We start from the raw sequence: 113562 nt of genomic DNA on the forward strand, positions 1-113562 counted from the left end.
GGTGATCATTCACCTGACGTTCGTCGTGTCGGGCGTTCTGCTCGCCCTGATGGACTGGTTTGTGGGCCGGACACCGAAGCATTGAGGCTTCGCGAGGGCGGCGGCAATCTCCCGTTAACCTCGCCGCCGCAAGGCTGACGCAAAGCCCGGTGACGGTGAAGCCAGCGCCCGCGTGAGTCGGGCGACGCCGTCCTCGCCTTCGGAGCCCGACCATGCACCGCCGCCAGCTGATCCTTTCCGGCCTCGCCGCCACCGCCGGAGCCTCGGGCCTCTCGGCCTGCGCCTCGGTCAACCAGCCGACCGATCCGAACTATCCGATCCGCTCGGACCAAACGGCCCCGGCCTATACGTCCGACGAACTGATCGCGGCAGGCTCGCGCGAGCTGGGCATCGCCGCCGAGGCCATCGGCGGCGCCATCGAACGGATCTTCGCCGAACAGGGCGGCGCCCCGACCGCCTACATCGCCGGCGAGGAAGCGGCCGGCGCCGTGGCGGTGGGTCTGCGCTATGGGCGCGGCGCCCTGCATATGAAGGACCTCAGCGCCTCGCAGGAAGTGTTCTGGCAGGGCGTCTCGATCGGCTGGGACCTGGGCGGCAACGGCAGCCGGGTCTTCACCCTGGTCTACGGCCTGTTCCACCCGGACATGATCTACCGTCGCTACCCCGGCGTGGAGGGCACGGCCTACCTGGTCGCCGGCCTGGGCGTGAACTACCAGCAGGCCGACGGCATCGTTCTGGCCCCGATCCGCACCGGCGTGGGCCTGCGCGCCGGCGCCAACGTCGGCACCATGGCCTACAGCCGCCAGCGCAACATCCTGCCGTTCTAGTGGAGCAACCCTGAACCCTCTCCCGATGGGAGAGGGCTTGAGCCTCCGAGAGCGAAGCGTTCGGCAAGGCGAAAGGGTGAGGGTCGATCGCTGACAACACAGTTGCTCATCCGGCCCTACGAGCCACCTTCTCCCGATGGGAGAAGGAAGGCGCGTCAGCCGAACGGGTTCTGGATCATGCGGATCAGGCTTCCGTCCGGGTCCACCAGATAGCCAATCCGCAGGCCGGAGTGCTCCAGCGCCGGCCTGCGCACGCGCGGGCGGCCCGCGGCTGTCTCCGGCACCCCCGCGGCCTGGCAGGCGGCGTAGAAGCCGTCGACGTCATCCAGCCGCAGGCAGGCGCCGAACGAGCTCGTGGCCGGGTCGAGGTCGGGCCACGGGAAGAACTCCAGCGCCGCCGTCCCCCGCTTGAGGATCATCCAGCCGCCGTCGCGCCAGGTCCGCTCGAAGCCGAGCGGCCGGTAGAAGGCCTCGGTGGCGTCGAAATCGCGCGCGGGCAGGTTAGGGGTGGCGTGGTCGGTCATGGGCGCGGTTCCTCTACGAGAACCTTAGCATGCGGCCGGACGGTCCGGCTGGGACCAGCGCCGCCCGTTTCCGGACATCGGGCGGCGCCTTGTCCAGCAAATGTCGACCCTGTGGCGAAAGTCGCGCTTTCAGGATCGAAATGTCGCGGTTGTCGCGGCGAATTACAGTCGTCGAGTGTCGACTAGGTCGCGGTATCGGCGATCAAGGCCTCGAGGCCCTCCCGCCAGCTCGGATAGTTCGGTCGCCAGCCGAGCTCGGCCTTGGCGCGGGCGTTCGAGAGGCGTTTGGAGTCCAGGTAAAAGCGGCGCATGGCGTCGGACACCGAGGGATCGTCCAGCGACACTTCCGGCGGGCGGGGCATGCCCAGGCGGGCGGCCGCGCCCTCAATCACCACGTCGGCGGGGGCCGGCTCGTCGTCGCACAGGGTGTAGGCCGCACCCGGGCGGGGACGGGCCATGGACGCGAACAGGCCGGCGACGGCGTCGTCGACATGGATGCGGTTGAAGATCTGGCCGGGCTTGCGGACGATCCGCGCGGTGCCGTCGCGCAGCCGGTCCAGCGGCGAGCGGCCCGGGCCGTAGAGCGCCGGCAGACGGAAGATCTGCACCGTCAGCCCCATGCCGCGGCCGGCGTCCAGCCAGTCGCGTTCGGCCCGAACCCGGCGCGCGCCTTCCACCGAGGCCGCGTTGAGGGGGTCGTCTTCGAACGCCCAGCCGCCGTCGCGGTCGCCGTAGACGGCGGTGGACGAGACATAGCCGATCCAGTCGGGATAGGCGCCCGTGCGGGTGATGGCGGGGACCAGCCGGGCCAGGCCGGGGCAACCCTTCGCCTCGGGCGGAGCGGTGACCAGGATCGCCGTCGCCTGGGCCACGGCGGCGTCCAGGGCCGCCTCGTCGTCGGGCGCCAGGGCTGCACAGCCCTCGGCCTCGATCCGGGCGCGGGTGTCGGGGTCACGGCTGGTCAGGGTCGCCCGGCCGCCGCGCCGCACGGCTTCGCGCGCCGCCGCCCGGCCCAGCCAGCCGCCGCCGAACACCAGCAGCGAGACGGGCGGGGCGGACTTGGACATCAGGCCTCAGGCGGAACGGGCGTGGCTCTGTGCGCCACCGGCGACAACCGTGACGCTTTCGTTCTTCAGCGCGTCGGCGCGCTTCCCGTTCCAGCTCGATACGCAGGGGATCTTGCTGCGATCGGCCCGGTCGGCGTAGCGGCGGGCGATTTCGGTGACGTCCTGCATCAGGCCTTCGGCCAGGGTGATCGGCTTCAGACCCAGTTCGCGGAATTGGTCGTTGGCCACGACCAGCTCGTTCTCGTCGGCTTCCTGGCGCGGATTGGGGACGTTGTGGACCTCGGCGCCGGTCATCTCGGCGACCATGGCCGCCAGGTCGCGGACGCGGCGGCTCTCGGTCATCTGGTTGAGGATCTTCACCCGATCGCCCGACTTCGGCGGGTTCTTCAGCGCCAGCTCGACGCAGCGAACGGTGTCCTGGATATGGATGAAGGCTCGCGTCTGGCCGCCCGAGCCGTGCACGGTCAGCGGATAGCCGACCGCCGCCTGCATGAGGAAGCGGTTCAGCACCGTGCCGTAGTCGCCGTCGTAGTCGAAGCGGTTGATCAGCCGCTCGTCCTGACGGGTCTCCTCGGTCTGGGCGCCCCAGACGATGCCCTGGTGCAGGTCGGTGATCCGGACGCCGTCGTTCTTGGCGTAGAACTGGAACAGCAGGGCGTCCTGGGTCTTCGTCATGTGATAGATCGAGCCCGGGTTCGGCGGGAACAGGATCTCCTGCTCGGTCGGGCCGAAGTCGGTCTCCACCGTCACCTTCAGATAGCCCTCGGGGATGCGCAGGCCGGCGGTGGTGTAGCCGTACACCCCCATGGTCCCCAGGTGCGCCAGGTGCACGTCCCGCCCGCTCTCGACGATGGCCGCGAGCAGGTGGTTGGTGGCGTTCAGATTGTTGTCCACCGTGTACAATTTATGCCGCGCCGACTTCATCGAATAGGGCGCGGCGCGCTGCTCGGCGAAGTGCACGACCGAGTCCGGCCGCCAGTCGCGGATCAGGGCGACGAGGCGGTCGAACTCCTTGCCGACGGTCATGTTGACGAACTCGATCGTCCGGCCCGAGACCTCCTGCCAGGCCGCGATGCGCTCGCCCATGGTGCGGATCGGGGTCAGCGACTGGACTTCCAGTTCGTTGTCGATGTTGCGGCGGCTGAGGTTGTCGACCACGCAGACGTCCCAGCCGCGCGCCGACAGGTGCAGCGCCGTGGGCCAGCCGCAGAAGCCGTCGCCGCCCAGAACCAGAACCCGCATCCGAACATCCTTCGTCATTGAGAGGTCCTGCCTAGCCCATGGCGGGCCCCGTTCAAAGCGCGACCGGGTGAAGCGCAGGGGCCAAGCTTGGGCAAGGAACGCGCGAACTGTCTTCCGGTGTCAGGCCGATCGGCGGGCGCGCCATTCCTCGCGCGTCTGGCCCCAGCGGTCGACGGCGATGTCGGCGAACGGCGGGGGCAGCTGGGTCGGCCCCTGGTTGTAGGAGCCGACGCGCTCGGCCAGGCGCTGCGACGGGGTATTGTCGGGGTCGATGCAGTGGATGACCTCGGTCCAGCCGAGGACGTCGAAGGCGTAGTCGATCGTGGCGGTCGCCGCCTCGACGCCGTAGCCCTTGCCCTGGGCGTCCGGGTGCAGGCCCCAGCCGACCTCCGTGCCGGGCCAGCCCAGCGGTCGCCAGGGGCCGATGCGGCCGAGCCAGAGGCCGGTGTCGCGCTCGACCAGGGAGAACATGGCCACGCCGGTTAGGCTCCAGGCCCCGGCCATGGTCATGAAGCCGCGCCAGGCCGCCTCGGCCGGCTGCGGCCCGCCGATGAATTTGGAGGCCTCCGGGTCGGCCATCATCTCGGCCCAGCGCGGGAAGTCCGCCATCTGAAGCGGCCGCAGGGTCAGGCGTTCGGTCTCGAGCACCGGTCCGGTCAAAGCAGATACTCCCGTTCGAGCTGATACTGGCTGCCGTCGCTGGTCAGGACGCTGGACCACAGGCCGAAGCGGTCGACCCGGATGGGGGGCGAATGAAGCAGGTTGTGGCCCGCGATCCAGGCGCCGATGCGGTCCGGGTTCGTCTGGGTCTTGAGGTAGGCGAGTGTCGCGTGCGGGCGGTACTCCCGCTTCTCCGTGACCACGCCCGCGCGCTCGCCGGCGGCGCGGCAGCGGCCGGCCAGGGTGGACAGGCGTTCATTCGGCTCGATTCCCGCCCACAGGGTGTGACTGCGGTGGGCGTCGCCGAAGGCGCCGACGCCGCTGAGCGCGATCTCGAACGGCCCGCCGGTCGCCGCCCGGCTCAGCTCGGCGGCCAGATCGTCGGCGCGGCGCTCGTCGATCTCGCCGTAGAAGGCCAGGGTGATGTGCAACTGCTCGCGCGTGCGCCACTTGGCCCCAGGCAGGCCGGACTGCCGCCGGGCCAGGGTTTCGGCGACATCCTCGGGGACCGACAGGGCGGTGAAGAGCCGGATCATGCGACCGTTGGTAGCGGCTCCGTTCGCCCAACCCAAGTCCGGTTTTCCTTGCGGATAGTCGGCGCGAGACCGATATTTGCCTTCAAGGCTGGGATGTCCCGGCCGAACAGAGGAAACGAACCGCGATGAGCGACTTCGGAAATTATTCCAACCCGGCTCAGGCTGGTTCGCTCGAGGCGACCGATCCGGGCCTGCGCAAGTTCATGATCGGCGTCTATCAGAAGATGGGTCTCGGCCTGGTGCTCGCCGCCGTATTGGCCTGGCTGACCTCGAGCTTCGACCCGGTCACCGACCTGCTCTTCGTCCGGACGGCGACCGGGTCCCTGGCCGGCTTCACCCTGCTGGGCATGATCATCAGCTTCGCCCCCCTGATCATCATCCTGGGCTCGAACTTTATGATGCGACGGGCCAGCGCGGTGGGATCCAACCTGCTGTTCTGGGTGCTCGTGTCGCTGATCGGCGCTTCGCTGGGCACGGTTGTGCTGATGTATTCGGGCGCCAGCGTCGCCTCGACCTTCCTCATCACGGCCGCTTCCTTCGGGGGCTTGAGCCTCATCGGCTACACGACCAAGCGCAACCTGTCGGGTCTGCGGGCCTTCTGCGTCTTCGCGACCTGGGGTCTGGTGATCACCTTCCTGGTCGCTTCCTTCCTCCCGGCGCTGGGCGCGAACTTCGGCACTTTCAGCGTTGGTCCGCTCTTCTGGATCATGAACGCGGCCGGCGTGCTTCTGATGGCCGGACTGATCACGGCTGAAACCCAGCACCTGAAGATGATCTATTACAGCGTACAGGGCGATCCGGCGGCCGTCAGCGCGGCGACCAGCGAAGGCGCGCTGTCTCTGTTCATCGCCTTCGTGAACATGTTCCGCTTCCTGCTCTATTTCCTGGGCGGGCGTCGCGACTAGGGATCGGCAGGTCCGAGACGAGAAAGGCCCGGAGCGATCCGGGCCTTTTTTTCTATTCGACGACGTTGAAGCGGCGGCTGTCGAAGACGCGCAGCACCTGGGCCAGTTCGCGGCCGCGGCGCAGGATCATGCCGCCCTCCCCGAGGACGGCCCATTCGCCCTGACGCAGACGCAGGGCAGGGCGCTTCTCGATCCGATAGAGGGGGGCGTCGCCGGAGCGGCGGAAGACCGCGAACTCGGCGACCTCGCGATGCCCGCCGATGGCGTAGTCGCGCCATTCGCCCGAGGCGACCATGCGGCCATAGACCCTGAGGATCGCGTCGAGTTCGCGCCGGTCGAAGAAGACCGGGCCGACGTGGGGCTGCGAATCCGCGGCGTCGCTCATGAGCCCAAAGGTATGCCTGTCCGCGGGAAACGCCAGAGGCTGAGAAGAGGGTGTCGACCGGCGTGTTTCGAACGCCACTCTGCGAAGAATTCGCATGGAACACGAAATCGCCGCGGTTCGGCCCCTTCGCCGCCCCCTTGGGAGGCGACACCGGACACATCGGCTCGTCGGAGTTCGGAGCGATCCCGGATCCTGAACAGCCCCCCCAGCCCCCCTGGATCATTCCATTACGGGCTTCGGCGGGCCGATGCTTCCTCCAAGCGAGACGCCCGCTCCGCCACCCCTCCCCCCTCCGGCAGAGCGGGCGTTTTGCTGTCTGGCGTTCAGCGAGAGCGGGCCGAGGGCCTGGCCCGGGAGCTAGCTCCCGAGCGTGATCGTCGTCTCTTCTCCATTGCGCGCTACGACGATCTGATGATCGCCCGCGCCGCCCAGGGCGGTGGCCAGCGAGCCGAGGTCGGCCAAGGCGGTCCCGTCGACGCTGCGGATCATGTCGCCCGCCTGGAAGCCCGCGCCGGCCGCGGGCGAACCGCCCTCGACCGCAAAGACCTGCAGACCGTCGGCGGCGGCGCGCGTGCTCAGTCCGCGGGCGAGCACGACGTCCGCGCCGGTGATCACCGGACGGTCGCCCTGGGCCTCGACGGTCACCGTGGCGCGGCCTTCGCGACCGTCGCGCAGATAGACGACCTGAAGCTCCGTGCCGGGCTCGGCGATGCCGATGGTGGCGGCGACCGTGCCGGCGTTGGCGACCGGGCGGTTCTGGATGCGGGTGACGACGTCGCCGCGGCGCAGGCCGGCGGCCTCCGCCGAGGAGCCGGGCGCCACGTCCTCGATCACAGCGCCGCGGACGATGCCCAGGCCGAAGTCGCGCGAACGCTGCGGGTTGAGCGAGCCGAGGATCGCGCCGGTCGTGCCGCGCTTGACCTCGCCGGTCGCCCGCAGCTGGCCGACGACGTACATCAGGATGCGGCTGGGCACGGCGAAGGCGATGCCGTCGTTGCCGCCGCCGCCGCCCGACAGGATCGAGGTGTTGATGCCGATCAGCCGGCCGCGGCTGTCGAGCAGGGGGCCGCCCGAGTTGCCGGAGTTCACCGCCGCGTCGGTCTGGATGTAGTCCTCGATCCGGTCGCCCATGCCGGAGCGGCCGAGGCCCGAGATGACGCCCATGGTCAGGGTCTGGTCCAGGCCCAGCGGATAGCCGACGGCGAAGGCGAGGTCGCCGGTCCGCAGCGAGTCCGAGTTGACGATCTCGATCTGCGACAGGCCGGGGGCCTCGATCTTCAGCACGGCCAGGTCGGTGGCCTTGTCGGTGCCGACCAGGACGGCGTCGAAGATGCGGCCGTCGGTCAGGTCGACGGTGAATTTCCGCCCGCCCTCGACCACGTGGTTATTGGTGACGACGATCCCCTCGCGGGCGTCGATGATCGCGCCCGAGCCGCTGGCCACCGGCATGGGTTCGTTCTCGCCCGAGCTGGGACCTTCGGACTGGCCGAGGGTGGTGACCTGGACGACGGCGGGCAGGGCGCCCTCGAGCCCGCTGGCGAAGCTGAATACGCCGCGCCGGGCGTCGTAGGGGATGGGCTGGGCCGTCTGGGCCGAGGCCGCCGTCGCCGCGAGGAGCGGAACCGCCGCCGCGAGCACCACCATGGACAGGCTCTGGGCCCGGTAGATCGTTCGGCGCATGGCCAATCCCCTGTTGTCCCAAGACCCTAGCGCGAGAAATGCGCCGTGACGACAGCCCCTTGGGCTCCCCCGTCGATGGTCAGCGATCCGCCGTGCCGCTTCAGGATCGCGCGGACGAACGCCAGCCCCATGCCGTGGCTGTCCGTGTTGGCCGGCTGGGCGGCGCCGAAGCCGGGGCCCTGGTCGGCGACGGTCAGGCGCGGCCGACCGTCGGGCGCGTCCACCGTCAGCAGGACGGAGCCGCCGGCGGGCGAGTATTTGACTGCGTTGTCGACCAGGTTGGTCACGGCCCGCTGGAGCAAGGAGCGCACGCCGAGGACGGAGACCGGCTCGGCCGAGACGGCGATGAACGCGCCGCGATCCTCCGCCAGCGGCTGATAGAGTTCGGCCGCCTGGGCCGCCAGTTCGTCGAGGCGGACGCTCTCGAACACCCAGGCCTCGCCGTCGCGCAGGGCCATGGCCTCGGTCATCGAACGGCGGATCTGCTCCAGATCCGCCAGGGCCTCATCGGCGAGGGCGCGGGCTTCGGGCGTGGCGGCCGCGCCGCGCAACCGTTCGAGGCGAACCGAAGCGCGGGCCAGCGGCGTGCGGAAATCGTGCGCCAGCTGGTCGGCGGAGTCGCGCAGCCAGCTGAGGAGTTCGTCGAGCCGGTCGAGGGTCCGGTTCACCTGGCTGGTCAGCTCGGTCAGCTCCGGGGCGAGGGCGGTCTCGGGCGCGCGCTGGGAGAAGTCGCCGACGGCGGCGCGGTCCAGGGTGCGGCTTACATCGGCGACCGCGGCGGTCAGGCGGCGCCGGGCCAGGGCCGCGGCGCCCAGGCCGATGAAGAGCAGCAGGATCCCGGTCGCCGCAATCGCGCCCACGGCCCAGCCCCAGGCCGCGCCCGAGCGGTCGACCACGCGGCCGACGACGATCTCCAGCGCCCCGACCGATCGGCGCACGACGACGGCCTCGACGGCGCGGCTCGGGCACAGGACGCCGCGTTCGAGGTGAACCACATAGACGTCTTCACCGAGGCGACGGGCGCGCTCGCCCGGCAGGGTCTCAAGAGCGGCCAGCCCTGCAGGCTTGCCCACCGGAGCGCGAATGAAGCGCACCCCGGCCCCGCCGCGCCCCGTGCGGCAGGTCTCCTCGAGGCTGCGGGCGTCGCGGGTCGGTCCGCTCTGGAAGGCGCTCAGCCAGGCCGAGAGATAGGCGGCGTCGGCCTCGGTGATGCGCTCGGCGGTGAGGCTCGAGACCTCGCCCAGCTTGGAGACCATGGCCCCGTAGTCGTCGAGCGCGGCCAGGGCGGCCTTTTCCCGCTGGTCCATGCGCACGGCGGCGTCGGTGACGATCAGCGATCCGGCCAGGGCCAGGGCCGAGAGCACCCCCATGGCCGCCGCCAGCTGGGCCGTGCTGCGTCGCGACAGCCAGCGGGTCAGGCCGGTCAGCGCCATCAGCCGCCCGCGCCGCCCAGGTCGCGGAACACCAGGCTCTGGCTGCGCGCGGGGACGATCAGGGGGTGCAGGGCCTCGCCGAGTTCGGGGGCCTGCTCCTTGAGGCGGCGGCGCAGTGCGCTGATGCGGGCGTCGATGATGTTGACGAAATTGTCCGGGAGAAATTTCCACTCCACCCAGCAGCGGTCCCACAGCATGGTCTTGGTCACGGGCTGGCCACGGGCGCCCATCAGCTCCGAGACGATGGCGAACTCCAGCGGTGACAGGTCGATCAGGCGGTCGCCGACCTCGGCCAGGTCCATGCGCAGGGTGCGGGCGCCGGGCGACAGGCGAAAGGGGCCGTTGACCAGTTCGGCGCCGACCGGACGGGCGCGGCGGGCGGCGCGGCGCAGCTGGGCGGCGATGCGCGCCACCAGCTCTTCGTCGCCGACCGGCTTGGCCAGATAGTCATCGGCCCCGCCGAGCAGGCCCTCGACCTTCTGCCGTTCGCCGCCCAGGGCGGTCAGCATCAGGGCTGGGGCGTCCGACGAGGCGCCGGCGCCGGCGCGCAGGCGGCGCAGCATCTCCAGCCCGTCCATGCCGGCGGTCAGCCGGTCGAGGATCAGGATGTCATAGGGCGACTCCTGCGCGGCGGCGAGCGCCGGTTCGCCGGCCTCGAAGCGGTCGACGGCCTCGAAGCCGGCGGCCAGCAGGCGCTCGGCGACGTGCTCGGCCAGGGCCGGATCATCCTCAAGCAGCAGGGCGCGGCGGCCGGCGAAGGCGCCGCTGAGTTGGGCGAAGGGATCGTAGTCGCCGGGCGTCGCCGCCATGTTTCCGTCCACGCCTGACTGCTCCTGGCTTCACGATAGGGTGTTGGGCCGGAATGACAAACGGCCGTCGGTCAGGGCGGTCTAGCCCGCCGGGCGGGGCTGCGGGGCTGATTGTTCCTGATGCTGACCGTGTAACGGCCAAGGCGTTAGGCCGTAATGCCTAGTTGTCGCCGGCGGTTCGCGCCGGGCAGGAGTCGTGGCGGCGGGGCGGCGGCCCGTCCGGACGGAGCAGGCGTCATGATCGTGCAGATGATGAAGGGGCGTGGCTCGAGGGCGCGGCCGATGGAGCTCGAGCAATCCCGCTCGCTGACCGCCTGGCTGTCGCGTCTGATGCGTCGCCTGTCGAGGGCGACGCCCTAGACGTCAGCCGAGGGTCGGCCAGTTCGCGGTGTCGAACAGCCAAGACTGCTCGCTGCAGAAGGGCAGGCAGGCGACGATGAATTTCGAGCCGAAGTCAGAATTGCGCGGCGGCGCCGCGGCCGCCTCATTGATCAAGCCGGGGATCTCCGGCTGACCGGTGCGGCGGGCGGCGGTGATCTTCTGCAGGGCCGCGGCGGCGCCGACCCGGTTGTGCACGTGCAGGGTCCGGAACGCCGCGGTGATATGCACCTTCACCGTGCCTTCGGCGATGTTGAGTGCGCGCGCGATTTCCTTGTTCGACAGACCGGCGGCGAGATGGGTCAGGACCTCGCGCTGGCGCAGCGTCAGCTCCCCTTCGTGGTCCGCCCCGTCCTGGACCGTCGTCGCGCCCTTCAGCGACACGTCGGAAATGATCGACGGGACGTAGATCTGGCCGTTGAGCACCGTCTGCAGGGCGTGCACCATCTCCGGGCTGGGCAGGTCCTTGGGAACATAGCCATGCGCCCCGGCCGAGAGAGCCTCGAACGCCTCCGCGCGGTCCTGATGCCAGGCCATCACCACCACGCGCAGTTCCGGCCGGTGCAGCCGGATGCGGCGCAGTCCGTCCATCCCGCCCATCCCCGGCAGACGATAGTCGACCATCAGAAGACCGATCCGCGGATCACGGTCCAATTCTGACATCGCCCCCGCGAAATCATCGACCCCCGCCACGGCCGGAAGGCCAAGCTCGGTCGACATGATCGACATCAGGCCACCACGACACAGGCGGTGACTATCGGCGATAAGCACCCCTTCTCTTGTGTCGGCCATACCCCACCTCCCCATCAGAGCTAGTCTTACGCTGAACTAAGAACTCCCCGTCCCCGACTTATACCGTTAAGCATAGTTAGTGACCCTAACACACATCACGGGTACGCGAGAACGCAATTTTTTTTCAATCGGAAATGGCGCTTCCGCGACGGCCGTGAGTCAGGCGTAACGGTTATCCCCAGACTGACCTCGCAACCCATTCCGCGGCCCATTGTTCCGCGAAGGCCCAGAAATCTCTCTTTTTCAAAATGTTGGTGCAAAGCAGTGCCCTAAAGGACACGCGCCGCGCGAGCCGCGTCTTTCGCCAGGCGCGATTGATCCGGCGAACTCGAGCCGAAATTCCGGGACGCAGGAGTTGTGTCACCGGTGGCATCGCGAGGCTTTCGCGAGAACAGTACGTTAGGGTTACGCCCTAAGTAATAGGACAGTCGTTAAGGTCGTATATCCCGACGCCGACTGAACTAGTCCGTCTGCCGAATAGACGGCCAACCCTGTTCGATGATTAAGAATCCCGTACGTCCATTTGGGGGCGAGAAAGCGGCAGCTTGGCGCCCACGGGGTTGGCCCAAGCTTACCTGATGTAATCATCGGCGGCGATACTCCGATCATTTCGGTGACGGACCGATATTGCCTGCTGTCTAGAGGCTGGAGGGACGGTCATGGTCACCTATATCAGAAGCGATCTGGATTTTATTCTTGCCCAGATCAAAATCGCCGAAGCGCACGCCAATGGGCAGCCGCTTTACGGGCCGGGGGGCTTGATCCCGGCGTATAATCTGGCTTGGGGCCTTCGAACGGTCGACGGCAGCTATAACAATCTCCTGCCGGGTCGGTCCGAAGAGGGCGCCTCGGACAATCCGTTCCCGCGCCTGCTCGATGCGGACTACCGCACGATCATGGTCGACCCTGACGGCCCGGGCCCAATGGGGCCCGTGCCGGTCACCTATACGCCCGGCGTCGATAACGACGGTCCCGGCACAGCTGGTCCGAGCGATGTCTTCGACCCCTATGTCCGCACCATCAGCAACCTGCTCGTCGATCAGGGCCTGGGCAATCCGGCCGCGATCCTGACCGGCCTGCAACGCGCCGGCATCGTCGCGCCTGAGAACGAAATGGCTGTTCTCGGCACCATTACCGCTGCCTATGAGGCGATCGAGACGGAATTCCTGGCCGTCAGCCAGTCGCGCGTCGCCTATTTCAATCTCGCCACCACGGCCGCCGCCAATCCGGGCGACGGCGCCGCGGCGGCCGCCGCCGCGGCGGCCCTGATCGTTCTCAACGACGCCATCGCCGCGCTCGACGCCGTGCGCGGCCCGCTTGACACCCTCCTGGCCGCCAACGGCATCGTCATGGAGGGCGACAACATCCAGATCACGAACGTCGCCCCGGACGAAGGGCTGTCGGCGCCGTTCAACTCGTGGTTCACCCTCTTCGGTCAGTTCTTCGACCATGGTCTCGACTTGGTCGCCAAGGGGGGCGCCGGCACGGTCTTCATCCCGCTGATGCCGGATGACCCGCTCTATGTGCCCGGCGGCACGACCAACTTCATGGTTCTGACCCGCGCGACGCTCGACGAGAACGGCCAGGCGATCAACACGACCACCTCATTCGTCGATCAGAACCAGACCTACGCGTCGCACGCCTCGCACCAGGTCTTCCTGCGCCAGTATGAGTTCAACGGCGCCGGCGATCCGGTCAACACCGGCCACCTGATCGAAGGCTCCAACGGCGGCATGGCCACCTGGGCCGACATGAAGGCACAGGCTCGCACCCTGCTCGGCATCAACCTGACCGATCAGGACGTCGGCGGGGTGCCGCTGCTGGCCACCGACGAGTACGGAAACTTCACGCCCGGACCGAACGGCTTCCCGCAGGTCATCTTCGAGGATCCCGCCAATCCCGGCGTGTTCATTCTCGTTGAAGGGGATCCGGCGGCCAACGGCGGCCTCGGCATTTCCCTGTCCGATGGTCCAGGGAATTCGGTGGCGGTTCGCACCGGCCACGCCTTCCTGGCCGACATCGCTCACACCGCGGTGCCGGACGGCCTTGAGGACGGCGACATCACCATCGGCCTCGAGAACGGCGGCCAATCGACCGACGGCTTCTACGACAATGAGCTGCTGGACGCCCACTTCATGGCCGGCGACGGCCGCGCCAATGAGAACGTCGGCCTGACTGCGGTGCACCACGTGTTCCACTCGGAACACAACCGATTGGTCGAGCACACGAAGGCGGTCACCTTGGCGGACGCCCAGGCCCTGCTGGCCGGTGGCGCCACTCAGGCCGAAGCTGTGGCCTTCCTGAATGAGTGGCTCATCGACGATGTGGCGACCGTGCCCGCCAGCCTGGCCGGTCTCGTCTGGGACGGGGAACGCCTGTTCCAGGCGGCCCGCTTCGGCACCGAGATGCAGTACCAGCACCTCGTGTTCGAGGAGTTCGCGCGGAAGATCCAGCCGAATATCAACGCCTTCATTGTGCCGGACGGCTATGACGCCAGCCTCGATCCGGACATCGTCGCCGAGTTCGCCCACGTCGTGTACCGCTTCGGTCACTCGATGCTGACCGAGAACATCGACCGCTTCGACCCGACCATGACGGCGGATCAGATCAGTCTGATCGAAGGCTTCCTGAACCCGCTTGAGTTCATGAATAACGGCGGAGCCTCGACGGTCGACGCCGACATCGCCGCCGGCGCCATCATCCGCGGCATGACGCGTCAGGAAGGCAACCAGATCGACGAATTCGTCACCAGCGCGCTCCGCAACAACCTGCTGGGCCTGCCGCTGGACCTCGCGACCATCAACCTGGCCCGCGGCCGTGACACCGGCGTGCCCTCGCTCAACGAGTGCCGTCGAGAATTCTACAACGCGTCGAACAACAACATCCTGCTCAAGCCGTATGATAGCTGGGTCGATTTCGCGAGCCATCTGAAGAACGAAGCCTCGATCATCAACTTCATCGCGGCCTATGGCGATCACTCGCTGATCACCAGCCAGGCGACGATCGACGGCAAGCGCGACGCGGCCCTGACCATCATCACCGGCGTCTCCGTCGGCGGACTGCTGGTTCCCGCCGACCGGCTCGACTTCCTGAACGCCACCGGCGCCCATGCCGGCGGCAACCTGGGCGGCCTCGAGGACGTCGATCTCTGGATCGGCGGCCTCGCCGAACAGACCATGCCGTTCGGCGGCATGCTGGGCTCGACGTTCAACTTCGTCTTTGAAGTCCAGATGGAGAATCTGCAGAGCGGCGACCGCTTCTACTATCTGCAGCGTCTCGACGGACTGCACCTGTTCGGTGAGATGGAGGCCAACTCCTTCGCCTCGCTGATCATGCGCAACACTGACGCGACCCACCTGCCGTCGGATGTGTTCTCGACCCCCGGGCTGATCCTCGAGATTGACCAAAGCCGCCAGTTCAACGACCTGAACGACGACGGTCTACTCGAGTCGACCGATCCCGTGGGCAGCGGTCTGCTGACTCAGCTGGTCAGCCGCGACAACCCGCTGACCGCGGGGGCGGATAGCAACTACATCCGCTACACCGGCGGTGACCACGTCGTGCTCGGCGGCACCAACGGCGCCGACATCATGATCGCCGGCATCGGCGACGACACGATCCATGGCGATGGCGGCGCCGATAATCTGTCCGGCGGTTTCGGCAACGACATCATCAATGGCGGCGACGGAGATGACATCATTACCGACGCCGGCGGTGACGATAACATCAAGGGCGGCAACGGCCACGACGCCATCCACGGCGGACCGGGTCTCGACCTGGTCCTCGCCGGCGCCGGCAATGACTTTGCTGTTCTCGGTACGGACGACATCGGCGAGGTCTTCGGCGGAGAGGGCAACGACTACATCCACGCCAGCCCCGGCGCTGAACGCATCCTCGGCAACGAGGGCGATGACTGGATGGAAGGCGGCGCATTCTCCGGCGCGCCTGGCGACAACTTCGACGAAATCTTCGCTCGTGACCAAATCCGCGGCAACGATGTCTTCATCGGCACCGGCGGCTTTGACGAGTTCATCGGCGAGGGCGGCGACGACATCTTCGTCGGCAGCCTGGGTCGCAACAAGAGCGCCGGCATGTCCGGGTTCGACTGGCAGACCTACAAGGACAACACCTTCGGCGTAAACGCTGACCTGTCCATCCCGATCATCTTCGACGAAGCGCCGACCATCCCAGCCAACGCGGCCCTGGACGAGTTCGACTCCGTCGAAGGCCTGTCCGGCACCCAGTTCAACGACATCCTCAGAGGCACGAACGAAGACGCCTCCACCCTGCTGCCGTTCGCCCAAGGCGGTAGCGGCGGTGGTCTCGCCGGCAGCTTCCTGGATGCCGCGGGCATCGCCCGCATCGCCGGCCTCCAGTCGCTTCTCGGCGCCGGTGTCACCTCGTATGCCGCGGGTGACATCATCCTCGGCGGCGACGGCAGCGACCTCATCGAAGGTCACGCCGGCGACGACATCATCGACGGCGACAGCTGGCTGAACGTCCGGATCGGTGTCTACGCTAACGTCGGCGTCGACGGCGGCACCGGCGCGGAAATCGACTCGGCCAACAACATGACCGAGCTGATGGCCGAAATCTTCAACGGCACCTACAACCCCGGCCAGCTGCGCATCGTCCGCGAAATTCTCACGGCCAACGGCGCCGGCGACACCGATATCGCGGTGTTCTCGGGGAATTTCGCAGATTACACGATCACCAGCCTGACGGGCGGTCGCTTCTCAGTCACCGACAACGTCGGCACCGACGGTACGGACATCATCCGCAACATCGAGATCATGCGCTTCGCGGATCAGGATGTGGCGGTGAACTCGCCGGCCACGGGCGTCCCGGTCATCAATGACCAGACTCCGACCGAAACCCTGCCGCTGTCCGTCAACACGGCGGGCATCGCAGACGCCAACGGGCTAGGGGCCTTCTCCTACCAGTGGCAGCTGTCGACCAACGGCGGCACGACTTGGACGAACATCGGCGGAGCGAACGGCGTGAACTACACGCCCGCCCAGGCTCAGGTCGGTGGTCTGCTCCGCGTCGCGGTCAGCTTCACTGACGGCGTCGGCAACGCCGAGCAGGTGTTCTCCGTCCCGACCGGCGTGGTCGGCGACAACTGGGACGCCATCCCGCTGCTGCAGAACACCTTCAACGGCACGGCCGGCGATGACATCGCCGACGGCACCAGCGGCTTCATCGGCCTGGGCGCCAACGACACCCTCAACGGCAATGCGGGGGATGACATCCTCAACGGCGCCGGCGGCACCGACACCATCAACGGCGGCGCGGGCAATGACCGCATCGACGGCGGTGCTGGCGGATCCGACGTGGCCGTCTGGGCCGGGACGGTGGGCGGCTTCGGGTTCGGTCTCGACGGGACGGGCCAGCTGACGGTCACCGACCTGATCGGCTCGGAAGGGACCGACACCCTGACCACTGTCGAGCAACTGCGGTTCAACGCGGTCACCTACGCTCTGGTGAACGGCACGAATGCGGCCGGGACCTCGAACGGCGGGGCCGGCGCCGACATCGTGCTGGGTCACGGCGGCATCGACACCGTCAACGGCGCGGGCGGAGCGGACGTCCTTGTCGGCGGCGCAGCCAACGACACGGCGCTGGGCGGCACTGGCAACGACCAGATCCTCTGGGGCGTCGGCGACGGCCGTGACTTCATCGACGGCCAGGGCGACACCGACACCGTCCGCATCCGCGGAGACGCCTCGGGTGAAACCTACCGCATCTACTCGCGGACGGCGGCGCTGGCGGCAGGCATCACCGGCCTGAACGCCAACACCGAGATCGTCATCACCCGCAACGGGACGAACAACGCCTCGATCATCGCCGAACTGGACAATATCGAGGAGATCGTCATCACCGGTCGCGGCGGTGGCGACACCTTCATCCCGATCGGGTCGTTCGTCGGCACCAGCCTGGCCACCAGCACCATCACCATCGATGGTTCGGACGGCAACGACACGGTCAACATCACTGACCTGACTTCGGCGCACCGGATCGTCTTCCACCAGAACGGCGGCACGGACACCGTGGTCGGGACCCTGCGTCCGGACGACGTGGTCGAGGCCTTCGGACCGGCCCTTCCGGGTCTGACCGAAGCCAGCGGCTCCGACGAGTCGATGGATGGCACGACCGGCGAGGCCTCCTACGTGGGCGGCGCCGGCAACGACACCCTCGGCTTCGAAACCTCGGCCGCGGCCAAGCATGTCTCCCTCAACGGCGGCTACGCCCGCAATGCGGACGGCAGCAACCAGGCGTCGCTGACCAGCATCGAAAACGTCGTGGGTTCGGCCTTCGCCGACACCCTGGTGGGCAGCGCAGTGGCGAACGTCATGTTCGGCGGCGAGGGGGCTGACACCCTGGTCGGCCTCGGCGGCGACGACTTCCTCTGGGGCGGCGCCGGCGCGGCCAACACCATGCAGGGTGGCCTGGGCAACGACATCTACTACGTCGAAGCCAACGACACCGTGCTGGAACTGGCCGGGGAGGGCACCGACTCCGTCCTCACCACCCGCGCCTCCTGGACGCTGAAGGCCAACGTCGAAAACCTGGCCTTCGTCGGAACCGGAGCCTTCGCCGGCGTCGGCAACGAACTGGCCAATGCGATCCAGGGCGGGGACGGCAATGACGTCCTCTCCGGTCGCGGCGGTCTCGACAACCTGATCGGCGGCGCGGGCGTCGACATGGTCTCCTACGCCGCTGCGGCGGCCGGGGTGAACGTGAACCTCAACGGCTCGGTCGCCTCCAACGACGGCGATGGCGCTTCCGACACCCTCTCGGGCTTCGAGAACGTCACCGGCTCGGCGCTCAACGACACCCTTGTCGGATCCGGCGGCGCCAACGTCCTCTGGGGCGGCACCGGGGCTGACTACCTGATCGGCTTGGACGGCGACGACACCCTCCACGGCGGGTCGGGCGTGGCCAACACCCTGCAGGGCGGCTCGGGCAACGACCACTACGTCCTCACGGCCGCCGGCGACTCGATCGTCGAACTGGCCGGCGGCGGCGCGGATTGGGTCGATACCCTGTCCAGCACTCATACGCTGGCGGCCAACGTCGAGAACGTGACCTACACCGGGGCCGGCAACTTCGTCGGCAACGGCAACGCCGACGCCAACGTCATCACCGGCGGCATCGGCAACGACACCCTGAACGGCAAGGGCGGCAACGACACCCTGAACGGCGGCGCGGGCAACGACATCGCCCAGCTGACGGGCAACGCCGGCCAGTACACGGCGGTCGCCACCGCCGGCGGCTTCATCCTGACCGACAGCACTGCCGGTCGAGATGGTGTCGACACCCTCCTGGGCGTCGAGCGGGTCCGTTACGCCAACGGCACGATCGTCAACGTGTCGTCGCTGGTGGGAGCCGCCCCGGTTCTCTCCGCCAAGGAAGCCGGTCCGCAGGTCATCCCGGTGGCTCCGGAAGCCTCGATGGCGGCCAAGCTGATCTCCGAAGATCCGTGGGTCCTCCCCGGCGCCTCGGACGACTCGGCCTTCACCGCCAAGATGTCGGACGCCCAGGTCCTTCCGGCTCTGGACGACGGCGCTCCGCTCGGAGTGGGTCGACTGTTCGATGAGGGCTTCGCCGAGCGCTTTGCTCAGCGCCACGACGCCGCCTTCATCGACCGCTCGGACGACTTCTGGGGTGCTCCGACGAAGGGCTTCGGCCTGGACGACTGGTTCAACTGATCCGGCAGGGGCTGCCTCTTCCGCCCGGCGTCGCGACCTTCGCGCCGTCGGGCGGATCTGGCGGGGGTCCGGGTCTTTGAAAGCGACAGCCGCGCCTGGCCTGCCCGGTGCGGCTGTTTCGTCTTCGAAGGCGGGTGACAACGCAGCGCCGACAACGGGGCCGCGGATACCCAGGCGGGACGGGCCGGGGGTGACGGCAAGACGTCTCACCAAGCGAGTGAAAGGAGGAAGGGGCTATGCCCAGGCTCGGGGGAGCGGCGGCCAGGACCAGGGTCCGCGGGGAAGATCCGCAGGCCGATCCGCACAAGCAAAGACGATTGGTGCGCCAGGTTTCCGCGCTGAAGAGGGCGCTGGCGAAATGCCAGGCCGAGATTGAGCAGGCTTCAGGTCGACGCGCTGAGCAGATGGCCGAGCATTGGAGCCTGCAGGTCCGCGAGGTGGATCATCGGGCCAAGAACTCGCTCCAGCTCGCAGCGTCTATGCTGCTGATCCATGGCAAGACGACCGAGGATGTCGAGGTGCGGCGGCAGCTGGAATCGGCGGCCACCCGACTGACCACCCTGGCGCGGCTGCACGCGGTCCTGCACGAAGGCGCCGGCGACAACGGCGTGGCGCTCAAGCCCTGGCTGGAGCGGGTGTGCGAAGGGCTGCACATGGATCAGACGGTGGTGATCTGCATTGTCGCCCCGGACGAGGTCTGGCCGGCGGAGGTGGCGCGGCCGGTGGGTCTGTTCACCTTCGAGGCGGTGACCAACGCCCTGAAGCACGGTTTCCGCGACGGCGGCGCGGGCCGCATCGACGTGAGCCTCGTGCGCAACGAGCGCGCCTACCGGCTCGAGGTGGCGGACGACGGGGTCGGGGCGGCGGGCATGCCCTGTACGGGCTTGGGCCTGACTCTGTGTCAGATCTTCGCCGAACAGCTCGGCGGGGTGTTCTCGATCGACTACGACTCCCACGATCGCGGTTTCCGCAGCGGCATTGTCTTCGCCGGACCGGGAGCCCAGGCGGCGGGCCCGGATCCCGCGCGACACTAGATCAGCGCAGGCGGTAGGGGCTGACCAGGGAGAACAGTTGTTCTCGGCTGTTGATCGCCAGCTTGGCGTAGATGCGGCGGATGTGGGTCCGCACCGTCTCGATGGTGACGCCCAGGGCTTCGGCCATTTCGTCGGCGCGTTCGCCGGCGATGAAGCGTTTGACGATGGCGGTCTCGGCCGGCGTGAGGCCGAAGATGTCGCCGAGGTCGGCCCAGAGATGTTCTTCCGGTGCGGTGGCGGTCGGTACGATGAAGAGGGCGGCGCCGGCTTCGGCGCGCGCCGGGCGCAGCGGTTCGCCGCGCACCAGCATGTGAGCCTCGCCTCCGGTCGGGCAGGCCCAGATCGACGGCTTCTCGTCCAGGCCCTCGACGAAGCGGCGCAGGTCAGACGTCAGGGCCTTGTCGACGCAGGCCAGGCGGTCGCCGTTGCGGCAGAACGGAGAGCCGCGCTCCAGCAGGGTCGTTGCAGCGCGGTTCATCCAGACCAGGGACAGATCGAGGGTGACGATGATGCCGGGCGCGAAGAAGGTGTCGGTCCAGGCGGCGAGGTACAAACCCTGCCGTCCCTCGATGCCGGAGCCCGCACGCGGGGTCGGCGCGACCGTCTGGCCGTCACTCAGCTTACCGTCTTGCATCCGTTCTTACGCAGGGCCCCTCAAATGCCGCCGCCCCCTGGCGAGCCCAACCGGGCGGGCAGCGTGCCGCGCACGTTAAAGGCGAGGGCAGGCGCGAGCGTCCCCAATCTGGAGTACGCCACGCCCAATCCCTCGGGTCACGTCCGACAAAAGCGTGCTGAGAGCGTTTGGACTTGGAACGCCGATCGAACCCTGATCGGGACGAGGGCCGGGTGGCGCGCGACCAGGATATCCAGCGTGAACGCCCGGGCTTTCAACAATGCGAAGATCGGATAGCAACCCAAGATTGTACGTATCGCGTAATACATCAGCGGCCAGCGGCCTCGAACCAATGCGACCGAAGCGGATTTGACTCACCTATATCTCCATGGTTATACGTCAAACCCATAGCCAGCGAGTTATGCGTCTCGATGTCGACCGCCCAAGACGATCTGTTCCGCACCCTCGCCGACCCCACCCGGCGCGCGCTGTTCGAGCGCCTGTGCCGTGAGGGCGAGCAGTCGGTCGGCGCGCTGACCGCCACGGCCGGCGTGTCCCAGCCTGCGGTGTCCAAGCACCTCGGCGTGCTGAAGCGCGCGGGCCTGGTCGTCGACCGCCAGGACGGGCGCCAGATCCGCTACAGCGCCCAGCGCTCGGCTCTGGCCCCGCTGGTCGATTGGGCCGGGCGGATGACGGGCTTCTGGGAGTCGCGCTTCGACGACCTCGGCGACCTGCTCACGAGGATGGACCAATGACCGGCGAGCCGTCTCCAAAGCTGCTCTCGGGCGGCAATCCGCAGATCGCCAAGGGCTACGGCGATGCGCCCGTGCAGGCCTACATCGCCGCCATGCCGGGCTGGAAAAGCGAGGTTGGCCGCCGCCTCGACGCCTTGGTTGAACGCACGGTTCCGAGGGTCCGCAAGGCGGTGAAGTGGAACTCTCCCTTCTACGGCGCGCCCGGAGAGGAGGGCTGGTTCCTCAGCCTGCACGTCTTCACCCGCTACGTGAAACTGACCTTCTTCCGCGGCGTGCAGTTGGATCCGGTCCCGCCGGGCAAGTCCAAGCACCCCGAGGTCCGCTACCTCGATCTGCATGAGGGCGAGTTCGACGAAGCCCAGTTGGCCGCCTGGATAAAGCAGGCCAGCGACCTACCCGGCGAACGCCTCTGATCTCTTCTCCGAAAGGCGACCCCATGACCGAGTCCAAGTCCGCCCCGCCGCTGAGCGGCGCTGCAGCCTCCGCTAAGATCGACGCCAAGATCGCCGCCCTGGACGACTGGCGCGGCCCGGTTCTGGCCCGCGTCCGCGACCTGATCCGCTCGGCCGGCCCGGAGATCGCCGAGACGGTCAAATGGGGCCGGGTGCCGGTCTGGGAGCACGCCGGCATCCTGACCACGGGCGAGGTCTACAAGGCCTGGGTCAAGCTGACGTTCGCACACGGCGCGGCCCTGCCGGACCCGGCCGGACTGTTCAACTCAAGCCTCGACGGCGGCACGAGACGCGCCATCGATATCCGCGAGGGTGAGACGATCGACGGCGACGCCCTTCAGGCGATGATCCGCGCCGCCGCCGCCCACAACGAAGAGCGCAGCGCCGCTCGTTCAAAGAAGACGTCCGCCTGATGGCCGATCTCCAGACCCAGGCCGCCGACGGCCAGAGCCGCACCGTCGTCGTAGAGCGCGACTTTCCTTTCCCGCCGGAACGGCTGTGGCGCGCCCTGACCCAGCCCCACCTGATGGCGGAGTGGCTGATGAAGAACGACTTCCAGCCCACGCCCGGCCACCGCTTCCATCTCACCGGCGAGTGGGGCGGAGTGCTCGACTGCGAGGTGCTGGTGGTCGAGCCCGAGCGGACCCTGTCCTACACCTGGGATTTCGCCCACGACGACCCGGCCTATGCGCTCAAGAGCGTGGTGACCTTCAACCTGGAACAGACGGATCACGGCACGCATCTGCGCATGGAGCAGGCCGGCTTCCGTCCCGACCAGAAGCAGGCCTTCGGCGGCGCCCATGCGGGGTGGAAGCAGTTCTTCGACAAGCTTGAGACGGTGGCGGCCAAGGCGGACTGACCGCCGTCCGCTCGCAGTGGCGGCGGATTTCGGGCATGATGGCCGCCGTTCTTCCGCGGCCGCGGAGACTGGCCGCACCGTGCGAACGGTCCTGCGAGCCTGCCCGTGTCCGCTTCCTCCGCCGCTTCCGACGAGCGTGCCCGCATCTCCTTGAGAACGCGCGCCGCCGTGGCCTGGACGCGGGTGAGAGAACTGCCCGGGCGGTTGTTCCCGAACGCCGCTGAACTGTCCCGCTCCTTCGACTTGATGCCGGCGCCCGAAGCCTTCGACGACGGGGCGATCAATCCGCTGCCGGACCACAATCCGATCCGCGACCTGCCCTACGGCGGGGTGCTGTACGCCACCGACCGCGCTCCGGCGACAGGGGACTGCGCCGAGCCCTACTATCCCAGCGCGCGGGGGCAGGTGCTGCGCCTGGGCGCGGCCCGGATCGAAGTCGGCGATACGGCCATGACCTGGGAGGAGGCGCGCCGCATCTCCCTGCTCAAGAACCGACCGAAGACCTATCCCCTTCGGGTCACCGGCGTGACCGAGTTCGGCATTCTCGAATCGACCCGCAACGCCCTGTTCGGCCGCGAGCCGGGCGACGACCCGGCCGCGCCGGGCCGCATGTTTGCGGCGGCGATCAACGCCAAGTTGGCGATCTCCAAGCTCAAGGACGTCTTCATCTATGTCCACGGCTTCAAGGTGGTGTTCGAGAACCCCGCCCTGGTGGCGGCCGAGCTCTGGCATTTCCTCGGCTATGAGGGGGTGTTCATCGCCTACGCCTGGCCCTCTACGCCGCGCTCGCGCGCCTATTTCGGCGACGCCGACACCGCCGCCGGCATGGCGCGGAACCTGCGTGAACTGATCCGCTTCCTGGAGACCGACACGGATGTGCGGCGGATCCACCTGGTCGGCTACAGCGCCGGCACCCGGCTGGTCACGCGCGTGCTCGAGCACATGGCGCTGATCAACCGCAACGCCGCGCCGGGCGGACGCCGCTACGGAGAGAAGCTGGGCAACGTCATGCTGATCGGCAGCGACGTCGACCGCGAACTGTTCGCCGCCATGCTGGCGGACGGGGTGCTGGAGGTGGCCGATCACATGACCGTCTATGTCTCCAGCATCGACAACGCCCTGAACCTGTCGCGCATGCTGACCGGTCACTTCCGGGTCGGCGCCATGTTCCGCAAGGAGGAGATGACCCCGCACCTGCTGAACTACTTCGCCGAACGCGAGGACCGGCTGTCGCGCATCGACGTCAGTCATGCCGCCAACGCGGCCTCGGGCAACGGGCACGCCTATTTCCGCTCCAGCCCCTGGGTGTCCAGCGACATCCTGATGACCCTGGCCTATCGGCTCAGCCCGGCGGAGCGGGGGCTGACGCTCGATCCTGAAACCGGCGTGTGGCGTTTCCCCGGCGACTATGTCGCGCGGCTGCGGAAGGCGCTGGCCGACAGGCTGGCGGCGGAGGCTTGACGCCTCAGAGCGACTGGCCGTCGTCGACGACAATCACCGAGCCGGTCATGAAGCGCGCGGCCCGCCCGGTCAGCAGCAGCAGGGCCTGGTCCAGGGCGTCGTTGTCCATCAGCCGGCGGCGGGGGAAGCCGGCGATCTGGGCGCGGCCGCCGTCGGTCGCGAACCAGTCGCTGTTGATCTCGGTCTCGATATAGCCGGGCGCGATGGCGTTGACGGCGATGTGGCGCTTGGCCCACTCGCGGGCCAGGCCCTGGGTCAGGGAGATGACCGCCGCCTTGGAGGCGCAATAGGCGGTCAGGCCGGGCAACTGGTTGAGGCCGGCGATGGAGGCGATGTTGACGATCCGGGCGTCGCCGGCCTCGGCCACGCCGCTGTCGATCATGCGCTTGGCCGCCTCGCGCGCCGCCAGATAGACGCCGCGCACATTGACGTCGAAGGTCTGGTCGTAGCGGTCAACGGGCAGGGAGAGGGCGGCGCCGTCGCCGCCGACGCCGGCGTTGTTGACCAGGATCGAGAGCGGGCCGAGCTCGGCCTCGGCGCGGTCGATGGCCGGGCCGATCGCCTCGGCGTCTGATACGTCCAGGGCGATGGCGACCGCCTCGCCGCCGGCGGCGCGGATATAGGCGACTTCGGCGTCAAGCCGATCGGTCCTTCGCGCCGCGAGCGCCACCTTGGCTCCTGCTCCGGCCAGAAGATGGGCGAATCGCACGCCCAGGCCGCTTGAGGCGCCGGTGATGAAGGCGGTCCGGTTCTGCAGGGGGCGGTCGATCATGGTCGCTCTTGAGCTGAAGGGTTCGGCGCCAATCCGCCGCAACGCAGTTATTCACGCACACGAGAGCGAATGTTGACAAGCTTGTCTGTGCGTGTCCCTCTTCGCCTCAAGCGTCGACGTACATGATCGACGCGCTAGGGAGGGAATTGAGATGAAGGCGATACTGCTCGCCTCTGCTTGCGCGCTTGCGCTGGCGGGGGTCATCGCGCCGGCTCAGGCTCAGGCGCAGGACCAAACCCAAACGACGAACCAGGACGCGGAAGACAGCCAGGAGCGCCGCGCCAGCGCGCTCGAGGACGTCGTCGTCACCGCCACCCGTCGCGAAGAGCGCCTCCAGGACGTGCCGGTGAGCATCACCGCCCTGTCCCAGGAGGACCTCACCGAGCGCGGCATCGTCAACTACGACGGCCTGGCCACCGCCACGCCCGGCGTTGTGCTGAACCGGGCCTCGGCCAACTTCAACAACTTCACGGCCCGCGGCATCGCCACCAACGGCTACGGCGCCAACCTGCAGAGCACGGTCGCCATCTATCTGGACGAACTGCCGATCTCGTCGAACGGCAACTCGACCATTCTCGACCCCAGCCTCTACGACATCGAGCGGATCGAGTTCCTGCGAGGGCCGCAGGGCACCTTGTTCGGTTCCGGATCACTGGCCGGCGCCCTGCGTATCCTGTCGCACGACCCTGACGCCTCCGGGTTCGACGCCTCCGCCCTGGTGGACCTGGGGGTGATGGAAGAGGGCGGCCTGATCCAGCGCTACAGCGGCATGCTGAACGTGCCGCTGATCGAGGATCAACTGGCGCTGCGTATCGTCGGCTTCTCACGCAACGAAGAGGGCTGGGTCGACAACATCGGCACCGGCATCGAGAACGCCAACACCCTGGTTCAGTACGGTGGTCGCGCCATCCTGCAGTGGGAGCCGACCGACCGGTTCACCGCGCGACTGATGTTCTCGCGCGAGATTTCCAATCCTCACGACGCGTCGCTAACCAATCCGAACCTCGGCGAATATGTGCGGCAAACGGATCGCCCGGACCTCTTCCAGAGCGACATGACGAACTACAACGCCACCTTCGACTACCAGTTCGACGGCGCGCGTCTGACCAGCTCGTCGACCTATTCGGACTACACCGGTCTGTTCTACGTCGATCTGGCCGGCACCTATGCCCAGGCCTTCCCGTTCGCCCTGGATGCGGACGCCTGGGACTCGACGTTCGTCCAGGAAGTCCGGCTGGTCTCTGACGCCGGCGGTCAGTGGGACTGGTCGGTCGGGGGCTTCTATTTCAAGAAGCGCCGCGACGTGGACTACAACTACCGCTCAAACCAGCCGTTCCTGACCGCCCAAGGCTTCACCGGCCTGCCCGACGAGTATTATCAGCGCTTCGGTTCCCATTTCATCTCGCATGAGCTCGCGGCCTTCGGCGAGCTGACCTACCGCTTCAACCCGGACCTGTGGGTGACGGGCGGACTGCGCTACGGCACGACGGACGCTCAAGGCTTCACCGAGGCCGGCGGGTACAACTCCGACTATCTCACGCGCGCCTACTGGGCGACCATTCTCAACTTCCCGACGCCGGGTCCGCTCAACGTGACGGGGCCCTACGCCGCTGCGGAGGGCGTGAAGGCCAAGGAGGAAGGGCCCTCATATCGTCTGAGCGTGTCGTGGCGACCGACGCCAAAGGTCACCACCTACGCCGCCGTGTCGACGGGCTTCCGCCCGCCGATCGTCAACGCGCAGGCCGGGCGGGTCAGCACCATCGATCCGACCGACATCGTCATTCCGTACGGCGCGACTTCGGACGAACTGACCAACTACGAGGTCGGGGTGAAAGGCCGGTGGTTTGACGGCCGGCTGCTCGGCGACGCGGCCCTGTACTGGATCGACTGGAACAACATCCAGGTCCAGGCCAACCGCGTCTCGGACTCGGTCCAGTTCGCCACTAACATCGGCGGCGCGACCAGCAAGGGGATCGAGGCTTCGCTCACAGCCCTGCCGGCGGACGGCTGGATGGTGGCTCTTTCCGGCGGCTGGAACCACTCCGAAGTGGACGAGCTCACCCCGCAGGAAGCGGCCATTTCCGGCGCGGTGCTCGGGGCGCCGCTGGCGGGGCCCAAATTCTCGGGCTCGCTGCGCGTCAACTATGAGTGGGATCCGGCGCCCGGCGTCGCAGCCAACGCCTCCGTGGCGGTGTCCCATGTCGGAAGCTTCCCGAACGCCTTTCCGAACACCCCGGGACGTCCGCTCGTGCCGCTGCCGACCTATGACCACACCGACAGCTACACCTTCGTGAACGCCAACCTGGCCTTCGCTTTCAGGGAGTTCACGGTCGCGGCCTACGTCGAGAACGCCTTCGACGATCACTCGATCAACTACATCCATCCCGAGGCCTTCATCGACGGTCGTTACGGCCGCCTGCGGCCTCGGACGATCGGCATCCGCGTCGGGTACGAGTACTGATCATGACCGCGTCTGTTCATCCCCAAAACCCGGCCGCGCCCATCCATGCGCGGCCGGGAGCCCGGGCCTGGTTCGTCCTGACCGTGCTCTGCTTCGTCTACGTCCTGAACTTCCTGGACCGGCAACTGCTGTCCATCCTGGCCAAGCCGATTCAGGACGAGCTCGGCGTCACCGACGGGCAGTTGGGGATGATCAGCGGGCTCTACTTCGCCCTGTTCTATTGCATTCTGGCGATCCCGGTCGGCTGGTTGGCCGACCGGACCAACCGGGTGAAGGTGCTGGCCGCTTCCTGCGCTCTGTGGAGCGCGGCGACCGCGGCCTGCGGCTTGTCCAACAACTACGGCCAACTGGCGATGTCGCGCATGGCCGTGGGCGTCGGCGAGGCCGGAGGCGTGCCGCCGTCCTACGCCATCATCTCGGACTATTTCCCGTCGGGCACCCGCGGCACGGCGTTGAGCCTGTTCAACCTCGGACCGCCCATCGGCCAGGCCTTGGGCGTCGCCTTCGGCGCCTCGATCGCGGCCGCCTATTCCTGGCGTGACGCCTTCGTCTGGGTCGGGATCATCGGCGTCTTCACCGCCGCCGTCGTCTGGCTGTTCGTGCGCGAGCCGAAGAAGGGCGGTCTGGATCAGGTCGAGGCGCCCGCCGCGGCCGATGCGGCGCCCGTCGCCAAGGTCGGCTTCTGGTCGACCTGCCGCATGTATTTCGGGAACCCGGTCCTGCGCGGCATGGCCCTGGCCTGCGGCGCGACCCAGTTCATCACCTACGCCACGCTCAACTTCGCCACCCTGTTCCTGATGCGTGAAAAGGGCATGACCCTGCAGGAAATCGCCGTCTGGTACGCCCTGCTGGTCGGGGTGTGCGTGAGCATCGGAATGTTCCTGTCGGGCCGCCTGATCGACCGTCTCGCCCGTCGCTCCAAGACCGCCTACGCCTGGCTGCCGGCCATCGGCCTGCTGATCGGGGCGCCCTTCTTCGCGGGCTTCGTGTGGGCTCCGACCTGGCAGATCTCCCTGCTGTTCCTGGCCGTCCCCATGGCTCTGAACTATTTCTATCTGTCGCCGGCCGTGACCCTGGTGCAGGAGGAGGTCCGTCCCAACCAGCGCGTCCTGTCCGGCGCCCTGCTGCTGCTGGTGATGAACCTGATCGGCCTGGGCCTGGGCCCGACCTTCGTCGGCGCCGCCAGCGATTTCTTTAAGGCCGACTATCCCGACAACTCGCTGCAGATGGCCTTCTACACGCTGCTGCCCTTCTACGGGCTGGCGATCGCGATGTTCCTGGGTCTCGCCGCAAAGATCCGCCGCCAGGCGGCGAAGGAAGCCGCCCAATGATGCGTCTCGCGATCAGCGCCCTGGCCGTTCTGGCCGCCGCCGGCGGCGCCCTGGCGCCGGCCTCCGCCCTCGCTCAGCCGGTCGTCGACGCGCCGGCCGGGTCCGTGCGCGGCGAGACCGTCAACGGGGTCGACGTCTTCCGCGGCATCCCCTACGCCGCGCCGCCGGTCGGCTGGCGTCGCTGGAAGCCGCCGGTCCCGGCGCCGCGCTGGCGCGAGACGCGCGACGCGACCCAGTTCGGTCCCGCCTGTCACCAGCCGACCGCGCGCGGAACCAGCATCTACGCCCCGGCCGAGGCGCCGGTGATGAGCGAAGACTGCCTGTCGCTGAACGTCTGGGCTCCCCAAGGCGTGCGTGACGCCCCGGTTTTGGTGTGGATCCACGGCGGCGCCCTGACCTCCGGGTCCAGCAGCGAGACCATGTACGACGGCGCCCGCATGGCGGCGACGCACGGCGTCATGGTGGTGTCGATCAACTACCGCCTCGGCGTGCTGGGCTATCTCGCCCATCCGGAATTGAGCGCCGAATCCCGCCAGAACATCTCCGGCAACTACGGCCTGATGGACCAGATCGCCGCCCTGAAGTGGATCCAGGCGAACATCGAGGCCTTCGGCGGCGATCCAGACAACGTCACCATCGCCGGCGAGTCCGCCGGCGCGCTCAGCGTCGCCTATCTGATGGCCTCGCCCCAGGCGCACGGCCTGTTCGACCGGGCCATCGCCCAGAGCGCCTATCTGCTGTCGACGCCCGAGCTGCGCTCCAGCCGCTATGGCGACTTCCCGGCCGAGACGGTCGGGATGTGGCTCCAGGGCAAGCTGGGCCGCCAGAGCCTGGCCGAACTGCGCGCCATGGACGCCCAGGAGCTGACCACGGCTTCGCTGCAGACCGGCTATCTGCCGTGGGGCACGATCGACGGCGAGATCCTGCCCGAGCAGCTGGTCACGGTCTTCGACCAGGGCCGTCAGGCGCCGGTGCCGCTGCTGATCGGCTTCAACGACGGCGAGATCCGTTCGTTGCGCGCCCTGGCCCCGCCGGTTCCGGCCGATGTCGAGACCTATGAGGCGGCCGTGCGCGAGCGCTACGGCGACCTGGCCGACGCCTTCCTGGCCCTCTATCCGTCGAGCGACCTCGCCGAGAGCGTCTTGGCCGCCCCGCGCGACGCGCTTTACGGCTGGACCTCGGAGCGCATGTCGCGCGGCCAGACCCGCCTGGGTCAGCCGGCCTTCCTCTACTTCTTCGACCACGGCTATCCGGCCGCGGACGAGGCCGATCTGCACGCCTTCCACGCCGCCGAAATCCCCTATGTCTTCGGCGCCTTCGACCGGGCCCCGCCGCGCTGGCCGATGCCGCCGGAGACGCAGGCCGAGCGCGGGCTTTCGGCGGCGATGATGGCCTATTGGGCGAATTTCGCCCGGACCGGGGTTCCCACGGCGCCGGACCAGCCCGACTGGCCCGCCTACGGACAGGCCCGGGCCTATATGGCCTTCGAGGACGGCCCGGTGGTGCGCGAACGGGTCATGCCCGGCATGTTCGAGCTGCGCGAGGCCGAAGTGTGCCGCCGCCGCGCCGCCGGGAGCACGCCCTGGAACTGGGCGGTCGGCATCGTCGCCGCGCCCGTGCCGCCAGCCTCCGCGACCTGCCCATGATCGACGGCGAAATGCAGGCCTTCGCCCTCACGCTCGACAAGTTCCTGGATCACGCCGCCAAATGGCATCCGAACGTCGAGGTGGTGACGGCCCATGAGGGTGAGCGAGTCGTGCGGACCGGCTACGCCGAGATCCGCCGCCGCGCCCTGAAGGTCTCCGGCGTGCTGGAGGGCCTCGGCGTGCGGTGCGGCGATCGCGTCGCCACCCTGGCCTGGAACACCCAGTCCCATGTCGAGGCCTGGTACGCGATCATGGGCATGGGGGCGGTGTGCCACACGCTGAACCCGCGACTGACCGAGACCCAGCTGGCGGCCATGGTCAGCCAGTCGGAGGCGCGCATCCTCATCGCCAGCGCCGATCTGGCGCCCCTGGCCCGCCGGGTCGCCGACCGCACGCGTTCGCTGGAGCGGGTGCTGGTCATCGACGGGGCCGCCGGATCGGACGAGGACGTCGACGCGCTCGAGGGGCGGATCGCCGCTGACGGTCCGGACGGCGTCTGGGGCGGTTTCGACGAGACGACCCCCTGCGGACTCTGTTTCACCTCGGGCACGACCGGCGCGCCCAAGGGCGTGACCTACACGCATCGCTCCAGCTCGCTTCACACCCTGCGTCAGCTGCAGGCGGACGTCATGGGGCTGGGCGGCGGCGACACCGTCCTGACCGCTGTGCCGATGTTCCACGCCAATGCGTGGGGCCTGCCCTTCGCCGGTCCCGCGGTCGGCGCGCGCCTTGTCCTGCCGGGCCGCGAGCTGGACGGCGCGCGGCTGGCGCGACTGATCAACAGCGAAAAGGTCACCGTCGCCGTCGGCATCGCCACCGTCTGGCTGGGGCTGGTCGAGCATCTCGAGACTCACGGCGGCGACACGCCCTCGCTGAAGCGGGTGCTGGTCGGCGGCGCCCCCATGGCGCCGGCGCTGATGGAGCGGATCGAGGCCCGCCTCGGCGCCACGGTGCAGATGAGCTGGGGCATGACCGAGCTGTCGCCTCTGGGCGTTTGCGCGGCGCCCGGCGATCCCGGCCGCTCGCCGCAGGTGTCAGGCCGCCCGGCCTTCGGCGTGGACCTGCTGCTGACCGACGCCGAGGGGCGTCCCCTAGCGGACCAACGCGGCGGCGAGGGGCACCTGCGCGTGCGCGGCGCCTCCGTGGTCGAGCGCTATTTCGGGCAGGCGGACAGCGCCACCGACGATGACGGCTGGTTCCCCACCGGTGATCTGGCCCGGATCGATCCGGACGGCGACCTGGTGATCACCGGTCGCGCCAAGGACCTCATCAAGTCAGGCGGCGAGTGGATCAACCCCGCCGAGATCGAGGCCATCGTCAACGAGCACCCTTCGGTCTCGCTCGCCGCTGTGATCGGCCGCTCCGACGCCAAATGGGGCGAGCGGCCGGTGCTGGTGATCCAGACACGTGAAACGGGAGACGCAAGCGACGAAGACGTGCTGGCGCCATTGCGCGGAAGGGTCGCGCCGTGGTGGATTCCCGACGAGATCATTCGCCTGGACCGGATGCCGCTGGCGTCGACAGGCAAAATCGACAAGATGCGATTGAGAGTTGAATATGGCGGTTCCTGAACAGAGCTCCGAGGCGTCCGGGCGCGCTCCGACCGAAGCGGTCGAGCCGACCAAGGCGCGCGGGCGCCGCACCAAGGTCGAGCAGCGCGCCGACAAGATGGAGCAGATCCTCGACGCGGCCGAGTATCTGTTCTCGGTGCACGGCCTTTACGGCGTCACCCTGAAGGACGTGGCCCAGCGCGTCGGCGTGCACCACACGCTGCTGAACTACTACTTCACCGACAAGAAGAAGCTGTTCGACGCCGTCATCGCCCGTCGGGCCGAGGTGACGATCGCCCTGCGGATGAAGGCGCTGGACGACTATGACGCCGCCACCAAGGGCAAGCCGACGATCGAGGGCGCCCTCCGCGCCTTCCTGGACACCGACCTGGACCTCTACAGCCAGGGCGGTGAGAACTGGAAGAACTACGGCGCCCTGGGCGCCCAGGTGTCGAACACCACCTACGGCGCCGAGCTGATGGATCTGCACTTCGACCCGGTCGTGCTGCGCCTGATCGACCTGCTCAAGAAGGCCCTGCCCGGCTGCGCCGAGGAGGACATCTTCTGGGGCTACCACTTCGTCACCGGCGCCCTGATGCTGACCCTGGCCCGCACCGGCCGGATCAACCGGCTCTCCGGCGGCCTGTGCGATTCCGACGACTTCAGCGCCGTGAAGGACCGCATGGCCACCTTCATGGCCGCGGGCTTCATGAGCATCTGCAAGCCCGCCGCCCACTAGGCCCGACCGGGCCCCTGATCCCTACAAGACTGGAGACACCCATGACGCTCGACGGGCGTATTGCGATCGTGACTGGTGCGGGCGGCGGACTGGGCCGCCAGCACGCCCTCTATCTGGCCCGCCAGGGCGCAAAGGTCGCCGTCAACGACCTGACCCTCGCCGCGGCCGAGACGGTCGCCGGCGAGATCACGGCGGCCGGCGGCCAGGCCCTCGCCTTCGCCGGTTCGGTGACGGACGAGGCCGCCGTCCAGGCCATGGTCGAGGGCGTGCTGGCGGCCTGGGGCCGCATCGACATCCTCGTCAACAACGCCGGCATCCTTCGCGACAAGAGCTTCGCCAAGATGAGCCTGGACGACTTCCGCCTGGTGGTCGACGTCCACCTGATGGGCGCGGCCGTCTGCTCCAAGGCGGTCTGGGAAGTGATGCGCGAGCAGCGCTACGGCCGCATCGTCATGACCACGTCCTCGTCGGGCCTCTACGGCAATTTCGGCCAGGCCAACTACGGCGCCGCCAAGATGGCGCTCGTCGGACTGATGCAGACCCTGGCCATCGAGGGCGAGAAATACGGCGTTCGCGTCAACTGCCTGGCCCCGACCGCCGCCACCCAGATGACTGCGGGCGTGCTGTCCGAGGCCAGCCTGCAGCAGCTCGACCCGGCCCTGGTCAGCCCGGCCCTGCTGCCCCTAGTGTCCGAGGACGCGCCGACCCGCGCCATCGTCTGCGCCGGCGCCGGCCATTTCGCCCGCGCCTACGTCACCCTGACGGCGGGCGAATACATCGGCGGCGCCGCCGACGCCGGCCAGCAGCTGCAGGCCGCCTGGGACTCGGTATCGGATCCGGCCGGGGCGATCGTGCCCGAGTACGGTTTCACCCAGGCCGAACGCGAGGTGGCCAGCGCCGAGGCTCGCGCCGCCAAGGCGGTCGCCTGACGTCTCGCAGCGCCCTGGTCGGCAGGGCGGCGGCGATCCGTCGACCGCACAGGGGGGGCCAGCTTTCGCTCCGTTCCAAGCGCCGCGGCCGCGACCAAGGCCAGCAGCAGCAAGGGGGCGCAGGCGGCCCGCGACCTGCGCAGCCACCGCGACCCGATCACCCAGATCAACGCATAACCGTCCAGCGTCCGGCGCTGTGGGCTGCGCCAACGGCGCGAGAAGGGCGGGGTTATATCTCGGAAGCCTCGCCCGAGCCCTCAGCATCCACCAGAGCCGGCTGGCCCCAGCAGCGCATTCTTCATGTCATCGCGGAGTTCGGATCTCCGACATTCTCTGACGGAGCCCAGCGCGTTGTGATGACGGGAGAGAAAGTGGCGCACCCGAAGAGATTCGAACTCCTGACCCCCAGATTCGTAGTCTGGTGCTCTATCCAGCTGAGCTACGGGTGCGCACGGCCGCGAACGGCGAGGCGGCTATCTAGCGGACGGGGCGCAGGGGGGCAAGGGTGGAAAATCGCCTTTCTGAGATGATTTCACGGGCAGGGGTTTCACGAGGGCGCGGGGCGCGCCAAGTTGGGCCCTCTCCCCGCCGCCGCCGCCCGGATTGCCGATGATCTCCAGCCTGCGCACCGTCTCGCGTTTCCCCCTGTCCGCTTTCGCCCGCCCGCTGACGGCCGCCGTCGTCGTCGTGGGTCTGGTCCTGTCGGGGTGCGCCAGCGGGGGGACCGGGAGCGGGGCTGCGCAGACCCGCGCCCCCGCCGCCGAGGCGCCCGCGGTCGCCGCGAGGCCGCCGGCCAAGGGGCCGTTCGTGGCCGCCGCCAACCCCTATGCGGTCGAGGCCGGCATGCGGGTGCTGCGCGAGGGCGGCTCGGCGGTCGACGCCGCGGTGGCGGTGCAGGCGGTGCTCGGCCTGGTCGAGCCGCAGTCTTCGGGACTGGGCGGCGGGGCCTTCATGATGCTGTACGACGCCGAGACCGGGGTCGTGACCAGCTTCGACGGGCGCGAAACCGCCCCGGCCGCGGCGACGCCTGAGCTGTTCTACGAGAACGGCCGCCCGCTGCCCTTCGGGGAGGCGGTGCTCAGCGGCCGCTCGACCGGAGCGCCGGGCGTCGTGGCCATGCTCGGCTATGTGCAGAAGCGCTACGGCAAGCTGCCCTGGGGCGACCTGTTCATCGACGGCGAGCGGCTGGCGCGCGAGGGCTTCGTGGTCAGCCCGCGCCTGGCCGGCTTCATCGCCGGGCAGGGCGGACAGGCGCGCACGCCGGCGGCCACGGCCTATTTCACCAAGCCGGACGGGACCCGCTATGCCGCCGGCGACACCCTGATCAACGCCGACTATTCGCGCACCCTGGCCGAGCTGGCGGCGGGCGGGCCGGAGGTCTTCTACCGCGGCCGCATCGCCCGCGAGATCGTTGCGGCGGTCGGGGCGAGCCCGCGCCCGGGCGGGCTGACGCTGGAGGATCTGGCGGCCTATGAGGCGCGCGAGCGCGGGGCGCTGTGCCGGCCGTACAAGGTCTACATGATCTGCGTGCCGCCGCCCCCGGCCAGCGGCGTCGCCCTGCTGCAGCTGCTGGCCATGGCCGAGCAGACCCCGGCGATCAGCGAAGGCCCCGACAGCGCCGCGGCCTGGACCGCCTTCGGCCAGCTGCAGCGGCTGATGTACGCCGACCGCGACCGCTTCGTCGGCGATCCGGCCTTCACCCGCGTGCCTGTGCAGGGCCTGCTGGACCCGAACTATGTCGCCAGCCGCGCCGCCCTGGCCCCCGGCCTGACCGGCGCGGCCCAGGCGGGCACGCCGCCGGGCGGGGTGTTCGCGGCGCTCGACTATACGAACGAGCCGGCCGGGACCTCCCACTTCGTCATCGTCGACGCCGAGGGCGACGCGGTCAGCATGACCACCACGGTCGAGAGCGTGTTCGGCTCGGGCCGGATGGCGGCGGGCTTCTTCCTCAACAACCAGCTGACCGACTTCTCCTTCAGCCCGACCCGGCCGGACGGCGGTGAGGCGGCCAATGCGGTGGCGCCCGGCAAGCGTCCGCGTTCGTCGATGTCGCCGGTGCTGATCCTGGACCAGGACGGCCGGCTGCTGGGCGCCGTCGGCTCGCCGGGCGGCCCGGCGATCCTGGCCTATGACGCCAAGGCGCTGATCGGTCTGCTGGACTGGGGCCTGCCGATGCAGAAGGCCATCGACCTGCCGAACCTGGTGGCCCGCGGGGACGCCTTCCGCGGTGACACCGAGCGGTTCGACCCGGCGCTGCGCGACGCCCTGGACGGACGCGGGGTCGCGCTGCGGCCCAACGACGCCGAGAACTCCGGGCTGCATGGCGGCCTGTGGCGGCAGGGCCCGGACGGGCGCTGGCGCTGGGACGGCGGCGCGGACGACCGGCGCGAGGGCGTGGCGCGGACGGAGTAGCCGCGGCTGGGCGGCCCGTTTGGGCCGAGCGTCGAAAAACAGAGTCTGAATCGTCTGAATGGTCTGAAACGGCCGGTCAGGCGGCGTGCGAAAAACAGAGTCTGAATCGTCTGAATCGTCTGAAATCGCCCGGAGCCGGCGAGCGACGTCGTGTCAAAGACCAGCGCGCCGTGTCCGGCCGGGCGGCGCGGGGGCATTATGAGCGGGGCGGAGCGGGACGCGCGAAAATGACGCTCAACGGGCGGTCGGCGCGTGGAAACTCAACGGGTTGGCGGACTTGCATAGTCGCCTTGGTCGCGCCGGCCGCCGCGACCTACTCCGGCTTGATGCTGATCTGCACGGCGATCAGGCCCTCGGAGACGTCGGTGTCGACGCCGTCCATGGCGCGCATGCCGTTGGCTTCGATCTCGCGATAGACCAGGCCGACCGAGCCGTGCACGACGCCCCGGCGCACCGCCACGCCGAGCGAGGCGTCGCCGAGGAAGGAGCCGGACTCTTCGTGGGTCACGCCCGAGCGGTCGTAGTCGCCGTCGCGGTTGCGGGCCCAGTTGTAGCCCACGGCCCGGCCGGATCCGGCGGCGTAGACGTACCAGCGCGGGCGCTCGCCGAAGGCGTCCTCGCCATCGGGCACCAGACGGTCGAGGTCGCGACCGATGCGCAGGGTGGCCCCTGCCTCGGTGACGTCGCCGCGGCTGCCGACGCCGACGCCGACATGGGGCGACAGGGTGACGTCCAGGCCGTTCTCGGTCTGCCCGAGCGTCTCGGTCCAGCCGCGGCTGTAGGTTACGTCGTAGTGCTCTGCCTCATAGGCGGCGGCGTCCAGCGGACCCACGGGCACCGGGGCGCCGTCGGCGCGGCGGACGGCGCCTTCGGTGCGCAGGCGGACGCGATCGCTGTAGCTGTCGCCGGGAATCCAGACATCCCGATTGGACGAGGCCGCCCAAGGCTGGGACCTGTCCCGATTCGGGGCATAGCCGATCCAGCGGTCGGCCTCGTCACGCGGCTGCTCGCCAGCGGCGGCGAAGCGGGCGCTGCGGTTTTCGCGGTCCACAAGATCGGACGCGGTCGAGGGCCGTTCGGCCTGGACGCGCCAGGTGTCGGCGATCGCGACCTGGCGAGCCGGGACGCCCATAGCGAAGCTCGGCGCCGCTACGGCCGCCGTCGCCAGAACCCACAAACTCAACGCCACCGGTCGCATCAACGGTCCCCTTAAGTCCGCTAACGTCCCCGAAACCCTGCACGAACAGGGCCAGAACGCCAACTGACTTTTTCATGACCGCTGAACGTCAGCCTTATGGCTGAGTTCCCGTCACCCCCAGGGGCGGAAGTGTTTCGAGAGCTTGAGGCCCTGGCGCTGGTAGTGGCTGCCGCCTTCGCCGTAGAGGCGCGACGGACGCTCGGTCAGGGGTTCATAGACCAGGCGGGCGACGATCTGGCCGTGCTCGAGCAGGAAGGGGGTGTCGTGGGTGCGCACCTCCAGCACGCCCTTGGAGCCCGCGCCGTGGGCCTCGTCGGTGCCGAAGCCCGGATCGAAGAAGCCGGCGTAGTGGACACGGAACTCGCCGACCGAGGGGTCGATCGGGGTCATTTCGGCGGCCTGCATGACCGGGATCTCGACAGCCTCGCGTGAGGCCAGGATGTAGAACTCGCCCGGATCCAGCAGCAGTTCGCCGCGGCGCACCGCCAGCGGCTCCCAGAAGTCGCGCGGATCGTGGCCGTCGATGCGGTCCAGGTCGACGACGCCGGCGTGGCGGCGGCCGCGGAAGCCGACGATGGCGCCATCCGGCCCCTCCAGGTCGACGCCGACGCTGCGGGTCTCCAGCTTCGGCGGCTGGCCGGCCTTGAGGCGCAGCTGGTTCAGGCGGGTGCCCGGACGGACCAGAATGGAGAAGGTCTGGGGCGCGATCTCGAGGTACAGCGGGCCTTCATAGCCCTCCTCGACGTCGTCGAAGCTGGCGCCGGCGTCGGTCAGCAGGCGGACGAAGACGTCGACCCGGCCGGTCGAGCTCTTGGGATTGGCCCGGGCGATCAGCCCCTTGGGCAGGCTCAGCCGCTCCTGCAGCTGGACGATGTAGACGCAGCCCTTCTCCATCACATAGCCGGGCGACAGGTCGATGGCGTGCATCTTCACGTCGGCGATGCGGTCCTCGACCTTGCGGCGGCCGGGCAGGAAGGAGGCGCGCACGCGCCAGCCGCGGTCGGACAGGCGCAGGTCCAGGCTCGCGGGCTGCACCTGGTCGGCGTCGAAGGGGGTTTCCGAGACGATCGCGCCGCCGGCGATCAGGGCCTCGATGGACTGGGACGGCAGGATGCCGGGGACGGGGGTCTCAAAGGTCTGCATGGGTTTCGCTTACACGATTCCGCGGCGCGTCTCCCCTCTGTCGTGTCTCCGCTTGACCTGAGAGGCGCGAAGGCGACCATGGCGCTATGCATGACACTCCCGCCTACGAAGCCGAGACCGACGGCGTCCTGGTTCGCGTCCGGCCGTCCTATCTGGCGGGGCAGTCCGACCCGGACGGCGGGCGTTGGGTCTGGGCCTATCAGATCGAGATCGTGAACCTGTCGGCCGAGACGGTGCAACTGATGGCGCGCTGCTGGCTGATCACCGACGGGCGCGGCCGGGTCGAGGAGGTTAGGGGGACCGGCGTCGTCGGCGAGCAGCCGGTGATCAAGCCGGGCGAGAGCTACGCCTACGCCTCGGGCTGTCCGCTGGGCACGCCGACCGGCTCCATGGTCGGCCACTACACCATGACCGATCCGAGCGGACGCATGTTCGAAGTGGCCATCCCCGGCTTCAGCCTGGATGTCCCGGGCGAGCGGCGGGTGCTGAACTGAGGGCGGGTCCCAAAAGAAAAAGCCCGCCGGGCGGCGGGCCTTTCAGGGCAGGGCAGGCGACGGGGCTGCGTCAACCCGGATGAACCGCAGCCCCGCCCCGGACTCTCAGGCCGCGTGCGGGGCGGCCCAGAGGCGGACGGCGGCCCCTCTAGGAGCCATTCGTGTCGGTCGAAAGACCATTTTTTGTTCGCCCGCGGTCAGAAGGCTCCGCCTTCTCGACCCGACGCGGGCTGGGCGCTTCGCGCGGCGCTCAAGCAGTGAGCGACCGCGTCGCGAGCGATAGCGCCCTTAAATGTAGCGGCGCAGCGAGCGGGCCAGTTCGGCGGCGCCGTCCTTGCCGCCCTTGCGGACCTGCGGCTGGTAGGCGACGCGGGCGTGCTCCATGCAGTAGACGCCTTCCGAAGAGCGGCGGCCGCAGAAGCTGAACTCGTTCGAGGACGGATCGCCGATCGGCCATTTGCACATGTGGGCGCCCAGGGTCATGACCGTGGCGGTGCCCGGCAGGTCGGGCATCGGAGCCGGAACCGACGAAGCGGCGGCCGGACGCGGCTGCACGGCCTCGATGCGGCGCGGAGCCGACGGCGCCTGGGGCGGCGGGGCCGCCGGACGCGGGCGCGACGGGCGGAAGGTGGCGCGAGCCGGCTGCGACGGCGCGGCGCGGCCCGACAGGCCCAGGCGGTGCACCTTGCCGATGACGGCGTTGCGGGTCACGCCGCCGCCGAGCTGCTTGGCGATCTGGCTGGCCGACTGGCCTTCCAGCCACAGCTTCTTGAGCGCGCCGACGCGATCTTCTGTCCAACCTGCGGTCATGGTGTCCCTCCGGTCCCGGATTCAACATCTTGGGTCGCGGGGTCCCTCCGGAGCCCTCGACCTACCACCAATCGTAAACCACCTCTTAAAACACGCAATATGTGCGAATTGGTCCGTCCACAGGAACCACATCTTGTATGGTTAAGGTGGTGTGAACGGGGGCGGGCAGTGGCGGCGGCTGAGTAGCGAGTGGCTCGTGATTAGTGGCTGGCCACCGCCGGGGAAGCGGCGGGCGCCGTGCTGCCCCCCGCAGACAACCGCCGCCAACCATTAGCCACTAGGCACTAGCCACTCAGCTGCCGCCGGAGCCTGACCCCTTGCGCTCCGGCCCCTGCCGCCGCATCTGGCCCCCCATGACCGACCTGATCTCGACCCGGCCCTCGGGCCTGCCGCAGCCGCGCCGCTACAACGGGGTGAACTGGGAAGGGGTGAAGACCCTGTATCTCAAGGAAGTGCGGCGGTTCTGGAAGGTCGGGGCCCAGACGGTGGCGGCGCCGGTGGTCACCACCCTGCTCTACATGCTGGTCTTCGTCGTCGCCCTGAAGGACGCCCGGCCGCCGATCCACAACACGCCCTTCGCCGAGTTCGTGGCGCCGGGCCTGATCATGATGGCCATCCTCAACAACGCCTTCGCCAACGCCTCGTCCAGCCTGATCCAGGCCAAGATCATGGGCACGTCGACGGACTTCCTGACGCCGCCGCTGAGCCCGCTGGAGCTGACCATCGGCTTCTCGCTGGGGGCGGCCACGCGGGGCATCGTCGTCGGGCTGGTGACGGCGATCTGCGTCCTGCCGTTCGCGCGGCTGGGCGTCGCCAATGTCGCGGCCATCCTGTGGTTCAGCCTGACCGCCTCGCTGATGATGGGCATGATCGGCGTCTTCGCCGGCCTCTGGGCCGAGAAATTCGATCAGCTGGCGGCGGTCCAGAATTTCCTGATCATGCCGATGACCTTCCTGAGCGGCACCTTCTACCTGGTCGACAACCTGCCCGAGCCGTTCGCGACGATCAGCCACTTCAACCCGATCTTCTACATGATCGACGGCTTCCGCTACGGCTTCATCGGCCATGCGGAGAGCAACCTGCTCGTCGGCGTGATCATGAGCGGCCTGCTGACCCTGATCATGGCCTACGCCTGCTGGCGGGTGTTCAAGTCGGGCTGGCGGCTGAAGAGCTGAGGGCCGTCGTGCTGTGGCTGTGCTACGGCTGGAGCCGCTAGCCGGGGCTTCGCTCTGAGGGGGGCGTCATCGTGTTACAAAGTCTCGCTTCACTGGGTCTGCTCCTTTGATTGAGATCAAGGTTCCCAGGCCGGTCCCGGAGGCCGAGCGGCCTCCCCGGGCGCTTGGTGCGCTGCGCTGGACCATCGGCATTCCAGGCTGGATTACCTACGCAGTTCCGTGGGTCCTGATCGTCGCCACATTGCTTCTGAGCGACGATCGTAGGCTGCACTTCGTCCTGCTCTGTACTGTGGTGGCCGCGTTCGTCCTTCGGCGCCTGGCGCTCGCTGTGGTTCGGCGGGCTGCTCAGGCGGAGTGGCGCAAGTCGCCGACCTGGGCGCTCGCCAACACTTGGCGGCTCGACGACGACGGCATCAGTTTCGGGGACGGCTTCTTCCTGACGAGCGTGCGCTGGGAGGCGATTATTCTGGTGCGGGAAGAGCAGGACCGCTTCCTGTTTCAGGGGACGCCAATCTCGGCCTTCGCCTTGCCGATCCGGTTTCTCGACGCAGGCGCCAATCAGATCGATCAAATCCGCGCCCTTGTGGCGAAGGTGACCGCGGAAGGCCGTCTCGGCCGCGGTGTTGACTAACCCGGGGCGTCGTCCGACAAGGCCTGACCCTTTTTCCGGCTCCGTCGCGCCCAGTCTCAAGCCTGGGTGGGGCGGGGCCGTCTCTCTTCTGGAGGCCAGTCCCGTGTCCCAAGAACATCTGATGGGTGTCTACAACCGCGCGCCGCTGGAAGTGGACCGTGGTCTGGGCGCGCGTCTGTGGGCGACGGACGGGACGGAATACCTGGACTGCGTCGCCGGCATCTCGACCAACGGCCTGGGCCACGCCCATCCGAAGCTGGTGCAGGCGGTCAAGGACCAGGCCGAGAAGCTCTGGCACGTCTCCAACATCTTCCGCATCCCCGGCCAGGAAGCCCTCGCCGACATGCTGTGCGAGAAGTCGTTCGCCGACGTGGTCTTCTTCACCAACTCGGGCACGGAAGCCGTCGAGTGCGCGCTGAAGACGGCGCGCAAGCACCACGTCGCCAACGGCCAGCCCGAGCGGATCGACATCTACGGCTTCGACGGCTCGTTCCACGGCCGGACCTATGGCGCGATCAACGCCGCGGCCAACCCGTCCTACACCGAGGGCTTCGGGCCCAAGATGGAGGGCTTCCACCAGCTGATCTGGGGCGACAAGGCCGCGCTCGAGGCCGCCTTCCGCAACCCGACCACGGCCGCGATCATCCTGGAGCCCGTGCAGGGCGAGGGCGGCTGCCGCGCCACGCCGGACGAAGAGCTGCGCTGGATGCGCCAGATGGCCGACGAGACCGGCGTGCTGATCATCTTCGACGAGGTCCAGTGCGGCATGGGCCGGACCGGCAAGCTGTGGGCCCACGAATGGGCCGGCATGACCCCGGACATCATGGCCGTGGCCAAGGCCCTGGGCGGCGGCTTCCCGGTCGGCGCCTGCCTGGCCACTGCGAACGCGGCCAAGGGCATGACCGTCGGCGTCCACGGCTCGACCTTCGGCGGCAACCCGCTGGCCATGGCTGTCGGCCAGGCCGCCTTCTCGGAGCTGTCGGCGCCTGAGACCCTGGCCCACGTCAACGAGGTCGCCGGCTATCTGAAGCAGCAGCTGCACGGCCTGCAGCAGCGCTTCCCGGACGTCATCGTCGACGTCCGCGGCAAGGGCCTGCTGATCGGCGTCAAGCTGGTGCCCAACAATCGCGAATTCATGGGTTGGGCCCGCGACACGCAGCAGCTGCTGGTCGCCGGCGGCGGCGACAACTGCGTGCGCATCCTGCCGCCGCTGATCCTGACCCTCGACGAGGCCCGCGAGGCGGTCGAGCGTTTCGAGCGCACCTGCGAGGTGGCGCGTCAGAAGATGGCTGCGGCCTGAACGGGAGCCTGAGCATGGTCCGCCACTTCCTCGACATCTATCGGCTCGAAGCCGAAGATCTGCGCGCCATCCTGGACGACGCCCACGCCCGCAAGCAGGCCCGCAAGGGCTGGCCGCAGGGCCGCGCGGACGCCGACGCGCCGGCCAAGGACCGCGTCCTGGCCATGGTGTTCGAGAAGAACTCCACCCGCACGCGCTTCTCGTTCGACGCCGCCATCCGCCAGCTCGGCGGGGCCTCGATCATCGCCAACGCCGGCGACATGCAGCTGGGTCGCGGCGAGCCGGTCGAGGACACCGCCCGCGTTCTGTCGCGCATGGTCGATGCGGTGATGATCCGCGCCAACGACCACGAGGACGTCGAGCGCTTCGCCCGCGTCTCGACCGTGCCGGTGATCAACGGCCTGACCGACCGCTCGCACCCGTGCCAGATCCTCGCCGACCTGCTGACCATCGAGGAGCATCTCGGGCCGATCGCCGGCAAGACGGTGGCCTGGGTCGGGGACGGCAACAACGTCTGCCACAGCTTCATGCACGCGGCGCCGAAGTTCGGCTTCCGCCTGCAGGTGGCCTGTCCGGCGGAATACCACCCGGACCTGCACGACCTCGCCAAGGGCGGCAACCACGTCATGCTGACCGGCGACCCGCAGGAAGCCGTCCAGGGCGCCGACGTGGTGGTCACCGACACCTGGGTGTCGATGGGTGACCAGGACTACGAAGAGCGCCTGGAGGCGTTCGACGGTTACGGCGTGGATGAGGCCCTGATGGAGCAGGCCAACCCGGACGCGGTCTTCCTGCACTGCCTGCCCGCCCACCGCGGCGAGGAGGTCACCGACGCGGTCATCGACGGCCCGCGCTCCCTAGTCTGGGACGAGGCCGAGAACCGCATCCACGCGCAGAAGGCGGTGCTGGCGTGGTGTTTCGCCGGAAGCTGAGCGGCGGCCGGGTGGCTAGTGGCTGGTGGCTGGCCACCGCCGTGGAGGCGGCGCGCGTGGCGCTGCTCCCCGTTGACGGTGAACGCCTCAGCGTCAAACCCACTAGCCACCAGCCACCAGCCACTAGCCACTAGCCACTTGGCCGCCGCCGGCGGTGGCTCAATTGAGCTTCACGTCCACGACGTCGCCCGCGTCCGGGAGCGTCTTGGTCAGGTTCGCCTTGGCGATCTCGTAGAAGAAGCGGACCGGGCCCTGTTTTGACACCCAGATGCGGCCGTCGTCGGCGTCGAAGCGCAGCAGGGTCAGGTGCGGGTCGTCCTTGCCCTCGGGATACCAGGCGGCGAGGATCGGGTTCCAGAAGCGGTCGATCCGCTCGCGGTCGTGCACCCGGGTCAGGGTCCCGTGGATGCAGGCCCAGACCTCCTGGTCCTTCGAGCCGTAGGTGAACATGGCGGACTGATCGGGCAGGGCCGCGTCCTTGGCCAGGTCGGTGTCGTCGCGGGTGAAGAACCAGATCGTCCCGGTCTCCTCCTCGCGGAAGGCGGTCATCGGCTGGCTGTGATAGCCGGGCTGGTCGAGCCCGAGCATGCCGGTGTTGGACTTCCGCAGGTGCTCCCAGAACTCTTCTTCGGCCTCACGGGCGGTCAGCACTTTGTCGGACATCTCGGCTCTCTCCTGATCGATGGGGTCGACTGGAAAGGCGGTTTTCTGTTCGAGGTTCCCTGCCGCGCTTTCCTAGGGCGTCCGCTGCGGCACGCCGAGCAGGGCGCCCAGGTGCACCAGCAACAGCACCAGAAAAGCCGCCGACAACAGCATGATGAAGCGCCACGGAACCATGCGAACGCCCTGGTGCGGCTGCGACGGTCGGGCCCCGCGCCAGCCGGCGAAAACGGTCAGGATGAGGGTGGCCGCGATCAGGCCGAGGGTGACTGTCAGGGTCATGCGCGCGAAGTGGCTTCGCCGTGTGCGAAGCGCAAGCGTCCAAATCCTTTCTCAGGCGTTAAACTTAAGCACGCGTTAACCGACGCGGCGTGAGACTCGTTCGCGGTGAAGTTGGGCTGTCCACAGGAACCTGGGCAGCCCCCTACATCTTGGGGTTAACGGCACGTTTACACCCCTGATTTGGATGGGTAGCGTCGAGTCAAAGGTCGGGAGGCGAATCAGTGAGCGCAGCCGCGCCATGGAGCGTAAAGGGGATCGAACCCCGTGCGCGCGAGATCGCCAAGGACCTCGCCCGCCGCTCCGGCATGACGCTGGGCGAGTGGCTCAATTCCATGATCATGGAAGACGGAACCGAGGAGGAGGGCGTCGTCCCCCTGACCCGCCGTCCGCATGCGTCCGACAGCTACGAACGCCGCACGCGCTCGCGCCGTCTGGATGACGCCTATGGTCCTGGCGAGGACCTGCTGCACCGACTCGCCGCCTCGATCGACGCCATCGCCGGTCGGCTGGAAGCCGCCGAGCGCCGCTCGACCGTGGCCATCCAGGGCGTCGACCAGGCCGTCTCGGGCATCGTCCGCCGGCTCGACGACCAGGACCAGAACGGCCGCACGTCGGGCCGCCGCCTCGACGACATGGCCGAGGAGCTCCGCGAGGGGCACCGCCGCCTGCGCAAATTCGAGAACGAGGTCGGGCCGCAGACGCTCGAGACCTTCGGCAAGATCGACACCAGCCTGGGGACCCTGGCCGGCCGCCTCTACGACATCGAGGAGCGCCAGCGCACCGGCATCAACGACCTGCGTCAGCGCATGGAGTCGATCGAGAAGGCGGCAGGCCCCGGCGCCGGCAGCGAGCTGCTGGCCCAGGTCGGTCAGCGTCTCGACGCCGCCCAGACCCGCACCACGGAAGCCCTGCGTTCGCTCGAGCGGTCCTTCGCCGGCCTGGACCAGCGCCTGCGCGCCGCCGAGTCGCGCGTCGAGCCCGAGGGCGCGCGCGAGGCCGCCCGCTTCGAGAAGCTGGCCGAGACCCTGAGCCGCTCGGTCGAGGCCAACCGCGCCGAGATGATCCGCCGCCTCGACACCGCCGAGACGGAAGGCCGGATGGACCGCATCGAGCGAGCCCTGCTGACCATCGGCGAGTCGGTGAAGGCGTCCGAGGAACGCTCGGCCAAGGCCGTCGAGGCCATGGGCCGCGAGGTCCTGCGCATCGCCGAGAACCTGAACAACCGCGTCGGCGCCATCGAGACCGAGGCTCCGGCCCGCTTCGAGCAGCTGAGCCGCCAGGTCGAGTCCGACATGGGCCGCTTCGCCCAGGGCATCGAGCAGCGCATGGTCGCGGCCGACGATCGCCACGCCCTGGCGCTGGAGAAGCTGGGCGGCGAGATCACCCGCATCTCCGATCGCCTGAGCGAACGCATCGCCGAGTCCGAGCGGCGCTCGGCCCTGGCGCTCGAGGACATCGGCCGGCGCCTGGCCGACAGCTCGAACCGCGCCGAGCAGCGCTACGACCGCGCCTCGGGCGAGCTGGCCGAGCGCATGCGGATGTCGGAGGAGCGCACCGCCGCCCTGATCGCCGAGGCCCGCGACAGCATCGGCCGCCGCGCCGAGCCGAGCGCGCCCGCCGCTCCGGCGCCGGCCCCCGCGCCGGTCCAGCCGGACTGGCGCGCCGCGGCCTTCCCGGACACCGCCTTCCCCGACGGGCCCTTCATCGATCCGGTGTTCGACGACCCCGAGTTCGCCGCCCAGCAGGCCTGGTCGGCGGACCTGGCCCCGCCGGATCCCGAGCCCCGCGTGTTCGCGCCGGAGCCGGCGCCCGCCTCCGGTTCCGCGTCCGGCCCGGTCTCGGGTGAAGTGCTGACGCCTGACGCCGTGTTCGACGCCGTCATGCGCGGCCGTGGCGCTCCCGGACCGGATGCGCCCTTCGGCAGCCGCGTCGAGCCGGTGGCCGAGGCCGCCGCCCCGCCGCCCCAGGTCTTCGCGCCTCCGGGGCAGCCGGCCCCGTTGTCGACCCCGCTGTCGGTTCAGCAGCCGATCCAGACCCCGGCCGGGTTCGGCCAGGGCTTTGGCGGCGCTGACGTTTCGGATGCGCTGGCCGCCACCGCGCCCGAAGCCTTCGACGGCGACCACGACGACTTCGCCGGCGAGACCGACTTCGTCGACCAGCGCGCCCTGCGCGCCGCCGCGGCGCAAGGCCGGGCCTCGTCGACGCGCCAGGCCATCGATGCCGCCCGCGCCGCCATGTCGCCGAACGAGGAGCCGCCCGCCCGCACCGGTTTCGGCCTCAAGCGCGGCGGCAAGTCCGCCCTGCAGGAACGGCTCGATAAACAGGCCAAGAACGGCGACACCGTGCGCAAGGCGCTCGGCGCCTCCTCGGTCGCCATCCTGCTCACCGCCGGCGGCGCCTTCGCCTTCGGCGAGCTGACCGGGGTCGATGTCGGCGCCATGGTCGACGGCGAGGTCATGGCCCAGCCGATCGCGGGCCAGCCGATCGCCGCATTGGCCGTCACCGACGCCCAGCCCGTCGACCAGGGACGCGCCGGAGACCTCTACCGCCAGGCGGTCGCCAAGTTCGACGGCGCGGACCCGGCCGGGGTCGTGCTGCTGAAGGAAGCGGTCGAGCTCGGCCATCCGGCGGCCCAGCGCTATCTGTCGTCGCTCTACGAAACGGGCGACTTCGGCGTGAAGCCGGACGCCGCCGAGTCCGCTCGCCTGCTGCGTCTGTCCGCTGAAGGCGGCGATCCGCTGGGCATGCACACCTACGGCCTGGACCTGTACGCCGGCGCCGATGGCCTGCCGGCCGACAAGGTCCAAGGACTGGCCTGGCTGCTGAAGGCCGCCGAAGTCGGGGTGACCGACAGCCAGTACAACGTCGCCGTGGTCTATGAGCGCGGCAGCGACGGCATTCCGGCGGACCCGGTCGAGGCCTTCAAATGGTATCTGATCGCGGCGCGCGCGGGCGACGCCGAAGCCCAGGCAGGCGTGGATCGCCTCCGGGCGACCTTGCCCGCCGCGGACCGCACCAAGGCCCGGGCCGCGGCGGGCAAATTCACCGTCGAACCGCTGGCCTGACGCCGGCGTAGCCTTTCTGGCGCATCGGGTGGCCACGACCGCCGGTTGCGTCTAGGACAAATCAACCGTCGCCTTTCCGGCGCCTAGCCTCAGTTCCAGCCGAAGGCGCGTCCTTTGGATATCTATCTGCCGATCGCCGAGGTTTCGGTGAACTGGCCGCTCCTGGTTCTGCTGGGAGCGACGGTCGGATTCGTGTCCGGACTGTTCGGCATCGGCGGCGGCTTCCTGATGGCCCCGGTGCTGATCTTCCTGGGCATCCCGCCGTCGGTGGCGGTGGCCAGCCAGGCCAGCCACGTCGTGGCCTCCTCGACCTCGGGCGTGATCAGCTACACCAGCCAGAAAGCCGTCGACTACCGCATGGGCGGGGTCATGGCGGTCGGCGGGGTTCTCGGCGCCCTGCTCGGGGTCGAGCTGTTTCGCTACCTGCGCCTGCTTGGCCAGGCCGACCTGGCGGTGGCCTTTTCCTATCTGATCTTCCTGGGCGCCATCGGCACCCTGATGCTCTACGAGAGCCTGGGCCAGATCCTGCGCCGCGTGCGCGGCGAGGTGGCCCCGCACAAGGAGCGCCGTCGCCCGCTGTGGCTCTACGGCCTGCCGCTGAAGATGCGTTTCCCCCGCTCGGGGCTCTACATCAGCGCCATTCCGCCGGTCGCCCTGGGGGTCTTCGCCGGCGTCCTGTCGGCGATCATGGGGGTCGGCGGCGGGTTCATCCTGGTCCCGGCCATGCTGTACGTGCTGCGCATGAAGGCGGGGGTGGTGGTCGGCACCAGCCTGTTCCAGATCATCATCACCACGGCGGTGACGACCATCCTGCAGGCCGGCCGCAACCAGACCGTCGACATCGTGCTGTCGACCATCCTGCTCCTCGGCGGCGTGGTCGGGGCCCAGTACGGCGCCCGCCTGTCCGGCCGCTTCCGGGCCGAGGAGCTGCGCGCCCTGCTGGGCATGATCGTGCTGCTGGTCGGCATCTACATGGGCCTGGAGATGTTCGTCCGACCGTCCGACCTGTTCGCCCTCGCGCCGGGGGTCGGCCAATGATCCAGGCCCTGCCGCCCCCCATGCCCGCCATCGAGGCGCCGGCCATCGCCGCGCCGCCGCCGGAACGTTCGGCGGCCACCGAACAGGACGTGCGCGTCGCCGCCGCCCTCACCGACGCAAGGGTCAAGGTCGACTCCAGCTTCCGCGGCGCCTCCATCGTGCTGTTCGGGGCGGTGTTCAATCCGACCGACACCCCTGCCGACGTCGTGGTCGTGGTGCGCGGCCCCGACGCCCCGGTGCGTCTGGTCAAGAAGACCCGCAACACCGGCGTCTGGTTGAACAGCCGGCCGGTGCTGTTCGAGGGCGCGCCCGGCTTCTACATGACCGCCTCGACGCGGCCGCTGGGGGACATCGCCGACTTCGGCCAGCTACGCCGGCTCGGCGTCGGCGTCGATCACCTGCGCATCAACGCCCCCGAGGAGAGCCGCACCGTCACCCGCTACGGGGTGCGGGACGTGGTCATCAGCCGGCTGGGCGAGGACTATCTCGACTGGCGCCGGGCGGTGATCCGCCTGCGCGAGGCGGCGCAGCTCTACAACACCGATCCGGACGGGGTGGAGTTCGTCGACCGCGGCCTGTTCCGGGCCGAGCTGGAGCTGCCGGCGGTGGCGCCGACCGGCCAGTACTACGCCGAGGTCTGGCTGTTCCAGGAGGGCGCGCCGGTCTCTGTCTCCAACCTGACCCTGACCGTGGAGAAGGTCGGGATCGAGCGTGACATCTTCGAATTCGCCCACCGACGGCCGTGGACCTACGGCGTCCTGTGCGTGCTGTTGGCGGCCTTCACCGGCTGGGGCGCGAGCCGGATCTTCCGCCGGACCTGACACTGTTACCGGTTAGGATTTCGTTCAGCACGATCCGCCCGAGTTAACGACGAATGTCTGGAACCCTCGCCTCTCAGGCGAACTTACGGTCAAGGCTATGGAGGGTTCCACAATGCGCAAACTGTACAACGCCGCCATCCTCGGCGCCGCCGTGATGATGACCGCCGCCTCTGCGTCGCAGGCCCCGGTGCAGAGAAATAGTCTCTGCTACCTGGAGTGCCAGTACCGCTGCTACGCCACCAACCCCGGCGGCGGCGCAGCCTGGCAGGCCTGCTACCTGCAGTGCGCCCGCGACCGTTGTGGGGCCGTCGGGGTCTAGCGCGCCGCGAACTCGCTGAGGGCGTCGATCACCGCGCGGTTCTGATCCTCGGTGCCGACGGTGATGCGCAGGCAGTCATGCAGGCCGTATCCGCCGACCGGGCGGACGATGACGCCCTTCGCGTTCAGATAGTCGTTGGCGGCCGAGGCCGGGCGCTTCTCGTCGGTGAAGCGGACCAGCACGAAATTGCCGGCGCTGGGCAGGACGTCGAAGCCGAAGCCGCGGATGGCCTGCGTCAGGCGCGGGCGCCAGGTCTGGATCAGGTCGCGCGAGGCCTTCTGGTGCGCCTCGTCGCCCAGCGCCGCCACGGCCGCCTCGATGCCGGGCACCGAGACGTTGAACGGCAGGCGGATGCGGTCGACCGCCTCGGCCACCTTCAGCGGCGCATAGCCGAAGCCGATGCGCAGGCCGCCGAGGCCATGAATCTTCGAGAAGGTGCGGGTGACGACGATGTTGTCGCTGCCGCGGGCCAGCTCGAAGCTCGTCTCCCAGTCGGCCTCGGTGACGTATTCGGCATAGGCCTCGTCGATGACCAGCAGGATGTCGGGGCGCAGCCCCTCGTGCAGGCGGCGGATCTCGTCGGCGGTGTTGTAGCTGCCGGTCGGGTTGGACGGGCTGGAGACGTAGACGATGCGGGTGCGCTCATCGACCTCGGCCAGCAGGGCCTCCGGCGTGGCCTTGAACTGCGGCTCGGGGGCCAGCTTGACCGTCGCCTGGTTGGCCAGGGCGCTGATGCGGTAGGCCAGGAAGCCGTACTGGCCGGTGACGATGTTGTCGCCCGGGGTCAGATAAGTCTGGTTCAGCAGGGCGAAGACTTCGTCCGAGCCGTTGCCGAAGATCAGCCGCTCGGGCTCCAGGCCGTGGTGGTCCGCGACCGCCGTACGCAGCTTGGTGGCGCGGCCGTCCGGATAGATGTGGATGTTGCGGACCGCGGCCTCATAGGCCTCGCGCGCCTTGGCGCCGGCGCCGAGCATGTTCTCGTTCGAGGACAGCTTCATGGGCTCGGCCACGCCGTCGATCTTCGACTTGCCGCCGACGTAGGGCGCGATGTCGAGGATGCCGGGCTTCGGCTGCGGGAAATCGGTCATCGATGTCTCTCAGAATACGGGCGCGGCGCCGATGACGCCGGTCAGGTCGCCGGGCGCGCCGTGAAGCCGCCCGTCCAGGGCCTGCACATAGCCCGCCAGCACGAACAGCTTCAACCCGCCCGCCGATGCGAGCGGACTGGCGGCCAGGCCGGCGGTGCTCAGGATCGAGACGATGCGCGCGTCGGACAGCGTGCTGTCGGTGGCCCAGAAGGTGCGGTCGTCGCCGGTCGGGCCGGGATCGGCGCGCTGAACCATCAGCACGCGCGGGTGGCCGGCGCCGTGGTCGGGCAGGGCGGCGACGACGCGCAGGTCCGGCTCGGCCAGCAGCCGGCCCCACCAGGCCGAGGTCGGGGTCAGGTCCAGCAGGGCGCGCGAGCCGTTGCGCACGGCGGCCAGCGCCGCCTCGGGCTTGGCCGCCATCCGGGCCGAGAGGCCGAAGCGGTCGGCGGCCAGCACCTGGCTGGCCGGGCCCCAGACGACCAGAGGCGCGCCATGGGCCGCGTCGATGCGTCCCAGCACCGAGCGGATGGCGGCGGCCTCGGCGGGGCTCAGCCCGGCCAGGGCCTCGCGCACGGCGATGGCGTCGGCGTCGGGCCGTCCGCGCGGTCCGGCGGACAGGCGCGCGCGCACGGCCTGGGCCACGGCGCGATCGAGGGCGAGCCTCGCGGCGTCGGCAGGCGGTTCTTGCAGCATCAGAACAGTTTCGGCGCGGGGGCGAGGGCGAAGGGGCCGAGCCAGGTGCGGCCGTCGCGGAAGATGATGACCATCGAGCGGGTGCGGTCGCCGCTGGCCGCAGCGGCGGCCGCGGCGCCGGCCGCGCCGAGGCGGTTGACGGCGCCCGAGCGCGAGGCGGCGAGGCCGGAGATGGCCGCCAGTGGCTGTTCGGCCGTCAGAACCACCTGGCCCTGAAGCCGACCGTCTTGTTGCGCCGACAGGGCGTCGCTGGTGATCAGGGCGGAGCTCTGGCCGGCCTGGATGCGGCCCTTCACGGCGGTGAACCGCCCGCCCTGGTCGGTCCAGGCCGAGAAGACGCCGGCGTCGTCGGCGCCCCGCAGAGCGCTGGCGCGATCGAGGGTGGTCTCGAACTGGAGGGTCAGGCGGCCGCGCTGGGTGGCGCCTTCGACCGGACCGCCGGCCCGGCCGGTCGCGTCCTGCAGGTTGAAGACCATGTCGACGGCGTCCGCGGCCGGGTTCGCCCGATGCGCCTGGGCCTCCAGCTGGATCCGCTCGGCGGCCGCGATCGGGAAGGGCTCCGAACCCGGCAGGGGCTCGAAGGTCGGCTTCGCCAGGTCGATGCGCACGGTCGGGAAGCGGGCGCTCAGGTTGTTGACGCTGAAGCGCAGGCCCTGTCCGCGCACCAGCACGCGGCCCTTCTCGGCGCGGGTCAGGGTCAGGCCCTCGGGGGCGACGACGACCCAGTGGGTCGGGTTCCAGCTGTTGGCCTCGGCCACCAGCTCAGGGGCGGCCACGCCGTGCCCCGAGGGGGCGCGGATGTCGGCGTTGGGCAGGGCGACGCGGGTGCGGAAGGGCCAGCCGCGGATGCTCGCCGGCTCGTGGCTGACGGTCCAGCCGTCGGCGCGCAGGGCGGCGACCTGGACGTCCAGCTGCTGCTCGATCTTGTGGGCCAGGAAGAACCACCAGCCGGTCCAGGCGGCCAGCAGCACGCCGAAGATGGCGAAGGGGATGATCAGTCCGCGGCGGGAGTGGCGATAGGGCGCTTCGGTCATGGCCTACTCCGTCTAGTCCGCCTTGAGGAACGCGCCAACAAGCTCGACGGCTTCCGCCAACCCCATTCGGATCACCTCGGTTCCCGGCGGCAGGCTGGCGAACAGGCGGGTGGGGCAGGCGGCGTCCAGCATGACGAAGACGCCCTTGTCGTCGCCGCGCCGGATCAGCCGCCCGAAGGCCTGGGCCATGCGGGCGCGGGCCAGGGCGTCGTCATAGCCGCGGCCCGACGCGCCTTCGCCGCCGAAGCGGGCCCGGCGCGCCTTGTGCAGCAGGTCCGGACGCGGCCACGGCACCCGGTCGAAGGCGAGGATGCGCAACGATCGGCCCGGCACGTCGACGCCATCGCGGACCGCGTCGGTGCCGAGCAAACAGCTGTCCTGCTCGGCGCGGAAGACGTCGACCAGGGCGCCGACCTCGAGGGGATCGACGTGCTGGGCGTAGAGCGGGATGCCGTGTTTCGCGAGGTCGGGGCCGAGCCGTTCGTAGACCGTCTTCAGCCGGCGGATGGCGGTGAACAGGCCCAGGCCCCCACCGCCCGCGGCCAGAAACAGCTCGCGCATCGCCGCCGCGATCTGGCGCGGGTCGTCCTTGACCAGATCGTTGACGACGATGACCCGGCTGTTGGCGGCGTAGTCGAACGGACTCTCGACCTTCAGGGTCCGCGCCGGCTCGATCAGCCGCGCCGCGCCGGTGCGCATCCGGGCAAGGTCGAAGGGATCGTCCGACATCGGATCGGACAGGGTGGCCGAGGTCACCAGCACCCCGTGCGAGGGCATGACCACGGCGGCCTCCAGCGGCACGGTCGGGTCGATCCAGTGGCGGCGCAGGGCGACGTCGTGGATGCGGCCGAAGGCGGCCTCGGCGCTGAGCCAGTCGACGAAGTCGGGGTCGGCCTCGCCGGTGTCGCTGTCCAGCGCCGCCAGCATCGAGCGCCAACCCGGCAGCGTCATCCGCGCCCGGCGGTCCAGGCCGCGCAGGGCCCCTTCGATCCGCGCCCGCGACGATCCGTCCAGCTCGACGGACTCGTCGTCGAGGATGTCCTCCAGGTGCCGCGACAGGGCCAGCAGCGGGGCCTCGATGCCGGCCAGGGCCTTGGCCGCCTCGCGCGCCGCCTCGAGCACCGGGTCGGTGACCGGGCGCAGGCTGCACTCCATGCCGAACTCGATGCCGCCGGGCGACGACCCCTCGCTCGTCCTTGCACGGAGTTGCTCCAGCGCGGCCACGAGGAAGCGCTCGATCGGCCCGATCGGATTGACCTCGCCCGAGGCCGGGGCGACGCGGCCCGAGACGCCCTCGCCGGGCAGCTGGGCCGCCGCGTGCATGGCGTCCTGCAGGGCTTTGCGCGCCGCTTCGTTGTCGGCGCACAGGTCGCCGAGGCGCTGCTCCAGCCCGCGCCCGCGCCGGCCGCGCCCCTCGGGGCCGCGGATCCAGCGGCGCAGCTCCGCCGCCTCCTGGCCCGACAGGCAGGCCGAGAAGGCGCTGTCGGCGGCGTCGAACAGGTGGTGGCCCTCGTCGAAGACGATGCGCTTGAGGGCGGCCGTCTCGCCGTCCTGCTTCAGGCCGCGGGCCGAGCGGGCGCCGTCGAAGGCGGCCTGGGTCATGACCAGGGCGTGGTTGGCCACGACCAGGTCGGCGCGGCGGCTGGCCCGGATGGTCTTCTCGACGAAACAGGTGCGGTAGTGGGGGCAGGCGGCGTGGACGCATTCGCCGCGCCGGTCGACCAGGTTGGCGGCGCTGGCCTGGTGGCTCGAGGCGGTGGCGAACAGGCCGGGCAGCCAGCCGGGATAGTCGCCGCCGGTCATGTCGCCGTCGCGGCTATGCAGGGCCCAGCGCCCGGCCAGGGCCAGGCCGATGACGTCGCCGTTCCCCAGCTGGGCCGCCTGCACCATCTCCTGCAGGTTCAGCAGGCAGAGATAGTTCTCGCGTCCCTTGCGGACCACGGCCTTCCTCTTGCGCTCGACCGGATCGGGCCAGAGGCTGGCGCTCTCGCGATCGATCTGGCGCTGCAGGGCGCGGGTGTAGGTCGAGACCCAGGCGGCCCCCTGGTTGCGCTCGGCCCACAGGCTGGCCGGCGCCAGATAGCCCAGGGTCTTGCCGGTGCCCGTGCCCGCCTCGGCCAGCAGGACGCGCGGACGGCCCTCCTCGTTGCGCGGCGAGAAGGCGTAGGCGGCCTCGGCGGCGTAGTCGGATTGGGTCGGGCGGGTCTCGTCCAGGCCTGAGGCCTGCAGCAGCTTCTCCAGCCGGATGCGGGCGCTCTCGGAGTCCACCGGCGCCGAACCGGCCTCGCCGCGCGGCGCTTCGTCCTCCCACTCGGCCAGGCGCGACCAGACGTCCATGCCCGAGCCGCGGTGCTGGCGGGCGCGCAGCGGGTGGTGCTGCAGGGCGCCCGAGACCCGCCAGGCCCAGCTCCAGCCCGCCCGGGCCAGGGTCTCGTTGAGGGTGTAGGCGTCCTCTCGATGCGGATAGGCCGGATCGGACAGCTCGCGCAGCAGTCCGTCGGCGGCGGCGCGCAGGGCGGTCGCCTGGGCCTCGGCCCCCTTCGGCTCCTCCAGCCCCATGGCCAGGGCCAGGCCGGTCGGGGAGGGGGCGCAGAACCGGGCCGGGCGCACGAAGGCGAACAGCTCCAGCACGTCCAGCATCTCGTTCGAACGCGGCGGCGGCGCGAGGCCCAGCCGACGCGCGGTCAGCGAGGCGTGGGCGACCAGCGCGGGCGCGGTGGTGAAGGCCCCCTCGGCGGCGCCGCGGCCGATCTTGCGCGCGCCCTCGTCGTCGCAGATCGCCCCCGCGCCCGGGGGCACGGCCAGCGCCGGCGGCAGCACGAGCCAGGGCTCGGCGCCGGTCAGGCTGGCGGAGGCGGTGAGGGAGTCGACGGACACGGGCCCTAGATAGCGGGTCCTACGGGGAAACGGAACGGGAACGAACTGCCTGTCAGTATCAAAGGGAGGTCAGTGCTAACTGGCTCGAACGTGTTTGTTTGCCACGGTCAGACGTACCTCGCCGTCTCGTATCTTTTCGCCGCGAACGTATCCGCGAAAAATCGTCCGACGAAATCGCCCGAATATGTCGCGGTAGGAGATATAGCCCGCAAGCCCGAAACCCCACTTGCCTGTCTCGAACCCATTGATCTGATCTTGGGTCAACGGCTCGCCAGTATCTGGGAAATCTATCCAGGCTTCTTGGCCTGCTCCAAACGTGGCACGCGAAACTTCGAGCGGAACATGGAGGCCATGCAATTTCGTCTGAGTTGGATCGGGATCGGTAAAGAACACCATACGGGTGATCACAGCGTGCGCAGGGGTCTGGCCAGCATTCTTCGTTACAAACTGGGCTTTAGGAATTTGACCGGGGCGCATGTCCACCACGCGAAGCGAACCGACATGAATGTAGGCTCGAAGCTGCGCTAGGGCTGAATCCCGTGTGACCTTGACTGCGTCTCTTGCTGCGTCAGTTGCTTTGGCAGATTCACTCACCGCCCTTCTGGTCTCAATCAGAGTCCATCGAATGTAGAGCAGTCCGCCGAGCGTGAGTAACAGCTGGAGACCGGCGACCGCGACCATGGTCCACTGGGCCGCCAAGTCTGATCTAGCCAAAGAGTTTGCCGCCGGTTCTGGTCGGTCGTGGTCAGATCTCCCGACGGCCTCCACTTCAGCCGGGCTGAATGGGGCTTCTTGATAGGTGGTCGCGCTGTCGGGCGGGGGACGCTTGAACGCGATTGATCCATTCGCGTGTTGGGCGGAGCCGCCCAACGCGACTGCCAACGCTGCGCCGCAGATTAATCGAAGATGTTGCCCCATTCACCCGATCAAAGGTCGGAATCCACCAAGATGCAACGACGGGGTGGATCGAACGGGCGGACCAGGCGTCAATCCAACGACCCCGCCTTGATGTTCGCCCGCAGCGCCGGCTCCAGCAGCTTCGGCGGCGGCAGGGTCGCGTCCCGCGCGCTGCGCATGGCGACGAAGTCGGCTTCGAGCTTGCCGCCGCCGACATGGATGTTTCCGTCGCGCTCGGCGGCGATCGTGGTCTCCCAGGCGAAGTGGTCGCGGCCCTCCTTGGGCAGGTAGTCGTGGCCGACGAAGACGCGGGTCTCGCCGGGCAGGGCGAGCAGGCGCTGGATCGAGCGGTACAGGGTGGTGGCGTCGCCGCCGGGGAAGTCGGCGCGGGCGGTGCCGAAGTCGGGCATGAACAGGGTGTCGCCGACGAAGACCGCGTCGCCGATGCGGTAGCTGACGCAGGCCGGGGTGTGGCCCGGGGTGTGCATCACCTCGACCTCCAGCTCGCCCAGGTCGAAGCGCTCGCCGTCGTCGAAGCGGCGGTCGAAGACGTCCGGCTCGGGGGTCGGCTGGTCGAAGCGTTGAGCGAAGGTCTCCTGCACCTCGACGATGCGCCGGCCGACGCCGATCGGGGCGCCGGTCTCGCTGCGCAGGCGATCGGCGGCGGACAGGTGGTCGGCGTGGGCGTGGGTGTCGAGGATCCATTTCAGGTTCAGGTCGTGGCCGCGCAGGGCGGCGATGACCTTGTCCATGGCGGTGGTCGAGATCGCTTCGGTCGCGGCGTCATAGTCGAGCACGGGATCGATGATGGCCGCGTCGCCCGTCGCCGGATCGCTGACCAGATAGGTCACCGTATTGGTGCCGTCGTGGAAGAAGGCCTGAACGGTCGGGGACATGGCGGACCTCTTTGGACGAGCGATGATACCGCCGCGCGTCCGCTCGCGACAACGTCGCCGCGGCAGGTGAAACGGAACGGGAACATGTTATAGGCCATCCGTGACGACCGCCGTTCCCGCAAAGCTTCCGCCCCTCTTCGCCGACTGGTTCGCCTCGCGCGGCTGGGCGCCGCGGCGTCACCAGCTGGAGATGATCTCGGCGGCCGAGGCCGGCTCGCACGCCCTGCTCGTCGCCCCCACCGGCGGGGGCAAGACCCTGGCCGGCTTCCTGCCGTCGCTGGTCGAGCTGGCCGAGCGCGGGCCCAAGCCGGCGACCGGGCCGGGCTCGGGCGTGCACACCCTGTATCTGTCGCCGCTCAAGGCCCTGACCACCGACGTGGAGCGCAACCTGATGACCCCGATCCGCGAGATCGGGCTGAACATCCACGTCGAGAGCCGCACCGGGGATACGAAGCAGTCGAAGAAGCAGCGCCAGCGCGACTTCCCCCCGGACATCCTGCTGACCACGCCGGAGCAACTGGCCCTGTTCTGCGCCTGGGACGGCGCCCGCGCCTATTTCGCCGACCTGAAATGCGTCGTGCTGGACGAGGTGCATGCGATCTGGAGCGGCAAGCGGGGGGATCTGCTGTCGCTGGGCCTCGGTCGGCTGGAGCAGTTCGCGCCGGCGATGCGGCGGGTGGCGCTGTCGGCGACGGTCGACGATCCGGGGATGATCGCGGACTGGCTCAGCCCTGATCCTTCTCCCCTCGGGGGAGAAGGGGTGCGGATCGTGAAGGGCGATCCCGGCGCCCCTCCCGTCGTCGACGTCCTGGTCTCCGAGGGCCACGTGCCCTGGGCGGGGCACACGGGCCAGCACGCCATTCCGGAGGTCTATGAGGCCATCAAGCGCTCGGGCATGACGCTGATCTTCGTCAACACGCGCTGGCAGGCCGAGTTCGTGTTCCAGTCGCTGTGGACCATCAACGACGACAACCTGCCGATCGGCCTGCACCACGGCTCGCTGGCGGCCGAGCAGAGGCGCAAGGTTGAGGCGGCCATGGCGCGGGGCGACCTGAGGGCGGTGGTCTGCACTTCGACGCTGGATCTCGGCATCGACTGGGGCGACGTCGACCTGGTCATTCAGCTGGCCGCGCCCAAGGGGGCCTCGCGGCTGGTGCAGCGGATCGGCCGGGCCAACCACCGGCTCGACGAGCCGTCGCGCGCCCTGATGGTCCCGGCCAGCCGGTTCGAGATGCTGGAGTGCCAGGCGGCGCGCGAGGCGGTGGCCGAGAACGCCTTCGACTGGGAGCCGGTGCACACCGGCACGCTCGACACCCTGGCCCAGCATGTCCTCGGCTGCGCCTGCTCCGAGCCGTTCCGAATGGAGGATCTGTTCGCCGAGATCACCGGCTGCGGTCCCTACCGGGGCCTGAGCTGGGAGCAGTTCGAGGAGGTCGTCGATTTCGTCGCCACCGGCGGCTATGCGCTGCGCACCTATGACCGGTTCGCCCGCATCGTCCGCGACCGGCAGGGGCGCTGGAAGGTCCGCAATGCGGCGACGGCCCAGCGTCATCGCATGAACGTCGGGACCATCGTGGCGGCCGCCACGCTGAACGTCCGGGTCGCCTCGCGCCGGGCCGGCGGGAAGGCCCTGGTCGGAGGGCGCAAGGTCGGCGAGGCGGAGGAGAGCTATTTCGAGCAGATGACGCCGGGCGACACCTTCATCTTCGCCGGCCAGGTCTGGGCCTTCCAGGGCATCGCGGGCATGGACGCCCTGGTCAGCCACGCCCAGGACAAGGACCCCAAGATCCCGTCGTGGGGCGGGTCGAAATTCCCCATGTCGACGTCGCTGGCCGACCGGGTGCGGGCCATGGTCCAGGATCGCGACCACTGGCGCGTCCTGCCGCCCGACGTTCAGGAGTGGCTGGAGCTGCAGGAGACGCGCTCGGTCATCCCGGCGGCGGACACCATGCTGGTCGAGACCTTCCCGCGGGGGGCGCGGCATTTCATGGTCGCCTATCCGTTCGAGGGCTCGCTGGCCCACACGACCCTGGCCATGCTGCTCACCCGGCGGCTGGACCGGCTCGGCGTCGGGCCGCTGGGCTTCGTCTGCACCGACTATTCCCTGGCCATCTGGTCGATCCGGCCGATGGACGGCCTCGACCTCGGCGCCCTGTTCGAGCCGGACATGCTGGGCGACGACCTGGAGACCTGGCTCGACGAGAGCTTCATGATGAAGCGCACCTTCCGCAATTGCGCCCTCATCTCCGGCTTGATCGAGCGCCGCCAGCCGGGCGCCGAGAAGAGCGGCCGGCAGGTGACCTTCTCGACCGACCTGATCTACGACGTGCTCCGCCGCCACCAGCCCGACCACCTGCTGCTCAAGACCGCCCGGGCCGACGCCGCCTCGGGCATGCTGGACGTCGCCCGGCTCGGCCAGATGCTGATGCGGATCCAGGGCGCGATCCGCCATGTCCATCTGGAGCGGCCCTCACCCTTCTGCGTGCCGGTGCTGGTCCAGATCGGCCGCGAGCGGGTCGGCGGCGGCCAGGCGGCGGAGATGATCCTCGACGCCTCGGCCTATGGCTTCGACGAGGCCGACCTGATCGCCGAGGTGATGAGCGACGCCCCGCCCGCCCTGATGGGAGCGGCCCAGTGAACGCCGCGGTGCGCCTGGCCCTGTCGCCCGCCCGCCACCCCTGCGGCGGCCTGCGCGTGCAGATCGAGGGCGAGCCCTGCGTGCTGCGCTGCTCGGGCGCCCTGTGGGTGATCAATCACAGGGCCCTGGTCGCCGCCGACCTGCACCTGGAGAAGGGCTCGGCCTTCGCTGCTCGCGGCCAACTGCTGCCGCCCTACGACAGCCGCGCCACCCTCGACCGGCTGGAGGCCGAGATCGAGGCGCTGCAGCCGGCGTCGGTCATCCTGCTCGGCGACAGCTTCCATGACTCGAAGTCGATCGGGCGGATGGCCCCGGACGATCGGGCCCGGCTGGACCGACTGGCCCAGGGCCGCGACTGGGTCTGGCTGGAGGGCAACCACGACATCCGCGCCCTCGCCGGGGCGCTCGACGACCTGCCTGGCGACATCGTCGAGACGATGCAGCTCGGGTCGCTGAACCTGATCCATGAGCCGCAAGGCCAGCCCCAGGCCGGGGAGGTCGCAGGCCACCTGCACCCCGCCGCCCGCGTCGCCGCCTATGGTCGCAGCGTCCGCCGTCCGTGCTTCGTGACCGACGGCCGCCGCGCGGTGCTTCCGGCCTTCGGGGCCTTCACCGGCGGGCTCGACGTGAAGGACCCGGCCATCGCCGGCCTGTTCGAGGACGCACCGCTGGCCGCGGCGCTCGGTCGGGACAAGGTGCACGCGCTGGCGTGGGACAGCCTACGTTAGCCATAATTCGTCCTCGAATTCCGTGTCAGCTTGGCCGTGGTTCGGAGGGGCTGATGCTGAGAGCTGCATTTCCACTTGTGGCGCTCGCCGTGGCCGGGGCGGTCTTCACCGGCTTTCTCGGCGAGAGCGCCGAGCCCTATTTCCCGAAGGCGCTGCAAAGCCAGGCCCTCGACTGCCCCCCGCCAGAGCCGGGTTACGCTCCGTACTCGGTCGACGTGCTGTCCGAGTTCGAGGCGGACTGGTTCGCTAGCGACCTGAGAGTCCTCCGCGAAAGGCCCCTTTATCCCGCGGCGACGAGCGACGCGCGAACCCTCCGGTTCACCTGGCTGCGCAGCTTCCATCCCGATGCGGTGATCCGGGTCGACACCGCAGCCGACGGCGCTGCCGTCCTGACCGGCAAGCGTGATGTCGGCGGTGCGGCCTGCACCCCGGACGGCAAGGGCTGCGAGATCAAGCGGACGCTGTCCGCCAAGGAGATCGTCCGCTTGGAATCCGTCTGGCGCACCGCCGCGGCTGCGCCGCTGCAGGCCTGTCGCGGGGGACTAGACGGTGCGCGGTGGATCGTTGAAGGCAGCGGCGGCGGCCGGTACCACTTCACCCAGCGATGGACCCCGCAGGACGGCGACCCGATCCGCGACTTCGGGCTGACGATGATCGCCCTGTCCGGCTGGACCTTCGACGAGACCTACTGAGCCGTCTCGACCTCGTAGCCCGCCGCGCTGGCGTCCTTGAAGCCGCCGAGGTTCAGCACCTCGCCGTAGCCCATGGCCTGCAGCGTCTGTCCGGCCAGGGCCGAGCGGCCGCCCGAGGCGCAGTAGACCACCACCGGCCGGTCCTTGCGCAGGTCGGCCAGATGGGCGGGCGCGTCCGGGTCGGCGCGGAACTCCAGCATGCCGCGGGGCACGTTCACCGCCCCGGCCAGCTTGCCCGAGGCGGCGATCTCGGCCGGGTCGCGGACGTCGAGCAGCAGGGCGTCGCGCTCGGCGACCAGGCTGCGCGCCTCGTCGACGGAGATGCGCGGCACGGCGGCGTTGGCGGCTTCGAGGAAGGACTTCACGGATTCGGGCATGTCGCGGTCTCCTGTGAGGGCGCGCGGAGACTACGCGGGGCGAAGCGAGGGGTGAAGCGTCAGCGGAGGGCGAGATGGTCCAGGAGGCGGTCGAACGCCCGAGGCTCGAAATGCCGGCGGCGCATCGACCCCAGTGTGCGGCCGGCCTTCCGCACCTCAATCACCAGCCATCCTGCGTCGTCCTCGGTCCGGTGGAACGCGGCCTGGTCCACCATCACGCTCCAGATCGTCAGTCCGTATCGCCTCGCAGAGAGAACGGCGCCGGTCAGGACGAGCCGGGAGGTGAAGATATGCAGCCCTACGACCGCGAAGATCGCGACCACGAAAAGCCCGGCGGGATAGGCTTCGATCAGTGGACGTTGGACGACCCAGAGGGCGAGCAGGGCAAAGAGGGTCGTCATGCCGATGAAGAAGGCCAGGTGCTGTCCCGATTGCCGGACGACGACGGTGGGGCCGCTCACGCCCGCCCGGCCAGCATCGCGTCCGAAGCCGTCTCGATCCGCTCTTCCAGCGTGGCCATGAACTCGGCCCGCTTCAGGCCGGCGGGGATGGCGGGCAGGAATTCGAACACCACCAGGCCGGGCTCGCGGCGGAAGCCGTGGGCGGGCCAGTGGACGCCGGAGTTGGTGGCGATCGGGGTGCAGGGGCAGTCGAGGTCGCGGTACAGGGCGGCGATGCCCGGCTTGTAGTCGGGGGCGGCGCCGACGGGTGCGCGGGTGCCCTCCGGGAAGATCAGGATCTGGCGGCCCTCGGCGAAGCGGGCGCGGGCCTGTTTGACCATGTCCTTCAGGGCCTTCGAATGGGCCGAGCGGTCGACGGCGATCATCTTGGTCTTCCAGGCGAACCAGCCGATGAAGGGCAGGGGCATCAGCTCCTTCTTCATGATGAAGCAGTTGTCCGGCAGCACCGCGAACGGGGCGACGATGTCCAGCATGCTCTGGTGCTTGCCGGCCATCAGGGTCGGGCCGGTCGGGCGATGCTCGAGCCCGCGGAACTCGACCTTGATCCCGGCGATCCAGCGCAGGCCGAACAGGACGAAGCGGGCCCAGTTGCGGATCACCCACATGGCGGCGCCGTAGGGCATCAGCAGCGCCGGCGACAGGCCGACGGCGAACAGGGCCATGGACAGATAGAGCCACAGCACGAAAACGAGGGAACGCAGGGTGGTCACGTCAGGCGGCCTTGGTTCGCCCTTGGGCCTCTGGGGCGGGAGCGGCGTCAGGGGCGGCGGCGGGCTTGTCGCCGGCGACCTTGCCGACCACGGCCCGGCCCAGGGCCGCGAGGTACTTCATGTATTCGAGGGTCATGCGCCGCGCGGTGACGGCGGCGCGCCACCAGCGCGAGTCGTCCAGCGACGGGGTCTCGACCGCATAGGGGGTCAGGGTCACGCCCGGAGCGGCGGCCCGGATCTCGGTCAGGGCGCGCGGCATGTGGTAGTCCGAGGTGACCACGATCAGGCTGTCGTAGTCCTTGGCCCGGGCCCAGGCGGCGATCTCCTGGGCGTTGCCGATGGTGTCCTCGGCCTCGAAGCCCAGGTCGACGCAGCAGTTGAACAGGCGATTCGAGCCCGGGGTCAGGGCGCGCAGCTCCTGGCGGCGGACCTCGCGGTTGACGCCCGAGATCAGCACCCGTTCGCCCTTGTCCTGCTCCAGCAGGCGGATGGCGGCGTTGACGCGCTCGGCCGACGGGCCGGTCAGGGCCACGATGGCGTCCGCGCGCGCGGGCTCCGGCGCGGGCGTATAGCCCCTCACCCGGTCGGCGAAGGCGAACAGCCCCACCAGCCAGATCAGGACCACAATGGCGATGAAGGTTAGAAACTTCATGGCCTTAACCTATCGATGCCCCTTCATGCGCGCCAGCACGGTGATCCGCGCCACGACAAGCGCCACCGTAGCCGCCAGCAGCGGCGATGGCGAGAGCATGATGACGTCGCTCCATGTCACCGGCAGGGCGGGGGTCAGCCCCTCGCTGCCGCCGAGGAAGCGGACGCCCGCGACCAGGGCCATGGCCGCCGCGCCGCCGGCGGCCCCGGCGCCCGCCGCCAGCAGGCCGTAGCGGACCTGATAGAGGCCGGCGATGCGGCCGTCCGAGGCGCCGTTCAGGCTGAGGGTCTCGATGATCCCGTCCTGGGCGGCCATCCCGGCGCGCACGGCGTAGGCGATGGCGGCGGCCGCGGCGGCTGCGGTCAGCAGGAAGGCGGCGCCCGCGAGGACGGTCAGCAGGCTGGCCGAACGTTCCACCTCCCGCCGCCACAGGCTGTGGTCGTCGATGGTGGCGTCCACGCCCGCCTGGGCCAGGGCGCGGCTCAGGGTCACGGCGCTGGCCGGCGCCTCGCGGTCGAGGCGGACGGTGACCAGGTGGGGCAGGGGCAGGTCGGGCAGGACGGCGTCGCCGACCCAGGGGCGCAGCAGGGCCTCGGCGGTCTCGCGGTCCATGGCCGCGGCCTCCTCAACGCCGGTGACCGAGGCCAGGGCCTGGGCGGCGCGGGCGGCCGCCTCGGCCCCGGTCTCGCCGACGCGCGGGCGGACCTGGACCGTCGCTTCGGACCGCAGCTCGCGGGCCCAGCCGTGGGCGGCGCGGTCGGCGGCGGCGGCCCCGACGGCGGCGAGGCAGGCGAGGAAGCACAGTACGGCGATGACCGAGGCCAGCCACGGCTCGCCGCCGGCGTCGCGCGGCAGGATCGGGGCCAGGCGATTGGCGAACAGCCGCTGGATCATGCGGCGCCGCCCTTGAGCCGCCCGCCTTCGAGGCGCAGCACGCCGGCGCCCGAGCGCTGGGCCAGGGCCTCGTCATGGGTGGCGATGAGCACGGTCGTGCCCAGTTTGTTGAGGGTCTGGAACAGCTTCAGCAGCCGCTCGCCCATGGCGGCGTCGACGCTGCCGGTCGGCTCGTCGGCGATGATCAGCTCAGGGCCCGTGACGACGGCGCGGGCGATGGCCAGCCGCTGCTTCTCGCCGCCGGACAGGATCGGGGGCTTGTCGTTCAGGCGGTCGGCCAGCCCGACCCACTCCAGCATCTCTTCGACCTCTTCGGCCCAGGCCTCACGCTTGTGGCGGGCCAGGCGGAGCGGCAGGGCGACGTTGTCGAAGGCCGACAGGTGGTCGAGCAGGCGGAATTCCTGGAACACCACCCCCATTCGCCGGCGGAAGTCGGGCAGGGCGGCGCGCGGCGCATCGCCCGCGTCCTCGCCGAACAGCTCAACCATTCCCTCGGTCGGCCGTTCCACCAGGGTAAGCAGCTTCAGCAGGGTCGACTTTCCGGCCCCGGAAGGCCCGGTAAGAAAGTGGAAAGAGCCGGCTGGCAAAGTGAGGTTAACGTCCCGCAGCACGCCGGGCCGGTCCGCGTAGCCGAAACCGACGCCCGACAGGCGGACGGGGGCGGTCGCGGAAGCGGATTCGGTGGCGCGACGGGCGTTAACGGACATATATTCTGGGTCAGGACGCGGCTGCGGGCCGCGACAGGAGGGGGCGAAAAGCCTCTCAGTCGGCGCACATGATACTGACCTGTCCGTCCTGCGCCACCAGCTATTTCACTCCCGATGAGGCGATCGGCCCGGGCGGCCGTACCGTGCGTTGCAAGAACTGCAAGCACACCTGGCGCGCGACCCTCGACGAGCCCCTGGAGCTCTCGGCCACGGCTCCTGCCCCGGTCGAGACGCCGTCGTTCGGCCGTCGCGACGAGCCCGTCGCCGAATCCCTCGCCGAGACGCCCGCGCCCGAGTTGCCGCGCGCCTTCCGCGCCCGCGCCGAGCAGCAGCGCCGCCTGCGCCGCGCCGCCACGCACGGCGCGGTCTGGGCCGGCCTGGCCTCGGCCTTCGCCATCCTGCTCGTCGCCGCCTGGGTGTTCCGCATCGAGGTGGTCGAGACCGCGCCCCGCACCGCCGCCGCCTATGCCGCCGTCGGCCTGACCGTGAACCCCACCGGCCTGGAGTTCGAGGCCGTCTCCGCCCGGGCCGCCCCGAACGACCCGGGCAAGGTGCTGGTCTCGGGCGCCCTCCGGAACGTCCGCGACGACGAACGCATCGCCCCGCCGGTGCGTGTCGCCCTGCTCGACGCCCACGGGGCCGAGATCGGCCACGCCGTGGTGCGCATCGACGCCGCCCCGGTCCTGCCCGGCAAGGTGCAGGGCTTCGCCGCCCTGATCGCCGACCCCGGCGGCCGCGGCCAGGGCGTCGGCGTCGACTTCGTGCTGGAGCAGGCCGCGCCGGCCGCGCGCGCCGCCACGCGTAAACGCCAGGAGCCGCAGGAGGCCGTGCCGGCCGCCCCGGCCGCCCCGGCTTCGCATCGCTCCCTGCCCAAGGCCGAGATCACCGACCTGCGGCCCGCCTCGGCGGAGCGTCCCGGCGCCCGGATGGCCCTCGAGCCGATCGACGCCGTGCCGGTCTCTCTCGACTCGGCGACGTCCTAGGCGGTATCCGCCTTTCATGGCCGACGCACCGCAACCGACCGTCCTCCTCCCTGAAGCCGAGGTCGCGCGCATCGTCGCCGACCTGGCCCGCCAGATCGCCCCCGTCACCGACGACGAGACCGTCGCCGCCGTGCTGCTGACCGGCGGCCTGTGGTTCGCCGCCGACCTGACCCGCGCCCTGTCGCGCATCGGCCGCAACGTCCGCTTCGACGCCCTGTGGCTGGCCTCCTACGGCGACGAGCAGAACAGCCGCGGCAAGATCGACGTCTACGCCCCGTTCCAGCGCCCGATCGCCGGCCGCAAGGTGCTGATCGTCGACGACGTCTTCGACACTGGCCTGTCCCTGGCCGAGGCGGTGCGCATCGCCAGGGAGGGCGGCGCGTCCGAGGTGCTGACCGTCGTCTTCGCCAAGAAGCCCTGGCCGCTGCCGCGCGCGCCTGAGCCCGACTTCGTCGGCTGGGAGGCGCCGAACCGGTTCCTGGTCGGCTATGGGCTGGATCACGCGGGCGCGCTGCGCGGCCTGCCGGACGTGTGCGCGCTCGACTAAGGTGCTGGGTTCTAGGGGCTAGGTTCTAGGGAGGCCCGGCCGCAAAGGCGCGCCCCGGGCCCCTAAAACCTGGCCCCTAGAGCCAGTCCGCCTTCGGTTCGCGCGCCCACATTTCCGCGTAGCTCGGCCGGGGGCGCACCACAGCGACCTGGTCGCCGTTGACCAGCACTTCCGGGACCAGCGGCCGGGAATTGTACTCGCTCGAAAGCACCGCCCCGTAGGCGCCGGCGCTCATGAAGGCGACCAGATCGCCGGCCTGGATCGGCGGCAGCATCCGCTCGCGGGCGAAGACGTCGGTGGACTCGCAGATCGGGCCGACCAGGTCGTAGGGGGCGGGCTCGCCCTCGCGGAGGCGCACCGGGACCAGGTCGTGGAAGGCGTCGTACAGGGCCGGGCGCATCAGGTCGTTCATGCCCGCGTCCAGCACCAGGAAGCGACGGCCGTCGGCCCGTTCGTTGACCTGGATCACCCGGCTCAGCAGCACCCCGGCGTTGGCGGCCAGCAGCCGGCCGGGCTCGAAGGCCGCCTCGACGTCCAGGCCGTCCAGCACGCGGGCGCACATGGCGGCGTAGTCGGCGATCGAGGGCAGGTCGGTCTGGCCGTGATAGGGCACGCCCAGGCCGCCGCCGAGGTCGAGGCGGGTCACCGAATGGCCCTGGGCGCGCAGGGTCTCGGTCATCTCCCGCAGGGTGCGGAAAGCCGTCTCCATGGGCTCCAGCGTCGTGATCTGGCTGCCGATGTGGCAGGCCAGGCCGACGGGGGTCAGGTGCGGCGAGGCCGAGGCGCGGGCGTAGAGGTCGTAGGCTTCCTCGATCGGCACGCCGAACTTGTCGGTCGCGCCGCCGGTGGTGATGCGGGCGTGGCCGCCGGCGCCGATCTTCGGATTGACGCGGATGGCGATGGCCGGGGCGGCGTGCCGGTCCGCGGCGACGGCGATCAGCCGGTCCAGCTCGGCGCCGCTCTCGACGTTGATCTGGCGCACTCCGGTCTCGACGGCGAAGGCCAGCTCGGCGTCGCTCTTGCCGACGCCGGAGAAGATGATCCGGCCGGCCGGAATGCCCGCCGCCAGCGCGCGGCGGATCTCGCCCTCGGAGACGGTGTCCGCCCCGCAGCCCAGCTGGGCCAGGGTGGCCAGGACCGAAAGATTGGAGTTGGCCTTGACCGCAAAGGCGATCAGCCCCTCGCCCAGGGCGCCCGCATGCTGGTCCAGCGCCGCGCGAAGCAGGCCGTAGTGCCGGGTCAGGGTGGCGGACGAGTAGACATAGGCCGGCGTGCCGACCGCTTCCGCGAGGGCTTCCAGCGACACGCCCTCGGCATGGAGCGCGCCGTCGATCCGATCAAAATGGTGCAAAGAAAACCTAGCGGGGGCTGGAGCCGGGGCCGTCGAACGGATTGGAGCTGGCGCCGTCGATCGGCTGCTGGCTCGGCGGGCGGTTGACGGTGGCCGGCTCGGTCGGCCCGGGGGCGCGCGAACCCTGCGTCACCTGCGGAATGCTCCGCTCGGTCTGCTTGGTCGGCGGGGCCTCGAGGTCAGCCATGCGGCCGCAGCCGGCGGCGGTTGCCGCGATCAGGGCGACCGCGCCCACGAGAACGAACTTTTTCATCCTGGCTCTCCTCAAGCGAGACGGGTCTTCCATTCGGCGATACGCGCACGGACCTGATCCGGCGCGGTGCCCCCGAAGCTTTGCCGACTGGCGCAGGAAGCCTCAGGTGTCAGCACCTTGTACACCCCTTCCGTCACGCCGGGATGCAGGGACTGCAATTCTTCCAACGGCAGTTGCGACAGGTCCACGCCCAGGCTCTCGGCGCGCTTCACCGCCGCGCCGGTGACGTGGTGCGCCTTGCGGAACGGCAGGTTCAGCTCGCGCACCAGCCAGTCGGCCAGGTCCGTGGCGGTCGAGAAGCCCGAACCGGCCGCGGCGCGCATGCGCTCCGTGTTCGGCTGAAGGGCCGAGACCATGGCGGTCATGGCGCCCAGCGCCAGGGTCAGGGCGTCGAAGGCCTCGAACACCGGCGGCTTGTCCTCCTGCATGTCCTTCGAATAGGCCAGCGGCAGGCCCTTCATCACCGTCGACAGGGCGACCAGCGAACCCATGATGCGGCCGGTCTTGGCGCGGACCAGTTCGGCGGCGTCGGGGTTGCGCTTCTGCGGCATGATCGACGAGCCGGTGGTCAGGTCGTCGGGGAGGGTGACGAAGCCGAACTGCGGCGTCATCCAGACTACGATCTCCTCGGCCAGGCGCGACAGGTGGCCGGCCGCGATCGAGGCGGCGGCCAGGCTCTCGAGGGCGAAATCACGGTCGGAGACGGCGTCCAGCGAATTGCCCATCGGCCGGTCGAAGCCGAGGGCCTCGGCGGTGGCGTGGCGGTCGATGGGGAAGGGCGAACCGGCCAGGGCGGCGGCGCCCAGCGGGTTCTCGTTCATGCGGGTCCGGGCGTCGGCGAAGCGCGAGGCGTCGCGGCCGAACATCTCGACATAGGCCATCAGGTGGTGGCCGAAGGTCACCGGCTGGGCTGGCTGCAGATGGGTGAAGCCCGGCATCAGGTCGCCGGCGTGCTGCTCGGCGCGAACCAGCAGGGCGGCCTGCAGGCCCTTCAGTTGCTCGCCGGCGCGGTCGCAGGCGTCGCGCACCCAGAGGCGGAAGTCGGTGGCCACCTGGTCATTGCGGCTGCGCGCGGTGTGCAGCCGGCCCGACGGTTCGCCGATCAGCTCCGCCAGCCGGGCCTCCACATTCATGTGGATGTCCTCGAACTGGTCGCGGAACGGGAAGCTGCCGTCCAGGATCTCGGCCTCGATGGCGTCCAGTCCGCCGAGGATGGCGTCGGCGTCGGCCTGGGAAATGATTTGCCGCGCCGCCAGCATGCGGCAATGCGCCCGCGAACCGGCCAGGTCCTGGGCCCACAAACGCCTGTCCACGCCGATAGAGACGTTGATCGCCTGCATGATGTCGGCCGGCTTCGCAGAGAAGCGGCCGCCCCACATGTCTTGACCTTTCTGGCCCTGAGAGGCTTTGGTCACGGGATCGGGAGGCGTTTGAGCAGACATGAAGGTCTCGAAGGCGGCGATGATTGGTGTCGCGGGCGTGCTGCTGATCGGTGCGATCGGCGGCGCGGCGTTGCTATACGCCAATCGCGGCGGGAACCACAGCGCCCAGGCGTCCGAACCGGCCGCGAAAAGCGAACTGGCCCGCTTCGCCACCGGCACCATCGCCCGGCTCGAAACGCCGGCCGAGCTGGTGACCGCCCCGGACTATGTCTTCAAGACCCGCGACGGCGCCCCGACCAAGCTGTCGGACTTCCGCGGCAAGGTGGTGGTGGTCAATCTCTGGGCCATGTGGTGCGCCCCATGCCGGACCGAGATGCCGACCCTGGCCCAGCTGGCCGTCGACTATCAGGGCAAGGACGTCGTCGTCCTGCCGATCAACGTCGACGTCGAGGACAAGGTCGCCGACGCGAAGAGCTTCATCGACGTCAACGAGCCCCTGCCGCTCTACAGCGACACCAAGTTCCAGCTGCCCTTCGAGCTGCCCGGCAAGGGCAAGATGCCCCAGACGGTCATCCTCGACCGCCAGGGCCGCATCCGGGCGAACATGTCCGGCGAGGCCAATTGGGCGGGCCCGGAAGCCAAGGCGCTGATCGACGCCCTGCTGGCTGAGCCCGCCACCTAGGCGAACCTACCTACTGGTTGCCCTTGGTGTCGGCCTGGGTCTCGGCCTTCTGCTCGTCGGCCTTCTGGGCCAGCTTGTCGGTGGCCTCGTCGACCTCCTGAGCCGCTTCGCCGGCGCCGGCGGCGATGGCCGAGCCGACCTGGGAGGCCTCTTCCTTGATCGCCGAGCCGGCGTCTTCGGCCTTTTCGCCGGTGGTTTCGGCAGCCTGGTTGGCGTCAGCCTGGGCGTTGTCCTGCTCGGCCTGGGTGCAGGCGGCGGCGCCCAGCGAAACGGCGGAGAGGGCGGCGAGGGTGAGGGTGCGGATGCGCATGGGAGGGCCCCTTTCAGCGTTGAACCTTGGCGGTAACGTCCCCGCGGCCGGCCGGTTGCAGGGGCTTCCGTCCCGCCGCAGCCGTGTTATCAAATCGCGCGAAGGTCTTTCCGGGAGGAACTCATGACGCGTACCCAGACCGCCATCTCCGCCGCCCTGGCCCTGTCCCTGATCGCGGGCTCGGCCCTCGCCCAGGCGCGCACGCCGACCATGCCGTCGGCTCCGGGGCCGGGCGCTCTGGTCAACGCCTACTCCGGCCGCGACATCACGGATTTCGAGCGCAACCGCGCCGACATGACCCGCCAGCGGGAGGAAGCCGAAGAGGCCGATCCGGAACGCGTCGCCCTCGCGGATCGCGTGGCCGCACTGGTCGCCGAAGGCAAATGCCGTGAGGCCCGGCAGATGGCCAACGACGCGGGCGACCGCCAGATGGCCCTGCGCGTGCGGCAGACCTGCCGCGCCAGCTGACGTCGACCGGGCGCCGGCGCCCGATGCGCGGGCGCTCGGGCGTTACTCGCCTTGGGCGTCCGCCCGCGCCACGTCGCGGGTGATCAGCCGCTGCATGCCGGCGGCGATCTCACGTTCCTGGAACTGGCGGGTCGGGCGGCCCGTCGCCGAGCTGTACAGCGATCGAAGGTAGTTCCAGTCCCAGGACGTCAGCGACGCGCTGGTAGGTTGGTCGGAGAACAGCGACAGGATGCTGGGGAAGCCGGCGGCCTGGGTCTCGGGGTCGATCTCGGTCAGGATCACCATCGCCACATAGTCCGCCAGAGCCCCGGGCGACGTATCGCCCAGCCTGGACGTATCCACGATCAGCAGCGCCTGCTGCAGGTCGACGCGCATCCCGGAGTTCAGGCGCGACATGCGGGCGACCTGGATCTGGGGGACGTCGTATTCCGCGCTTTCGGGCGGCGGCGTGACGACCGTGACCATCTGCACCGGGTTTCCGGTCAAGGCCTCGACGTCCTGGCTCAGGTGCCACCAGCGAACCGGGCGGTCCTTGGTGACGAAGGCCTCGAGGGCGGCGCGCCCCAATTGCGGGCCGCGCGTCGGCGGGGTGAAGGAGGTGGGGTTGTTCTCGACCAGCGATTTCGCGACGGTGGATCCGTCGTTCGTGAAGAAGACCAGGACATTCGCCCGGCAGCCGGGACCGTCGACCTTGGCGCCGACCTGCACGGCGACCTGCGCCACATGGTCGATGAAGGGTTCTGCATAGTCGCGCCGAACATTGGCGGTGCCGATGCACAGCGGGGTGTTCCACCGCGCCATCAGCCTGCGCCGGGGCCCGCCTCCGATCTCGGCGACGAAGTCCTTGAGTCGCTCCACGGTCGCCGGCGCGCCCTCGACGACGACATCGCCGAGCGTGGTCTCCGACTGAACGGGCGCGGATTGCGGCGCGGTAGGGACAGGATCCTGCGGGGTCTGAACCGCCACCGCCTGCATCAGAGCCAAGGCCGCGATCACAGCAGTTGCAGACATAAGCACGTTCCCCGACAGTACAGGCTCAACCTATAAGAGTGGGTTCCGACGCGTGTCAAACTACGGTGACGCTTGGTCGGGGGAGAGGCGCGATGTCCAGGGTGGTGTGGCGGCTGGGGGCGACTACAGGCTTGGACCCAGATTCAGGGCGCCGCAGCTGAAGGTCGAATGCCGATGCCCAAGTCCGCTTTCGACCCGTTGCGGACATTGACTGCGCCTACCCTGTTGAGCCTTTGACAGGAAACCGCAGAAGAATTTCACGGCACCCGCGAATGATCGCGGGAAGGTAGGATTGGTCGAACCCGAAGTGGAAGGAGTGCCGCTGCGACAGGTGATCCGGAGTGGCTTCGACATAGACCGCGATCTGCCCCACGGAGTTCATCTCAAGGGTAGCTTTGATAGCCGGTTCGATGGGCGCGAGTGCCGCCCTTCCCCGCAACTCTTTCGACATGGCTTCGATTTCGGTGAGGAAAGAAGCAACTTCGTCGGTGCGCAGCCAAGGCCCTCTTAACTCAACCGATGAGCCGGGGGCTTCGACCCTTGCACGAATGACGAGCCAGTTGCCGTCCCAGTAGTCATCGTCGGCCGGGCGTTCTCGGCTTTCGACCCAAAGGGATAGCCCGCCCAGCCTCAGGTCCGGTTCGTTATCATCAGCGAAAGCGTCGGTCATGCTTAGAGCTTACGGCGTCGAGCCACACCGGCAAACATCCGCATTCCGCCCCTAGCGGACGTTCAGAGGTGTGTCTCTGCTTCTCGAAGCATCTGGTCGAGAACTTCGCTGGTTACTTTCTTTAGGTCCTCGAAAGCCGGGGCGGTAGCTCTTTGGTCGCCGTTACCTTCACCGCTGATCCGGACGCCTCGGTCAGTCTTGGACAGCGTGAAGACGAACGGCATCGCCGGGTTGCCCGGAGCCGAGACCACGATCAGCGTCAAGTGGTCCGCACATCCGTAAGTCAGCCATTCTGTCCCACCGAACGAGCGTTGTATGGCTCCCGCCATACATTGAAGGGAATCCGGCGCGACGTGCCGATCCTGCTGGACGGGCGAAGTTAGCAGGGCCAGTGCGAACAACGGCGTAATTATCGACATGCTTGGATATCCCCCCGCGTCCAGAATGCCTGATGGAAAGTCCGCTATCCACCCTTAGCGGACGTTCAAAGTGTCTTCTCGACGGCACGTATCGGCGATGGGCTTGCCGGGGTGATGTGGGTGTAAACATGCCGCCCGGGCGGGTCCGGCAACTTATTGTTTTAACTAACAAAAGCTGTGGTGGCTGGGGGCGGGCTCGAACCGCCGACCTGTGGGTTATGAATCCACCGCTCTAACCAGCTGAGCTACCCAGCCCCTCACGGGGTCCGGCGGGAACTGGTCTGTCCGCCGGAAGAGGCGTGCGTATAGACAGGGGCGCGACGGGATTCAAGTCGTCCGCTGACAGAGGCGATGCGCCGCATGGCTGGACTGGCCGAAGCGCGGAACGCTGGCTAGCCTTGACCGCTTTCAGACGCCGACTCCACGCCGGGAATTCCTCATGAATCTGCTCGCTCTCGCCGCCTCCGCCTCGTTGCTGAGCCTGACCGCCGCCTGCGGGGTCGACGAGCAGGAGGGGCCCTCCGCCGCGGCGACCGGCGGGGCCCCGGTCGAGACCCGCCCCGCCAACGGCCGCGACCAGCGCCCGGTCTTCGAGGGCCAGACCCGCGCGCCGGCCGTGCGCACCCAGGCGGCGCTGGCGCACTCGGTGGTCGCCTCCGGTCTCGAGCATCCCTGGGGCCTGGCCCTGCTTCCGGACGGCCGCTGGCTGGTCACCGAACGGCCCGGCCGGATGCGGATCGTCGGCGCCGACGGGACGCTGGGCGAGCCGATCGCCGGCCTGCCGCGCGTCGACGCGCGCGGGCAGGGCGGCCTGCTGGACGTCATCGTCGGGCCGAGCTTCGCCCAGGACCGCCTGATTTACTGGAGCTATGCGGAGCCTCGCGAAGGCGGCAACGCCACCTCGGTGGCGCGCGGACGGCTTTCGGACGACGGGACGCGGGTGGAGACCGTCCAGGTCATCTTCCGCGCCCTGCCGATCTATGACGGCGACAAGCATTTCGGCTCCGCCCTGGCCTTCGACCGCAGCGGCCACCTGTTCGTCACCCTGGGCGAGCGCTCGGACAAGCCGATGCGGCCGCAGGCGCAGGACCTGGGCTCGCACATGGGCAAGACCATCCGCATCAACGCCGACGGCTCGATCCCGCAGGACAATCCGTTCGTCGGCCGCGCCGGCGCCCTGCCGGAGATCTGGTCGCTGGGCCACCGCAACATGCAGGGCGTCGCCATCGCCCCGGACGGCCAGGTCTGGACCGGCGAGCACGGCACGCGGGGCGGCGACGAGCTGAACCTCGACGAGGCGGGCAAGAACTACGGCTGGCCCGTCATCGCCTACGGCGTCGAATACGCCGGCGGGCCGATCAACGAGGGGATCACCGCCCGCGAAGGCATGGAGCAGCCGGTCTACTACTGGGATCCGGTCATCGCGGCGGGGGGCATGACCTTCTACGACGGAGCCATGTTCCCCGGCTGGCGCGGCAATCTGCTGATCGGCGGCCTGGGCGGCAAGCACCTGGCCCGGCTGGTGATCGAGAACGGCCGCGTGGTCGGCGAGGAGCGGCTGCTGACCGACCTGGGCGAACGCATCCGCGACGTCGCGGTCGCATCCGACGGCGCGGTCTGGGTGATCACCGACGAGGGCGACGGCAAGCTGGTTCGGCTGGCGACACGCTAGGCGGTCTCGACCGCCTCAGACGCTCACGGACTTGCCGTCGCCGCGCCGGATCAGCCGGACGATCGCCACGCCCGCGCCCATCCCTACGGCGATGGCCAGGGATGTGGCGAAGACCTTTCCGAGGTTGGAGGTCAACGACAGCGAGGCTTCCGCGAGCTCGGCCCCCTCCGCTGTCGAGACCTGCATGAGGGCGAAGATCAGGCCGAACATGGCCGACGATGCGCCCAGGGGCAGGGCGCCGCAGATCAGCACCACAGGCGAGACGGCCTGGCGGCGGGTGAGGGCTGCGGCGACGAGCACCACCACCAGGGCGGCGAGGACGGTGGCCCGGATCAGATCGAGATCCGACGCCATGGCGATGTCCTTCACACAGCGGCCGATGAAGCCGCAGGCGGCGCAGGCCAGCAGGTTGCGGGCGGGGGCGGTGAGCGTGACGCCCAGGCCGGCGGCGACCCCCGCGGTCCAGACGCTGTGGGTCAGGATGAGGGCGGGGTCCACGGCTCACCCTCCGCCCAGGACAAGGTTGTGCGCGATGGCGATGGTGAGCCCGACCACCAGGAACAGGAAGGCCGCGTTGAGCATCCGCTCCATCCCAATGAACAGGTGGCGATGCGAGATCATGTCGATGAAGCCGTTGATCAGCGGGAGGCCGGGGACGAGGTAGAGGATCGACCCGAGCAGGACGGTGGCCTGGTCCTGGCTGAAGCCCAGGCGGAGGCCCCCGGCGCCGATGAGCGAGGACAGCAGCCCGCAGATGAGGGTGATGGGCGCGACGGTGACGCCGCGGCCCTGGAGCTGGATGCGGACCAGCTGACCCACGGCGGCGGCGGTGAAGGCGACGGCCGAGGCGCCCAGGTCGAGGGTCCCCGGGATCTGTGCGAAACAGGCCGCGGTCGCGGCGGCGACCAGGATCGTCAGCCACGGGCGATAGGGCGATCGCAGGTGCTGGATGCGCGCGACCTCGGTTTCGATCTCCGCAGGCGACACCTCCCCTCGGGCGGCCCGCTCGCCCAGCACCGCCACCTCCGAGGCCCGGTACAGGTTTATGCCGATCTGGCCCACGGGGCGGACCACGGTGGCGAGCTTGCCCTCGGTCTTCTGGGTCGCAGCGATGAAGTCGAGCCGCCAGACGACGGATTCGACGTCCTGTCGGAAGGCCTTGATGATGTTGGCGAAGCTTCGCTCGGCGGCCGGCGTCGATCCGCCGCTGCGCATCACCAGCAGGGCCGCGTCCAGGGCGATCTCGATGGGCCGCATGGCTGACCTGTGGCTGACGTCGCGGCAGTTCTGCGCCGCCCGCCCGGGGCCGCCCACCGGGCGCTTCCCTGAAACGCCCCGGCGATAGACCTGAGACGCCGGCGTCGCAGAGCGCCGCCGTCAGGCCGGCATGCGGAAGGTGAAGCGGGTCTCGGCGGAGTCGGAAGCGACTTCGAGGACGCCGCCATGGGCCGCGGCGATCTGGCTGGCGATGTAGAGGCCCAGTCCCAGCCCCTCGCGGACCTGGCCCGGTCCGAGACGCTTGAACGGCTTGAACAGGTCCGCCCGCGCCGAGGGCGAGATCGGCGCGCCCTGATTGGTCACCGACAGTTCGAACCCGTCGGCGTCGCTCACCGCCCGCACCCGCACTTCGCCGTCGGGGGAGCCGTGGGTCAGGGCGTTGGCCAGCAGGTTGGACAGCAGTTGCCCGATGCGATCGGGATCGCAGGCCACCGGCCGGGCGAGGGCGAAGTCGGTGCGGATGGCGCGCCCGCCCTGGGCCGACCTCAGCTCGCCGACGACCTGCTCCAGCGTGTGGCCCAGCTGGACGCCGGTCTGCGCATTCAGGGGCAGCCCCCCTCCGAGGCGGCCGCGGGCGAAGTCGAGCACGTCGTTGATCAGCCGGCCCATGCGCAAGGCGCTGACGCGCATCTGGTCGACGACCTTGGCGGCGCGGGGGTCCAGGTCCTCGCGTTTTAGCATCTCGGTCCCGGCCTGGATGGCGGCGAGCGGATTGCGCAGGTCGTGGCCGAGGACGGCGATGAACTGGTCGCGCAGCTCGGCGGCCGTCCGCTCGTCGACGAGGTCCGCCTGGGAGCGCGCCAGGCGCTCGTCGGCGTCCAGCTGGGCGGCGATCAACGCCGCGAAGAGTTCGAAGGTCTGGATCGTCTCGGGCTTGGAGACGCGGTGCGGGCGCGGGTCGATGGCGCACAGGGTGCCGAAGAAGCTGCCGTCCGCCCGGATGATCGGCATCGAGATGTAGCTCTGCAGACCGTAGGTCAGCGGCGTGTGGTGCGTGGCGTAGCGGGGATCCTCCGCGGCGTGGTCGAAGACGATCACCTCGCGGGTGTCGCGGACCTCGTCGCACAGGGTGGTGCGCACCGGCAGTTCGCCGCCGACGCCGAGGCCGAAATCGATCTCATCGCGGACGGCGCAGGCGATCCAGCGGTCTTCGGTGACCCGCGCCACGGCGGCGAAACCCATGCCGGTCACCCGGCAGCAGACGTCGAGAATAGACGGTATGGCCTCGACGCGCGCGATCGCTGCGACGTCGGCCAACAGCCTGGCGTCTTTCTGTACGCTATCCGACAAAGGCCCCGCCGACATTTGACACTATAGGCAGCGTCGTCGCCGGAAAGAAACGGTCTCTAGTCCCGCAGCAGTTCGTTGACGCCGGTCTTGGCCCGGGTCTGGGCGTCGACGCGCTTGACGATGACGGCGCAATACAGGCTGGGGCCGCCATTCGGATCGGGCAGGGAGCCCGGCACCACGACCGAATAGGCCGGGACCTCGCCGCGGAAGACTTCGCCGGTGGCGCGGTCGACGATCTTGGTCGAGGCCGACAGATAGACGCCCATGGCCAGGACCGCGCCTTCGCGCACGATGACGCCCTCGGCGACCTCGGCGCGGGCGCCGATGAAGCAGCCGTCCTCGATGATGGTCGGATTGGCCTGCAGCGGCTCCAGCACGCCGCCGATGCCGGCCCCGCCGGACAGGTGCACGTTCTTGCCGATCTGGGCGCACGATCCGACCGTGGCCCAGGCGTCGACCATCGAGCCTTCATCGACGAAGGCGCCGATGTTCACGAACGACGGCATCAGCACGACGTTGCGGGCGATGTAGGCGCCCCGGCGGACGATCGAGCCGGGCACCGAGCGGAAGCCGGCGTCCTGGTAGTCGGTCGCCGTCCAGTCGCCGAACTTGTTCGGCACCTTGTCCCAGAAGGGACCGACGCCGGGAGCGTGGCTGGTCGGGCCGCGATCGCCGGCGCGCATGATCTGGTTGTCGTTCAGGCGGAAGGACAGCAGCACCGCCTTCTTGAGCCACTGGTGGGTGGTCCAGACGCCGTCGGCGCCCCGCGAGGCGACGCGGGCTTCGCCGGAGTCCAGCAGGGCCAGGGCCTGTTCCACAGCGTGGCGTACCTCGCCGTGCGTGTTGGCCGAGACATTGGCCCGGTCTTCCCAAGCGGCCTCGATGACGGATTCGAGATGAGCCAGGTCGGTCATGCGGCGGCGTCCTTGAAGGTCAGGTCGGTCAGGAAGGTCGTCAGGTCGGGCGCGATGTGGTCGATGTGGTCGCCCAGCGGCTTGCCGTGCCCGTCCCCGATGAGGACGGTGGCCATGCCAATGGCCTTGGCCGGTTCGAGGTTGCGCGGCGTGTCCTCGAAGAAGGCCGACTGCCGCGGCTCGAAGCCGAAGCGCTCGATCATCCTTCGGAAGGTCGACGGCGCGGGCTTGGGCGTCAGGTCGGCGTCCTCGATGGCGAACACGCCGTCGAAGCAGTCGGTCACGCCCAGCCGGTCCAGCACCCGGCCGGCGTATTCGCGCGCACCGTTGGTGAAGACGAAGCGCCGTCCCGGCAGGCGCATCAGCTGTTCGGCCAGCAGCGGATTGGGCTCCAGGCCGTCCATCGGCACGTCGTGGACGTCGTGCAGGAAGTGAGGGGCGTCGATGGTGTAGTTGGCCATGAGGCCGGCGAGGGTCGTTCCGTGCTCGTCCAGGAACTGGCGCTGCAGCACCCCGGCCTCGTCCGGATTGAGCCCGACCGCCTCGACGACGTAGGCGTTGATCCTCGCCTGGACGAGATGCATCAGGCCCTGGTCCCGCGGGTACAGGGTGTCGTCCATGTCGAACACCCAGGCGGTCACATGCGACAGATCGATCAAGACGCCTTCACCAGAGTGCCGGCGCCGTGCTCGGTGAACAGCTCGACCAGCATGGCGTGCGAGCGGCGGCCGTCGAGGATGACCACGGCCTCGACCCCGGCGCGGACGGCGGTCATGGCCGTCTCGAGCTTGGGGATCATGCCGCCGGTGGCGACGCCCGTGTCGATCAGGACCTGGGCCTCTTCGACGGTCATCTGGCGGATGATCTCGCCGTCGGCGCCCTTCACCCCGGCCACGTCGGTCAGCAGCAGCATGCGCTTGGCGCCCAGCGAGCCGGCGACCGCGCCGGCGACGGTGTCGGCGTTGACGTTGTAGGTCAGCCCGTCCTCGGCCACGCCGATCGGGGCGATGACCGGCACCCAGTCCTCGGTCTCCGAGGCGATCAGGCCCTTGATCAGCTTGGGGTCGACCTTGGTGGGCTCCCCGACGAAGCCCAGATCGACCTCATGCTCGATCATGCTGTCGGGATCGCGCTTGGTGCGGGTGGTCTTCTCGACCGTCAGCAGCCCGGCGTCCTTGCCCGACAGGCCGATGCCGCGCACGTCGGCCTCCTTGCCGGCCATGGTGATCCAGTGGGCGATCTCTTTGTTGACCGCGCCGGACAGGACCATCTCGGCGATCTGCATGGTGTCGGTGTCGGTGACGCGCAGGCCGTCGACGAAGGCCGACTTGACCCCCGCCTTGCCGAGCATGGCGCTGATCTGCGGACCGCCGCCGTGGACGACCACGGGGTTCACGCCCATCAGCTTGAGCAGCACGACGTCGGCGGCGAATTGCTTCGCCACGGCGCTCTCGCCCATGGCGTGACCGCCGTATTTGATCACCACCGTCTTGCGGTCGTAGATCTGGATATAGGGCAGGGCCTCGGCGAGCGTCTTCGCCGTGTCCCAGCCGCGATCTTCGGATTGCCGCTCTGTCTCGTCCATCGTGCGGCTCCGTAATGCCAAGCCGGGGCCCTGTCATCATGAAACCGGAGGGCCGCGCGGCCGTTCCGCATGGATGAAGGAACACGAGATCGACGATCGGGACCTGACTCCGTCCGATCCGACGGATCCGGCCTCGCTGCAACACCCCGACGCCACCCTGTGTCCGGAGTGCCTGGGCAGCGGGAGCCTGACGTCCGGCGAGACCTGTCCGGTCTGCGAAGGGACCGGAAAGGCCACGGGACGCACCGGGGGCGGCTAGAAGCGACCGGGCGTTGTGCAAGCGCGGCCGGGGTCACTTGTACTTGAAATCGGCCACGCTTGTCGTTTTGCGTAGCCGCGTTAGGTTGTCGGGCTGCGTTTTTCGTCGGTTGGGCAAAGACATATGTTCGATACCTTCTCCCGGGGCTTCGGCTCGGCTTCTTCACGCTTTGTGGAAGGAGATGGGGACACCGGGTCGGGGTCGGCTTTCGGCGCGATCGCCAGCTACCAAATCTGCGCCGGATGCGGACAATTCCACGGGGCGGCGAGCGGCGGGGACGGCGGCGGCCTCAGCGCCCTGCTCAATGGCGACGACCGCGGCCTGACGGGCCCCAACGGCAAGCCCTCCTACACGACGATGGACGCTGCGGCGCAGATCACGCGCTCGAGCACGAGCTGGGCGTCTGGCCTCGGGCAGGCCGCGACCGTCACCTACGCCTTCCGTGTCTCGGCGGCGACCATGCCGAGCGACACCACCGGCTTCTCCCAGTTCAATTCGCTGCAGATCGCGGCGGCCCAGCAGGCCCTCGCAGCCTGGTCGGACGTCGCCAACATCACGTTCAACCGCGTGACGGATCCGGGCAGCCAGTATTCGAACAACGCCACCATCCTGTTCGGCAACTACAGCGACGGCCAGTCCGGCGCGGCGGCGTTCGCCTACCTGCCTGGCGGCCTGCCCGGGCAAACCGGCTCCGCGTCCCAGCAGGGCGACGTCTGGATCAACAGCTCGCAACCTTACAATTCAACGCCGGTGATGCAGGCCTACGGCCAGCAGGTGCTGCTGCACGAGATCGGCCACGCCATCGGCCTCAGCCACCCCGCCGCCTACAACGCCAGCGCCGGCGGCAGCATCACCTACGGGGCCAATGCGGTCTATTTCGAGGACTCCCGCCAGTATTCGGTGATGAGCTATTTCAGCGAGCGGGAGACCGGCGCTGATTTCCGCACCAACGGCGTCGGCAACAACCGCTATTCGGCGGTGCCGCTGCTCGACGACATCGCGGCCGCGCAGCGCCTCTACGGGGCCAATCTGACGACCCGCACCGGCAACACGGTGTACGGTTTCAACTCCAACGCCGATCAGTCCTGGTTCAGCGCGACCAGCTCGACCACGGCGCTGATCTTCGCCATCTGGGACGCCGGCGGGACCGACACCCTCGACTTCTCCGGCTATGGCGTCGCCCAGACCATCGACCTGCGCCAGGGCGCCTTCTCCAGCGTCGGCGGCCTGATCGGCAACGTCGCCATCGCCATCGGCGCGGTGATCGAGAACGCGATCGGCGGCGCGGCGGCGGACAACATCCGCGGCAACTCGGCCGCCAACATCATCACCGGCAATGGCGGCAACGACGTCATCGACGGCGGTCTCGGCAGCGACACGGTTGTCTTCTCAGGCACGCGCGCCAGCTACACCATCACCTGGAGCGGCCAGACCGGCACGGTGACCGGCCCCGGCGGGACAGTGACCGTCCGCAACGTCGAGTTCCTGCAGTTCTCCGACCAGACCGTGGCCGCCGCGCCGACCGGCGGCGTCACCGTCGCCGGCGACGTCACCAACGAGACCATCACCGGCACGGCGTTCGCCGACACCATGGGCGGCCTGGGCGGGACCGACACCATCAACGGCCTGGCCGGCAATGACGTCCTGGACGGCGGTTCGGGCGACGACAGCCTGAACGGCGGCGACGACGCCGATATCCTGATCGGCGGCCTGGGCAATGACTCGATCAACGGTGGGGCCGGGGTCGACATCGCCGACTACTCGGGCGCGGGCGCCGGGGTGACCGTCAGCCTCGTCACGGGCCAGGCCTCGGGCGGCGCGGGCGCCGACACCCTGGTCAGCATCGAGGAAGTCCGCGGCAGCGCGCATTCCGACGTCCTGACCGGCGACGCCAATGACAACGTCCTGCGCGGCAACGGCGGCATCGACACCCTGAACGGCGGCGGCGGCGCTGACCTGCTGGTCGCCGGCGCCCCGGGCGAAACCGGCGGCGCGCCCGACATCATCAAGCCCCAAGGGACGGCCAACGCCAGCATCGCCGCCGCCGTTTCCCTGGCCGGCGGCTTCGATCTCGGCGTCAGAGCGGACGTTGCGAATTCCAACACCATCCCGCACGCCACGGTGGTCGCCACGACCCACGGCGGCATGGAGTACTACGCTGTTACGGTGGCGGCCGGCGAAACCGTCGTCTTCGACATCGACAACGCCAGCTTCGACAGCGTGCTGCGGATTCTCGACGCCGGCGGGACCCAGCTGGCCCAGAACGACGACGCCGCCAGCGACGGCGGCTCGGCGACGGATTCCAGCCTGAGCCACACCTTCACCGCCGCGGGCACCTACTACATCCAGGTGTCGCAGTGGGCGTCGGGCTCTGAAAGCGCGGGCGACCTGGCCGTGAATTCGCCGGCGGCGGGCGGCACCTATACCCTGCACGTCTCGGTCCCCAGCGCCCCGACCGTGCCGATGACCTACCTCGGCTCGACCATGAACGGCGATGCGGGGTCCGATGTGCTCGAGGGCGGGGTCGGTCGCGACACGCTGAACGGCGGCGATAACGACGACCTGCTGACCGGCGACGCGGGCGACGACCAGATCGACGGCGGCGCCGGCGCGGACATCGCCGTGTTCAGCGGGACCCGCTCGGCCTACACGATCAGCACCTCGGCCGGGGTCACCACGATCACCGGGCCGAACGGCGTCGACACCCTGCGCAATATCGAACGGCTGCAGTTCGCCGACGGACTGCACAATATCGACGGCTCCCCGGTCGGCTCCGGCATCAACGGCACGGCGAACGCCGACACCCTGGTCGGCACCGCCGACGCGGACACCATCAACGGCCTCGACGGCGACGACGTCATCACCGGCGCGGCCGGCAACGACACCATCAACGGCGGCGCCGGCGTCGATACGGCCGTGTTCTCCGGCGCGATGGCGGGCTCGACCGTCTCGACGTCCGCCGGCGTGACCACGGTCACCGGCCCCGACGGCGCCGACAGCCTGACCAATGTGGAGCGGCTGCGCTTCTCCGACGGCGTGCTGATCGTCGGCGCAGCGGGCGGCCAGTATTTCGCAGGCACGGGTGCGGCCGAGAGCCTGACCGGCACGGCCTTCGCCGATCAGATCGAGGCGGCCGGCGGGGACGACACCCTCACTGGCGGCGCTGGCAATGACACGATCGACGGCGGCGCCGGCCTGGATACGGCGGTCTTCTCCGGCACGATCGCGGGCTCGACCGTCTCGACTTCGGCCGGCGTGACGACGGTCAACGGACCGAGCGGCGTCGACAGCCTGACCAATGTCGAGCGTCTGCAGTTCTCCGACGGCGTGCTGATCGTGGGTGCGGGGGGCGGCCAGTATTTCGCCGGGACCGGCGTCGGCGAGAGCCTGACCGGCACGGCGTTCGCGGATCAGTTCGCGGCGGCCGGCGGGGACGACACCATCACCGGCGCTGCGGGCGCCGACACCATCGACGGCGGTCTCGGCACGGACACGGCGGTCTACAGCGGCAATCGCTCGGCCTACACGCTGAGCACCGCCGGCGGCGTCACCACTGTGAGCGGCCCGGACGGCGTGGATAGCCTGACCAACGTCGAGCGGCTGATGTTCGCCGACGGCCTGTACACCATCGCCGGCGCCCCGATCGCCAACACGATCAACGGCACCTCAGGGCCCGACAACCTGGTGGGTTCGCCCGGCTTCGACACCATCAACGCCGGCGACGGCGACGATGTGATCAACGGCGGGACCGGCAACGACACGATCAGCGGCGGCGCGGGCCTGGATGTCGCGATCTTCGCCGGCGCCCTTTCGGCCTACACCGTCGTCACCTCGGGCGGCACGACCACCGTCACGGGTCCGGACGGCGTCGACACCGTGACCACGGTCGAGCGGCTGCAGTTCGACAACGCCGTCCTGATCGTCGGCGCGGGAGGCGGCCAGTATTTCGCGGGCACCCCGAACGGCGACACCATCGTCGGCACCGCCTTCGCGGACGAGATCTACGGCGCCGGCGGCGGTGACGTCATCAATGGCCTGGGCGGCAACGACCTGGTGCAGGGCGGCGACGGCGACGATCGCATTGACGCCGGCGGCGGCGTCGATCGCCTGTACGGCGGCGTCGGCGCCGACGTGCTGACCGGCGACACCGGCGATCAGCTGTGGGGTGAGGACGGCGACGACACGCTGATCGCCGTCGGCTCGGCCACGACCGCCTCGGTCCTGCTCGCAGGCGGCGCGGGCGTCGATACGGCCATCCTGCGCGGCAGCTCCGCCCAGCTGAACCTGGCGACCGGCGCGGGCACGGTCGGGTCGACCGCGGTCACCGCCTCGGGCATGGAGAATGTGATCGTCGAGGGCGCCGGCGCCGGCATGCGCGTGGTGTCCGGAAACTCGGCGGCCAACGTCTTCTCGGTGGGGACGCTCGGCGACAACGGTTCGCTGGCTGTGACCTTCAACGGCCTGGGCGGCAACGACATCCTGAACGGCGGCGCCGGGGACGACCTGCTCAACGGCGGCCTCGGGCTGGACACTCTGTCCGGCGGCGCGGGCGCCGACCGCCTTGAGGGCGACGCCGGCGACGCCCTGTACGGCGAGGACGGCGACGATCTGCTGTTCGTCACCGGCTCGGCGACGACGGCCACGGCCACCCTATCCGGCGGAAATGGCGCGGACACCGCCACCCTGCGCGGCGCGACCCTGACCCTCAACCTGTCTACGGGCGTCGGAACCCTGGCCTCGACCGGCCTGGCCGTCAGCGGCGTCGAGAACGTCGTGGTCGAAAGCTCCGGAACCGGAACGCGCAACCTCACCGGCAACAGCGCAGCCAACGTCTTCTCGGTCTCGGCGATCGGCGACACCGGCTCGTTCAACGTGATCTTCGACGGCGCGGGCGGTGACGACATCCTGTCGGGCGGCGCGGGCGATGACGTCCTGATCGGCGGGACCGGCATCGACACCGCCGACTACAGCGCCGCCGCCGCCGCCATGCGCGCCCAGCTGAACTCGGGCGTAGTGGCCAATGACGGCGACGGCGGCGTCGATCAGCTGTACGGCATCGAGAACCTGACCGGGTCGGCCTTCGACGACACCCTGATCGGCAACGGGGCGGGCAACGTCCTGATGGGCGGGACCGGTCGCGACACCCTGATCGGCCTGGCCGGGGACGACGTCCTGGTCGGCGGTTCGGGCGTGGCCAACACCATGCAGGGCGGCGCGGGCGACGACATCTATATCGTCGAGGTCCGCGGCGACACCGTCTACGAGCTGGCCGGCGAGGGCATCGACACCGTCATGGCCACCGCCTCGCAGATCAACATGTCGGCGAACGTGGAGAATCTGACCTTCATCGGCGCCGGCGGGTTCATCGGCGTCGGCAACGCCCTCGGCAACACCATCCGCGGCGGCCTCGACCGCGACACCCTTATGGGGCAGGGCGGAGACGACATCATCGCCGGCGGCGCGGGCGCGGCCAACAACGTCTTCGGCGGCGCGGGCGACGACTATTACATCCTGCAGGCCGCCGACACGGTGATTGAGAACGCCGGCGAAGGTATCGACACCGTCGAGGCCCGCATCGCCAGCCACACCCTGCGCGCCAACGTCGAAAACCTGATCTTCGGCGGGACGGGCAATTTTGCGGGTACGGGCAACGCGCTGAACAATCTGATCGTCGGCGGCGCGGGGAACGACACGCTGCGCGGCGGCGGCGGGACCGACCAGATCCAGGGCGGCGGCGGGTCCGACACCCTGCTCCTGCTCGGCGTGGCGGCCGACTACTCCATCACCGCCGAGGGCGCGGGATGGCGGATTGTCGACGGCGTCGGCGGTCGCGACGGTTCGATCCTGGCCACCAGCATCGAATGGCTTCGCTACGGCGACGGCTCGACGGTCGCCCTGGCGCCGCCGCCGCCGGCGCCGCTGCTGTCCGAGAAGGACATGGGCGACGCCTTCGTCCTGTCGGGGGCGTTCGACGACGGGTTCCTGGCCCTGCCGCCGGTCGAAGCCTTGACGACGCCGCAGGTCCTGCCGGAGCCCGAGGCAACCAAGGCCGCCTTCGCCGAACTGTTCGCGGTCGCGCACTACGATGTGCATCCGACCGACGGACCGCACGGCTCGCTGCACGATCTCCATCAGGACGCGGCGATTCGCGACCTGTGGGCGTGACGAGCTTCGCCGCACGGCGGGCGGTCGCCCGATGATCGGCGGCCGGCGTGTTCTGGCCATCGTTCCGGCCCGCGGGGGCTCGCAGAGGCTGATCGCCAAGAACGCCAAATCCCTGGCCGGGCGGCCGATGGTCGCCTGGACGCTGGAGGCGGCGCGCGGGTCGGCCCTGATCGATCACCTGGTCGTCTCCACGGACGATCCGGCGGTGGCCGCCACCGCCGCCGAGATGGGCTGGCCGCCGCCCTTCATGCGCCCGGATCATCTGTCTGGCGCAACCGCCTCCGTGATCGACGCCATCGAGCATGCGTTGGGCGAGGTCGGGGGCGACTGGGACTATGTCGTCCTGCTGCAGCCCACCTCTCCGCTGCGCACCGCAGCCGACATCGACGCCGCCATCCGTCTTTGCGACGAGACCGGCGCCGCGGCCGTCATCGGCGTGTCTCCGCTGCCCAAGCCGGCGAGCTTCTATGGTCGGGTCGATGACGAGGGGCGCTACACGCCGGGCGGGGTCGATCTGGAGCGGACGGTGGTCATCAACGGCGCGGTCTATGTCGGACGACCCGAGATCCTGCTGCGGGACCGCACCTTCCAGTCCGACGGCGCCCGCGCCTATCTGATGCCGTTCGAGCGCAGCTGGGATGTCGACACCCCGGCGGAATTCGCGGTCTGCGAGGCGCTGTTCCCGTTCCGGACGACGGAGATCGGTTGAATCGGCTCAGCGACGGATGCAGCGCACGCCTGTAACCCCATGGCAACGCTCGACTCCGTTCTAAGCTTCACCGTCTCGACTCTCTGCCAGCTGTGCTGTTATGAGGGAGTAACGGCGGCTCGTGCGCCGTCTGATACTCACCCCTGGGCTGCGGAGGGCATCCACCCATGCGCGTTAAGAATTTCATCCTGGCATCGAGCGCCATCGGGGCTCTCGCCCTGTCGGCCGGTGTCGCCGCCGCTGAGCCGAACGGCTGGTACGGCGCTATCGACGCCGGCTATCACACCATCGACGACCTGGAACTCGTCTCGCAGACCACCGGTCCGCAGTGGGACGTTGCGCTGAAGGACGACTGGGCCGGCTTCGCCCGTATGGGCTATCGGTTCACCCCGAACTGGCGCGTGGAACTCGAAGGCGGCTACCGCGCCAACGACATCGACGGCATCGTGAACCCGAACGGCAACGTTCCGACCGGCGTTTGCAACTCGGTCCCGGCCGCCGGCGCCTGCGAAACCCCGGACGGTGAGATCACCGCGCTCACCCTGATGACCAACGTCATCTATGATTTCGGCGATGAGACCTGGGGCTTCCGTCCCTTCATCGGCCTTGGCGCCGGCCTCGCCCGCATCGACACCGAGTTCACCGGCACCCTGGGCGGTCAACGCACCACGGCCGTCGGCGCTGACGACACCTCGACCAAGCTGGCCGCGCAAGTCCTGGCCGGTGTGGCCTGGGCGATCAGCGAACGCGCCAACATCGACCTGTCCTACCGCTACCTGATGACCAACGTCGAGTTCGACACCTTCGTGTCGAGCGCTGGCGCTGTGCCGCTGACCGGCCCGTTCGCCGGCCGTTACGACGACAGCCACACCATCTCGCTGGGTCTGCGCTACGCCTTCGGTCCGGAGCCGGTCGTCTACGTGCCGCCGCCTCCGCCCCCGCCGCCCCCGCCGCCCCCGCCGCCGCCTCCCCCGCCGCCGCCGCCGCCTCCGGCCAAGCCGGCCGCGCGTGAGTTCGTGGTGTACTTCGACTGGGATCGCTACGACCTGACGCCGGAAGCCTCGGCGGTCGTGACCCAAGCGGTCAACTACGCCAAGTCGGGCCAGCCGACCCGGATCCTGATCGTCGGTCACACCGACACCTCGGGTTCGGCCCAGTACAACCTGGGTCTGTCGCAGCGCCGCGCCCGCACCGTGGGCGACGCCATGGTCGCCGGCGGCGTCAACGGCGGCGTGATCTCGCTGGACGGCAAGGGTGAAACCCAGCTGGCCAAGCCGACCGCCGACGGCGTTCGCGAGCCGCTCAACCGTCGCGCGCTGCACGAGGCGTCCGGACCGGCTTCTCTCTAGAAGCCGACGGCAAGCACTACAGAGCCGCCGGTCCCTCACGGGGCCGGCGGTTTTGCTTTGCCGGCAGGGCGGTTCGCGCGAACCAATCGCGGCGCCGCCCGCTATCGCATCATGTCTCGCGCCCTTCCTCTGCTGGTTCTCCTCACGCTCGCGGCCTGCTCGCCGGGCGAGCCGGCGGAAGGCGCTCCGCCGGCGGCGGGGCCCGACAGCGGCCGGCGCGAGACCGCGGTCTTCGCGGGCGGATGCTTCTGGTCGGTGGAATCGCACTTCGATCGCCTGCCCGGCGTGATCTCGGCCGTGTCCGGTTTCGCGGGCGGCTCGACGGCGTCGCCGAGCTACGATCAGGTCGTCCGCGGCGGGACCGGCCACCTCGAAGCGGTGCAGGTCACCTTCGACCCGGCGCGGGTCAGCTACCGCACGCTGGTGGACGGCTTCTGGCGGACCATCGACCCCACAGACCCCGCCGGCCAGTTCTGCGACCGCGGGCCGTCCTATGGCGCGGCGGTGTTCGCCACAGCGGCGCAACGCCCGATCGCCGAGGCCTCCCGGCGCGCAGCGGCCGCCAGTCTCGGCGAGCGGCGATTCGTGACGCCGGTGCGGTCCGCGGTCCGATTCTGGCCGGCCGAGGCCTATCACCAGGACTTCGCCAGGCTGAATCCTGCCCGCTACGCCGGCTATAGCCGCGGTTGCGGTCGACAGGCCCGGCTGGCCGCGGTCTGGGGGTCGCCGCGCGCCTGACCAAGCGTGGCCTTATCCCCGCCCTGTGGGCAATCCGCCCACAGTGGTGTGACGTATCCGCCACCCCCGGCCGCTGTCATATCACTGTCACACGACTGTCGTCCCAGCTTACAACGGGGCCCGTAGACGGGGCGGGATTTCAACAGCGGCCGAGAAACGGTCGCCGGGCGCGCGCGCTCATCCACATCGGGGATCCATGACAATGACGAACCGCAAACGCGTGTTCTGGGCGACGACCGCCCTCTGCAGCGGCCTGCTCATCGCCGGCGCTGCTTCGGCCCAGTCCACCGGCTCGCAGACCGTCGAAGACAATCTCGGCGAAGTCGTCGTCACCGGCCAGCGCGGCCCGGCCAACATCAACGGCGCCATCGTCGCCGAACAGGTCGGCAAGTCGCGCTCGACCGTTACCCAGGAATATCTGTCGACCCAGGCCCCGGGTCAGACCGTCCTGCAGTCGCTGAACCAGCAACCGGGCGTGAACTTCACCAACCAGGATGCCTACGGCAACTCGGGCGGCGACATCACGATCCGCGGCTTTGACGCCCAGCGCATCTCGATGAACCTGGACGGCATCCAGCTCAACGACACCGGCAACTACCAGATCTATTCGAACCAGCAGCTGGACCCGGAACTGATCGAGCGCGCCTCGGTCAACCAGGGCACGACCGACGTCGACAGCCCGACCGCTTCGGCCACCGGCGGCACGATCAACCTGACGACCCGTCGCCCGGCCAAGGAATTCGGCGCCATCGTCCAGCCGTCGATCGGTGAAGAGAACTACAAGCGCATCTTCGCCCTGATCGACACCGGCGAGTTCGGCCCGTGGGGCACCAGCGCCTGGTTCTCGACCTCGGCGACGACCTATGACCAGTTCGGCAACCCGGGCGACCTGGCCAAGCAGACCTACAACGGCCGCATCTATCAGCCGATCAACGGCAACGGCGACTTCCTGTCGCTGGCGGTCCACTACAACCGCAACCGCAACAACACCTACGGCGGCAAGAACGTCGACCGCTTCAACCAGGGCACCATCGATCCGGGCAACGGCAACTACTGCCTGTTCGACCCGGCCGGCCCGGGCGCCCAGAACCAGGGCACCTCGACCAACGTCCGCAACCCGGGCTGTAACTTCAACACCACCGCCGGTGTGACCACCCAGGGCTACTACGGCTACTTCATCAACCCGTCGGACACCTTCAACGTCCGCGGCCAGGCGAAGTTCTCGCTGACCGACGCCCTGACCCTGACCATCGACCCGACCTATCAATACGTGATGGCGAACGGCGGCGGCACGACCAACGTGTCGGAGCGTGACCAGCGCCTCCAGGGCTCGTTCTTCCTGCCGGCGAACACCAACGTCGGCGTGGACCTGAACGGCGACGGCGATCTGCTCGACACCATCAAGCTGTACTCGCCCTCGAACACCAACACGAACCGCTACTCGATCAACTCGTCGCTGATCTATGACATCAACGACGATCACCGCGTTCGTCTGTCGTACACCTTTGACTCGGGCAACCACCGCCAGACCGGCGAATACGGCTTCCTGTCGCGCAACGGTGACCCGCTCGATCCGTGGGCCGGCCACAAGAACGGCGGCCAGGACCCGATCCTGACCCTCGACGGCAAGGTCTTCCAGAAGCGCGACCGTCGCTCCAAGGCCGTGCTGAACCAGGTCTCGTTCCAGTACATCGGCGACTTCTTCAACAACGCCCTGACCCTGGACATCGGCGTCCGTGCGCCGTTCTTCCACCGTGACCTGCAGAACTACTGCTACCAGGTGAACACCTTCGACGCGTACTGCTCGGCCCAACAGCCGACCGGCAGCGCGGCCAACCTGGCGGCCGGCGCTCCGGTCAAGTTCGAGCGCGACTACGAAGACGTCCTGCCGAACATCGGCATGACCTGGCGCTTCGCCGAGAACCAGCAGATCTTCGCGTCGTACTCGGAGAACCTGTCGGCCCCGCGGACCGACGACCTGTACGATCGGATCCCGGCCGACCCGCAGCCGGAAACCAGCAAGAACTACGACCTCGGCTACCGCTACCAGTCGTCGCGCGTGATCGGCTCGATCTCGTCCTACGTGTCGAAGTTCGACAACTACATCGCCCGCGGCCTGACGGACGTTCTCGATGCGAACGGCCAGCCGACCGGTGAAACCATCACCACCAACGTCAACATCGGCTCCGTCGATCGTTGGGGCGTTGACGGCCAGATCGGCTTCTTCGTCACGGACGACCTGTCGCTGACCGCCACGGCCTCCTACGTCGGCAGCGAAATCCTCGCCAACATCCCGGGTCAGAACCCGTCGATCGAAGGCAAGGAGCTGTACGAAATCCCCGAGTGGCAGTACGGCGCCCGCGCCGAATACACCTTCGGCGACTTCACCGTCGGCGTGCAGGGCAAATACGTCGGTGAGCGCTGGACCAACCTGGTCAACGACGAGCAGACCCAGGACTACACGGTCGTCGACCTCGACGGCCGCTGGGACCTCGGCTTCATCAACGAAGGCATGTGGCTTCAGGTCAACGTCCTGAACGTGTTCGACGAGACCTACCTCGGCAACATCTCCACGGACGTCTCGGGCAACCGCACCGCCCAGCTGGCGCCGCCGCGGACCTCGATGGCCACCCTGCGCATGACCTTCTAAGGGTCATTCCAGAGAAGAACGGGAAGGGCGGTCCGGCGACGGGCCGCCCTTTTTGTTTGGGGCGCCAACGTCCGGCCCCTGTCCGATCTTCGATCGGCCCGAGGACAGGCTCTGCGGTCGCTGGCGGTTTGAGCGCGGCCGCGGATCGGCTGGAAACGTTGAAGTCGGGGCCGCGCATGTCTATCTGGCGCGGCTGTCTTCCGCGCCGAGCAAGGATCGATCGAGCGATGAACACCCCTGTCCCGGCCGAATGGGCTCCGCACCGCGCCATGTGGGTCGGCTGGCCCAGCCACGGCGAGCTGTGGGAGGACAATCTCGAGCCGGCCCAGGCCGAGGTCGAGGCCCTGGTGCGCGCCCTGGCCGGCCCGGGTCGCGAACAGGTCAAACTGCTGGTCGGCAAGCCCGAGGCCCTGGACGACGCCCGCGCCCGCTTTGAGGGCGTCGCCGGCGTCGAGGTGATCGATGGCCGCTTCGGCGACATCTGGCTGCGCGACACCGGTCCGATCTTCAGGGCCGGCTCGGCGCGCGCCGCCGCCTTCCGCTTCAACGGCTGGGGCGGCAAGTACGAGCTGGAGCACGACGACACGGTCGCGACCCAGATCGGCGAGGCCTCAGACACGCCGCTGGACCGCAACGACTTCATCCTCGAGGGCGGGGCCCTGGACCACGACGGGCAGGGGACCATCCTGACCACCCGCCAGTGCCTGCTGAACCCGAACCGCAACGCCGACTGGACCGAGGACAAGGCCGTGGCCGCGCTCGAAGCCTCGCTCGGCGCCCGCAAGGTGCTGTGGCTGGGCGACGGCCTGCTCAACGACCACACCGACGGCCACGTCGACAACCTGGCCCGGTTCGTCGCACCGGGCGTGGTGGCCTGCCCGATCGCCTGGGGCCGCGCCGACCCCAATGACGATGTCTACGCCGAGGTCGCCCGCGCCCTGTCGCAGATGACCGACGCCGAAGGCCGGCCGATCAAGGTGCTGCCGCTCCCGTCGCCGGGCTTCGTCGGCGACGAGGACGAGAAGCCGATCCCCGCGAGCCATATGAATTTCCTCATCGCCAACGGCGCGGTGATCGTCCCGACCTATGGCGACGAGACCGCCGCGCGCCTGGTGTGCGAGGGTCTCAAGACCGTCTACCCGGAGCGCGAGATCATCGCCCTGCCGTCGATCGCCATCCTCTCGGGCGGCGGATCCTTCCACTGCATCTCCCAGCAGGAGCCGGCGTGAGCACGGTGACGCTGTACCGGCCGGTGGGTGAGGCCGAGCTGGCGCTGATCTCCCGCTTGGACTGGTCGGCCTTTCCGCCGCGTCTTCCGGAACAGCCGATATTCTATCCGGTGATGAACGAGGGCTACGCCGAGCAGATCGCCCGGGACTGGAACTCGCTGCATGAGCCGGCCAAGGTCGGGCATGTGCTCGCCTTCGATCTCCCCATAGCGGTGACCGACCGCTGGCCGGTGCAGGTCGCCGGTGGGCGGGCGCATGAAGAACTCTGGGTGCCCGCTGAGGCGCTCGACGATTTTAATGCGATGATCGTCGGACCGATCCGACTGGTCTCGACCTGGCGCGAGGGCGCGCGTGTGGAGGAAGCTCAATGACCCGGAAGATTTCCGTCGCCGCCCTGCAGACCTCCTACGGCGAGGACATGGGCGCGAACATCGCCAAGACGATCGAGCTCGTCCGCGAGGCCGCGGGCAAGGGCGCCCAGGTGATCCTGCCGTCGGAGCTGTTCCAGGGGCCCTACTTCTGCGTCTCCCAGGAAGAGACGTGGTTCGGCACGGCCTATCCGTGGCGCGAGCACCCGTGCGTGACGGCCCTGCAGCCGGTCGCGGCCGAGCTGGGCGTGGCCATTCCCGTCTCGATCTTCGAGCGCGAGGGGCCGCACTACTTCAACTCGATGGTCATGATCGACGCCGACGGCTCGCTGATGGGCGTCTATCGCAAGAGCCACATCCCGGACGGCCCGGGCTATCAGGAAAAGTACTATTTCCGGCCGGGCGACACCGGCTTCAAGGTCTGGGACACCCGCTTCGGCCGCATCGGCGTCGGCATCTGCTGGGACCAATGGTACCCGGAGACGGCGCGGGCGATGATGCTGCAGGGCGCCGAGGTGCTGTTCTATCCGACCGCGATCGGCTCGGAGCCGCACGACAAGGAGCTGGACACCGCCGAGCCGTGGCGTCGCGCGATGCAGGGCCACGCCGTCTCCAACGTCGTGCCGGTCGTCGGCGCCAACCGCATCGGCCATGAGCAGGTGACCGAGACGGGCCAGAGCTTCTACGGCCATTCCTTCATCGCCAATCATCGCGGCGACCTGGTCGAGAGCCTGGAGCGGGAGGAGGGCGTGCTCGTGCACACCTTCGACCTCGACTACATCGACCGCCACCGCGCCGCATGGGGCTTCTTCCGCGACCGGCGGACGGACCTGTACGGCTCGCTGGTCAACTCACGGCCGGCGTAACCGCCAAGGCTCGGCGCTCGGCGGCGCAGGCGGGGTTGGTCAGGCCCTCGGCCCGGGCCGCCGTCACCTCCGCGCGCGCGCGCTCCAGATCAGCGGCGAACGCCGGATCCCGCGCCGACTGGGCGTAGACCGCACGGCCGATGGCCAGCCCGTCCTCGACGTCCGAGGTCCAGTTCATCCGGCAAACGGCGCGGCTGAAGCCGATGTCGACGGCGCGCCGGCGGGCGGCGTCGGCCCGATCGGGCGCCAGGGCGGCGAACAGCTCGCCATAGGCCGCACCCGTGACCGCTCCGGCGGCCGGCCAGGACGGGCTGTCGCGCATGGCGGCGTTCAGTCGCTGGCAGGGTTGCAGGCCGGGGTCGACGACGATGGGCCGCGCCCGCGGGCGCTCCGCGGACAGCCGACGAGTGACGCCGTCCGTGTCGGCCATCAGGCGCGCCATGATCCGGGAAAGCGCGGGACGGGGCTCGCCGGTCAACCGGGTCCCCAGCAGACAGTCGAAATGCTGGGCGGCGTCGAGCGGGCGAAGTTCCGCCTGGGCGATGGCCAGCCACCAGCGGTCGGTTCCGGGGCCGATCTCGGCGCGGGTCCAGGGCTCCACGGCGCCGACAGGGCGCGGAGCGGGCGTCGACGCGGCCAGGCGGTCGAGCGCCGCGTCGTCCAGGTAGCCGGACAGCGGCGCCTGGGGCGGCGCGGGCGGGCGATCGACCGTGGCGCAGGCGGCCAGCAGGACGCCGACCGCCAGGGCGGCGGCCGCCGGCCTCACCGACCGTTGGTCCAGTCGAGCTGGACGCTGGTCTTGCCCTCGATCGGGGTGGCGATGACGGTCATCAGCTTGCCGCCCTCGGCTCCGTCGCCGGCGGAATAGCCGCGGGCGTCGCCCTGGCTCATGGCGTTGATGGCCTTCAGGCCGGCGGCGTCGGCGCGCTGGCGGTAAAAGGCGACGACGGTCTCGGGATCGGCGTCCGTGGTGAACTCGAGGATGCCGCCGGGACCTTGCGGACCCTGGGCCTGGGTCACCGGCTTGGTCGGTTCGCCGCCCGGATAGATGACGGCGAACGGCGGCGCGCCGGGCGCGGCGGGCAGGGCGGGCGGGAGTTTGCGCGAGGTCGTGGCGGGCGCGGTCGCGGGCCTGTCGGCGGCGACGTCGGCGGCAGCCTCGGCGGCGGCCGGAGCGGCCTCCTCGGCCGGACCCGGTTCGCTGCATCCGCTCATGACCAGAGCCGTCCCCAGGGCGACCGCCGCAACACTGCGCTTCATCCCGTGCCTGTCCTCGAAAGTTTTTACTTTATTGGCTTCACCGTGGCGCAAGCGTGCGGCGGCTGCAAGGCGGGTTGAGGTCCGCCTGATGGCCTAGAACCAATCTCAGCCGGTTGCGGCGTCCGCGTCGTCGTGAGCGTCCGGTTTTCCTTCCGCAACGTCAGTTTTGGCGGCCTTCGAGTCGGCCCCGGTGTTGTTCACCGGGTTGGTTTGATTCGCCGCCTTGGGCGGCTCCGGGGGTGTTTGGCCCCGGTCAGCGGCGCGCATCCCTTCACTCGCGAGGCTCTCGTTGATGGCGTCCTGATCCGGGTCGATGTCCGAGCCGGTGGCGGCCCCGCCCTGCAGCGAGCCTGCCCGGGTGTCCGAGCCCATTCCGCTGCCTGACAGGGCCTCGGTCAGGGCGTCCGGGGTGCGCCCCAGGTCGGGCTTTTCACCCATGTCGTCGGCCTCGCGGGCGTCCTCGGTCTGTTGCTGGGTCATGGGAAACTCCTTCGGCAGTCAAAGCCGCCGCCGCCTCGGCGGTTCCGAGCGGCGAATGTCGCGCTACAAAAATATATCTTATGCGTCTTGCGTTGCGCATCTTGCGATATATCTTTTGCGCATGAACAAGAGAGAGACGCACAGCATGTTTGGATTTTTCGAAGAACGCGCCCGCCGGGGCGGGGGGCGAGGAGAGGGCGGCGGCCGCCATCACTGCGGCCCCCGCGGCGACGGTGAGCGGCATCACGGGCGCGCTGGCTTCGGCCGCGGCGAGGGCGGCGGGCGCATGGGCCGGGGCCCGGGGCGGGGCCGGCGCATGTTCGGGCCGGGCGACCTGCGTCTGGTCCTGCTGGCCCTGATCGAGCAGCAGCCGCGCCACGGCTATGATCTGATCAAGGCCATCGAGACGGCCTTCGGCGGCGGCTATGCGCCATCGCCGGGCGTGGTCTACCCCAACCTGGCCCTGCTGTCGGACGAAGGCCTGATCGCGGGCGTCGAGGACGGCGGCAAACAGGTCTTTTCGCTGACCGAGGCCGGCAAGGCCTGGATCGACGAGAACCGCGCCGCCGTGGACGGGGTTATGCAGCGCATGGCGCTGGCGGCCCGGATGGTGTCCGGCGAACAGGCGCCCGAGGTGGTCCGTGAGGCGCTGCATACCCTGCGTCACGCGGTGATCACCAAGCCGGGCGACTGGAACGATGCGGAGACCGCCCGGGTGGTGGAAAGCCTGATGAAGGCCGTCCGCGACATCAGCGGCCAGTAACGACGTCCCGGAACGATGAAGGGGCCGCGATTGCTCGCGGCCCCTTTGTCGTGCGCCTTTCAGGCCGCATCGGGCGGCCCGAAAGAGATGCGGAAGGCCGTCAGGCTTTTCCGAACAGCTTGGCCCAGCGGGGCTTGGTGCGGCTCTTCCAGGCGCCGCGGTGATAGGCGTCCGAACCGATCAGCGGCACCACGGTGGTGGCTTCGGCGAAGACCATCTGTTCGTAGGTGGTCGACACCTTGCCCCAGGAAGCGGCTTCCTTGAGCGTCGAAGACGAGCAGGCGCCGTCGCGCACATCGGCGACCGTGATCTGGACCGCATATTTGTGCATGTCGGCCTCGACGCCGAGGATCTCGGCGCAGACGACGGTGTCCTGGGCGAAGTTCTTGGGCACGCCGCCGCCGACCATGAACAGGCCGGTGGTGCCGGCCGCGATCTTGATGTCGGTCAGTTCGCGGAAGTCGGCGACCGCGTCGATCATCAGATAGGGCTTGCCGGCCGCGATCTGCTCTTTCTGGTGCTTGACCAGGCCGAAGCCGGCCGAGCTGTCGACGAAGGCCGGGCAGAAGATCGGCACGCCCTCTTCATAGGCGGTCTGAATCAGCGAGCCGGGCTTCTTGGCGTTGCCTTCCGACAGCCACTTGCCCATTTCCCAGATGAACTCGCGCGAGGAATAGCCGCGCGGCTCCAGGCGGTTGCAGATCTCCAGGATGGTGTGGTCGCAGGCCTGGAGCTCTTCCTCGTCGATGTAGGTGTCGTAGATGCGGTCGATGTAGTTGTCGCGCAGCACGTTGTCGTCGACCGGGCCGGCCGCCTGATAGTGCTTGAAGCCGAGGGCTTCGAAGAAATCCATGTCGACGATCGAGGCGCCGGTGGCGACGATGGCGTCGATCATGCCGAACTTCACCATGTCGCGGTACACGTGCATGCAGCCGCCGGCCGAGGTCGAGCCGGCCAGGATCAGCCAAGGCGAGCAGGTCGCATCTTCGAGCGCCATGTTGAAGATGTCGGCGGCGCGGGCGGTGTCGCGCGACGAGAACGACATCTTGCGCATGCTGTCGATGATCGGACGGGCGTCGAAGGACGTCATGTCGACGTGCTCGACGGTGTTCTGGAGCAGCTCGGCCTTCTGGTTCGTCTGAACGGGAGCGTTCATTGCAAGGGTTTCCCTTTGGTTTGAGCGCCCGTCGTCAATAGGAACAGCGGCCCGGACGGAGCGACGGGCCGCTGCTTGTTAGAACGCGTTAGTGACGGTTTAGCGCCGCGACTTCTTCCGCTGGCCGGCCTTGCCCTTGGGGCGCGACAGGCGAACGACCTTGCGGGCCTGTTCTTCCGCCGAGGTGCGCACGGTCGGGATGGACCGCGGCGCCAGGCCGTAGAGCGAGGCCATCGGGGCGTCCTCGACCGCGGCGATCTCATGCTCGCCGTAGCCGTTGAAGCCGGTCGTCATGGCGACGCCATAGGCGCCGAGCATGCCGATCTCGATGAAGTCGCCTTCCTGCACATCGGCCGGCAGCCAGAACGGGCCCGGCATGTGGTCGATGGAGTCGCAGGTCGGGCCGTAGAAGCGGAACGGCTTCAGGTCGTTCGAGCTGTCGCCGTCCCGGACCAGCTTGGTCGGGAAGGGCCAGCGCGAGTGGGTCGCGTCGAACAGCGAACCGTACGAGCCGTCGTTCAGGTACAGGGCGTCGCCCTTGCGCAGGTCGACGCGGCACAGAACCGACGAGGACTCGGCCACCAGGGCGCGGCCGGGCTCGCACCACAGCTCGGTGGTGTGGGTGACCGGCATCTCGCGGAAGCCGCGGTGAATGGCGTCGGCGTATTCGCTCATGTCCGGCGGGACCATGCCCGGATAGACCGAGGGGAAGCCGCCGCCGACATCGACGATGTCCACGATCACGCCGGCGCGGCTGATGGCGCGGCCGACCTGGGCCATGGCGGCCTCGTAGGCGGACGGACGCATGCACTGCGAGCCGACGTGGAACGACACGCCCATCAGCCCGTCCTTGACCGCCTGGCGGGTGGCCAGCAGCAGGGACGGGGCCTGGTCCGGCGAGACGCCGAACTTGCCCGACAGGGAATAGGCGGCGCCGTCGGCCGACACGGCCATGCGCACGACCAGGTTCAGGTCGTTGGCGTCGCCGGTGGCGTCGATGATCTTCTTCAGCTCGTCATGGCTGTCGAGCGAGAAGGTGCGGACGCCGTAGTCGAAATAGGCCTTGGTGATCGCGCCGCGGCTCTTGACCGGGTGCATGAAGGCCAGGCGCGCGTCGGCGCTGACCGAACGGACCAGTTCGACTTCGCCGATCGAGGCGACGTCAAAGGCGGTGACGCCCGCTTCGACCAGAGTCTCGATGACCCAGCGCGAAGGGTTCGCCTTCACCGCATAGAAGACGTCAGCGTTCAGATTGTCCTGGAACCAGCGCGCCGCTACGGAAACTGAACGCGGCCGCACGAGTGCGACGGGACGTTCAGGGGACCGCTCGCGGACCAGGTCCAGGGGAAATGGATACGTGCGCAATTCACGTAAACCCCTGTAATTGTTAAACCCAGACCGGCGTTAGCAGCGCAACGTTTAGACCTACGGGGTCCGCCGGAGCGCGCGATGTAGGGTCACCCGCCTGTCATGTAAAGCGGTAATTTCTGGGCGATATTAGAGAACCCGTTCCCGGGGCTGCGCATTGCAGCGTCTGCTGCGCCTTTGAGCCGGCCCCCTGGAAAGGTTGCTCACATGATCCGGACCGCTCTTGCGCCCGCGTGCATCGCCCTCGCCGCCCTTGTCGCCGGATGCGAGCAGGCCTCGCCTTCGAAGGACGCGCCCGCGGCCGCGGTCGAGGTCGCCGCGCCGGCCGCCCCGCCGGCGGCGCCCGCCGCACCTGCCGCGCCCTCAGCGGCCCCGGCCGGAGCGACCGCCATCGTCTTCCCGGCGGGCGCCACGGGGACGACCGTGCACGGCTCGGTCCGCGGCGAGGACACGGTCTACTACCGGCTGAACGCCCGCCAGGGGCAGACCGCCCGCATCGCCTTCGCTCCCTCCAACACCAGCGCCTATTTCAATGTCTTCGCACCGGGGGTGGTCCCCGGCGAGGGCGAGGCCCTGTTCATCGGCGCGAGCGGCGGGAACGACTGGCAGGCCGTGCTTCCCGCCAGCGGCGACTACACGGTGCAGGTCTATCTCTATCGCAACGCCGCTCGGCGGAACGAAAGCTCGGACTATTCCATGGAGGTCTCGGTCCGCTAGCGGCGGGTCGTTCGTGACTCAGCCGTAACTTGTCGCTTCGGCGACCGCTGATACCGTCCCGCCAGCACCTTGCCCTGGGGGATCCGTTCATGCGCCGCGCCGTCCTGCTCGCCACCGTCTTCCTCGCCGTCGCCCCGGCCCACGCCGCCCTCGCCCAGTCGGCCGCGACCCCCGCCCCGGCCTCCGAGCTGGCCCGCAGCGTGTCGATCCCCTTCGAGGAGTTCACCCTCGACAACGGCTTGCGCGTGGTCGTCCATACCGACCGCAAGGCGCCGGTGGTCGCGGTGGCCGCCTGGTACAACGTCGGCTCCAAGGACGAGCGGGCAGGGCGCACCGGCTTCGCCCACCTGTTCGAACACATCGGCCTGTTCAATCCGACCGAGAACCTGCCCGGCGGCCTGATGGAGCCGCTGCGCGCCATCGGGGCCACCGACTGGAACGGCACCACCTGGTTCGACCGCACCAACTTCTTCCAGACCGTGCCGACCTCGGCGCTGGAGCAGGCGCTCTATATGGAGAGCGACCGCATGGGCCATCTGCTGGGCGCGCTCAACCAGGAGCGGCTCGATAACCAGCGCGGCGTGGTCCAGAACGAGAAGCGCCAGGGCGACAACCAGCCCTACGGTCTGGTCGAATACGCCCAGCTCGACGCCCTCTTCCCCGAGGGCCACCCGTATCGCCACTCGACCATCGGCTCCATGGCCGACCTCGACGCCGCCAGCCTCGAGGACCTGCGCCAGTGGCACCGCGACAACTACGGCCCGAACAATGCCGTGCTGGTGCTGGCCGGCGACGTGGACGCCGCCGAGGCCCGGCGCCTGGTCGAGAAATATTTCGGCGACATTCCCCGCGGCGCGGTCAACGAACCGGCCCAGGCCGACGTCCCGACCCTCCCGGCGCGTATCGACAAGACCCTGCACGATCGGGTCTCGAACACCCGCCTGTACCGCACCTGGATCGTCCCGGGCCTGTTGGATGACTCCGCCGCCGACCTCGACGTCGCCGCCACCGTCTTCGGCGGCCTGGCCAGCTCGCGGCTCGACAACGCCATGGTGCGCGGCGACCAGACCGCCACCGCGGTGACGGCCAGCTATCAGCCCTTCCACCGCATCGGCATGTTCGAGGCCTCGGTCGACGTGAAGCCGGGCGAGGATCCCGCCGCCGTCGCCGCCCGCCTCGACCAGCTGATCGCCGACTTCGTCGCCAGCGGTCCGACCGAGGACGAGGTGAAACGCGTCGTCACCACCCGCATGTCGCAGCGCATCCAGGCGCTCGAGCCGGTCGGCGGCTTCACCGGCAAGGCCGTGGTCCTGGCCGAGGGCGAGCTCTACGCCGACGACCCGGGCCACTATCGCCGCGAACTGGCCGCCTATGGCGAGGTGACGCCCGACAGCGTGCGCGCCGTCATGAACCGCTGGCTGACCCGCCCGGTCCTGGCCCTGCGTGTCGATCCGGGCGAGCGCGAACCCTATGCCGAGGCCGCCTCGACCCGCCCCGCCCCGACCCCGCCGGCGCCCCTGACCGTCGTGCCGCGCGAGCCCATGCCGGGCGTGACGGCGATGAAGGCGCTCGACTTCCCGGACGTCGAGCGCGCGACGCTTTCGAACGGCCTTGAGGTCGTCTACGCCCGCTCGACCACCGTGCCGGTGACCCGCGTGGCGGTGGAGTTCGACGCCGGGGTCGCCGCGGATCCGCGCGACGCGCTCGGCACCCAGCGTCTGATGCTCGACCTGCTGACCGAGGGCACGGCCAACCGCAACGCCGTCCAGCTGGCCGAGGAGCAGGAGCGGCTCGGCGCCGCCGTCAACGCCTTCGCCACCGTCGACCGCACCGTCGTCAGCCTGACCGCGGTCAGCGCCAACCTGGCCCCGTCGCTGGACCTGCTGGCCGACGTGATCCGCAACCCGGCCTTCGCCCCGGCCGACATCGAGCGCCGCCGCGACCAGCAGCTGGCCGCCATCGCCCAGGAGCAGACCTCGCCCAACGGCATGGGCCTGCGCGCCCTGCCGGCCATTCTCTATGGCGACCAGCACCCGTACGGCCGTCCGTTCTCCGGCCTGGGCGACCCCGACGCCGTCAGCGGCCTCGACCGCGACGACCTGACCACCTTCCACGCCCGGTGGATCCGGCCTGACAACGCCCGCGTCTTCGTCGTCTCGGACAAGCCGCTGGCCGAGCTGAAGCCGATGCTCGACGCCCGCTTCGGGGCCTGGGTCCCGCCGGCCTCGGCCAGGGCGGTGAAAGCCTTCGACGCCCCCATCCCGGCGGCCCGTCCGCGCATCGTGCTGATCGATCGGCCGCAGTCGCCGCAGTCGCTGATCCTCGGCGGCCTGGTCCTGCCGGTCACGGGCCAGGACGACGTGGTGACCCTGAACGCCGCCAACGAAGTCATCGGCAACGGCTTCCTGTCGCGCATCAACCAGGACATCCGCGAGACCCGCGGCTGGTCCTATGGCCTGAACGGGCGGGTCAATCTGCTGGAGAAGCAGACCCCCTACATCATCACCGCCCCGGTCCAGTCGGACCGCACCGGCGAGTCCATCGCCGTGCTGATCGACCAGTATAAAGGCTTCCTCGGCGACCGCGGCGTCACCGCCGCCGAGCGCGAGCGCACCGTCAACGGCAATGTGCGCCAGCTGCCGGGCAGCTTCGAGACCTCGACCGCCGTGCTCAACGCCCTGCGCTCGAACGCCCTGTACGGCCGCCCGGACAACTACTGGGAAACCCTGGCCCCTCGCTACGAAGGCCTGAGCGCCGCCCAGATGGACGCGGCCGCCCGCGAGATCATCGACAGCGGCGACATCGTCTGGGTCGTCGTCGGCGACGCGTCGGTGGTGAAGCCCCAGCTCGAGGCGCTCGGGCTGGAGGTGGAGGTCCGCCCGGCGTCGTAGGGCGGCCCGCTGCGAGGCTGTGAAGTGGTTAGTGGTTGGTGATTAGTGGTTGGCCGGCTGTGGCGCGCGCGGTCGGCGCCGTGCCGCCCCCCGCCGATAGCCCCAGAAGACCACTAATCACGAACCACTAATCACTTGCCACGCGCAGAGTGTGCCTGCGCTGCACCGCCCGCCGTGCCACGCCACCCTCACGCTGGACGAAATCGTCGCGCCCATGCCATTAAGACTTGCCCCAAGGGCCCGTTCGGGCCATGCGGCGCGCCCCTGCAACCGACGACTGTCTCTCCATGACCGCAACCGCCGCCGCCGTCGCGTCCGTCCGGGACGTGTCCAAGACCTTCGGCGCCCGCAAGGCCCTGAACGGCGTCTCCGTCGAGGTGAAGGCCGGGGAAATGGTCGCCCTGATCGGCCCGTCGGGCTCGGGCAAGTCGACCCTGCTGCGCTCGATCACGGGGATGCAGACCATCGACTCCGGCAAGGGGACGATCCAGGTCTTCGGCGAGACGGTGCAGAAGAACGGCCGCATCACCGGCGCGGTGCGCCCGGCGCGCCAGAAGCTCGGCATGATCTTCCAGCAGTTCAACCTGGTCGGCCGGCTGTCGCTGTTCTCCAACGTCATGCTCGGCGCGCTCGGCCGTCTGCCGGGCTGGCAGGGCCTGTTCGGCCTGTGGCCGGCGGCGGACAAGCAGCGGGCCATGGAGGCCCTGCATCGCGTGGGCGTCTCGGACTACGCCGCCCAGCGCGCCAACACCCTGTCGGGCGGCCAGCAGCAGCGCGGCGCCATCGCCCGCGCCCTGGTCCAGGGCGCCCAGGCCATCCTCGCCGACGAGCCGGTCGCCTCGCTGGACCCGGTCTCGGCCCGCAAGGTCATGGAGCTGCTGGTCGAGCTGAACAAGCGCGACGGCCTCGGCGTCATCGTCACCCTGCACCAGGTCGACTACGCCATCCGCTACTGCGAGCGCGTCATCGCCCTTCAGGCCGGCAAGATCGTCTATGACGGCCCGTCGACCGGCCTCGACACCAAGCGCCTGATCGAAATCTACGGCCCCGAGTTCGAGGACGCCTTCTGGGAAGCCAAGGCATGAGCCTTGCCGGCTCGGCCCGGGTCTTTGCGGTCGGCATCCTGACCGCCGCGTCGCTGGTGCTGGCCGCCTGCGGCGATCGCGATCGCGCGCCTTCGGCCGGTGCGCCCAAGGAGATCGTCTTTTCGATCCAGTCGGCCCAGGGCCAGGCCTCGGCGGGGCCGCTGTGGCAGCCGCTGCTGGATGATCTGTCCACGGCCGTCGGCCTGCCGGTCCGTCCGCATTTCGCTTCGACCTACGCCGCCCTGATCGACGATATGAAGCGCGGCGAGACCCAGGTCGCCTGGTTCTCGCCACAGCCCGCCGTCGAAGCGGTCGACGAGGCCGGCGCCGAGGTCATCGCCCGCACCGTCAATCTGGAAGGCGCCGACAGCTATTACGCGACCCTCATCGTGCGGAAAGGCTCCGGCATCACGCTCGAGGACGTGCTGGCCTGCGGCAAGCGCTACAGCTTCGGCATGGGCGATGCGCAATCGACTTCGGGCTCCCTGGCGCCGAAGACCTTCCTGTTCGGGCCGCGCGACATCGACCCGAACCAGTGCTTCGCCTCCGTGCGTTCGGACAACCACGAGAGCAACGCCTTCCAGGTGGCGTCGGGCGTGCTCGACGTGTCGACCTCGAACAGCGTCGGCGCCACCGCCCTGCGCCGCCAGAACCCGACCATCGCCGACCAGGTCGAACAGATCTGGCAGTCGCCGCCCATCCCCGAGGCGGGGATTCTGGTGCGCGGCGACCTGGACCCGGCGGTGAAGGAGAAGATCCGCAGCTTCTTCCTGACCTACGGCCAGGGCAGCGGCGTCGAGGCCGATCGCCAGCGGCGCGTGCTGGCGGGCCTCAGCTATTCCCGCTTCAGCGCAGCGGACGACGACTATCTCGATCCGGTTCGCGAGATCATGGCCTCCCAGGCCCTCGCCACCGCCCAGGACCGCGGCGACCGCATTGCGATCGCCGAAGCCCAGCAGGAGCTGCAGCGCCTGCGCGCCAAGCGCGAGGTGCAGCCATGATTGCGAACGAACGCGTCCTTAGCGGCGCAACCCCAGTACGAACGATCGCCACCCTCGGGGCCTCCCCGGCGGGCGCGATCCAGGACTCCAAGGCATGAGCAGCCTCCGAAACATTCTCGCCTCCGCCTTCGCGTTGGCGGTGGTCCTTGTCGGTCTCCTCGCGGGGACGTCCGTCTCCGCCCAGGAGCGGCCGGACAAGGTCGTTTTCACCATCCTGTCGGCCGAGGGCCAGGCCTCCTCGGGCCCGATCTGGCAGCCCCTGCTGGACGATCTCGAGCGCGAGATCGGCATTCCGGTCGAGCCGATCTTCGGCTCGAACTACAGCGTCCTCGTCGAAGCCATGCGCGCCGACCAGGCCCAGATCGGCTGGTTCTCCGCCCTTCCGGCCGTGCAGGCCATCGACCGCGCCAACGCCGAGGTCGTGGCCCGCACCGTCGATGTCGAAGGGAAGGATTCCTACGTCTCGTCGCTGATCGTGAAGAAGGGCTCGGGCATCACGCTCAAGGACGTCGAGGCCTGCGGCAAGCGCTTCGATTTCGGCATCGGCGACGCCCAGTCGACCTCGGGCACCCTGGCCCCGATGACCTATTTCTTCAGCCCGCGGAACATTGATCCGACCGCGTGCTTCGCCACCGTTCGTTCGGCCAGCCACCAGGCCAACTCGTTCGCCGTCGCCAACGGCCTGGTCGATGTGGCCACCTCGAACTCGGTCAACACCGTCTTCCTGCGCCGCCAGAACCCTGACGTCGCCGACCAGATCGAGGTCATCTGGGAATCCCCGCCGATTCCGGAGTCGGGCATCCTGATCCGGTCGGACCTGCCGTCCGACGTGAAGGCCAAGATCCGCGAGTTCTTCGTCACCTACGGCCAGGGCGCAGGCCCGGAGGCCGACCGCCAGCGCGACGTCCTCCACGGCCTGAACTACTCCCAGTTCCGCGCCGCCGATAACAGCTACCTGGACCCCATCCGGGTCATGAAGGCCGACCAGGCAAAGCGCGAAGGCCGCCCGCCGGACGTCGCCCCGCCGAAGAGCGCCGGCGGCCACGTGGCCCAGTGGTGGCCCTTCGCCCTGATCGGCGTCCTGGCCGTCGTCGCCATCATCCTGAACATCCTGCCCAAGCGCGTCCCCCTCCCCGGCGATCCGGCGGTGGTGCCCGAGGCGCCGAAGAAGTCGTTGGCCGCCTGGGCGCTGGACGTCCTGCTGTGGGGCGGCTTCGCGATCATCCTGATCGCCGCCTTCGCCAAGGTCGGCCTGCCCAACATCGGCAACCTCTTCTCGAACCCCGAGAAGATGCAGAGCTACGGTCGGGACTTCCTCAACCCCGACTGGACCAACTGGCGGGCCCTGGTCAGCCTGATGTGGCTGACGGTGCAGATCGCCCTGTGGGGCACCTTCCTGGCCGTCTTCCTGGCCGTGCCGCTCAGCCTGATGGCCTCGCGCAACCTGTCGCCCGCCTGGCTGGTCTGGCCGGTGCGTCGCGTCATGGACCTGATGCGCTCCATCCCCGACCTGGTCATCGCCACCCTGTTCATCGTCGCCGTCGGCCTCGGCCCTCTGGCCGGCGTTCTGGCCATCGCCCTGAACACCGCGGGCGTGCTGGCCAAACTGTTCTCGGAAGCCGTCGAGTCGATCGACAAGGGGCCGATCGAAGGCGTCAAGGCGACCGGCGGCGGCCGCCTGCACGAGATCGCCTGGGGCGTCATCCCGCAGGTGGCCCCGCTGTGGACCAGCTTCGCCCTGTACCGCTTCGAGTCGAACAGCCGCGCCGCCACCGTGCTCGGCCTGATCGGCGCCGGCGGGATCGGCCAGGCCCTGTTCGAGAACCTGCAGGCCTTCGAGTACCGCACCGTCTCGACCATCGCGATCATCATCGTCGTGGCCGTCACCCTGATCGACATGCTGTCGCAGGCCATGCGCAAGCGGCTGCTCTAACCGCTTCCGGCGGATAGCGCCCAACGAAAAGCCCGCCCCCGCGATCGTGAGGGCGGGCTTCTTGTTTCAGGCCTGCGCTGCTGTTCAGGCGGTGGGGCGCAGGTCCGGCGGCGTGGCTTCCGCGGTCAGGATGCGGATCGCCTCCTCGACGGTGACGACCTCCTGGGCCTGCGAGCCGAGACGGCGGATGGCGACCTTGCCTTCCTCGGCCTCCTTCTTGCCGACCACGGCGATGACCGGGACCTTGGCGACCGAGTGCTCGCGCACCTTGTAGCCGACCTTCTCGTTGCGCAGGTCCAGCTCGGTGCGCAGGCCGGCGGCCTTGAACTTGGCCATCACTTCGCGGGCGTAGTCGTCGGCGTCCGAGACGATGGTCGCGACCACGGCCTGGGTCGGAGCCAGCCACAGGGGGAAGGCCCCGGCGTAGTTCTCGATCATGATGCCGATGAAGCGCTCGAAGCTGCCGAGGATGGCCCGGTGCAGCATGACCGGGCGGTGCTTCTGGCCGTCCTCGCCGACGTATTCGGCGTTGAGGCGCTCGGGCAGCACGTAGTCGAGCTGCAGCGTGCCGCAGGTCCATTCGCGGCCGATGGCGTCCTTGACCACGAAGTCCAGCTTGGGCGCGTAGAAGGCGCCGTCGCCCTCGGCGATGACCGGCTCGACGCCGGCCGCCGCGGCGGCCTCGGCCAGCATGCCCTCGGCCTTGTCCCAGAACTCGTCCGAGCCGGCGCGGATTTCCGGGCGCGTGGCCAGGTTGATGTAGGCCGTCTCCATGCCGAGGTCGGCGTGGACCATCTTGGTCAGCTCGATGAACCGGCGCGTCTCCTCGACGATCTGGTCCTCGCGGCAGAAGATGTGGGCGTCGTCCTGGGTGAAGCCGCGCACGCGCATCAGGCCGTGCAGGGCGCCCGACGGCTCATAGCGGTGGCAGGCCCCGAACTCGGCCATGCGCAGGGGCAGCTCGCGGTACGAGCGCTGGCCGATGCCGAAGATCTGCACGTGGCCCGGGCAGTTCATCGGCTTCAGGCTGAGGGTCTCGCCCTCGACCGTCTCGCAGACGAACATGTTGGGGCGGTATTTCTCCCAGTGGCCCGACTTCTCCCAGAAGGTGCGGTCCAGCACCTGGGGCGTCTTGACCTCGACATAGCCCGCGGCATCCAGGCGGCGGCGCATATAGGCCTCGATGACCTGCCACAGCACCCAGCCCTTGGGGTGCCAGAAGACCATGCCCCGGCCCTCTTCCTGCATGTGGAAGAGCTCCATGGCGCGGCCCAGCTTGCGGTGGTCGCGCTTCTCGGCCTCCTCGATGCGCAGCAGATAGGCGTCCAGGTCGGCCTGGCTGGCCCAGGCCGTGGCGTAGATGCGCTGCAGCTGCGGATTGCGGTGATCGCCGCGCCAGTAGGCGCCCGCCAGCTTGGTCAGCTTGAAGGCCTTGCCGACGAACTTGGTCGACGGGAAGTGCGGCCCGCGGCACAGGTCGACCCATTGGCCGGTCCGGTAGGTGGTGATCGTCTCGCCCGCCGGCAGGTCGCGGATCAGCTCGGCCTTGAAGGCCTCGCCCTTGCCCTCGAACAGCTTGATCGCCTCGTCGCGGTCCCAGACCTCGCGGACCAGCTTCTCATCGCGGTCGACGATCTCGGCCATCCGCTTCTCGATCGCCGCGAAGTCGTCCGTCGAGAACGGCTCCTCGCGGAAGAAGTCGTAATAGAATCCGTCCTCGATGGCCGGGCCGATGGTGACCTGGGTGCCTGGGAACAGCTCCTGCACCGCCTGGGCGAGGATGTGCGCCGCGTCGTGGCGGATGGTCTCCAGCGCGTCCGGGTCGTCGCGCATGATCAGCTTGAAGTCACCGCCGGCGCCCAGCGGACGGTCGACGTCCCACTGCTTGCCGTTGATCTCGACCAGGGCGGCGCGCTTGGCCAGCGAGGGCGAGATGGAGGCGGCGACGTCACGGCCCGTGGCGTCGTCGGGATACTGGCGGCTGGCGCCGTCGGGGAATTTCAGTTCGATCATCTGTCAGTCTTCACAGGCGGCACCGGATCATAGCCGGAGGACCCCCAAGGGTGGCATTTGCAGAGGCGTCGGACGGTGAGCCATCCCCCCTTGAGCGGGCCGTGCTGGATCAGCGCGTCCCGCCCGTAATCGGAGCAGGTCGGCATGAACCGGCACTGCTGCCCGATCAGGGGCGACAGCGTCAGCTTGTAGCCGCGATGGGCCAGCCGAACGCCGTGTTCGTAGAGATTTCCGCCGGAAGCCATGTCGCCGCGCTTATCCCCCGCCCGAGGCGCGGGGGCAACGGGCCATCAGGCCGCCCCGGCGAGACTAGTTCGGGTGTCGGGCCCCCGGCGAGCCGCGGTCTGTGCCTGGCGGACGGCGTCCAGCGTCGCCTCGATTGCGACCATGGTCGAGGCGTGACGGGCCGGATACTCGGCGACCTGTTTCAGAGCGCGCAGGCCCTCGAAGCGGCCGTCGGGGCCCTCGCCGCCGCTTTTCAGCATGGCCAGCATGGCCTCGCGGGCGGCTTCCAGCTCTTCGACCGAGGCGCCGATGACGGCCTCGCCGAGCACGCCGGCGGCGGCCTGGCCGAGGGCGCAGGCCTTTACGTCCTGGGCGAAGCTCGCAACGCGGCCGTCGGCGTCCAGGACGACATCGACCACGGCCTTGGAGCCGCACAGCTTGGCGACGCGTTCGCCGGTGCCTTCAGGCGCAGACAGCCGTCCGCTGTGCGGCAGATTGGCCGCCAGCTTGAGAATGCGCGCGCTGTAGAGCTCGTCGATCATGGAGCCCTATGTAGGGGATCACTTGGCCTGAAGCGAGGTCCAGGTGCGGCCGGCGTCGGTCGACGGGGCCGCGATCCGGGCGCGCAGCCAGGCCAGGTTCTGGTCGGCGGCCTCAGGCGGCAGGTCGCGGCGCATCATCTGCTCGGCCTCGGCCATCTTGCCGTTCAGCCCCAGGGCCATGGCCAGGTTCAGCCGCACCTTCAGCGACGCCCCCGGCTGGGCGGCGGCGCGGCGCAGAAGGCCTTCGGCCCCGTTGATGTCGCCCTGGGTCATGGCCGCCATCGCCATATTGGTCAGGACGTCGGGATTCTCGGGCGCGATGGCCAGGGCCTGGGCCCAGGCCGCCTGGGCGTCCTGCGGACGGCGCACCTGCTCGTAGGCCGTGCCGAGCAGCGACCAGGGCCGCCAGTCCGACGGCCGGGCGTCGCGCGCCTTCTCCAGCGTGGCGATGCCGTAGAAGGCCTGGCCGCGGGCGATGTGGCCGCGCCCGGCCTCGAGCATGGCCTCGATATTCTGCGGCTGGGCCATCAGCACCCGCTCGGCCATTTCGGCGGCCTCGGTGTAGCGCCCCAGTTCGCGCATGGCCTGGGCGGCCTTGACGCCAGCGACGGGGTCGGTCGGGTCGATCTCGGCCTGTTCGCCCCAGAACACCGAGCGGCTCAGGGCGTCGGCCCGATCGTAGGCGGCGCGGGTCTCGGCGTTGGCGGGCGTGCGGGTCTGCGCCGGAGCCATCGGCGAGACGGCCCGGGCCTGGGCCTGCGTCTTGGCCAGGGCCGGAGAGGCCGCGACCAGAAGAGAGGCGGCGAGGAGGGTGACGGTTGCGACGCAGGCGGTCGTGCGCGACATGGGGAGGGCGCTCCGGAGGTTCGGCCCGAAAGTCGGGCCTCGGGGTCAATCCTTGGTTAACTGCGGCCGCTTCCGGCCGGAAAGGCCGCCGCCTATGTCTATTCTGCACCCCGACCTGCTGACCGCCGACGCCGGCGACGCCCTGCCGGTGCGGGTGGTGACCCGGGACATGACCCTGGAGGGCGCCGAGGCCGCCTGGGCCGCGGCCAACGATTTCAGCGGCAAGGCGGGTCAGGTGCTCCTGCTCCCGGGCGAGGGCGGCGCCGTCGCCGGAGCCCTGTTCGGGGCGGGCGAGGCCTTCGACCCGATGACGGCCCGCGCCCTGGCGGCCAGGCTGCCCGCCGGCCTTTGGCGGCTGGAGGGCGTCTCGCACGAGGCCGAGGGCCACGCCGCCCTCGCCTTCGCCCTGGGGGCCTATCGTTTCGATCGCTACAAGGCGCGCCCGGCGCCGGCCGCCCGTCTGGCCGTGGGGCCGAAGGTCGATATCGCCGCCGCCCTGCACATCGCCGCCGCCTGCGCCCTGGCGCGCGAAATGGTCGACACGCCCGCCGCCGACATGGGGCCGCTGCAGATCGAGACCATCGCCCGCACGATCGCCGAGGAATCTGGCGCGGCCCTGGCCGTCACCACCGGCGACGCGCTGATCGAGGACAACTATCCGGCCGTCCACGCCGTCGGCCGGGCGGCGGCGGCGCACCGCGCGCCGCGGGTCATCGAGCTGAGCTGGAACCTCGACAAGGCCGAACTGCCGCTGGTCGCCCTGGTCGGCAAGGGCGTGGTCTTCGACACCGGCGGCCTCGACCTCAAGCCCGCCGCCGGCATGCGCAATATGAAGAAGGACATGGGCGGCGCCGCCCACGCCCTGGCGCTGGGACGTCTGGTCATGCAGGCGAAGCTGCCGGTGCGCCTCGTGGTGTTGGTCGCGGCGGTCGAGAACGCCGTCTCCGGCGACGCCTTCCGGCCCGGCGACATCCTGTCCAGCCGCAAGGGTCTGACCATCGAGGTGGGCAACACCGATGCGGAAGGGCGGCTGGTGCTGGCCGACGTCCTGACCCGCGCCGCCGAGCACGCCCCGGACCTGACCCTCGACTTCGCCACCCTGACCGGCGCGGCGCGCATCGCGCTCGGCCCGGACCTGCCGCCGCTTTATACCGATGACGAAGATCTCGCTGCTGACCTGCTGGCCGCTTCGAAGGCTGTCGGCGACCCGCTCTGGCGCATGCCCCTGTGGCCCGGCTATCGCCCGGCGCTGGAGGCCGAGATCGCCGACCTGCGCAACGACCCCGCCGGATGGGCCCAGGCCGGGTCGGTGACCGCCGCGCTGTTTCTTCAGAAATTCGCGCCGGAGACGGGCGCCTGGGCGCACATGGACATCTTCGCCTGGAACCCGCGCGCCCAGCCCGGACGACCGGAAGGGGCCGAGGCGCAGGCGCTGCGGGCCTGTTTCGAGATGCTGTCGAACCGATACCGCTGATCGTTCGCGCCTCAATTAGGCCGCGATCCGTTAACGCCCTTTTTGGCATATTGCGCGATCTTCGGGGTCTAACCGGACGAGCCTCGTTTGACCGCAGCCGCCGCCAGTACTGATCCGCGTACCACCCTCGCAAGGCCTGACCTGGCCGAGCAGGCGCTGGAAGGCGTGGTGCGCGCCGCGGCCTACCGCCCGGTGCGGGCGATGTATGGCGCTGTCCCGACCGCTGACATTCACGCCGACGCCGACCCCGCGTCGGAGCGGATCGACCAGCTTCTCTTCGGCGAGGCCTTCGACGTCCTCGACCAGCGCGGCGACCGCGCCTGGGGCCGCGCCCGGCGCGATGGCCTGGTCGGCTGGATCAGCCTGTCGAGCCTGACGACCGCCGCCCGCCGTCCCACCCACCGCGTCGCCGCCGTCTCGGCCGCCCTGCCGCTCAACGCCCTGGTCAGCGAGACCGAGGTCGCCGCCGACGCCCTGGCCCCGATCGGCGCCTTCGAGACCGATCCCGTGGCCGTGGCCGAGCGCCTGCTGGGCGTGCCGCATGAACTCGGCGCCCGTTCCTCGACCGCCACCGACTGCTCCGGCCTGGTGCAGCAGGCGCTGTACGCCTGCGGCCTGCCTGGCCCGCGCTATTCGGATCAACAGGCCGAGCTGGGCCGCGCCGTCGAGCGCGCCGGGGCCCGTCGCGGCGATCTGGTGATCTGGCTGGCCGACGCCGGCGACCACAGCTGGACCGGCCACTCCGCCTTCGTGCTCGACGCCGACCGCGTCCTGCACGCCACCGGCCACCATGGGGCCGTGGTCATCGAGACCTTCGCCGAGGCCGACGCCCGCTATCGCGCCGACGGCTTCCACGCCCCGGTCTTCCGTCGCCTTCAGGGCTGAAGCCGGCTCCACTCCGCCGCCACGTCCGGATCCAGCTCGCCCGCGGCGTTCTCCGCCCGCAGCGCTGCGAACCCGTCCGCCACCATCAACCGTGACAGCGCCCACACCGCCGCGCCGCGCACCACCGGCGCCGGATCGGCGAGCAGGGCTCGCGCGGGTGCGATCAGGTCGGCGTCACCGCTGTTGCCGATGGCGTAGAGGACGTTGCGCACGAAGCGGTCCCGGCCGATCCGCTTGACCGGGCTCTTGGTGAACAGCGCGCGGAAGGCGGCGTCGTCCAGGGCGGCCAGATCCGCCAGCCGCGGCGAGACGAAGGCGTCGCGCGCCGCCAGCCGCTGTTCCTTCGAGGCGGCGGCGAACTTGTTCCAGGGACACACCGCCAGGCAGTCGTCGCAACCGTAGATGCGCGACCCGGTCGCCTCGCGGAACTCGACCGGCCAGGGGCCGGCGAACTCGATGGTCAGGTAGGACAGGCAGCGCCGGGCATCGAGCTGGAACGGGGCGGGGAAGGCCTTCGTCGGGCAGGCGTCCAGGCAGGCCGTGCAGACGCCGCAGTGCTCGCCCTCGGGCGCGTCCGGCTCCAGGTCGGCGGCGCTCAG

At 69.5% G+C, this 113562-nt stretch carries 104 protein-coding genes and 2 tRNA genes (2 of these 106 running past the window's edge); 52 read left to right on the forward strand and 54 right to left on the reverse strand.

Features of this window, described 5'->3' with window-relative positions:
• Positions 1 to 85, forward strand: the final stretch of a protein-coding gene (locus ASC65_RS01895) for a TIGR00645 family protein (RefSeq protein ID WP_082525828.1). Its footprint begins 458 nt before the window's first position; only the last 85 of its 543 coding nucleotides appear in the window; the start codon falls outside the window, past its left edge; the stop codon is at positions 83 to 85.
• A 127-nt stretch (positions 86 to 212) separates the two neighbouring features.
• Complete coding sequence (locus ASC65_RS01900) at positions 213 to 827, forward strand: EipA family protein (protein WP_056448698.1); 615 nt, start codon at positions 213 to 215, stop codon at positions 825 to 827.
• 155 nt (positions 828 to 982) lie between these two features.
• Here ASC65_RS01900 and ASC65_RS01905 read toward each other — a convergent pair whose 3' ends face one another.
• The 5 genes from ASC65_RS01905 to thpR all read right to left on the reverse strand — a co-directional run bounded on the left by ASC65_RS01905 (position 983) and on the right by thpR (position 4856).
• Positions 983 to 1351, reverse strand: coding sequence for a bleomycin resistance protein (locus ASC65_RS01905; protein ID WP_056448701.1), 369 nt, complete (start codon positions 1349 to 1351; stop codon positions 983 to 985).
• 182 nt (positions 1352 to 1533) lie between these two features.
• Entirely contained in the window at positions 1534 to 2418 is an 885-nt protein-coding gene (locus ASC65_RS01910; RefSeq protein ID WP_056448704.1) for an NAD-dependent epimerase/dehydratase family protein, read from the reverse strand.
• A 6-nt stretch (positions 2419 to 2424) separates the two neighbouring features.
• Positions 2425 to 3660 carry an NAD-dependent epimerase/dehydratase family protein gene (locus tag ASC65_RS01915; RefSeq protein ID WP_056448707.1) on the reverse strand — a complete coding sequence of 412 codons (1236 nt, stop codon included), beginning with the start codon at positions 3658 to 3660 and terminating at the stop codon, positions 2425 to 2427.
• 120 nt (positions 3661 to 3780) lie between these two features.
• Positions 3781 to 4320, reverse strand: coding sequence for a GNAT family N-acetyltransferase (locus tag ASC65_RS01920; RefSeq protein WP_082525829.1), 540 nt, complete (start codon positions 4318 to 4320; stop codon positions 3781 to 3783).
• A complete protein-coding gene (thpR, locus tag ASC65_RS01925; RefSeq protein WP_056448710.1) occupies positions 4317 to 4856 on the reverse strand; it encodes an RNA 2',3'-cyclic phosphodiesterase in 540 nt (179 codons plus the stop codon). Before thpR ends, ASC65_RS01920 begins: the two co-directional genes overlap by 4 nt.
• 125 nt (positions 4857 to 4981) lie before the next feature.
• Here thpR and ASC65_RS01930 point away from each other — a divergent pair, with 125 nt between their 5' ends.
• Positions 4982 to 5761: a Bax inhibitor-1/YccA family protein gene (locus ASC65_RS01930; RefSeq protein ID WP_056448712.1), complete on the forward strand. Its 780-nt coding sequence runs from the start codon at positions 4982 to 4984 to the stop codon at positions 5759 to 5761.
• 52 nt (positions 5762 to 5813) lie between these two features.
• On the opposite strand, the gene ASC65_RS01935 is transcribed toward ASC65_RS01930, so the two are convergent.
• The 4 genes from ASC65_RS01935 to ASC65_RS01950 all read right to left on the reverse strand — a co-directional run bounded on the left by ASC65_RS01935 (position 5814) and on the right by ASC65_RS01950 (position 10080).
• A complete protein-coding gene (locus ASC65_RS01935) occupies positions 5814 to 6146 on the reverse strand; it encodes a DUF2794 domain-containing protein (RefSeq protein WP_056448715.1) in 333 nt (110 codons plus the stop codon).
• Positions 6147 to 6503: 357 nt separating this feature from the next.
• A complete protein-coding gene (locus ASC65_RS01940) occupies positions 6504 to 7826 on the reverse strand; it encodes a trypsin-like peptidase domain-containing protein (RefSeq protein WP_056449206.1) in 1323 nt (440 codons plus the stop codon).
• Between the two features lie 26 nt (positions 7827 to 7852).
• Positions 7853 to 9259, reverse strand: a complete 1407-nt coding sequence (locus ASC65_RS01945) for a sensor histidine kinase (protein WP_056448718.1) — start codon at positions 9257 to 9259, stop codon at positions 7853 to 7855.
• Positions 9259 to 10080 (reverse strand): response regulator transcription factor, encoded by an 822-nt coding sequence (locus ASC65_RS01950; protein WP_156459514.1) that lies wholly within the window; start codon positions 10078 to 10080, stop codon positions 9259 to 9261. The genes ASC65_RS01945 and ASC65_RS01950 overlap by 1 nt, the downstream gene beginning before the upstream one ends.
• 225 nt (positions 10081 to 10305) lie before the next feature.
• Here ASC65_RS01950 and ASC65_RS17690 point away from each other — a divergent pair, with 225 nt between their 5' ends.
• Complete coding sequence (locus ASC65_RS17690) at positions 10306 to 10428, forward strand: hypothetical protein (protein ID WP_268750048.1); 123 nt, start codon at positions 10306 to 10308, stop codon at positions 10426 to 10428.
• Positions 10429 to 10431: 3 nt separating this feature from the next.
• Here the strand turns inward: ASC65_RS17690 and ASC65_RS01955 are convergent, their stop codons facing one another.
• Positions 10432 to 11253 carry a response regulator gene (locus tag ASC65_RS01955; RefSeq protein WP_082525830.1) on the reverse strand — a complete coding sequence of 274 codons (822 nt, stop codon included), beginning with the start codon at positions 11251 to 11253 and terminating at the stop codon, positions 10432 to 10434.
• A gap of 743 nt (positions 11254 to 11996) precedes the next feature.
• On the opposite strand from ASC65_RS01955, the gene ASC65_RS01960 reads away from it, so the two are divergent.
• Both ASC65_RS01960 and ASC65_RS01965 read left to right on the forward strand, forming a co-directional pair.
• Positions 11997 to 18950 carry a peroxidase family protein gene (locus ASC65_RS01960; RefSeq protein WP_162245650.1) on the forward strand — a complete coding sequence of 2318 codons (6954 nt, stop codon included), beginning with the start codon at positions 11997 to 11999 and terminating at the stop codon, positions 18948 to 18950.
• Positions 18951 to 19270: 320 nt separating this feature from the next.
• On the forward strand, positions 19271 to 19984 hold the full coding sequence (locus tag ASC65_RS01965; protein WP_162245651.1) for a sensor histidine kinase: 714 nt from the start codon (positions 19271 to 19273) through the stop codon (positions 19982 to 19984).
• A 1-nt stretch (position 19985) separates the two neighbouring features.
• Here ASC65_RS01965 and ASC65_RS01970 read toward each other — a convergent pair whose 3' ends face one another.
• Positions 19986 to 20618: a helix-turn-helix transcriptional regulator gene (locus ASC65_RS01970; protein ID WP_056448733.1), complete on the reverse strand. Its 633-nt coding sequence runs from the start codon at positions 20616 to 20618 to the stop codon at positions 19986 to 19988.
• Between the two features lie 410 nt (positions 20619 to 21028).
• On the opposite strand from ASC65_RS01970, the gene ASC65_RS01975 reads away from it, so the two are divergent.
• The 5 genes from ASC65_RS01975 to ASC65_RS01995 all read left to right on the forward strand — a co-directional run bounded on the left by ASC65_RS01975 (position 21029) and on the right by ASC65_RS01995 (position 24124).
• Positions 21029 to 21352 (forward strand): ArsR/SmtB family transcription factor, encoded by a 324-nt coding sequence (locus ASC65_RS01975; RefSeq protein ID WP_056448736.1) that lies wholly within the window; start codon positions 21029 to 21031, stop codon positions 21350 to 21352.
• Complete coding sequence (locus tag ASC65_RS01980) at positions 21349 to 21765, forward strand: DUF1801 domain-containing protein (protein WP_056448739.1); 417 nt, start codon at positions 21349 to 21351, stop codon at positions 21763 to 21765. The genes ASC65_RS01975 and ASC65_RS01980 overlap by 4 nt, the downstream gene beginning before the upstream one ends.
• Before the next feature lie 23 nt (positions 21766 to 21788).
• A complete protein-coding gene (locus ASC65_RS01985) occupies positions 21789 to 22217 on the forward strand; it encodes a DUF1801 domain-containing protein (protein ID WP_056448742.1) in 429 nt (142 codons plus the stop codon).
• Positions 22217 to 22663 (forward strand): SRPBCC family protein, encoded by a 447-nt coding sequence (locus ASC65_RS01990; protein ID WP_056448745.1) that lies wholly within the window; start codon positions 22217 to 22219, stop codon positions 22661 to 22663. Before ASC65_RS01985 ends, ASC65_RS01990 begins: the two co-directional genes overlap by 1 nt.
• 105 nt (positions 22664 to 22768) lie before the next feature.
• Positions 22769 to 24124, forward strand: coding sequence for an alpha/beta hydrolase (locus ASC65_RS01995; protein ID WP_156459515.1), 1356 nt, complete (start codon positions 22769 to 22771; stop codon positions 24122 to 24124).
• Positions 24125 to 24128: 4 nt separating this feature from the next.
• Here the strand turns inward: ASC65_RS01995 and ASC65_RS02000 are convergent, their stop codons facing one another.
• A complete protein-coding gene (locus ASC65_RS02000) occupies positions 24129 to 24896 on the reverse strand; it encodes an SDR family NAD(P)-dependent oxidoreductase (RefSeq protein ID WP_056448750.1) in 768 nt (255 codons plus the stop codon).
• Between the two features lie 151 nt (positions 24897 to 25047).
• On the opposite strand from ASC65_RS02000, the gene ASC65_RS02005 reads away from it, so the two are divergent.
• From ASC65_RS02005 to ASC65_RS02030, 6 genes are all read left to right on the forward strand, one after another.
• On the forward strand, positions 25048 to 27357 hold the full coding sequence (locus tag ASC65_RS02005) for a TonB-dependent receptor (RefSeq protein WP_056448753.1): 2310 nt from the start codon (positions 25048 to 25050) through the stop codon (positions 27355 to 27357).
• Between the two features lie 2 nt (positions 27358 to 27359).
• On the forward strand, positions 27360 to 28688 hold the full coding sequence (locus ASC65_RS02010) for a spinster family MFS transporter (protein WP_056448755.1): 1329 nt from the start codon (positions 27360 to 27362) through the stop codon (positions 28686 to 28688).
• Complete coding sequence (locus ASC65_RS02015; RefSeq protein ID WP_056448758.1) at positions 28685 to 30334, forward strand: carboxylesterase/lipase family protein; 1650 nt, start codon at positions 28685 to 28687, stop codon at positions 30332 to 30334. The genes ASC65_RS02010 and ASC65_RS02015 overlap by 4 nt, the downstream gene beginning before the upstream one ends.
• A complete protein-coding gene (locus tag ASC65_RS02020) occupies positions 30331 to 31905 on the forward strand; it encodes an AMP-binding protein (protein ID WP_056449211.1) in 1575 nt (524 codons plus the stop codon). The genes ASC65_RS02015 and ASC65_RS02020 overlap by 4 nt, the downstream gene beginning before the upstream one ends.
• Positions 31906 to 32002: 97 nt before the next feature.
• The gene (locus ASC65_RS02025; protein WP_056449214.1) at positions 32003 to 32623 is read left to right on the forward strand and encodes a TetR/AcrR family transcriptional regulator; all 621 of its coding nucleotides are present in this window, start codon (positions 32003 to 32005) and stop codon (positions 32621 to 32623) included.
• Positions 32624 to 32664: 41 nt separating this feature from the next.
• The gene (locus ASC65_RS02030) at positions 32665 to 33552 is read left to right on the forward strand and encodes an SDR family NAD(P)-dependent oxidoreductase (RefSeq protein WP_056448761.1); all 888 of its coding nucleotides are present in this window, start codon (positions 32665 to 32667) and stop codon (positions 33550 to 33552) included.
• Between the two features lie 372 nt (positions 33553 to 33924).
• On the opposite strand, the gene ASC65_RS02035 is transcribed toward ASC65_RS02030, so the two are convergent.
• A tRNA-Arg gene (locus tag ASC65_RS02035) sits at positions 33925 to 34001 on the reverse strand.
• A 160-nt stretch (positions 34002 to 34161) separates the two neighbouring features.
• Here ASC65_RS02035 and ASC65_RS02040 point away from each other — a divergent pair.
• Positions 34162 to 35964: a gamma-glutamyltransferase family protein gene (locus tag ASC65_RS02040; protein WP_056448764.1), complete on the forward strand. Its 1803-nt coding sequence runs from the start codon at positions 34162 to 34164 to the stop codon at positions 35962 to 35964.
• 313 nt (positions 35965 to 36277) lie between these two features.
• Here ASC65_RS02040 and ASC65_RS02045 read toward each other — a convergent pair whose 3' ends face one another.
• Together ASC65_RS02045 and ASC65_RS02050 are read right to left on the reverse strand one after the other, a co-directional pair.
• Positions 36278 to 37096 carry a lipid A-modifier LpxR family protein gene (locus tag ASC65_RS02045; protein WP_082525833.1) on the reverse strand — a complete coding sequence of 273 codons (819 nt, stop codon included), beginning with the start codon at positions 37094 to 37096 and terminating at the stop codon, positions 36278 to 36280.
• 177 nt (positions 37097 to 37273) lie between these two features.
• Complete coding sequence (locus ASC65_RS02050; protein WP_056448771.1) at positions 37274 to 38305, reverse strand: 2'-deoxycytidine 5'-triphosphate deaminase; 1032 nt, start codon at positions 38303 to 38305, stop codon at positions 37274 to 37276.
• Between the two features lie 86 nt (positions 38306 to 38391).
• Here ASC65_RS02050 and apaG point away from each other — a divergent pair, with 86 nt between their 5' ends.
• Positions 38392 to 38799 (forward strand): Co2+/Mg2+ efflux protein ApaG, encoded by a 408-nt coding sequence (gene apaG / locus ASC65_RS02055; protein ID WP_056448775.1) that lies wholly within the window; start codon positions 38392 to 38394, stop codon positions 38797 to 38799.
• Between the two features lie 288 nt (positions 38800 to 39087).
• Here the strand turns inward: apaG and gcrA are convergent, their stop codons facing one another.
• Positions 39088 to 39609 carry a cell cycle sigma 70 cofactor GcrA gene (gene gcrA, locus ASC65_RS02060; protein WP_056448777.1) on the reverse strand — a complete coding sequence of 174 codons (522 nt, stop codon included), beginning with the start codon at positions 39607 to 39609 and terminating at the stop codon, positions 39088 to 39090.
• Between the two features lie 353 nt (positions 39610 to 39962).
• On the opposite strand from gcrA, the gene ASC65_RS02065 reads away from it, so the two are divergent.
• The 4 genes from ASC65_RS02065 to argF all read left to right on the forward strand — a co-directional run bounded on the left by ASC65_RS02065 (position 39963) and on the right by argF (position 43647).
• Positions 39963 to 40784 (forward strand): ABC transporter permease, encoded by an 822-nt coding sequence (locus ASC65_RS02065; protein WP_056449216.1) that lies wholly within the window; start codon positions 39963 to 39965, stop codon positions 40782 to 40784.
• 106 nt (positions 40785 to 40890) lie between these two features.
• Entirely contained in the window at positions 40891 to 41415 is a 525-nt protein-coding gene (locus tag ASC65_RS02070) for a YcxB family protein (RefSeq protein WP_056448780.1), read from the forward strand.
• A gap of 121 nt (positions 41416 to 41536) precedes the next feature.
• Positions 41537 to 42715, forward strand: a complete 1179-nt coding sequence (locus ASC65_RS02075; protein WP_056448783.1) for an aspartate aminotransferase family protein — start codon at positions 41537 to 41539, stop codon at positions 42713 to 42715.
• Between the two features lie 8 nt (positions 42716 to 42723).
• Positions 42724 to 43647, forward strand: a complete 924-nt coding sequence (gene argF, locus ASC65_RS02080; RefSeq protein ID WP_235561374.1) for an ornithine carbamoyltransferase — start codon at positions 42724 to 42726, stop codon at positions 43645 to 43647.
• 159 nt (positions 43648 to 43806) lie between these two features.
• Here argF and ASC65_RS02085 read toward each other — a convergent pair whose 3' ends face one another.
• Together ASC65_RS02085 and ASC65_RS02090 are read right to left on the reverse strand one after the other, a co-directional pair.
• On the reverse strand, positions 43807 to 44310 hold the full coding sequence (locus ASC65_RS02085) for a pyridoxamine 5'-phosphate oxidase family protein (protein WP_056448789.1): 504 nt from the start codon (positions 44308 to 44310) through the stop codon (positions 43807 to 43809).
• Positions 44311 to 44382: 72 nt separating this feature from the next.
• Positions 44383 to 44589 carry a hypothetical protein gene (locus ASC65_RS02090; RefSeq protein WP_056448792.1) on the reverse strand — a complete coding sequence of 69 codons (207 nt, stop codon included), beginning with the start codon at positions 44587 to 44589 and terminating at the stop codon, positions 44383 to 44385.
• Between the two features lie 221 nt (positions 44590 to 44810).
• Here ASC65_RS02090 and ASC65_RS02095 point away from each other — a divergent pair, with 221 nt between their 5' ends.
• The 4 genes from ASC65_RS02095 to ASC65_RS02110 all read left to right on the forward strand — a co-directional run bounded on the left by ASC65_RS02095 (position 44811) and on the right by ASC65_RS02110 (position 49832).
• Positions 44811 to 47654: a hypothetical protein gene (locus ASC65_RS02095; RefSeq protein WP_235561368.1), complete on the forward strand. Its 2844-nt coding sequence runs from the start codon at positions 44811 to 44813 to the stop codon at positions 47652 to 47654.
• Between the two features lie 114 nt (positions 47655 to 47768).
• The gene (locus ASC65_RS02100; RefSeq protein WP_056448797.1) at positions 47769 to 48692 is read left to right on the forward strand and encodes a sulfite exporter TauE/SafE family protein; all 924 of its coding nucleotides are present in this window, start codon (positions 47769 to 47771) and stop codon (positions 48690 to 48692) included.
• Entirely contained in the window at positions 48689 to 49513 is an 825-nt protein-coding gene (locus ASC65_RS02105; RefSeq protein WP_056448800.1) for a TIGR02186 family protein, read from the forward strand. Before ASC65_RS02100 ends, ASC65_RS02105 begins: the two co-directional genes overlap by 4 nt.
• 112 nt (positions 49514 to 49625) lie before the next feature.
• Complete coding sequence (locus ASC65_RS02110; RefSeq protein ID WP_156459516.1) at positions 49626 to 49832, forward strand: hypothetical protein; 207 nt, start codon at positions 49626 to 49628, stop codon at positions 49830 to 49832.
• On the opposite strand, the gene hisC is transcribed toward ASC65_RS02110, so the two are convergent.
• The 6 genes from hisC to ASC65_RS02135 form a co-directional block, all read right to left on the reverse strand.
• Complete coding sequence (gene hisC, locus ASC65_RS02115) at positions 49829 to 50920, reverse strand: histidinol-phosphate transaminase (RefSeq protein WP_056448806.1); 1092 nt, start codon at positions 50918 to 50920, stop codon at positions 49829 to 49831. The genes ASC65_RS02110 and hisC overlap by 4 nt on opposite strands.
• Before the next feature lie 9 nt (positions 50921 to 50929).
• Complete coding sequence (locus tag ASC65_RS02120) at positions 50930 to 51613, reverse strand: hypothetical protein (protein ID WP_056448809.1); 684 nt, start codon at positions 51611 to 51613, stop codon at positions 50930 to 50932.
• Positions 51613 to 52647, reverse strand: a complete 1035-nt coding sequence (locus ASC65_RS02125) for a DUF2125 domain-containing protein (protein ID WP_056448812.1) — start codon at positions 52645 to 52647, stop codon at positions 51613 to 51615. The genes ASC65_RS02120 and ASC65_RS02125 overlap by 1 nt, the downstream gene beginning before the upstream one ends.
• A 12-nt stretch (positions 52648 to 52659) precedes the next feature.
• Complete coding sequence (locus ASC65_RS02130; RefSeq protein WP_056448815.1) at positions 52660 to 55524, reverse strand: ATP-dependent DNA helicase; 2865 nt, start codon at positions 55522 to 55524, stop codon at positions 52660 to 52662.
• Between the two features lie 75 nt (positions 55525 to 55599).
• Positions 55600 to 56223: a hypothetical protein gene (locus tag ASC65_RS16980; protein ID WP_156459517.1), complete on the reverse strand. Its 624-nt coding sequence runs from the start codon at positions 56221 to 56223 to the stop codon at positions 55600 to 55602.
• 287 nt (positions 56224 to 56510) lie between these two features.
• Positions 56511 to 57317, reverse strand: coding sequence for an MBL fold metallo-hydrolase (locus tag ASC65_RS02135; protein ID WP_056448818.1), 807 nt, complete (start codon positions 57315 to 57317; stop codon positions 56511 to 56513).
• A gap of 100 nt (positions 57318 to 57417) precedes the next feature.
• Here ASC65_RS02135 and ASC65_RS02140 point away from each other — a divergent pair, with 100 nt between their 5' ends.
• Genes ASC65_RS02140 through ASC65_RS02150 form a run of 3 tightly spaced genes read left to right on the forward strand, consistent with a single transcriptional unit; the run spans position 57418 to position 61375 of the window.
• On the forward strand, positions 57418 to 59955 hold the full coding sequence (locus ASC65_RS02140) for a ligase-associated DNA damage response DEXH box helicase (RefSeq protein ID WP_056448820.1): 2538 nt from the start codon (positions 57418 to 57420) through the stop codon (positions 59953 to 59955).
• Positions 59952 to 60683: a ligase-associated DNA damage response endonuclease PdeM gene (gene pdeM / locus ASC65_RS02145; protein WP_082525834.1), complete on the forward strand. Its 732-nt coding sequence runs from the start codon at positions 59952 to 59954 to the stop codon at positions 60681 to 60683. Before ASC65_RS02140 ends, pdeM begins: the two co-directional genes overlap by 4 nt.
• Positions 60684 to 60736: 53 nt before the next feature.
• The gene (locus ASC65_RS02150; protein ID WP_156459518.1) at positions 60737 to 61375 is read left to right on the forward strand and encodes a hypothetical protein; all 639 of its coding nucleotides are present in this window, start codon (positions 60737 to 60739) and stop codon (positions 61373 to 61375) included.
• Here ASC65_RS02150 and ASC65_RS02155 read toward each other — a convergent pair.
• The 6 genes from ASC65_RS02155 to ASC65_RS02180 are packed head-to-tail and all read right to left on the reverse strand — an operon-like array spanning position 61369 to position 65176.
• Positions 61369 to 61752, reverse strand: coding sequence for a rhodanese-like domain-containing protein (locus ASC65_RS02155; RefSeq protein WP_056448825.1), 384 nt, complete (start codon positions 61750 to 61752; stop codon positions 61369 to 61371). The two genes, ASC65_RS02150 and ASC65_RS02155, sit on opposite strands and share 7 nt — an antisense overlap.
• 59 nt (positions 61753 to 61811) lie before the next feature.
• Positions 61812 to 62213 (reverse strand): hypothetical protein, encoded by a 402-nt coding sequence (locus ASC65_RS02160; protein WP_056448828.1) that lies wholly within the window; start codon positions 62211 to 62213, stop codon positions 61812 to 61814.
• Positions 62210 to 62923 carry a lysophospholipid acyltransferase family protein gene (locus ASC65_RS02165; RefSeq protein WP_056448831.1) on the reverse strand — a complete coding sequence of 238 codons (714 nt, stop codon included), beginning with the start codon at positions 62921 to 62923 and terminating at the stop codon, positions 62210 to 62212. Before ASC65_RS02165 ends, ASC65_RS02160 begins: the two co-directional genes overlap by 4 nt.
• 1 nt (position 62924) lies before the next feature.
• A complete protein-coding gene (locus tag ASC65_RS02170; protein WP_056448834.1) occupies positions 62925 to 63575 on the reverse strand; it encodes a YdcF family protein in 651 nt (216 codons plus the stop codon).
• Between the two features lie 9 nt (positions 63576 to 63584).
• Positions 63585 to 64469 carry a hypothetical protein gene (locus tag ASC65_RS02175; protein WP_056448837.1) on the reverse strand — a complete coding sequence of 295 codons (885 nt, stop codon included), beginning with the start codon at positions 64467 to 64469 and terminating at the stop codon, positions 63585 to 63587.
• A complete protein-coding gene (locus tag ASC65_RS02180; protein ID WP_056448840.1) occupies positions 64466 to 65176 on the reverse strand; it encodes a cell division ATP-binding protein FtsE in 711 nt (236 codons plus the stop codon). Before ASC65_RS02180 ends, ASC65_RS02175 begins: the two co-directional genes overlap by 4 nt.
• Before the next feature lie 68 nt (positions 65177 to 65244).
• Here ASC65_RS02180 and ASC65_RS02185 point away from each other — a divergent pair, with 68 nt between their 5' ends.
• Both ASC65_RS02185 and ASC65_RS02190 read left to right on the forward strand, forming a co-directional pair.
• Positions 65245 to 66159 carry an MJ0042-type zinc finger domain-containing protein gene (locus ASC65_RS02185; RefSeq protein ID WP_056448843.1) on the forward strand — a complete coding sequence of 305 codons (915 nt, stop codon included), beginning with the start codon at positions 65245 to 65247 and terminating at the stop codon, positions 66157 to 66159.
• A 16-nt stretch (positions 66160 to 66175) separates the two neighbouring features.
• The gene (locus tag ASC65_RS02190; protein WP_056448846.1) at positions 66176 to 66706 is read left to right on the forward strand and encodes a phosphoribosyltransferase; all 531 of its coding nucleotides are present in this window, start codon (positions 66176 to 66178) and stop codon (positions 66704 to 66706) included.
• Between the two features lie 76 nt (positions 66707 to 66782).
• On the opposite strand, the gene lysA is transcribed toward ASC65_RS02190, so the two are convergent.
• Genes lysA through argH form a run of 3 tightly spaced genes read right to left on the reverse strand, consistent with a single transcriptional unit; the run spans position 66783 to position 69689 of the window.
• The gene (gene lysA, locus ASC65_RS02195) at positions 66783 to 68057 is read right to left on the reverse strand and encodes a diaminopimelate decarboxylase (protein WP_056448849.1); all 1275 of its coding nucleotides are present in this window, start codon (positions 68055 to 68057) and stop codon (positions 66783 to 66785) included.
• Positions 68058 to 68064: 7 nt separating this feature from the next.
• Positions 68065 to 68310 carry a hypothetical protein gene (locus ASC65_RS02200; protein WP_056448852.1) on the reverse strand — a complete coding sequence of 82 codons (246 nt, stop codon included), beginning with the start codon at positions 68308 to 68310 and terminating at the stop codon, positions 68065 to 68067.
• 11 nt (positions 68311 to 68321) lie between these two features.
• The gene (gene argH, locus ASC65_RS02205; protein ID WP_056448854.1) at positions 68322 to 69689 is read right to left on the reverse strand and encodes an argininosuccinate lyase; all 1368 of its coding nucleotides are present in this window, start codon (positions 69687 to 69689) and stop codon (positions 68322 to 68324) included.
• Positions 69690 to 69750: 61 nt separating this feature from the next.
• On the opposite strand from argH, the gene ASC65_RS02210 reads away from it, so the two are divergent.
• A complete protein-coding gene (locus tag ASC65_RS02210) occupies positions 69751 to 70374 on the forward strand; it encodes a TlpA family protein disulfide reductase (RefSeq protein WP_056448857.1) in 624 nt (207 codons plus the stop codon).
• Positions 70375 to 70384: 10 nt separating this feature from the next.
• Here ASC65_RS02210 and ASC65_RS02215 read toward each other — a convergent pair whose 3' ends face one another.
• Positions 70385 to 70684: a hypothetical protein gene (locus tag ASC65_RS02215; protein WP_056448859.1), complete on the reverse strand. Its 300-nt coding sequence runs from the start codon at positions 70682 to 70684 to the stop codon at positions 70385 to 70387.
• Positions 70685 to 70807: 123 nt separating this feature from the next.
• On the opposite strand from ASC65_RS02215, the gene ASC65_RS02220 reads away from it, so the two are divergent.
• Positions 70808 to 71152, forward strand: coding sequence for a hypothetical protein (locus ASC65_RS02220; RefSeq protein WP_056448862.1), 345 nt, complete (start codon positions 70808 to 70810; stop codon positions 71150 to 71152).
• Positions 71153 to 71194: 42 nt separating this feature from the next.
• Here the strand turns inward: ASC65_RS02220 and ASC65_RS02225 are convergent, their stop codons facing one another.
• From ASC65_RS02225 to ASC65_RS02240, 4 genes are all read right to left on the reverse strand, one after another.
• Entirely contained in the window at positions 71195 to 72163 is a 969-nt protein-coding gene (locus tag ASC65_RS02225) for a hypothetical protein (RefSeq protein ID WP_156459519.1), read from the reverse strand.
• 217 nt (positions 72164 to 72380) lie between these two features.
• Complete coding sequence (locus ASC65_RS02230; RefSeq protein ID WP_056448868.1) at positions 72381 to 72833, reverse strand: WapI family immunity protein; 453 nt, start codon at positions 72831 to 72833, stop codon at positions 72381 to 72383.
• Between the two features lie 62 nt (positions 72834 to 72895).
• On the reverse strand, positions 72896 to 73096 hold the full coding sequence (locus ASC65_RS16985) for a hypothetical protein (protein ID WP_156459520.1): 201 nt from the start codon (positions 73094 to 73096) through the stop codon (positions 72896 to 72898).
• A gap of 334 nt (positions 73097 to 73430) precedes the next feature.
• Positions 73431 to 73507: transfer RNA gene (locus tag ASC65_RS02240), tRNA-Met, on the reverse strand.
• A 184-nt stretch (positions 73508 to 73691) separates the two neighbouring features.
• Here ASC65_RS02240 and ASC65_RS02245 point away from each other — a divergent pair.
• Positions 73692 to 74924 carry a PQQ-dependent sugar dehydrogenase gene (locus ASC65_RS02245; RefSeq protein ID WP_056448874.1) on the forward strand — a complete coding sequence of 411 codons (1233 nt, stop codon included), beginning with the start codon at positions 73692 to 73694 and terminating at the stop codon, positions 74922 to 74924.
• A 15-nt stretch (positions 74925 to 74939) separates the two neighbouring features.
• Here ASC65_RS02245 and ASC65_RS02250 read toward each other — a convergent pair whose 3' ends face one another.
• From ASC65_RS02250 to argB, 6 genes are all read right to left on the reverse strand, one after another.
• Positions 74940 to 75422 carry a threonine/serine exporter family protein gene (locus ASC65_RS02250; RefSeq protein ID WP_056448877.1) on the reverse strand — a complete coding sequence of 161 codons (483 nt, stop codon included), beginning with the start codon at positions 75420 to 75422 and terminating at the stop codon, positions 74940 to 74942.
• A 3-nt stretch (positions 75423 to 75425) separates the two neighbouring features.
• A complete protein-coding gene (locus ASC65_RS02255) occupies positions 75426 to 76181 on the reverse strand; it encodes a threonine/serine exporter family protein (RefSeq protein WP_056448880.1) in 756 nt (251 codons plus the stop codon).
• A gap of 120 nt (positions 76182 to 76301) precedes the next feature.
• Complete coding sequence (locus ASC65_RS02260) at positions 76302 to 77459, reverse strand: GAF domain-containing sensor histidine kinase (protein ID WP_200939768.1); 1158 nt, start codon at positions 77457 to 77459, stop codon at positions 76302 to 76304.
• Positions 77460 to 77548: 89 nt separating this feature from the next.
• Positions 77549 to 78406: a 2,3,4,5-tetrahydropyridine-2,6-dicarboxylate N-succinyltransferase gene (dapD, locus tag ASC65_RS02265; protein ID WP_056448885.1), complete on the reverse strand. Its 858-nt coding sequence runs from the start codon at positions 78404 to 78406 to the stop codon at positions 77549 to 77551.
• On the reverse strand, positions 78403 to 79065 hold the full coding sequence (locus ASC65_RS02270; RefSeq protein ID WP_056448888.1) for a pyrimidine 5'-nucleotidase: 663 nt from the start codon (positions 79063 to 79065) through the stop codon (positions 78403 to 78405). The genes dapD and ASC65_RS02270 overlap by 4 nt, the downstream gene beginning before the upstream one ends.
• Positions 79062 to 79991, reverse strand: coding sequence for an acetylglutamate kinase (gene argB, locus ASC65_RS02275; protein WP_056448891.1), 930 nt, complete (start codon positions 79989 to 79991; stop codon positions 79062 to 79064). The genes ASC65_RS02270 and argB overlap by 4 nt, the downstream gene beginning before the upstream one ends.
• Before the next feature lie 73 nt (positions 79992 to 80064).
• Between argB and ASC65_RS02280 the strand changes: the two genes are divergently transcribed.
• From ASC65_RS02280 to aguB, 9 genes are all read left to right on the forward strand, one after another.
• A complete protein-coding gene (locus ASC65_RS02280) occupies positions 80065 to 80250 on the forward strand; it encodes a hypothetical protein (protein ID WP_056448894.1) in 186 nt (61 codons plus the stop codon).
• Positions 80251 to 80373: 123 nt separating this feature from the next.
• Positions 80374 to 86415: a M10 family metallopeptidase C-terminal domain-containing protein gene (locus ASC65_RS16990; RefSeq protein WP_056448897.1), complete on the forward strand. Its 6042-nt coding sequence runs from the start codon at positions 80374 to 80376 to the stop codon at positions 86413 to 86415.
• Positions 86416 to 86446: 31 nt separating this feature from the next.
• The gene (locus ASC65_RS02290; protein ID WP_056448901.1) at positions 86447 to 87124 is read left to right on the forward strand and encodes an acylneuraminate cytidylyltransferase family protein; all 678 of its coding nucleotides are present in this window, start codon (positions 86447 to 86449) and stop codon (positions 87122 to 87124) included.
• A 167-nt stretch (positions 87125 to 87291) separates the two neighbouring features.
• Positions 87292 to 88473 carry an OmpA family protein gene (locus tag ASC65_RS02295; RefSeq protein WP_056448903.1) on the forward strand — a complete coding sequence of 394 codons (1182 nt, stop codon included), beginning with the start codon at positions 87292 to 87294 and terminating at the stop codon, positions 88471 to 88473.
• A 111-nt stretch (positions 88474 to 88584) separates the two neighbouring features.
• Positions 88585 to 89211 carry a peptide-methionine (S)-S-oxide reductase MsrA gene (msrA, locus tag ASC65_RS02300; RefSeq protein ID WP_056449222.1) on the forward strand — a complete coding sequence of 209 codons (627 nt, stop codon included), beginning with the start codon at positions 88585 to 88587 and terminating at the stop codon, positions 89209 to 89211.
• Positions 89212 to 89413: 202 nt separating this feature from the next.
• Entirely contained in the window at positions 89414 to 91861 is a 2448-nt protein-coding gene (locus tag ASC65_RS02305) for a TonB-dependent receptor domain-containing protein (RefSeq protein ID WP_056448906.1), read from the forward strand.
• Positions 91862 to 92088: 227 nt separating this feature from the next.
• A complete protein-coding gene (locus ASC65_RS02310) occupies positions 92089 to 93090 on the forward strand; it encodes an agmatine deiminase family protein (protein WP_082525836.1) in 1002 nt (333 codons plus the stop codon).
• Positions 93087 to 93461, forward strand: a complete 375-nt coding sequence (locus tag ASC65_RS02315) for a hypothetical protein (protein ID WP_056448908.1) — start codon at positions 93087 to 93089, stop codon at positions 93459 to 93461. Before ASC65_RS02310 ends, ASC65_RS02315 begins: the two co-directional genes overlap by 4 nt.
• Positions 93458 to 94324 carry an N-carbamoylputrescine amidase gene (aguB, locus tag ASC65_RS02320; RefSeq protein ID WP_056448911.1) on the forward strand — a complete coding sequence of 289 codons (867 nt, stop codon included), beginning with the start codon at positions 93458 to 93460 and terminating at the stop codon, positions 94322 to 94324. Before ASC65_RS02315 ends, aguB begins: the two co-directional genes overlap by 4 nt.
• Here aguB and ASC65_RS02325 read toward each other — a convergent pair.
• The 3 genes from ASC65_RS02325 to ASC65_RS16655 form a co-directional block, all read right to left on the reverse strand.
• Entirely contained in the window at positions 94305 to 95090 is a 786-nt protein-coding gene (locus tag ASC65_RS02325) for a hypothetical protein (RefSeq protein ID WP_056448914.1), read from the reverse strand. The two genes, aguB and ASC65_RS02325, sit on opposite strands and share 20 nt — an antisense overlap.
• Entirely contained in the window at positions 95087 to 95584 is a 498-nt protein-coding gene (locus ASC65_RS02330; RefSeq protein ID WP_056448917.1) for a hypothetical protein, read from the reverse strand. Before ASC65_RS02330 ends, ASC65_RS02325 begins: the two co-directional genes overlap by 4 nt.
• 105 nt (positions 95585 to 95689) lie before the next feature.
• Positions 95690 to 96064, reverse strand: coding sequence for a hypothetical protein (locus ASC65_RS16655; RefSeq protein ID WP_082525837.1), 375 nt, complete (start codon positions 96062 to 96064; stop codon positions 95690 to 95692).
• 316 nt (positions 96065 to 96380) lie between these two features.
• On the opposite strand from ASC65_RS16655, the gene ASC65_RS17300 reads away from it, so the two are divergent.
• Positions 96381 to 96827: a PadR family transcriptional regulator gene (locus ASC65_RS17300; protein WP_162245652.1), complete on the forward strand. Its 447-nt coding sequence runs from the start codon at positions 96381 to 96383 to the stop codon at positions 96825 to 96827.
• Positions 96828 to 96927: 100 nt separating this feature from the next.
• Here the strand turns inward: ASC65_RS17300 and ASC65_RS02345 are convergent, their stop codons facing one another.
• Both ASC65_RS02345 and ASC65_RS02350 read right to left on the reverse strand, forming a co-directional pair.
• Entirely contained in the window at positions 96928 to 97983 is a 1056-nt protein-coding gene (locus ASC65_RS02345) for a 1,9-bis(guanidino)-5-aza-nonane synthase (protein ID WP_056448923.1), read from the reverse strand.
• 99 nt (positions 97984 to 98082) lie between these two features.
• Positions 98083 to 99348, reverse strand: a complete 1266-nt coding sequence (locus ASC65_RS02350; RefSeq protein ID WP_056448926.1) for a type III PLP-dependent enzyme — start codon at positions 99346 to 99348, stop codon at positions 98083 to 98085.
• A gap of 210 nt (positions 99349 to 99558) precedes the next feature.
• Between ASC65_RS02350 and ASC65_RS02355 the strand changes: the two genes are divergently transcribed.
• The 5 genes from ASC65_RS02355 (at position 99559) to phnE (ending at position 106978) form a co-directional block, all read left to right on the forward strand.
• Positions 99559 to 100068, forward strand: a complete 510-nt coding sequence (locus tag ASC65_RS02355; RefSeq protein WP_056448932.1) for a hypothetical protein — start codon at positions 99559 to 99561, stop codon at positions 100066 to 100068.
• Positions 100069 to 100157: 89 nt separating this feature from the next.
• Positions 100158 to 102959: a M16 family metallopeptidase gene (locus tag ASC65_RS02360; protein WP_056448935.1), complete on the forward strand. Its 2802-nt coding sequence runs from the start codon at positions 100158 to 100160 to the stop codon at positions 102957 to 102959.
• A gap of 287 nt (positions 102960 to 103246) precedes the next feature.
• Positions 103247 to 104044, forward strand: coding sequence for a phosphonate ABC transporter ATP-binding protein (gene phnC, locus ASC65_RS02365; protein ID WP_056448938.1), 798 nt, complete (start codon positions 103247 to 103249; stop codon positions 104042 to 104044).
• Complete coding sequence (gene phnD / locus ASC65_RS02370) at positions 104041 to 105045, forward strand: phosphate/phosphite/phosphonate ABC transporter substrate-binding protein (RefSeq protein WP_056448941.1); 1005 nt, start codon at positions 104041 to 104043, stop codon at positions 105043 to 105045. The genes phnC and phnD overlap by 4 nt, the downstream gene beginning before the upstream one ends.
• A gap of 94 nt (positions 105046 to 105139) precedes the next feature.
• A complete protein-coding gene (gene phnE / locus ASC65_RS17800) occupies positions 105140 to 106978 on the forward strand; it encodes a phosphonate ABC transporter, permease protein PhnE (RefSeq protein ID WP_442854111.1) in 1839 nt (612 codons plus the stop codon).
• Positions 106979 to 107062: 84 nt separating this feature from the next.
• On the opposite strand, the gene thrS is transcribed toward phnE, so the two are convergent.
• The 4 genes from thrS to ASC65_RS02395 are packed head-to-tail and all read right to left on the reverse strand — an operon-like array spanning position 107063 to position 110604.
• Entirely contained in the window at positions 107063 to 108991 is a 1929-nt protein-coding gene (gene thrS / locus ASC65_RS02380) for a threonine--tRNA ligase (RefSeq protein WP_056448944.1), read from the reverse strand.
• Positions 108988 to 109236, reverse strand: coding sequence for a membrane protein insertion efficiency factor YidD (yidD, locus tag ASC65_RS02385; RefSeq protein WP_056448947.1), 249 nt, complete (start codon positions 109234 to 109236; stop codon positions 108988 to 108990). The genes thrS and yidD overlap by 4 nt, the downstream gene beginning before the upstream one ends.
• 45 nt (positions 109237 to 109281) lie before the next feature.
• Positions 109282 to 109758 carry an iron-sulfur cluster assembly scaffold protein gene (locus tag ASC65_RS02390; protein ID WP_056448950.1) on the reverse strand — a complete coding sequence of 159 codons (477 nt, stop codon included), beginning with the start codon at positions 109756 to 109758 and terminating at the stop codon, positions 109282 to 109284.
• An 18-nt stretch (positions 109759 to 109776) separates the two neighbouring features.
• Positions 109777 to 110604, reverse strand: a complete 828-nt coding sequence (locus ASC65_RS02395; RefSeq protein WP_056448953.1) for a tetratricopeptide repeat protein — start codon at positions 110602 to 110604, stop codon at positions 109777 to 109779.
• A 94-nt stretch (positions 110605 to 110698) separates the two neighbouring features.
• Here ASC65_RS02395 and ASC65_RS02400 point away from each other — a divergent pair, with 94 nt between their 5' ends.
• Both ASC65_RS02400 and ASC65_RS02405 read left to right on the forward strand, forming a co-directional pair.
• Positions 110699 to 112078, forward strand: coding sequence for a leucyl aminopeptidase family protein (locus tag ASC65_RS02400; protein ID WP_056448956.1), 1380 nt, complete (start codon positions 110699 to 110701; stop codon positions 112076 to 112078).
• Between the two features lie 87 nt (positions 112079 to 112165).
• The gene (locus ASC65_RS02405; protein ID WP_056448960.1) at positions 112166 to 112963 is read left to right on the forward strand and encodes a C40 family peptidase; all 798 of its coding nucleotides are present in this window, start codon (positions 112166 to 112168) and stop codon (positions 112961 to 112963) included.
• On the opposite strand, the gene queG is transcribed toward ASC65_RS02405, so the two are convergent.
• Positions 112954 to 113562: the 3' portion of a tRNA epoxyqueuosine(34) reductase QueG gene (gene queG / locus ASC65_RS02410; protein ID WP_056448963.1), read on the reverse strand. It continues 513 nt past the right edge of the window; only the last 609 of its 1122 coding nucleotides appear in the window; its start codon lies beyond the right edge, outside the window; the stop codon is at positions 112954 to 112956. The two genes, ASC65_RS02405 and queG, sit on opposite strands and share 10 nt — an antisense overlap.

The organism is Brevundimonas sp. Root1279, from assembly GCF_001425945.1.
In the GTDB taxonomy this organism is placed as follows: domain Bacteria; phylum Pseudomonadota; class Alphaproteobacteria; order Caulobacterales; family Caulobacteraceae; genus Brevundimonas.

Coding starts and splice junctions, on each gene's coding strand:
- ASC65_RS16990 (WP_056448897.1), top strand. CDS start 80,374: ATGTTCGATACCTTCTCCCGGGGCTTCGGCTCGGCTTCTTCACGCTTT.
- ASC65_RS02120 (WP_056448809.1), bottom strand. CDS start 51,613: ATGCTGCAAGAACCGCCTGCCGACGCCGCGAGGCTCGCCCTCGATCGC.
- ASC65_RS02215 (WP_056448859.1), bottom strand. CDS start 70,684: ATGCGCATCCGCACCCTCACCCTCGCCGCCCTCTCCGCCGTTTCGCTG.
- ASC65_RS02085 (WP_056448789.1), bottom strand. CDS start 44,310: ATGTCCGACAAAGTGCTGACCGCCCGTGAGGCCGAAGAAGAGTTCTGG.
- ASC65_RS02150 (WP_156459518.1), top strand. CDS start 60,737: ATGCTGAGAGCTGCATTTCCACTTGTGGCGCTCGCCGTGGCCGGGGCG.
- dapD (WP_056448885.1), bottom strand. CDS start 78,406: ATGACCGACCTGGCTCATCTCGAATCCGTCATCGAGGCCGCTTGGGAA.
- yidD (WP_056448947.1), bottom strand. CDS start 109,236: ATGGCTTCCGGCGGAAATCTCTACGAACACGGCGTTCGGCTGGCCCAT.
- phnE (WP_442854111.1), top strand. CDS start 105,140: ATGAGCAGCCTCCGAAACATTCTCGCCTCCGCCTTCGCGTTGGCGGTG.
- thpR (WP_056448710.1), bottom strand. CDS start 4,856: ATGATCCGGCTCTTCACCGCCCTGTCGGTCCCCGAGGATGTCGCCGAA.
- phnC (WP_056448938.1), top strand. CDS start 103,247: ATGACCGCAACCGCCGCCGCCGTCGCGTCCGTCCGGGACGTGTCCAAG.
- ASC65_RS02050 (WP_056448771.1), bottom strand. CDS start 38,305: ATGCAGACCTTTGAGACCCCCGTCCCCGGCATCCTGCCGTCCCAGTCC.
- ASC65_RS02135 (WP_056448818.1), bottom strand. CDS start 57,317: ATGTCCCCGACCGTTCAGGCCTTCTTCCACGACGGCACCAATACGGTG.
- ASC65_RS16655 (WP_082525837.1), bottom strand. CDS start 96,064: ATGACCCAGCAACAGACCGAGGACGCCCGCGAGGCCGACGACATGGGT.
- ASC65_RS17690 (WP_268750048.1), top strand. CDS start 10,306: ATGATCGTGCAGATGATGAAGGGGCGTGGCTCGAGGGCGCGGCCGATG.
- ASC65_RS02155 (WP_056448825.1), bottom strand. CDS start 61,752: ATGCCCGAATCCGTGAAGTCCTTCCTCGAAGCCGCCAACGCCGCCGTG.
- ASC65_RS02110 (WP_156459516.1), top strand. CDS start 49,626: ATGCGCAAACTGTACAACGCCGCCATCCTCGGCGCCGCCGTGATGATG.
- ASC65_RS02185 (WP_056448843.1), top strand. CDS start 65,245: ATGATACTGACCTGTCCGTCCTGCGCCACCAGCTATTTCACTCCCGAT.
- aguB (WP_056448911.1), top strand. CDS start 93,458: ATGACCCGGAAGATTTCCGTCGCCGCCCTGCAGACCTCCTACGGCGAG.
- thrS (WP_056448944.1), bottom strand. CDS start 108,991: ATGATCGAACTGAAATTCCCCGACGGCGCCAGCCGCCAGTATCCCGAC.
- ASC65_RS02010 (WP_056448755.1), top strand. CDS start 27,360: ATGACCGCGTCTGTTCATCCCCAAAACCCGGCCGCGCCCATCCATGCG.
- gcrA (WP_056448777.1), bottom strand. CDS start 39,609: ATGACCGCAGGTTGGACAGAAGATCGCGTCGGCGCGCTCAAGAAGCTG.
- apaG (WP_056448775.1), top strand. CDS start 38,392: ATGCATGACACTCCCGCCTACGAAGCCGAGACCGACGGCGTCCTGGTT.
- ASC65_RS02030 (WP_056448761.1), top strand. CDS start 32,665: ATGACGCTCGACGGGCGTATTGCGATCGTGACTGGTGCGGGCGGCGGA.
- ASC65_RS01955 (WP_082525830.1), bottom strand. CDS start 11,253: ATGGGGAGGTGGGGTATGGCCGACACAAGAGAAGGGGTGCTTATCGCC.
- msrA (WP_056449222.1), top strand. CDS start 88,585: ATGTCTCGCGCCCTTCCTCTGCTGGTTCTCCTCACGCTCGCGGCCTGC.
- ASC65_RS02295 (WP_056448903.1), top strand. CDS start 87,292: ATGCGCGTTAAGAATTTCATCCTGGCATCGAGCGCCATCGGGGCTCTC.
- ASC65_RS02015 (WP_056448758.1), top strand. CDS start 28,685: ATGATGCGTCTCGCGATCAGCGCCCTGGCCGTTCTGGCCGCCGCCGGC.
- ASC65_RS01985 (WP_056448742.1), top strand. CDS start 21,789: ATGACCGAGTCCAAGTCCGCCCCGCCGCTGAGCGGCGCTGCAGCCTCC.
- argH (WP_056448854.1), bottom strand. CDS start 69,689: ATGTGGGGCGGCCGCTTCTCTGCGAAGCCGGCCGACATCATGCAGGCG.
- ASC65_RS01935 (WP_056448715.1), bottom strand. CDS start 6,146: ATGAGCGACGCCGCGGATTCGCAGCCCCACGTCGGCCCGGTCTTCTTC.
- ASC65_RS02105 (WP_056448800.1), top strand. CDS start 48,689: ATGATCCAGGCCCTGCCGCCCCCCATGCCCGCCATCGAGGCGCCGGCC.
- ASC65_RS01945 (WP_056448718.1), bottom strand. CDS start 9,259: ATGGCGCTGACCGGCCTGACCCGCTGGCTGTCGCGACGCAGCACGGCC.
- ASC65_RS02175 (WP_056448837.1), bottom strand. CDS start 64,469: ATGATCCAGCGGCTGTTCGCCAATCGCCTGGCCCCGATCCTGCCGCGC.
- ASC65_RS02305 (WP_056448906.1), top strand. CDS start 89,414: ATGACGAACCGCAAACGCGTGTTCTGGGCGACGACCGCCCTCTGCAGC.
- ASC65_RS02170 (WP_056448834.1), bottom strand. CDS start 63,575: ATGAAGTTTCTAACCTTCATCGCCATTGTGGTCCTGATCTGGCTGGTG.
- ASC65_RS02355 (WP_056448932.1), top strand. CDS start 99,559: ATGATCCGGACCGCTCTTGCGCCCGCGTGCATCGCCCTCGCCGCCCTT.
- ASC65_RS02045 (WP_082525833.1), bottom strand. CDS start 37,096: ATGGGCGTCCCGGCTCGCCAGGTCGCGATCGCCGACACCTGGCGCGTC.
- ASC65_RS02395 (WP_056448953.1), bottom strand. CDS start 110,604: ATGTCGCGCACGACCGCCTGCGTCGCAACCGTCACCCTCCTCGCCGCC.
- ASC65_RS02310 (WP_082525836.1), top strand. CDS start 92,089: ATGAACACCCCTGTCCCGGCCGAATGGGCTCCGCACCGCGCCATGTGG.
- ASC65_RS01990 (WP_056448745.1), top strand. CDS start 22,217: ATGGCCGATCTCCAGACCCAGGCCGCCGACGGCCAGAGCCGCACCGTC.
- ASC65_RS02220 (WP_056448862.1), top strand. CDS start 70,808: ATGACGCGTACCCAGACCGCCATCTCCGCCGCCCTGGCCCTGTCCCTG.
- ASC65_RS02345 (WP_056448923.1), bottom strand. CDS start 97,983: ATGAACGCTCCCGTTCAGACGAACCAGAAGGCCGAGCTGCTCCAGAAC.
- ASC65_RS02245 (WP_056448874.1), top strand. CDS start 73,692: ATGAATCTGCTCGCTCTCGCCGCCTCCGCCTCGTTGCTGAGCCTGACC.
- ASC65_RS02090 (WP_056448792.1), bottom strand. CDS start 44,589: ATGACCCTGACAGTCACCCTCGGCCTGATCGCGGCCACCCTCATCCTG.
- ASC65_RS02075 (WP_056448783.1), top strand. CDS start 41,537: ATGGGTGTCTACAACCGCGCGCCGCTGGAAGTGGACCGTGGTCTGGGC.
- ASC65_RS01915 (WP_056448707.1), bottom strand. CDS start 3,660: ATGCGGGTTCTGGTTCTGGGCGGCGACGGCTTCTGCGGCTGGCCCACG.
- ASC65_RS02125 (WP_056448812.1), bottom strand. CDS start 52,647: ATGACCGAAGCGCCCTATCGCCACTCCCGCCGCGGACTGATCATCCCC.
- ASC65_RS17300 (WP_162245652.1), top strand. CDS start 96,381: ATGTTCGGGCCGGGCGACCTGCGTCTGGTCCTGCTGGCCCTGATCGAG.
- ASC65_RS02225 (WP_156459519.1), bottom strand. CDS start 72,163: ATGTCTGCAACTGCTGTGATCGCGGCCTTGGCTCTGATGCAGGCGGTG.
- ASC65_RS02020 (WP_056449211.1), top strand. CDS start 30,331: ATGATCGACGGCGAAATGCAGGCCTTCGCCCTCACGCTCGACAAGTTC.
- hisC (WP_056448806.1), bottom strand. CDS start 50,920: ATGACCGATTTCCCGCAGCCGAAGCCCGGCATCCTCGACATCGCGCCC.
- ASC65_RS02005 (WP_056448753.1), top strand. CDS start 25,048: ATGAAGGCGATACTGCTCGCCTCTGCTTGCGCGCTTGCGCTGGCGGGG.
- ASC65_RS01905 (WP_056448701.1), bottom strand. CDS start 1,351: ATGACCGACCACGCCACCCCTAACCTGCCCGCGCGCGATTTCGACGCC.
- ASC65_RS02000 (WP_056448750.1), bottom strand. CDS start 24,896: ATGATCGACCGCCCCCTGCAGAACCGGACCGCCTTCATCACCGGCGCC.
- ASC65_RS02330 (WP_056448917.1), bottom strand. CDS start 95,584: ATGAAGCGCAGTGTTGCGGCGGTCGCCCTGGGGACGGCTCTGGTCATG.
- ASC65_RS01970 (WP_056448733.1), bottom strand. CDS start 20,618: ATGCAAGACGGTAAGCTGAGTGACGGCCAGACGGTCGCGCCGACCCCG.
- ASC65_RS01900 (WP_056448698.1), top strand. CDS start 213: ATGCACCGCCGCCAGCTGATCCTTTCCGGCCTCGCCGCCACCGCCGGA.
- ASC65_RS01910 (WP_056448704.1), bottom strand. CDS start 2,418: ATGTCCAAGTCCGCCCCGCCCGTCTCGCTGCTGGTGTTCGGCGGCGGC.
- ASC65_RS02180 (WP_056448840.1), bottom strand. CDS start 65,176: ATGTCCGTTAACGCCCGTCGCGCCACCGAATCCGCTTCCGCGACCGCC.
- ASC65_RS02040 (WP_056448764.1), top strand. CDS start 34,162: ATGATCTCCAGCCTGCGCACCGTCTCGCGTTTCCCCCTGTCCGCTTTC.
- ASC65_RS01980 (WP_056448739.1), top strand. CDS start 21,349: ATGACCGGCGAGCCGTCTCCAAAGCTGCTCTCGGGCGGCAATCCGCAG.
- ASC65_RS01975 (WP_056448736.1), top strand. CDS start 21,029: ATGTCGACCGCCCAAGACGATCTGTTCCGCACCCTCGCCGACCCCACC.
- phnD (WP_056448941.1), top strand. CDS start 104,041: ATGAGCCTTGCCGGCTCGGCCCGGGTCTTTGCGGTCGGCATCCTGACC.
- ASC65_RS02190 (WP_056448846.1), top strand. CDS start 66,176: ATGGCCGACGCACCGCAACCGACCGTCCTCCTCCCTGAAGCCGAGGTC.
- ASC65_RS02390 (WP_056448950.1), bottom strand. CDS start 109,758: ATGATCGACGAGCTCTACAGCGCGCGCATTCTCAAGCTGGCGGCCAAT.
- ASC65_RS02200 (WP_056448852.1), bottom strand. CDS start 68,310: ATGAAAAAGTTCGTTCTCGTGGGCGCGGTCGCCCTGATCGCGGCAACC.
- ASC65_RS02065 (WP_056449216.1), top strand. CDS start 39,963: ATGACCGACCTGATCTCGACCCGGCCCTCGGGCCTGCCGCAGCCGCGC.
- ASC65_RS02280 (WP_056448894.1), top strand. CDS start 80,065: ATGAAGGAACACGAGATCGACGATCGGGACCTGACTCCGTCCGATCCG.
- ASC65_RS01940 (WP_056449206.1), bottom strand. CDS start 7,826: ATGCGCCGAACGATCTACCGGGCCCAGAGCCTGTCCATGGTGGTGCTC.
- ASC65_RS02255 (WP_056448880.1), bottom strand. CDS start 76,181: ATGCGGCCCATCGAGATCGCCCTGGACGCGGCCCTGCTGGTGATGCGC.
- ASC65_RS02210 (WP_056448857.1), top strand. CDS start 69,751: ATGAAGGTCTCGAAGGCGGCGATGATTGGTGTCGCGGGCGTGCTGCTG.
- ASC65_RS02360 (WP_056448935.1), top strand. CDS start 100,158: ATGCGCCGCGCCGTCCTGCTCGCCACCGTCTTCCTCGCCGTCGCCCCG.
- ASC65_RS02290 (WP_056448901.1), top strand. CDS start 86,447: ATGATCGGCGGCCGGCGTGTTCTGGCCATCGTTCCGGCCCGCGGGGGC.
- ASC65_RS01930 (WP_056448712.1), top strand. CDS start 4,982: ATGAGCGACTTCGGAAATTATTCCAACCCGGCTCAGGCTGGTTCGCTC.
- argB (WP_056448891.1), bottom strand. CDS start 79,991: ATGGACGAGACAGAGCGGCAATCCGAAGATCGCGGCTGGGACACGGCG.
- ASC65_RS02230 (WP_056448868.1), bottom strand. CDS start 72,833: ATGACCGACGCTTTCGCTGATGATAACGAACCGGACCTGAGGCTGGGC.
- ASC65_RS02025 (WP_056449214.1), top strand. CDS start 32,003: ATGGAGCAGATCCTCGACGCGGCCGAGTATCTGTTCTCGGTGCACGGC.
- ASC65_RS02400 (WP_056448956.1), top strand. CDS start 110,699: ATGTCTATTCTGCACCCCGACCTGCTGACCGCCGACGCCGGCGACGCC.